This window comes from Flavobacterium sp. AK-345 (assembly GCF_058310175.1).
Window position 1 is genome coordinate 1 of sequence record NZ_JBZEER010000015.1, and the last position, 92160, is coordinate 92160.

The 92160-nt window shown below is 34.5% G+C and carries 63 protein-coding genes; 30 read left to right on the forward strand and 33 right to left on the reverse strand.

The genetic code is table 11. From position 1 onward, the window contains the following. Positions 1-112 precede the first annotated feature (112 nt). The gene (locus AC4FQ3_RS20250) at positions 113-793 is read right to left on the reverse strand and encodes a DUF4294 domain-containing protein (protein ID WP_491183058.1); all 681 of its coding nucleotides are present in this window, start codon (positions 791-793) and stop codon (positions 113-115) included. A gap of 81 nt (positions 794-874) precedes the next feature. Between AC4FQ3_RS20250 and AC4FQ3_RS20255 the strand changes: the two genes are divergently transcribed. The 6 genes from AC4FQ3_RS20255 (at position 875) to AC4FQ3_RS20280 (ending at position 9594) form a co-directional block, all read left to right on the forward strand. After that, a complete protein-coding gene (locus AC4FQ3_RS20255) occupies positions 875-1963 on the forward strand; it encodes a M42 family metallopeptidase (RefSeq protein WP_491183059.1) in 1089 nt (362 codons plus the stop codon). Between the two features lie 60 nt (positions 1964-2023). Further along, a complete protein-coding gene (locus tag AC4FQ3_RS20260) occupies positions 2024-2704 on the forward strand; it encodes a response regulator transcription factor (RefSeq protein ID WP_491183060.1) in 681 nt (226 codons plus the stop codon). Continuing rightward, complete coding sequence (locus AC4FQ3_RS20265) at positions 2701-4065, forward strand: sensor histidine kinase (RefSeq protein ID WP_491183061.1); 1365 nt, start codon at positions 2701-2703, stop codon at positions 4063-4065. Before AC4FQ3_RS20260 ends, AC4FQ3_RS20265 begins: the two co-directional genes overlap by 4 nt. Positions 4066-4147: 82 nt before the next feature. Beyond that, entirely contained in the window at positions 4148-5395 is a 1248-nt protein-coding gene (locus tag AC4FQ3_RS20270) for a TolC family protein (RefSeq protein WP_491183062.1), read from the forward strand. A gap of 11 nt (positions 5396-5406) precedes the next feature. Further along, positions 5407-6492: an efflux RND transporter periplasmic adaptor subunit gene (locus AC4FQ3_RS20275; RefSeq protein WP_471733262.1), complete on the forward strand. Its 1086-nt coding sequence runs from the start codon at positions 5407-5409 to the stop codon at positions 6490-6492. A 3-nt stretch (positions 6493-6495) separates the two neighbouring features. Further along, the gene (locus AC4FQ3_RS20280; RefSeq protein ID WP_491183063.1) at positions 6496-9594 is read left to right on the forward strand and encodes an efflux RND transporter permease subunit; all 3099 of its coding nucleotides are present in this window, start codon (positions 6496-6498) and stop codon (positions 9592-9594) included. Between the two features lie 362 nt (positions 9595-9956). Here AC4FQ3_RS20280 and AC4FQ3_RS20285 read toward each other — a convergent pair whose 3' ends face one another. The 6 genes from AC4FQ3_RS20285 to AC4FQ3_RS20310 all read right to left on the reverse strand — a co-directional run bounded on the left by AC4FQ3_RS20285 (position 9957) and on the right by AC4FQ3_RS20310 (position 15364). Continuing rightward, complete coding sequence (locus AC4FQ3_RS20285) at positions 9957-10337, reverse strand: ankyrin repeat domain-containing protein (RefSeq protein ID WP_042566461.1); 381 nt, start codon at positions 10335-10337, stop codon at positions 9957-9959. A 680-nt stretch (positions 10338-11017) separates the two neighbouring features. Continuing rightward, positions 11018-11974 carry a phosphoribosylaminoimidazolesuccinocarboxamide synthase gene (locus AC4FQ3_RS20290; protein ID WP_073398284.1) on the reverse strand — a complete coding sequence of 319 codons (957 nt, stop codon included), beginning with the start codon at positions 11972-11974 and terminating at the stop codon, positions 11018-11020. Between the two features lie 176 nt (positions 11975-12150). Continuing rightward, positions 12151-12738: a DUF502 domain-containing protein gene (locus tag AC4FQ3_RS20295; RefSeq protein WP_491183064.1), complete on the reverse strand. Its 588-nt coding sequence runs from the start codon at positions 12736-12738 to the stop codon at positions 12151-12153. A gap of 117 nt (positions 12739-12855) precedes the next feature. Beyond that, positions 12856-13689, reverse strand: a complete 834-nt coding sequence (locus AC4FQ3_RS20300; RefSeq protein ID WP_302096424.1) for a Cof-type HAD-IIB family hydrolase — start codon at positions 13687-13689, stop codon at positions 12856-12858. Positions 13690-13826: 137 nt separating this feature from the next. Beyond that, positions 13827-14189: a DUF1801 domain-containing protein gene (locus AC4FQ3_RS20305; RefSeq protein ID WP_042566465.1), complete on the reverse strand. Its 363-nt coding sequence runs from the start codon at positions 14187-14189 to the stop codon at positions 13827-13829. A gap of 224 nt (positions 14190-14413) precedes the next feature. Next, the gene (locus AC4FQ3_RS20310) at positions 14414-15364 is read right to left on the reverse strand and encodes a PhoH family protein (protein WP_042566466.1); all 951 of its coding nucleotides are present in this window, start codon (positions 15362-15364) and stop codon (positions 14414-14416) included. Between the two features lie 183 nt (positions 15365-15547). Here AC4FQ3_RS20310 and AC4FQ3_RS20315 point away from each other — a divergent pair, with 183 nt between their 5' ends. The 6 genes from AC4FQ3_RS20315 to AC4FQ3_RS20340 all read left to right on the forward strand — a co-directional run bounded on the left by AC4FQ3_RS20315 (position 15548) and on the right by AC4FQ3_RS20340 (position 21936). After that, positions 15548-16375, forward strand: a complete 828-nt coding sequence (locus AC4FQ3_RS20315; protein ID WP_042566467.1) for an SAM hydrolase/SAM-dependent halogenase family protein — start codon at positions 15548-15550, stop codon at positions 16373-16375. A 365-nt stretch (positions 16376-16740) separates the two neighbouring features. After that, a complete protein-coding gene (locus AC4FQ3_RS20320) occupies positions 16741-17037 on the forward strand; it encodes a putative quinol monooxygenase (protein WP_302096427.1) in 297 nt (98 codons plus the stop codon). Positions 17038-17266: 229 nt separating this feature from the next. After that, a complete protein-coding gene (gene gldF / locus AC4FQ3_RS20325) occupies positions 17267-17992 on the forward strand; it encodes a gliding motility-associated ABC transporter permease subunit GldF (RefSeq protein WP_491183065.1) in 726 nt (241 codons plus the stop codon). Next, the gene (gene gldG / locus AC4FQ3_RS20330; protein WP_491183066.1) at positions 17992-19677 is read left to right on the forward strand and encodes a gliding motility-associated ABC transporter substrate-binding protein GldG; all 1686 of its coding nucleotides are present in this window, start codon (positions 17992-17994) and stop codon (positions 19675-19677) included. The genes gldF and gldG overlap by 1 nt, the downstream gene beginning before the upstream one ends. A gap of 107 nt (positions 19678-19784) precedes the next feature. Then, entirely contained in the window at positions 19785-20903 is a 1119-nt protein-coding gene (dnaN, locus tag AC4FQ3_RS20335) for a DNA polymerase III subunit beta (RefSeq protein ID WP_042566471.1), read from the forward strand. 403 nt (positions 20904-21306) lie between these two features. Then, on the forward strand, positions 21307-21936 hold the full coding sequence (locus AC4FQ3_RS20340; protein WP_042566472.1) for a DsbA family oxidoreductase: 630 nt from the start codon (positions 21307-21309) through the stop codon (positions 21934-21936). A gap of 54 nt (positions 21937-21990) precedes the next feature. On the opposite strand, the gene AC4FQ3_RS20345 is transcribed toward AC4FQ3_RS20340, so the two are convergent. Continuing rightward, complete coding sequence (locus AC4FQ3_RS20345; RefSeq protein WP_491183120.1) at positions 21991-23022, reverse strand: LacI family DNA-binding transcriptional regulator; 1032 nt, start codon at positions 23020-23022, stop codon at positions 21991-21993. 205 nt (positions 23023-23227) lie between these two features. Here AC4FQ3_RS20345 and AC4FQ3_RS20350 point away from each other — a divergent pair, with 205 nt between their 5' ends. The 12 genes from AC4FQ3_RS20350 to AC4FQ3_RS20405 all read left to right on the forward strand — a co-directional run bounded on the left by AC4FQ3_RS20350 (position 23228) and on the right by AC4FQ3_RS20405 (position 45669). After that, a complete protein-coding gene (locus tag AC4FQ3_RS20350) occupies positions 23228-23680 on the forward strand; it encodes a NanQ anomerase/TabA/YiaL family protein (RefSeq protein ID WP_491183067.1) in 453 nt (150 codons plus the stop codon). Positions 23681-23856: 176 nt separating this feature from the next. Continuing rightward, positions 23857-24669, forward strand: a complete 813-nt coding sequence (locus AC4FQ3_RS20355) for an SDR family oxidoreductase (RefSeq protein ID WP_491183068.1) — start codon at positions 23857-23859, stop codon at positions 24667-24669. Positions 24670-25013: 344 nt separating this feature from the next. After that, complete coding sequence (gene uxuA, locus AC4FQ3_RS20360) at positions 25014-26198, forward strand: mannonate dehydratase (protein WP_491183069.1); 1185 nt, start codon at positions 25014-25016, stop codon at positions 26196-26198. Positions 26199-26491: 293 nt separating this feature from the next. Next, positions 26492-28132 carry a hypothetical protein gene (locus tag AC4FQ3_RS20365; protein WP_491183070.1) on the forward strand — a complete coding sequence of 547 codons (1641 nt, stop codon included), beginning with the start codon at positions 26492-26494 and terminating at the stop codon, positions 28130-28132. 235 nt (positions 28133-28367) lie between these two features. Then, positions 28368-32453: a two-component regulator propeller domain-containing protein gene (locus AC4FQ3_RS20370; RefSeq protein ID WP_491183071.1), complete on the forward strand. Its 4086-nt coding sequence runs from the start codon at positions 28368-28370 to the stop codon at positions 32451-32453. Between the two features lie 483 nt (positions 32454-32936). Then, entirely contained in the window at positions 32937-35939 is a 3003-nt protein-coding gene (locus tag AC4FQ3_RS20375; protein WP_491183072.1) for a SusC/RagA family TonB-linked outer membrane protein, read from the forward strand. A 16-nt stretch (positions 35940-35955) separates the two neighbouring features. Next, positions 35956-37470 (forward strand): RagB/SusD family nutrient uptake outer membrane protein, encoded by a 1515-nt coding sequence (locus AC4FQ3_RS20380; protein ID WP_491183073.1) that lies wholly within the window; start codon positions 35956-35958, stop codon positions 37468-37470. A 296-nt stretch (positions 37471-37766) separates the two neighbouring features. Then, positions 37767-38942, forward strand: a complete 1176-nt coding sequence (locus AC4FQ3_RS20385; protein WP_491183074.1) for a glycoside hydrolase family 88 protein — start codon at positions 37767-37769, stop codon at positions 38940-38942. 109 nt (positions 38943-39051) lie between these two features. Next, on the forward strand, positions 39052-41490 hold the full coding sequence (locus tag AC4FQ3_RS20390; protein ID WP_491183075.1) for a glycoside hydrolase family 2 protein: 2439 nt from the start codon (positions 39052-39054) through the stop codon (positions 41488-41490). A 217-nt stretch (positions 41491-41707) separates the two neighbouring features. Beyond that, a complete protein-coding gene (locus AC4FQ3_RS20395; protein WP_491183076.1) occupies positions 41708-43525 on the forward strand; it encodes a glycoside hydrolase family 2 protein in 1818 nt (605 codons plus the stop codon). Between the two features lie 65 nt (positions 43526-43590). Beyond that, positions 43591-44154, forward strand: coding sequence for a DUF2911 domain-containing protein (locus AC4FQ3_RS20400; protein ID WP_042566483.1), 564 nt, complete (start codon positions 43591-43593; stop codon positions 44152-44154). 120 nt (positions 44155-44274) lie between these two features. Further along, entirely contained in the window at positions 44275-45669 is a 1395-nt protein-coding gene (locus AC4FQ3_RS20405; RefSeq protein WP_491183077.1) for a serine hydrolase domain-containing protein, read from the forward strand. A 129-nt stretch (positions 45670-45798) separates the two neighbouring features. On the opposite strand, the gene AC4FQ3_RS20410 is transcribed toward AC4FQ3_RS20405, so the two are convergent. The 4 genes from AC4FQ3_RS20410 to AC4FQ3_RS20425 form a co-directional block, all read right to left on the reverse strand. Next, a complete protein-coding gene (locus tag AC4FQ3_RS20410; RefSeq protein ID WP_491183078.1) occupies positions 45799-46254 on the reverse strand; it encodes an Hsp20/alpha crystallin family protein in 456 nt (151 codons plus the stop codon). An 828-nt stretch (positions 46255-47082) separates the two neighbouring features. Further along, positions 47083-49293: a xanthine dehydrogenase family protein molybdopterin-binding subunit gene (locus AC4FQ3_RS20415; RefSeq protein ID WP_491183079.1), complete on the reverse strand. Its 2211-nt coding sequence runs from the start codon at positions 49291-49293 to the stop codon at positions 47083-47085. Between the two features lie 7 nt (positions 49294-49300). After that, positions 49301-50281 carry an FAD binding domain-containing protein gene (locus AC4FQ3_RS20420; protein ID WP_491183080.1) on the reverse strand — a complete coding sequence of 327 codons (981 nt, stop codon included), beginning with the start codon at positions 50279-50281 and terminating at the stop codon, positions 49301-49303. After that, positions 50278-50916 (reverse strand): (2Fe-2S)-binding protein, encoded by a 639-nt coding sequence (locus AC4FQ3_RS20425; protein WP_042566488.1) that lies wholly within the window; start codon positions 50914-50916, stop codon positions 50278-50280. The genes AC4FQ3_RS20420 and AC4FQ3_RS20425 overlap by 4 nt, the downstream gene beginning before the upstream one ends. Positions 50917-51093: 177 nt before the next feature. Here AC4FQ3_RS20425 and AC4FQ3_RS20430 point away from each other — a divergent pair, with 177 nt between their 5' ends. Further along, positions 51094-52212 carry a cysteine desulfurase family protein gene (locus AC4FQ3_RS20430; protein WP_491183081.1) on the forward strand — a complete coding sequence of 373 codons (1119 nt, stop codon included), beginning with the start codon at positions 51094-51096 and terminating at the stop codon, positions 52210-52212. Positions 52213-52348: 136 nt separating this feature from the next. Here the strand turns inward: AC4FQ3_RS20430 and AC4FQ3_RS20435 are convergent, their stop codons facing one another. The 3 genes from AC4FQ3_RS20435 to AC4FQ3_RS20445 form a co-directional block, all read right to left on the reverse strand. Next, on the reverse strand, positions 52349-52942 hold the full coding sequence (locus AC4FQ3_RS20435) for a nucleotidyltransferase family protein (RefSeq protein WP_491183082.1): 594 nt from the start codon (positions 52940-52942) through the stop codon (positions 52349-52351). After that, positions 52932-54056: an XdhC family protein gene (locus AC4FQ3_RS20440; RefSeq protein WP_491183083.1), complete on the reverse strand. Its 1125-nt coding sequence runs from the start codon at positions 54054-54056 to the stop codon at positions 52932-52934. The genes AC4FQ3_RS20435 and AC4FQ3_RS20440 overlap by 11 nt, the downstream gene beginning before the upstream one ends. A 197-nt stretch (positions 54057-54253) precedes the next feature. Beyond that, positions 54254-54724, reverse strand: coding sequence for a copper resistance protein NlpE (locus AC4FQ3_RS20445; protein WP_491183084.1), 471 nt, complete (start codon positions 54722-54724; stop codon positions 54254-54256). A gap of 358 nt (positions 54725-55082) precedes the next feature. Here AC4FQ3_RS20445 and AC4FQ3_RS20450 point away from each other — a divergent pair, with 358 nt between their 5' ends. Beyond that, positions 55083-55415 carry a YegP family protein gene (locus AC4FQ3_RS20450; RefSeq protein WP_042566493.1) on the forward strand — a complete coding sequence of 111 codons (333 nt, stop codon included), beginning with the start codon at positions 55083-55085 and terminating at the stop codon, positions 55413-55415. Between the two features lie 103 nt (positions 55416-55518). Here AC4FQ3_RS20450 and AC4FQ3_RS20455 read toward each other — a convergent pair whose 3' ends face one another. The 10 genes from AC4FQ3_RS20455 to rhaT all read right to left on the reverse strand — a co-directional run bounded on the left by AC4FQ3_RS20455 (position 55519) and on the right by rhaT (position 67757). Further along, positions 55519-55905, reverse strand: a complete 387-nt coding sequence (locus AC4FQ3_RS20455) for a helix-turn-helix transcriptional regulator (RefSeq protein ID WP_042566494.1) — start codon at positions 55903-55905, stop codon at positions 55519-55521. A gap of 201 nt (positions 55906-56106) precedes the next feature. After that, the gene (locus AC4FQ3_RS20460; RefSeq protein ID WP_073398317.1) at positions 56107-56508 is read right to left on the reverse strand and encodes a hypothetical protein; all 402 of its coding nucleotides are present in this window, start codon (positions 56506-56508) and stop codon (positions 56107-56109) included. A 431-nt stretch (positions 56509-56939) separates the two neighbouring features. Next, on the reverse strand, positions 56940-57839 hold the full coding sequence (locus AC4FQ3_RS20465; protein ID WP_491183085.1) for a carbohydrate kinase family protein: 900 nt from the start codon (positions 57837-57839) through the stop codon (positions 56940-56942). Positions 57840-58142: 303 nt separating this feature from the next. Further along, complete coding sequence (locus AC4FQ3_RS20470; RefSeq protein ID WP_491183086.1) at positions 58143-58730, reverse strand: LutC/YkgG family protein; 588 nt, start codon at positions 58728-58730, stop codon at positions 58143-58145. Beyond that, complete coding sequence (locus tag AC4FQ3_RS20475; RefSeq protein ID WP_471733253.1) at positions 58720-60123, reverse strand: lactate utilization protein B; 1404 nt, start codon at positions 60121-60123, stop codon at positions 58720-58722. Before AC4FQ3_RS20475 ends, AC4FQ3_RS20470 begins: the two co-directional genes overlap by 11 nt. Before the next feature lie 368 nt (positions 60124-60491). Then, positions 60492-61232, reverse strand: coding sequence for a (Fe-S)-binding protein (locus AC4FQ3_RS20480; protein WP_042566539.1), 741 nt, complete (start codon positions 61230-61232; stop codon positions 60492-60494). Positions 61233-61609: 377 nt separating this feature from the next. After that, complete coding sequence (locus AC4FQ3_RS20485; protein ID WP_491183087.1) at positions 61610-62971, reverse strand: FGGY-family carbohydrate kinase; 1362 nt, start codon at positions 62969-62971, stop codon at positions 61610-61612. Between the two features lie 93 nt (positions 62972-63064). Continuing rightward, positions 63065-64339, reverse strand: a complete 1275-nt coding sequence (locus AC4FQ3_RS20490) for a sugar isomerase (RefSeq protein WP_491183088.1) — start codon at positions 64337-64339, stop codon at positions 63065-63067. A gap of 187 nt (positions 64340-64526) precedes the next feature. Beyond that, complete coding sequence (locus AC4FQ3_RS20495; protein ID WP_491183089.1) at positions 64527-66671, reverse strand: bifunctional aldolase/short-chain dehydrogenase; 2145 nt, start codon at positions 66669-66671, stop codon at positions 64527-64529. A gap of 36 nt (positions 66672-66707) precedes the next feature. Further along, entirely contained in the window at positions 66708-67757 is a 1050-nt protein-coding gene (gene rhaT / locus AC4FQ3_RS20500; RefSeq protein ID WP_491183090.1) for an L-rhamnose/proton symporter RhaT, read from the reverse strand. Between the two features lie 372 nt (positions 67758-68129). Between rhaT and AC4FQ3_RS20505 the strand changes: the two genes are divergently transcribed. Next, positions 68130-69170 (forward strand): GntR family transcriptional regulator, encoded by a 1041-nt coding sequence (locus AC4FQ3_RS20505; protein WP_491183091.1) that lies wholly within the window; start codon positions 68130-68132, stop codon positions 69168-69170. Between the two features lie 178 nt (positions 69171-69348). On the opposite strand, the gene AC4FQ3_RS20510 is transcribed toward AC4FQ3_RS20505, so the two are convergent. Further along, positions 69349-70719 carry a glycoside hydrolase family 28 protein gene (locus tag AC4FQ3_RS20510; RefSeq protein WP_491183092.1) on the reverse strand — a complete coding sequence of 457 codons (1371 nt, stop codon included), beginning with the start codon at positions 70717-70719 and terminating at the stop codon, positions 69349-69351. 269 nt (positions 70720-70988) lie between these two features. Between AC4FQ3_RS20510 and AC4FQ3_RS20515 the strand changes: the two genes are divergently transcribed. Both AC4FQ3_RS20515 and AC4FQ3_RS20520 read left to right on the forward strand, forming a co-directional pair. Further along, entirely contained in the window at positions 70989-72320 is a 1332-nt protein-coding gene (locus tag AC4FQ3_RS20515) for a rhamnogalacturonan acetylesterase (protein WP_491183093.1), read from the forward strand. 21 nt (positions 72321-72341) lie between these two features. After that, positions 72342-75197 (forward strand): glycoside hydrolase family 2 protein, encoded by a 2856-nt coding sequence (locus AC4FQ3_RS20520; protein ID WP_491183094.1) that lies wholly within the window; start codon positions 72342-72344, stop codon positions 75195-75197. A gap of 196 nt (positions 75198-75393) precedes the next feature. On the opposite strand, the gene AC4FQ3_RS20525 is transcribed toward AC4FQ3_RS20520, so the two are convergent. The 4 genes from AC4FQ3_RS20525 to AC4FQ3_RS20540 all read right to left on the reverse strand — a co-directional run bounded on the left by AC4FQ3_RS20525 (position 75394) and on the right by AC4FQ3_RS20540 (position 82572). Then, on the reverse strand, positions 75394-76731 hold the full coding sequence (locus AC4FQ3_RS20525; RefSeq protein WP_491183095.1) for a glycoside hydrolase family 88/105 protein: 1338 nt from the start codon (positions 76729-76731) through the stop codon (positions 75394-75396). A 151-nt stretch (positions 76732-76882) separates the two neighbouring features. Continuing rightward, a complete protein-coding gene (gene rhaM, locus AC4FQ3_RS20530; protein WP_491183096.1) occupies positions 76883-77212 on the reverse strand; it encodes an L-rhamnose mutarotase in 330 nt (109 codons plus the stop codon). 259 nt (positions 77213-77471) lie between these two features. Continuing rightward, on the reverse strand, positions 77472-79415 hold the full coding sequence (locus AC4FQ3_RS20535; protein ID WP_491183097.1) for a RagB/SusD family nutrient uptake outer membrane protein: 1944 nt from the start codon (positions 79413-79415) through the stop codon (positions 77472-77474). A 19-nt stretch (positions 79416-79434) separates the two neighbouring features. Further along, positions 79435-82572 (reverse strand): SusC/RagA family TonB-linked outer membrane protein, encoded by a 3138-nt coding sequence (locus AC4FQ3_RS20540; protein WP_491183098.1) that lies wholly within the window; start codon positions 82570-82572, stop codon positions 79435-79437. Positions 82573-82991: 419 nt separating this feature from the next. On the opposite strand from AC4FQ3_RS20540, the gene AC4FQ3_RS20545 reads away from it, so the two are divergent. Next, the gene (locus AC4FQ3_RS20545; RefSeq protein ID WP_491183099.1) at positions 82992-83948 is read left to right on the forward strand and encodes a glycoside hydrolase family 43 protein; all 957 of its coding nucleotides are present in this window, start codon (positions 82992-82994) and stop codon (positions 83946-83948) included. 47 nt (positions 83949-83995) lie between these two features. Here AC4FQ3_RS20545 and AC4FQ3_RS20550 read toward each other — a convergent pair whose 3' ends face one another. The 3 genes from AC4FQ3_RS20550 to AC4FQ3_RS20560 form a co-directional block, all read right to left on the reverse strand. Further along, complete coding sequence (locus AC4FQ3_RS20550; protein ID WP_491183100.1) at positions 83996-85846, reverse strand: rhamnogalacturonan lyase; 1851 nt, start codon at positions 85844-85846, stop codon at positions 83996-83998. A gap of 239 nt (positions 85847-86085) precedes the next feature. Continuing rightward, positions 86086-88209, reverse strand: coding sequence for a hypothetical protein (locus tag AC4FQ3_RS20555; RefSeq protein ID WP_491183101.1), 2124 nt, complete (start codon positions 88207-88209; stop codon positions 86086-86088). Positions 88210-88453: 244 nt separating this feature from the next. After that, positions 88454-91873 carry a DUF4450 domain-containing protein gene (locus AC4FQ3_RS20560; protein WP_491183102.1) on the reverse strand — a complete coding sequence of 1140 codons (3420 nt, stop codon included), beginning with the start codon at positions 91871-91873 and terminating at the stop codon, positions 88454-88456. Between the last annotated feature and the right edge of the window lie 287 nt (positions 91874-92160).

Below are 92160 nucleotides of genomic sequence, written 5' to 3' on the forward strand. Positions count from 1 at the left end.
TACATATATAATTAAAGAAGCTTCTCCTTATATATAGGTAGCAAAAAATAAACCCGACAAGTTTAAAAAATGTCGGGTTGTGTTATTTATTCTATTACTATATATAGGTATATTATTTTTTATTGAGTGTTTTTGCCTTTTCTTCCCAATGCTCCATCAAATCATTATAATTAACTGGATTTGCAGGTTTTTGATTTATTAATCGACCGGATTCAAATGCTCTCACAAGAATTGTTTCTATTAAATAGTCTTCATTAACTTCATAGGGCTTATATTCTGTTTTTAAACTTATGTCGAACAAATTGGCCGTGGTATTTGAAACAAATGCCTTGAAACCACTTTTTAGAGTTCGAATTAATTCATATGTTGTAATTCCGGTTTGACGATGAATTAATTTTACCAAAATTTGACCTTGTTTTCTAGAAAGCTTTTTAAGGCGTTGTTCAAATTCATTATTAAGGTAATCTTCTACAATTTTAAAATATTTCTTTTTCTCACGATTTGTTTTTAAACGCGCCATTCCTTTATTTAAAGCTGTCAGTCTATCTGATGCTAATTTTGCGTACGGATAGGTTTTATAAACTCTGTTTTGAAGAATCAAAAATTGTTTCTGCGCTTCGGGGTCCAGCTTTTCTTTAGATATTATAATCTCTGGCAACTCGATTGTATCGTTTAAGATAGAATCTTGTTCGGTAAGTATATATCCCATTTCCTGATTTTCTTTTGGAGTAACCTGAGCCTGAGTTGTAAAAGAAACCGATATAAAAAACAAAATAATGTAGGTAAATCTCATAGAGTCATAATTTAAATGTAAAATTATATATTTATATACAACTCTAATACCAAATTTATAAATTAGCGCAAAAATATTTTTATGAGTACGAAATCTATCTTAAAAGATACCTCTATTGCTTTTCTGGAAAGTTACCTAAATAACGCCTCTCCTACTGGTTATGAAAGTGAAGGGCAAAAACTTTGGATGAATTATTTAAAACCTTACGTTGATACCTTTATTACGGATACTTATGGTACTGCTGTAGGAGTTATCAATCCTGATGCTCCTTTTAAAGTAGTCATTGAGGGACATGCTGATGAAATTTCCTGGTATGTAAACTATATAACTGATGATGGTTTATTATATGTAATTCGCAATGGTGGTTCTGATCATCAAATTGCGCCTTCTAAAAGGGTTCACATTCATACTAAAAAAGGAATTGTAAAAGGAGTTTTTGGATGGCCTGCAATTCATACTCGTTTGCGTGACAAGGAAGAAACTCCAAAACTGAGTAATATTTTTATCGATTTAGGCTGTGAAAACAAAGAACAGGTTGAAGCGATGGGTGTTCATGTGGGGTGTGTGATTACATATCCTGATGAATTTATGATATTAAACGAAAATAAATTTGTTTGTCGCGCTATAGATAACAGAATGGGCGGTTTTATGATTGCCGAAGTTGCCCGTTTATTGCATGAAAATAAAAAGAAATTACCTTTTGGATTGTATATTGTAAACTCTGTTCAGGAAGAGATTGGTTTGCGTGGTGCCGAAATGATTGCACAAACTATTAAACCAAATGTAGCAATTGTAACTGATGTTTGTCATGACACAACTACTCCTATGATCGATAAAAAGGTTGAAGGCGACCTTAAAATGGGAAAAGGTCCTGTTATTGTTTATGCACCGGCTGTACAAAATAAATTACGAGATTTAATTATAGATACTGCCGAAGAAAATAAAATTCCGTTTCAACGCAGTGCGATTTCAAGAGCCACCGGAACAGATACTGATGCTTTTGCTTACAGTAATGGTGGTGTGGCTTCGGCATTAATTTCGCTGCCTTTACGTTATATGCATACTACTGTAGAAATGGTTCATAAGGAAGATGTTGAAAATGTTATTCAATTGATTTATGAATCTTTATTGAAAATTGAAAACAATGAGACTTTTTCTTATTTCAAATAAAAAATAATTTTAAACGTCAATTCGGTTATTAATTGGCCGAATTGACAAATAAAAAACAGTATGAAAATTTTACTACTCGAAGACGATTTTACTTTATCTAAAGAAATCTCAACATTCTTTACTTTAAAAGGATTCGAGTGTATTCCTTATTATGATGGTTCATTATTATTGAAAAAATATTTTCCGTATGAATATGATTTAATAATTCTGGATATTAATGTTCCCGGAATAAATGGAATTGATGTTTGTAAAGGTATTCGCGAAGTCGATAAAAAAACACCTATTATAATGTTGACTGCTTTTAGTGAAATTGAAGATAAATTGACTTCTTTTGATAACGGAGCTGATGATTATTTGGTAAAACCTTTTCATTTTGAAGAATTATATGCCCGAATTTCATCTCTTTTAAGAAGAAAAGAGATTCCGCAACAGGTTGAGAAAAAAATTTCTATTGAAGATTTAGAAATATTAGAAGATGACATGAAAGTTTTTCGCTCTGGCGAAGAAATTAAATTAACCCCAAAAGAGTTTAAACTTATTTTGATTTTGGCTCATGCCAAAGGAAAAGTGCTTTCTAAACAATTTATTGCCGAAAAACTTTGGGATTATCATATAGAAACAAATCAGAATACAATTGAGGTTTACATTAATTTTTTAAGAAAGAAAATCGATAAAGACCATGAAATAAAATTGATTCGAACCAAAATTGGCTACGGCTATTATTTAAGCAATCAGGAATGACTTTAAAAAACCGAATATCACTTTTAGTAAGTTTATTATTTACAATCCTTTTTGGGTTGGCTTCTACATTGATATTTGTTTTATATTCTAATTTTAGAAAAGAAGAATTCCGTGATCGATTAGAAATAAAAGCACTTTCTAATATTAAATTACTGGTAAACGTTAAAGAAGTAGACGATCAGCTTTTGAAAATGATTGATCAAAATTCGATTAATAAATTGTATGATGAAAAGACATTGGTTTTTGATTCTCACTTTAAACTTATTTATAGCAGTATTGATGATGCTAAAATTAACTGGTCTATTGATGATTTAAAATATTTAAAGAAAAATAAAACTTTTTTTAAACAGCAGGGCGATTATGAAGTTTATGGTGTTTTTTATGACACTAAAGACAAAGACTTTTATGCCCTTATATCTGCAACAGATGATTATGGTAAACGAAAATTACTTTTTTTACGATACACCTTAATTATATCTTATATCTTTTTTACTTGTATTTGTTGGGTCTTAACTTCATTCATGGTAAAAAAGGCAATGAGTCCTTTAAATATATTCCATCAAAAAATTAAAAATATAAACGAGAATAATCTTGATACTCGTATTGCTTCTAAAAGCAATAAAAATGAAATTGATTTGATTGCAAATGAATTTAATTTCATGATGGATCGCATCGAAATGTCTTATCAAAAACAAAAAGAGTTTACCGCACACGCTTCGCACGAGCTTAGAACTCCCCTATCCAGAATTACATCGCAAATTGAAAATACTATTGAAGATTCGGCAACATCTATAAAGGGTAAAAACTTTTTAAAAACTATTTTATCTGATGTGAACCAATTAACCGAATTAATTAATTCGTTGTTGATTTTGTCTAAAATAGACAATAAAAATCATGAGAATTATGAAGTTCAAAGAATGGATGAGATTTTATTTTCTGCTATTGAAAATTTAAATAAAAGCTTTCCTGATTTTGTTATTCTTTTTGAAATGGAAGAAAATGAAAATCTGGATACTGCATTAGAAATAAAAGGAAATAAAAATCTGCTAGAAATCGCTATAAGTAATGTTCTGAAAAATGCTTGTGTTTACTCTGACAACAAACAAGCTATTGTAAAAATTAGTATTGAAAACAATGACCTTATTATTTCAATTTCTAATATTGGAAAGACTTTAACGGAGAACGAACAAAAAAATCTCTTTCAGCCTTTTATGCGTGGCGAAAACTCAAAAGGAACTGCAGGTTTTGGGCTTGGATTACGTATTGTAAACCGCATTTTAACGCTGCATAACGCCAAAATTACATATAGTGTTCCTTTTGAAAACACCAACTTATTTCAGTTGATTTTTCATTCAACTTAAATTTTTAAGGTCTTTTTAAGTTCTTTCTTAAGGTGTCTTAAAGTCTCACGATAGCATCTTTGTATCAAATAAAACCGATACAATGAAAAAGTTATTTGCAATACTACTATTGATTTTAATACATCCGGTAGGTTTCGCACAAAAGCCATTCACTTTAGAAGAGTGCGAAAGTCAATTTCTAAAAAACAATCTTTTCCTGCTTGCATCTCAATACAATATTGATGCTTCAAAAGCACTTACAATTCAGTCCAAAATTTGGGAAAATCCAACAATTACTGCAGAATTAAATGCGTACAATCCTGAAAGAAATCAATATTTTGATATTGGAAAAGAAGGGCAAAAGGCATTTGGTATCGAACAGCTAATTTATTTAGGTGGAAAAAAACGCAATGAAATTAAATTGGCGCAAACTAATGAGAAATTAGCCGAGCTACAATTTAATGATTTATTAAGGACGTTAAAACTACAATTACGCAAAAGTTTCTATACCGTTTATTACAACACAAAAAGTCTCGAAACGACTGACGATCAGTTAACTCATATTGAAGATTTAATCAACTCCTATTCTGTTCAGGTTCAAAAAGGAAATATTCCCTTAAGAGATCTTGTTCGTTTACAATCGTTATATCTAAATTTTAAAAACGAACGAATGGAGGTTGTAAATGATAATATTGAAGAACAGGGAAACCTGAAATTATTATTGAACTCACAAGAAAATATAGTTCCTCAAATTTCTAAAGAAGAATTTAATAAATATCTAAAAGAAATTCCTTTTGATCTTAAAAACTTTCAGGATGAAGCAATTGCAAATCGCCCTGATTATCTGGCTAAACAAAAAGACATCGAAGCAAATGAACTGAATGTGAAATGGCAAAAATCTCTTTCTGTTCCTGACATTACGGTTGGTGCCACTTACGATCAGCGAAGCGGTGCTTTTAACAAAGAAGCTAATCTTACACTTGGAATTCCTTTGCCGCTTTGGAACAAAAACAAAGGAAATATTAAATATGCCCAAACCATTCTAGAGCAATCAAAAGTTGAAAAACAAAATTTTGATCTGCAATTGCAAACCGAAATTACATCGGCATGGAACAAATGGGACGAATCCCGTAAAAACTATATTGTAATAAAACCAACAGTAAATTCAGATTTTGAAGCTGTTTACAACGGTATTTTAACCAATTTTCAAAAACGAAATATCAGTTTACTGGAGTTTACAGATTTCATGGAAAGTTATAATCAGGCTGCTGTTCAGTTAAATGAACTAAAGAAAAGAGTAGCACTTTCCGGGGAAGAATTAAATAGTACAATCAACAAAGACTTATTTTAAAACTAAATAAAATGAAATATAAACTAATTATAGGAATTGCTCTTGTCAGTCTATCAATTGCAAGCTGCAAAAAAGAAGTTGAAAACCCTGAAACCAATACTTCTTTTGCATTAAGTGATGCAATGCTAAAAACTACTACAACAGCTGTTGCACAAACACAATCTGTAAAAAATGAATTAAGTTTTTACGGAAAAATTACAGCTGACAATAATAAAATGATAGACGTTTATCCCCTTGTTGGTGGAAATGTAATCAAAGTAAATGTAGAACTTGGAGACTATGTTCGCAAAGGTCAGGTTTTGGCAACTATTAGAAGTACTGATGTTGCCGATTTTGAAAAACAATCTATCGATGCAAAAGGTGATTTATTAGTGGCCAAAAATAAGTTGAAAGTAGCTCAGGAATTATTCGACGGAAAATTAAATTCTGAAAGTGATGTTTTTGAAGCAAAATCAGAAGTAAATAAAGCACAGTCTCAATTAAGCAAGATTCAGGAAACTTATAAAATTTATAATATTAAAGCAGGATCTATTTATGAAGTTACAGCTCCAATTAGTGGTTTTATCATCCAAAAAAGTATCAATCAGGATATGCTTTTAAGAAACGACCGCTCTGAAAATATTTTTGATATAGCTGAAATTAGTGAAGTTTGGGCATTAGCCAATATTAATGAAATCGATATTAATAAAGTAAAATTAGGAATTGATGCTGACGTTACAACTTTAAGTTATCCTGATAAAGTTTTTAAAGGTAAAGTCGATAAAATCTTTAACGTGATTGATCCTGAAACAAAAGCTATGCAAGCTCGCATAAAATTGCATAATCCGGATTTTATGCTAAAACCGGATATGAATGCAAATATCAAATTATCTTATAATGAAGGAAAATCAATGATTGCCGTACCCAGTAAAGCAATTGTTTTTGATAAAAGTAAAAACTTCGTAATGGTATTTAAAGATCGTCATAATATTGAAACCAGACAAGTTGAAGTCTATAGTGTTGTTGGTGATGTCACTTACATTTCGAATGGTTTGAAAGAAAACGAGAAAGTTATTACAAACAATGAGTTATTTATTTATCGCGCTTTAAACGAATAAGACATGAACAAATTCATACGAAATATTATTGCTTTTTCGCTTAAGAATAAAGCATTTACCTTCTTTTGGGTAGGATTACTGGCTGTTGCAGGATTTATTTCTTTCAAAAATATGCCAATCGATGCTTTTCCGGATGTAACGAATACTCAAATTATTATCATTACACAATGGAATGGAAAAAGTGCTGAAGAGGTAGAACGTTTTGTTACTTCTCCTATAGAAATCTCGATGAACTCGGTACAAAAAAAGACCAGTGTTCGTAGTATTACCATGTTTGGATTATCTGTTATTAAAATTATTTTTGATGATGGTGTCGATGATACCTTTGCACGTTTGCAGGTAAACAACTTATTAAAAAATGTATCGTTACCAGATGATGTAGAACCAGATGTGCAGCCACCTTATGGGCCAACCGGTGAAATTTTCAGATATATTGTAAAAAGTGACAGTCGAGATAGTAGAGAGTTATTAACTTATCAAAACTGGATTATTGATAAACAGCTTCGTTCTGTTCCTGGTGTTGCCGATTTAAATGTTTTTGGAGGTCAGACTAAAACTTATGAAGTTGGTGTTGATCCAATAAAATTAGCAAAATACAACATTACGCCGCTTCAGGTTTATAATGCTGTTAATGCAGGAAACTTAAATGTTGGTGGAGATATTATCGAAAAGAATGGGCAGGCATTTGTTGTACGCGGTGTCGGGCTTTTAAAATCGATTCAGGATATTGAAAATATTATTGTAGATGATGCCAACGGAAATCCGATTTTAGTAAAAAACTTAGCTTCTGTTTATGAAAGTTCAATGCCAAGAGTTGGGCAAACCGGTTTAGGCAAAAATGACGATGCTGTTGAAGGAATCGTTGTAATGCGTAAAGGTGAGAATCCACAGGAGACATTGGCATTGATTAAAGCCAAAATAAAGGATTTGAATGACAATGTTCTTCCAAAAGACATTAAAATAGAAACTTTTTACGACCGTGATAATTTGATGAATTTCACGACAGAAACAGTAATGCATAACTTATTTGAAGGTATTATTCTTGTAACCTGTGTCGTGTTTCTTTTTATGGCAGATTGGAGAACAACTTTTACAGTTTCTATAGTAATTCCGTTATCGTTATTGTTTGCCTTTTTGTGCCTGAAAATGATGGGGATGAGCGCTAATTTGTTGAGTTTGGGTGCAGTCGATTTCGGAATTATTATTGATGGTGCGGTGGTAATGGTCGAAGGATTATTTGTGGTATTGGACCACCGTGCACATCAATTAGGAATGACGGCATACAACAAAATTGCAAAAGGCAGTTTGATTAAAAAAACGGGAGCAGAAATGGGGAAAGCTATTTTCTTTTCTAAATTAATCATTATAACTGCTTTACTTCCAATTTTCTCATTTCAGAAAGTGGAAGGAAAAATGTTCTCACCGTTGGCTTATACTTTAGGTTTTGCCTTAATGGGAGCGTTACTTTTTACTTTGACATTAGTACCGGTTTTATCGCATTTACTTTTAAATAAAAATGTAAAAGAAAAAAATAATCCGTTTGTTAATTTCTGGGATCGAATTGTTAGTAAAAGTTTTGCCTGGACATTCAAGCATAAAGTAAAAACTTTAATCGCTTCGACAGCTATTTTAGTAGCCGTTTTCTTTTCGGCTACGTTTTTAGGAACTGAATTTTTACCTCAATTAAATGAAGGCGCTTTATGGGTAACGGCCGAATTACCGATGAGTACTTCTTTGCCGCAAAGCGTAGAAACAGCCGCAATGATTAGAAAAGATCTGGAAAGTTTTCCTGAAGTAAAAAATGTTTTATCTCAAACCGGAAGAAGTAATGACGGAACTGACCCGAATGGTTTTGGTTTTATACAGCTTCAGGTTGATTTGAAACCCAAATCAGAATGGACACGAAAAATTACGATGGATGATTTGATTAATGAAATGGATCAAAAATTAAAAGTTCATCAGGGAATTACTTATAATTATTCGCAGCCTGTTATTGATAATGTTGCTGAATCTGTTGCTGGTTTTAAAGCCTCAAATGCTGTTAAAATTTATGGTGATGATCTTGACAAACTTGATGAATTATCAAATGAAGTTTTAGCTCAAATAAAAGATATTCCGGGTATTAAAGATGCCGGAATTTTAAGAAACGTTGGACAACCGGAAATCAGTGTAATTCTTGATAGAGATAAAATGGCCGCTTATGGAGTAACTTTAAGTGATGCTCAGGCTGTTCTGGAACTTGCTTTTGGAGGAAAAACAGCAACTCAAAAATATGAAGATGAAAAGAAATTTGATGTAAGGGTTCGTTTTTCTAAAGAATACCGTAAAGATGAAAATGACATTGCTGAATTGAAAGTTCCAACAATTAGCGGAATCAAAATTCCATTGAAAGAAATTTGCGATCTAAAAACCGTTACTGGTCCGGCTTTTATTTACAGAGATAATACCAAACGTTTTATTGGAGTTAAATTTTCTGTTCGTGATCGTGATTTAGGAAGCACAATTGCTGAAGCTCAGGCAAAAGTGGCAAAAATGAAAATGCCGCAGGGATATACTGTTGGCTGGACAGGAGAATTTGAAAATCAGGTTCGTGCCAGTGCGCGTCTGGCTCAGGTGGTTCCAATCAGTTTAATCGGGATTTTTGTTTTACTGTTTATTTTGTTTGGAAATATTAAAGATTCATTACTTGTATTGGCGAATGTTCCGTTTGCAATTATTGGAGGAATCATGGCTTTGCATCTTACAGGAATGAATTTTGGAATCTCTGCCGGTGTTGGTTTCATTGCCTTACTAGGGATTTGTATTCAAAACGGTGTAATTCTAATTTCTGAATTCCACCATAATCTAAAAGCAAAACTATCTCTCGAAGAATCCATTTTTATTGGAGTAAAAGCCCGAACAAGAGCTGTAGTCATGACGGCGCTTATGGCCTCAATAGGTTTAATGCCAGCTGCAATTTCAACAGGAATTGGTTCTGAATCACAAAAACCATTGGCAATTGTTATTATTGGAGGATTAATTACTGCAACAATCTTAACATTATTAGTGTTCCCAATTATATTTTGGGTATTCAATCGAAAAAAGCACGTTCCTATTGAATAGTGTTTTAAAAATAAATTAATTTGGTTTGATTAATTTGACTTGGTTTTAAAAAAGAAAAGCATCATTATTATTAATGGTGCTTTTTTGATTTTAAGCTTTAAGGCTTTTTAAGATCAAAAAAATGAATTTTACCGCAGAGTTCACAAAGATTTTTTACTATTAGCCTTTTATAAAAAACACAAAGTTCGCAAAGCTTTGTATTGATTAAGCTTTGCGAACTTTCTGTCTAATAGGAAGTACAATCTTTGTGAACTCTGCGGTAAATAACTACTCGATAATAATCAATTTCAAATTACCACAAAAAAAAAGACCTTCTGCTCAAAGAAGATCTTTTTTGTACTAACTCAAACTTTTTTAAACTATTATTTTAAATCTTTCAAAAGAGCGATTGCATCTGTTGCGTTTGATAATTGTGCGTATTTTAAAGCTGTATATCCTTTTTCGTTTTTGTCACCAGGGCGAGCGCCGCTAGCTAATAAAACTTTAATAATTTCAACTTTGTTGTAACGTGCAGCTGTCATTAAAGGAGACATATCGTCTGACTTTTCATTAACATTAGCACCATATTCAATAAATTTTTTAACTACTTCGATGTCACCTTTACTAACAGCAACGTTTAGTGGAGTTGCGTCCCAAGCTGAAACTTCAACTGGTTGTTTAACTACTACTTGTTGATTTGAAGCCATTGAAACATTTGCAAATGCAACTAAAGCTAGTCCTAAATAAATAACTGAATTTTTCATAATGATTTGTGTGTTAAATTGATTGATAAATATTTGATTGATAATGGGTTGTTGTTAAATTCTATACAAATGTAAATTAAATTCCGGTATATTGCATTGCAAGGTACTTTGTTTTAACTAATTCTTAACGTTTAATTAATAAACTAATAATGACAAGAGCGTTTAATTGACGTTTCCATATAATAGACGCTGCAAAAGTAAAAATGTTACACTTAATTGAATATTTTCTGAAAAATAATTCGTGAAATATTCAGAAAACGAACAAACAATCCTCTATCTTTTTAACGTTAGTTCAAAAGGAAGTGCAAAAAAAGCTCGAGAATTAAATAAAAACTAAATAAATAGCGAGTAAAATATAAATTAACAATCTAAATACGTCAATTTTAAAGAAAAGCTAAAAAGAAAGAAAATACATCTGATTTCAATGCGTTTCTTTAACATTTTTTTCAATAAATTGAATTTGTGCGAGTTTTTAAATCTGTATTTTAACTTAAAACACACTTCATAAAAAGGAAAAAAATCATAAAAAGTGTGAAAGACAATTGAAGATTTAGAGACAAAACAAAAAGCCACAGATTACATGATCAAAAGATTATTAAAATCAAATTAATCATGTAATATGTGGCTAAATATTCTCAAGCTTGACTTACAGATAATTTCTATAAGACAAGATAAAATAACTATTTTTTAGAAGCGAGATATTCTACAACGTTTTTTTCAATACGCTCATCAATATTGTCAATGTTTGCCTTAACAAATTTTTCTCCTAAAATATTCTCGTATAACTCAATATATCTTTCAGAAACAGATTCTATATAAGTATCTGTCATTTCTGGAATTTGTTGTCCTTCCTGACCCTGGAAACCATTTTCAATCAACCAGCGACGAACAAACTCTTTAGATAATTGTTTTTGCTCCTCTCCTTTTTCCTGTCTTTCCTGATATCCATCAGCATAAAAATAACGAGAAGAGTCTGGAGTATGAATTTCATCAATTAAAACAATTACACCGTCTTTTGTTTTTCCAAATTCGTATTTAGTATCAACTAAAATTAAACCACGGCTTGCAGCAATTTCAGTTCCTCTTTGAAACAAATCACGTGTGTATTTTTCTAAAACAATATAATCTTCTTCAGAAACAATTCCTTTTGCTAAAATGTCTTCACGAGAAATATCTTCGTCGTGAGAACCATTATCTGCCTTTGTAGTTGGCGTGATAATTGGTTTAGGAAACTTATCATTTTCTTTTAAACCTTCGGCCATAGTTACTCCGCAAATTTGTCTTCTTCCTGCTGCATATTCACGGGCAGCATGACCAGAAACATATCCGCGAATTACCATTTCTACTTTAAAAGGCTCACATAAATGACCTACAGCAACATTAGGATCTGGTGTTGCAATCAACCAGTTTGGTACAATATCTTCTGTTAACTCCATGAATCTTGTAGCAATCTGATTCAAAATTTGCCCCTTGTACGGAATCCCTTTGGGTAAAACCACATCAAAAGCCGAAAGTCTATCCGTTGCCACCATTACCAAAAGTTCATCATTAATATTATAAACTTCTCTAACTTTTCCTCGGTAAACTGATTTTTGATTTGGGAAATTAAAATTTGTAGTTGTGATTGTATTGCTCATTATCCTAAAGTTGTGTTTTGTTTTATGAATGCAAATTTAAAACTATTTCACAGAGTTACACAATGAAAAGACAGAGATCATCAAGAAATGTGATATTTTATAAATTATAATCTCTTCAAAAAAATAATATTCCAATAAACGTATTAATTATCTGCTACTTAAAATACAAAAAGAAACTATTTGAAACTCAAAATTCCCTTACCTAATGTTTTTACTGAAGCATCAAAATTGCCTAAAGTTGTAGCAGGCAATCGTTTTATATCAGCAGTGCTTACAATATAAATTTGTCCCTGATCTTTTGCGGGAGCAGTTGGCACAAAAACCACAGCATTTCCTTCTGTATTTTCTTCAATTAAGTAAGCGGGCTGCCAATAAGTGCCAAACTTCAATAAAACCGGTAAATTGGTACTTGGATTTTTTACTTTTTTAATCAGTTTTTCTTCTGCCAGCTTTTTATTTTTTTCGTAACCCGGCAAAAAAAACATTAATTTATCATCAATCCAGTCTGCTATTTTTTTTAAGAAAGAAAATTGCATTAGATAACCACTGAAATAAATCAATAGAATTAAAAATATTCCACCAATAATGTCACTTCCTATTGTACCTAAGACTTTATCGATATGCAATAAGTGAGCAAATTTATCACCGTACTTTCTAAAAAATCCCCATACCTTCTCGAGGATCATAAAAAACACAACCAATGGCAATAAAAGAATAATTCCTGAAATACAATTTCTTTGAACCTGAAGTAAAAAATTTTTCATGGTATTGCAGATTAAATTAATATCAAAAAAAAAACTTATCCAAAAATAAGATAAGTTTTACAAAATTAAAGATTTAGTACCAATGAGCAATACATCAATTGGTTAATTATTTAAATATTAATCAATTACAAATTCTTTATTTAGTATTTTAGATGAAATATATCTTGCAACGCCATCTTCGGCATTGGTTTTTATAACTTCTAATTCAGGCAAAGTTTCTTTTAATAATGCCGGGGCGTTCCCCATAATTAAACCTTTTCCAGATGCCGATAACATTTGAACATCATTAAAACCATCTCCAAAAGAAACAACCTGTTCTAATGTAAAACCTTCTTTTTCTAATACAGTTTCAATCGCAACAGCCTTATCTATAGATTTATCCATAAATTCTAAACAAGTTGGTAAGCTGAATGCGTGATGCAAATGCTCAGAAGAATTGGCTAGAATATCATCTTTTAATTTTACTAATTTTTCATGGTTGTCGCAGGAAAAGAAAATTTTAATGGCGCCAAAGTCTTCTAGTTTTTTATAGTCGACCAATTCAGGGCGGTAGTTTAATTTTTCCTGAAAAGCATTTAATTTTTCACTTACTTTATTCGTTTGCCAAACATTTTCTTTAAATAAAACAACTGTAATTTCGGGATCAATTTCAACATTTAGAGCAGCTTTTACAACATCGCTGTCTAAATTAAAAGAGAATAATTCTTCTTTTTCCGGAGAATGAATTCTCGCTCCGTTTGAACTTACCAAATAAACCGGTACTTCGAGTTTTTCAATAATAGCCATCGCGTCAAGATGGTGACGTCCTGTAGCTACAACTATAAGATAATTTTGATTGTGAAGTTCCTGAAAAATTGATTTAGTGTAATCTGATATTCTGTGCTGTGTGTTAAGTAAGGTTCCGTCTAAGTCACTTACAACAACTTTTATATTCTTAAGTTTAGAAGTCATATTAAAATCAAGTATTTATGATATACAAATCTACGATTTTAACAACAGTTGAGCAAAGATTACCAAGCATAAAAGCCCGAAGACGGGCAAGTTTATTATTTATTTAACTATTTGGTTAAATAATATATTATCCTATTTTAAATCCTTACAGCTCCTGAATTATATAAGTTCAGGGCTTTTTGCAAGATAATTTCGATTCTGTCCAATGGCAGATCTTCATTAGAATCGACCAGCATAATCTTCATTCGCGAACGTTTATCCTGAACTAAAAAAGATTCATTAAAATAAGATCCTTCTACTATTCCAATATAAGGTTTCTTGCGTTTTTTATCTATCCATAAATAGCAAAACATTTTACCTTTATAGTAAAAAAATGGCATCCCGTATTTTATTACATTAGTAATATTTTGGTCTCTCCTTAAAATAATATCCCGCAACGCAATTAGTGTTCCTTTTACAGGTTCTTCCTGGTTTAAATAAAATTCATCTAGCTGATTCATCGGCGCATAACTTTTTTTATTGTGCTAAAAAGTACCTGCAAATTTATAAAGGAAGAATCATTATTTATTTAAAAAAAATTAATTTATAAGTAATTTTAACTTAACTTGTAAAGTTTTACTTAAAAAAAAATATTCGTTTTATGCATTTTTAAAAAAAATGCATAAAACGAATACTAAAACATCAAAAAAACAGTTACGATTAAATCAAATATTTAAATTTAGTATTAATCGTGATTTTCAATTTGTTTATAAGCATCGATTACCTTTTTCACTAATCTGTGGCGTACGATATCTTTATCATCGAGATAAATAATACCAATTCCGTCAACGTCTTTTAAAACCAAAATAGCTTCTTTCAGACCAGAAATAGTTCTGCGTGGTAAATCGACCTGTCCTGGATCACCCGTAATCATAAATTTTGCGTTTTTTCCCATACGGGTCAAAAACATCTTCATTTGTGAGTGGGTTGTGTTTTGCGCCTCGTCAAGAATTACAAAAGCATTATCAAGTGTGCGCCCACGCATAAATGCTAATGGTGCAATCTGAATAATTCCTTTTAAAATGTAATCTTCGAGCTTTTCATTTGGCAGCATATCGCGCAAGGCATCATAGAGAGGCTGCATGTACGGATCTAGTTTTTCTTTCATATCGCCGGGTAAAAAACCAAGATTTTCTCCTGCTTCTACCGCCGGACGCGTTAATATGATCCTTTTTACTTCTTTCTCTTTAAGTGCTTTAACAGCCATTGCCACACCTGTATACGTTTTTCCTGTTCCAGCGGGACCAACTGCAAATACCATATCATTTTTTTTAATGGTATCTACCAGTAATTGCTGGTTGGGCGTCATGGCTTTAATTATTTTACCGCCAACACCGTGCACTAAAATTTTGTCATGATCATATGATTTTCTTTCATCCTGACCATCACTCATAATGACACGTTCGATAACATTATCGTCAATGTTATTGTATCTCGTAAAATGAAGCATTAGTCTTTGAAACCTTTTCTCGAATTCATCTAAAACTTCTTTTTCGCCAAATGCTTTCAAAGTAGTACCTCTCGCAACGATTTTAAGCTTTGGGTAATACTTTTTAATTATTTCAAGATGAGTGTCCTGAGCGCCCCAAAAGTCTTTTGGAGCGATGTCTATGAGCTCGATTATTCTTTCGTTCAAATGAGGTAGTTTTAAATTAAAAATAAATTTGTTTTTGTAAATCTATTGCTGTCGGGTTGTTTATATCTTTAAATGCAAATTGTCTTTTGTTTCTTTCAATTTGCATTTAGTATTACTAGATTTGCATATCTCAAATTTAATGAAAATTAGATTTAAAAACTACCAATAGTTATAAACAAAATTATGTCAATAATTACCCTTACTACTGATTACGGCTTAAAAGACCACTTTGTTGGTTCGCTAAAGGGTAAGATTTTATCTGAATATTCAGAGGCTCAAATAATTGACATTTCTCATGACATAGATCCGTTTAATACTGCCGAAGCAAGTTATATTATTGGAGCATCTTATTTAAGTTTCCCAAAAGGAACCGTACACCTTATTGGTGTTGATATTGAACGCAATAAAGAAAACCAGCATATCGCTATGCAATGGAATGATCATTACTTTATTTGTGCCGATAACGGAATTTTAAGTATGCTTACGCAGAAAATCGTTCCCGAGAAAATTGTTGCCATTAATATTCACGATCGTTTTCCAGCTGAATCTACCGATTTGGATATTTTTATCCAGGTTGCCTGTCATATTGCAAAAGGCGGATTATTAAATGTTATTGGCAAAGAAATTACGGCTATTAAAGAGGTTACAGAATTACAGGCAGTTGTTGCCGGTGATGGAAATTCAATAAAAGGATATGTAATTTATATCGATCATTTTGGAAACGTAATTACAAATATTTCGAAAAAACAATTTTTAGAAATCTCACGTGGTCGCCCGTACGAAATTGTCATGAATACAAAAAACATCAAAACTATTTTACCAAATTATTCAGCAATTGCGACATCTGATAAATATCCAATAAAAACCTACGAAGGCGAAAAACTGGCTATTTTTAATGAAGCCGGATTTCTTGAAATTGCCATTTTTAGAAGTAATCCATCAAAAGTGGGTTCTGCAAATAGTTTGTTAGGATTGAATTATCGTGATGTGATTACAATTCAGTTCTTGTAGGGATTTTTGATTTTAGAGTTCAGATTTTAGATTAAATGGAATACAGATTTTGTGGATTGAATAGATTTACACTGATATTCATTCTCATTTCATCATACTAATGAAGAGATTATTCATTGCATTATAAACATAGCCCACGGTTGAAACCGTGGGAATGCATAATGATAGGCATTGTGTCCCCACGGTTGAAACCGTGGGCTATATTTGAAATACGAGAAGGCATTAGAATCCAAAAAAAATATGTATTTATAATATTTTATTTTTTCCTGAAAAGAACAATCAATTTTGGTATTTTTGCGCACCTGAAACGATTTTCAATCTAAAATCTATCCCGAGGCGTCGGGACAGAAATCTAAAATTATAATATGTTTGTTCGAATAGTAAAAATGAGCTTTCACGAAGAAAAAATTCCTGATTTTCTGGAAAATTTTGAAACTGTGAAAGATAAAATACGAAATGCAGAAGGAAACCGTTTTTTAGAATTGTATCAGGACAAAAATGATAAATGCATATTTTTTACCTACAGTTATTGGGAAACCGAAGCTGATTTAGAAAATTACAGACAATCTGAACTTTTTAACTCTGTTTGGAGTTTTACAAAAAAACTATTCAATGCAAAACCGGAAGCGTGGAGCGTTGATAAAATTGTTTCTTTAGTTTAAAGTTTCAGGTTTCAAGTTGCATACGTAACGTAAAAATTGGAACGAATTAATCGCAAAGAACGCAAAGAAAATATTTAAAAGGTTTAGAAAACACAAAGTTCGCAAAGCTGGAACTTGAAACCTGAAACTTGAAACAATATAAATAATTAAAATATAAAAGGTTTAGAAACGTAAAGTTCAAAGTAAAGCAACTTGAAACCTGAAACAAGAAAAACTTGAAACAAAACATATGAAATCAATCATTTTAAGAGAAATAAAATCTTTTTTTGGCTCTCCTATTGGCTATTTGGTTATTGCTATATTCTTAATTAGCAACGGACTATTTTTATGGTTTTTTGAAGGAGATTACAATATACTGAATACCGGTTATGCAGATCTGACTCCGTTTTTTACTTTAACGCCGTGGATTTTAATTTTCCTGATTCCGGCCGTAACGATGAGAAGTTTCTCTGACGAAAAAAAACAAGGAACTCTTGAATTACTTTTAACCAAACCATTGTCAATTTGGGAAATCGTAAACGGAAAATTTTTAGGTTCATTATTTCTGATTGTTTTAGCCATTATTCCAACATTTATATATGTAAAAGTAATTTCTAATTTAGGTTTACCCGAAGGAAATATCGATATGGGAAGCACTATTGGTTCTTATTTCGGATTATTGTTTTTAATAGCTGCTTATTCTGCTATCGGAATTTTCACTTCTACCCTATCAGAAAATCAAATAGTTGCTTTTATCATTGCTGTTTTTTTATGTTTTCTTTTTTATTTTGGTTTTGAAGGTTTAGCAACATTCATTCCTGATTTCAGCAATATTATTGTCGCTTTTGGTATGCAGGATCATTTTAAAAGTATGAGCCGGGGCGTTATTGATACACGCGATGTTATTTATTTTTTAAGCATCACCGTATTATTTTTGTCTTTTACTGTTTATCAATTAAAATCATTTAAAGCCTAATGAAAGCATCCAATCAACAAAATATCAAAGCATTAGGTATTACAGTTTTCGTTCTAATCGTTTTAAATGCATTAGGAAGTTTATTTTTCCACCGATTTGATTTGACAAAAGACAAACGATATACTTTATCTGAAACCTCTTTGCAAATCGTAAAACAGGTTAAAAATCCGCTATCAATCAAAATTTATATGCAAGGCGATTTACCTGCAGATTTTAGACGTTTACAACAGGAAACCAAACAATTATTAGAAGAATTTCAGGCTTATAACGCTAATATTGTTTTCGAATTTGTAAATCCTATGGAAAACGAAGACGAAAGCATGGAAGTCGTAAAATCACTTTACCAAAAAGGATTAACGCCAATAAATATTACTGTTGACGACAAAGGAAAACAATCACAGGCAATGGTTTTTCCGTGGGCAATTGCCGTTTATGATAATAAAGAAGTTAATATTCCATTACTAAAAAACATAATGGGTGCTTCGACAACACAAAAAGTAATTGGATCAATTCAGCATTTAGAATATTCGATTGCAGACGCTATTAATAAAATAACAAAAGCCAAACAAAAGAAAGTTGCCATTATAAAAGGAAACGGTGAAATAAACGAAATTCATATTGCCAAGATGCTGATGCAAATTCGCGAAAGCTATTACATCGGACCTTTCACATTAGATTCTGTTGCTAAAAATCCAACCGGAAGTTTAGATGCTTTAAAAAAATATGATTTAGCCATTATCTCAAAACCAACCGAAAGTTTCTCTGATGAAGAAAAACAGGTTTTGGATCAATTCATTATGAACGGCGGGAAAACTTTATGGTTAATCGATCAGGTTGCGGCCGATATGGACAGTTTATACAATCAATCCGGTGCAACTCTGGCTTACCCAAGAGATTTGAATTTGAACGATATGTTCTTTAAATACGGCTTTAGAATTAATCCTGATTTGGTAAAAGACGAACAAGGAAGTCCAATAAAACTAGCCACTGGAGAACAAGGAAGCGCAACTCAATATCAGGATTTTGTATGGAAATTTGCTCCGCAGGTATATCCTACAAGCAAACATCCAATTGTAAAAAACCTGGGCGGAATTAAATTTGATTTTGCAAATCCAATAGATACTTTAAAAAACGGAATCAAAAAAACAGTTTTACTGCAATCGTCTCAATACTCAAAAGTTATCGGAACTCCGGCAGAAATTAATTTGAATATTGTAACCGAAAAAACGTCTCCGGAAGAATATTTAAATAAAGGAAACTTACCGCTTTCGGTTCTGTTAGAAGGAAATTTTCATTCTGCTTTTGAAAACCGTGTTTTACCTTTTAAGGAAAATGATTTTATTGCAAAAGGGAAACCAAATAAAATGATTGTAATTGCAGATGGCGATTTAGCCCGAAATCAATTGGACAAAAACAGGCAGCCGGTTGAATTAGGTTACGATCAGCGTACAGGAAACCTGTATGACAACAAAGATTTTATCATGAATTGTATCAATTATTTGCTGGATGATACAGGACTTATTAACATTAGAAGCAAGGATGTTGAACTGCCTTTATTGGACAAAGAAAAAGTTTACGAAAATTACAGCATAACACAATTCATAACTATCGGACTTCCAATTGCAATTTTATTGATATTCGGGCTTGTATTTACTTACATCCGAAAAAGAAAATACAGCAAATAGATGTTAATAAAAAAATTGCGAAACTAAGATTGTTTACGATATATTTGTAAAACCTATCTTAGTTGAAGAAAAACTAAAGAAAAGAGCAAAAAAATAAAACAAAAGACATGAAATTTATAGTATCGAGTTCGTACTTATTAAAACAATTACAAGTTTTAGGTAGTGTAATTAACAGTAACAATACGTTGCCTATTTTAGATAACTTTTTATTTGAACTAGACAATGATGCGTTGACAGTTTCAGCTTCAGATCTTGAAACTACAATGTCTGCTACATTATCTATCGATTCTAAAAGTAAAGGAAGCGTTGCTGTACCTGCCAAACTTTTGCTTGAAATTTTAAAAACGTTCCCGGAACAACCTTTAACTTTTACAGTTGAAGACAACAATACAGTTGAAATTAGTTCAAACTCAGGAAAATATGCATTAGCATATGCCGCCGGAGAAGAGTTTCCAAAAGCTGTAAATCTTGAAGATCCATCTGTAACACTTGTTCCAGCTGATGTTTTGGCAACTGCAGTAAGCAAGACTATTTTTGCTGCCGGAAATGATGATTTACGTCCGGTAATGTCTGGAGTTTTCTTCCAGTTCTCACCAGAAGGTTTGACTTTTGTAGCAACAGACGCTCATAAATTAGTTAAATATGCACGTACAGATGTAAAAGCATCTCAGGTTGCAGATTTTATTATGCCTAAAAAACCTTTGAATATTTTAAAAAGTATTTTAGGATCTTCTGACGCTGAAGTAAAAATTGAATACAACGATTCAAATGCGACTTTCTCATTTGACAATTATATTTTAATGTGTCGTTTAATTGATGGAAAATACCCAAATTACGAAGCGGTAATTCCTAAAGAAAATCCAAATAAATTAATGATCGACCGTTCTTTATTTTTAAGTTCTGTTCGTCGTGTTGCGATTTTCTCAAACAAAACAACACACCAAATTCGTTTAAAAATTGCCGGAGCCGAACTTAATGTTTCAGCAGAAGATATTGATTACTCTAACAAAGCCGAAGAAAGATTGACTTGTGATTATCAGGGAGACGACCTTCAAATTGGTTTCAATTCACGTTTTTTAACTGAAATGTTAACCAACTTACAATCAGACATGATTATGTTAGAGATGTCATTGCCTAACAGAGCTGGGATTTTAACTCCAGTTGATGGCTTAGAAGAAGGAGAAACCGTTACCATGTTGGTAATGCCTGTAATGTTAAATAGTTAACATCAAAACTCCTTTTTGTTACAGGGATTTTTTTTAATTTCAAATTAAAGACATATCATTGTAAAAAAAAACATCGCTATTAACCAACCATTTTTTATACCTAGAAACCGCAATTTTTTCAAAAGAGTTGCGGTTTTTTATTTTGGGGACTTTTTGTTTCAAGTTTCAAGTTGAAATGTGATAAGATGTTTCGCAGATTTTTACCGCAAAGACGCAAAGTTTTTCGCAAAGTTCGCAAAGCTAATAACACAAGCTTTGCGAACTTTGCGTTTTTACGGACAAAGTAAATCTAAAAAACCTTGCGCCTTTGCGGTAAAATGACAAAGTTGCTCTACCCTCATTTCAACCTGAAACCTGAAACAAACAAAAACCTGAAACAAATTTTTTCCTTAACTTTGTATTTATGAAAATAGAAATTTGGTCGGACATCATGTGTCCGTTTTGTTATATCGGAAAAAGACAACTGGAAACAGCTTTAGCTGAATTTCCAGATGGAGAATTTGAAATTGAATGGAAAAGTTTTCAACTTGACCCAACTATTACGCCACAGTCAGGAAAAGACGTTTACACGTTTCTTGCTGAAAGAAAAGGTATCTCTATTGAGCAATCAATAGAAATGCACAAAGGTGTTGTAGAACGCGCAAAAAGCGTTGGTTTGGATTATCATTTTGATAAGGCAATTATTTCCAATTCACTTACTGCACATCGCATTATACATTTGGCAAAAACCAAAAATTTAGGCGATGAAATGGAAGAGATTTTCTTTAAAGCTTATTTTACTGATGGAAAAGATCTAAATGATGCGCAGACATTAGTTGAATTAGGCTCTAAAGCCGGTTTAGATTCAAAAGAAGTACAAGAAATTATAGAAAATGAAAACCTTTATCTAAACGACGTAAAAAGCGATATTAGAGAAGCTCAGGAAATTGGCGTTCAAGGAGTTCCTTTTTTTGTTTTTGACAGAAAATATGCTGTTTCCGGAGCACAGCCTGTTGAAGCTTTTGTAAATACTATCAGAGAAGTACAGAAATAATTTTGATTTTAGATTAACAATTCATTTTATCAAAACGGATTGTTAATCTAAATTTTATTTTTTCGCAGGAAAATAATTCTCTTTTAAAATAATCTCCAACGGAATATAATTGGTATTTTCTACTGTTTCCTGTAAAACTAATTTTTTATACAAATGATTAATCCCCATATACCCCTGTTCTTCAGGTCTTTGATTGATTAAAAAATCAATTATTCCTTTATTTAGGTATTCTATGTTTTCTTTCAATAAGTCGTAACCAATTATACGAACGCCCTTTATATTGTTTTGTTCTAAAAAACGGGCAACAATATAAGCTCTGGAATTAGGCACAAAAACACTGTTTATTCCCGAAAATATTTCCAACGATAATTGATCAATTCCGGAATCTTTAATAGTAACTTCCGAGAATTTAAAATTAGTAAGTTCGTTATGATCTTTAAAAAAAGAATAAAAACCATTAATACGCTGTAAATAAACAGATGTACTTTCTATTTCTCTGGTGATTTTAAAAATCAGAACCTGTCTTTCGTTATTTACCGCAAAACTAATCAGTCTTCCAGCCAGATAACCGCTTTGAAAAGCATCCTGTCCCACATAAGCGTGTTGATCATTACTCGAAATATTTGAATCGATCATAACAACCGGAATATTTTTCTTTTCATATTCGTTTAAAAACCGAACGGATTCTTCATAAAAAATTGGAGCAAACAATAATCCATTACAATCAAAGTCTAATACTTTTTCAACCGTTTTTTTGAATGAAGCTTCGTTAAAATCATAGAAAAAATAATCAAGCACAACTCCAAATTTTCCAAATTCAATGGCTGCTTTTTCTATTCCGGTAATCTGACTTTTCCAATATTCTATATTTTCATACTTAGGCAAAAAAACTGCAAAGCGAAACTTCTTATTTAATGCCAGATTACTCGCCAAAATATTGCGTTTATAGCCATATTGTTCAATTATAGCATTTACTTTATCTACATTATCCTGAGTAACCTGTCCGCGATTATGAATTATCCGGTCAACAGTTCCTGGTGAAACATTAGCTAATTCTGCTATTTTTTTGATTGTTATGATAATGATTTATTTTTTAAGTTAAAAGGGGATTTTTAAGTCTGTAAAATTAATTTTTTTTGGATATGATGAGTTGTTTTAGAAAACTTTTTATATACATTTGTAAAGCTCGTGTGCGTACACGTAAAATTACATAATTTACATACAAAATCGTAAATTATTTTTCTTTTTTGAAATAATTACACATAAAAAAATCAAATACAAAATTTAAAATATGATTATAGACATTTTAAATAATGCAAAGAGATATTCAGATTTACATCCGAATTTTAAAAAAGCATTTGATTATTTAAGTCAAAATGATTTGAATAATCTTGAACCTGGTTCGTTTGAAATTGCAGAAGGATTAAAAGTAATTGTAATTTCCGGAGAAGGGACAACCAGAGAAGAAAGTATAAAAGGGTTTGAATGTCATGATCAAAATATTGACATACAATATTCTATAAATGGCCCTGAAACTTTTGCCTGGAAACCAAGAGAAAAATGCGTGAATCCAAACGGAGATTACAGCGACGAAAGAGATGTTCGTTTTTTTCACGACAAACCCGATACATTTTTTGAATTGCAGGAAGGACAATTTTGTATCCTGTTTCCCGAAGATGTTCACGCTGCAATGATTGGCGATGGAATTATTAAAAAAATTGTTATAAAAGTAAAGATTAAATAAATTCCAATTTTTTAAAATTCCAAATTCCAAACTAAAAAATAAATTCCAAATTTTAAATAGCAAATTCCAATCTTAAAATTAAATTTTAAAATTTCAAATCCCAATTTTTAAAGCTTGCGATTGGAATTTGGAATTTTAAAAAATTGGAATTTAATCAACACAAATAAACTAAATACATGAATTCAATATTTAACCTTGAAGGAAAAATTGCCCTAATCACCGGTGGTGCTGGCGTATTGGGAAGCAATTTTGCAAACGTTTTGGCAAAACAAGGCGTAATTGTCGGCATTGTTTCTCAATCGATTGACAAAGCCAATAAAACAGTTGCAGAAATCGAAAGCATTGGCGGTAAAGCTTTTGCGATACAAGCCAACGTATTAAACAAAGAAGAACTGGAAAAAGCCAAAGATGCTATTGTAGAAAAATACGGTCGTCTTGACATTTTGATTAATGCTGCGGGAGGAAATATGCCAGGCGCAACCATTCAGCCCGATCAGGCAATTTATGACATGAAAAGCGATGATTTACAAAAGGTAATCGATTTGAATATCATCGGAACCATGCTTCCTTCGCAGGTTTTTGCAGAACTTTTTGCGAAACAAAAACAGGGAATTATTATCAATATTTCGTCGGCATCGGCACAAAGACCGTTGACGCGAGTGGTTGGTTATTCGGCTTCAAAAGCGGCGATTGATAATTTTACACAATGGATGTCGGTTGAACTGGCTTCAAAATATGGGGAAGGAATTCGTGTAAATGCTATTTCACCGGGATTTTTTATTGGAGAACAAAACAGAGCTTTATTATTGACTCCCGAAGGAAAATTAACCCCAAGAGGAGAAAAAATCATCGAACATACACCAATGGGAAGATTTGGAACTCCGGAAGATATTGACGGTGCGCTTTTATTTTTATGCAGCGATATGTCCAAATTTGTAACAGGAACAATTATAAAAGTAGATGGTGGATTTGCCGCAACGAGTATTTAAAATCTGCTATTTGACTCCTGCAATCCCGAAACTTCGGGACAAAACCTTGTAGGTATGCAAGACGGCCTGTTTGTCTACAATCTTTGTCATGAGACGCAGATTAAACGGATTTGCTTTGCAAAGACGCGGATTTAAACGGATTTTTATTTTAGAGATAAGATAAAACGAAAATGTTTCTTATGAAAACGAGTGCCCTAGCCCCGATAGTAGTGGAAATCCTTTTGTGTAATGAAATGGAGCAAAAGATTGTAACGGATAGCGGGAAATAGCTTCTTAAAAAACTATAAATAATTATACCTACAAGGTTTCGAAAAACTTGCAGGAACTAATAAAAAACATAAAAAATGGAACAAACATTAAGATGGTTCGGCCCAAAAGATCCAGTTTCTTTGCAGGATATTAAGCAAACCGGCGCGACCGGAATCGTAACTGCGCTTCACCATATTCCGAACGGAGAAGTGTGGACTATTGAAGAAATCATTAAACGAAAAGTTGAAATTGAACACGAAAATGGTGATCCTAAAAAAGGTGCATCAGGTTTAGTCTGGTCTGTCGTTGAAAGTATTCCGGTTCACGAAGACATTAAAAAGCAAACCGGAAAATACCTGCAATATATTGAAAATTATAAGGAAAGCATTCGGAATTTGGCGTTATGCGGAATCAAATGTATTTGCTACAATTTTATGCCGGTTTTAGATTGGTCCAGAACTGATTTATCGTATACGGTTGAAGACGGATCAAAAGCGCTGCGTTTTGATATTAATGCTTTTGCAGCTTTTGAATTGTTTATTTTGAAACGACCGGGAGCAGAAAAAGAATATTCATCTATTCAAATCGAAAAGGCTACTAAGTATTTTCACGCTATGACGGATGATGATAAAGTAAAACTTCAGCAAAACATTCTTGCCGGACTTCCGGGTGCTGAAGAAGCCTATTCTGTAGAGGATTTTTTGATTACTTTGAGTGCTTATAACCATATTGACAGAAAAGCATTGAAGGAAAATCTTTTCTTCTTTTTAAAACAGATTATTCCCGTTGCTGAAAATAAAGGTGTATTGATGGCGATTCATCCCGATGATCCTCCCTACCCTATTCTGGGTTTACCGAGAGTGGTAAGTACCGAAGAAGATTTAACAGAATTAATGGCGGCGTACGATTCAAAATCAAACGGATTTACGATGTGTACAGGTTCTTATGGCGTTCGTACGGATAATGATTTACCCGGAATTGTAAGACGTCACGGCGATAAAATGAATTTTATTCACCTGAGAAGTACGCAAAGAGATGAAGAAGGAAGTTTTTACGAAGCCAATCATCTGGAAGGAAATGTGGACATGTACGAAGTTGTAAAAGCAATTCTTGAAGTAGAAAAAAGAAACAACAGCGCATTGCCAATGCGCCCGGATCACGGGCACCAAATGCTGGATGATTTGAATAAAAAGACGAATCCTGGCTACTCTGCAATCGGGCGTTTGAGAGGTTTGGCTGAATTAAGAGGGCTTGAAATGGGGATTAAAAGAAGTCTTTAAAGATTTTGCCACGAAGGCACTAGGGCGCTAAGATTTTTTTTAAGGCACAAGTTTTTTTTCACGCAGATTTTGCAGATTAGGCAGATTTATTATTCTGATTGAGTACAATTTGTCATTTCGACGGAGGAGAAATCTCCACGAGAAGCTCGACCAAGATTGGGTTCTCGTTACGGAGTTACTTGCGGAGATTTCTCCTCCGTCGAAATGACAAGATTACGCTTAAAAAACTTTGCGCCTTCGTGCCTTCGTGGCAAAACGGCAAAAAAAACTAACTATCATAATAACCACAAACCATGAATAGTCAAAACCTTATTATCTGTTGCACCCTTTTTGTAAACAGTATCGCATTTAGCCAGCAAACGCCAAAAATACTGACTGATTCAAAAGCAAATTACCTTCCTGATTTTAGTTACGCCGGCTATCATTTCGGCGAAAGCCCAATTCCTGAAGCTACAGGAAAAACTATAAATGCTGTAGATTTTGGCGTAAAAGCAAATGACGGTTTAGATGATTCTAAAGCTTTGTTGAAAGCCATAAAAGCAGCAACTGAAACCGAAGGAAATGTGATTCTGCAATTGCCTGCAGGACGAATTATTCTGAGTGAAGTTTTGTATATCGAAAGAAGCAATTTTGTACTTCGCGGTGCAGGTTCGGGTGAAAACGGAACCGAGATTTATTGTCCGCGACCAATGATGTACCTTAAAAATCCGGAATCGCTGGCTGAACTTCGCGAATATCTAACGACTTTTGATAAAAGACAACGTGAACCTGAAAATAATGTCGATTTGCCTTTTTCGCAATATGCATGGTCGGGCGGGTTTATCTGGACACAGATTCCTGGCGAACGTGTAAAATCGTATTTGGATAAATATGAACCGGTTCCTAATGTTCTGGCGAAAGTCATTTCTGGAAATATGGGCGAACATATTATTTCGGTTTCTGATGTAAAAGGATTGAAAGTTGGTGATATTGTCGAGCTTCAATTGTTTAATAAAGATGGCGAAAACGGCGAAATTATTACCGATTTATATAAAGGTGCAAAAGTAAAACCGGGTTCACATCATTGGAAATTTCCAAAACTTCCAATCGTAAGACAACAAGTCGAAATCACTAAAATTTCAAACTCAAAAATTACCATAAAAACGCCGTTGACGATTGCGATAAAACCAAGTTATCAGGCGCAATTGGTTGAATGGAAACATTTAAACGAAGTGGGAATCGAACATCTTCGTTTTACTTTTCCTAATATTCCGAGAGTTGCACATCATGTGGAACCGGGGAATAATGCGATATTTTTAACGCGTGTTTTTAATAGTTGGGTCAAAGATGTCACGATCACCAATGCTGACAGCGGAATTTTAGGCGAAGAAATTTCGAATGTAACCGTTCAGGATATTGTGACCGATGGAAATCATATGGCGCATTATACCGTAACTTTAGGCGGTGTTCATAATGTTTTGGTTAAGAATCTGAAAATCTATAATAAAACGGTTCACCCGTTGAGCTTCAATACTTTTGCTACTAAAAACGTATATCAAAATTGTGAAATTTTTGCCGATCCACTTTTAGATCAGCATTCGGGAGCAAACCATCAAAATTTATTTGATCATATTACGGTGCACATTAATCCGGATAAAAATAATAGTTATCTCTTATTTGGCGGTGGCGGCGCAGATTATTGGAAACCTTCTCACGGACCTTTCAGTACTTTTTGGAATCTGAATGTTCAGGTTGAAAAACCTTCCGAAATAACAAAACCGATTTTACTTTACGGAATGAAAGACGGTCCTTTTGCGAGAATTATTGGCGTGAATGGCAATGCAAAATTCGAAGTAAAATATGAACCTGACGCTTATATTGAGTTTTTGAATATGCCGTTTGATCAGATTCCTTCGTTATATGATTATCAATTGAAAAAGCGATTGAAAAAATAATTTTGCCAGAGATTTAAAGATTAATTTGTTTGCGTTAAATAGCCACGAATTCACGAATTATTGCGTATAATAATTATAAAAATTCGTGAATTCGTGGCTTTAAAATCTCACCCAAATCTTTGTCAAATTTTTAAACTTTGACAAAGATAATCACAATAAAATTCGTGAATTCGTGGCTAAAAAAACTTTGTCCCTTTGTTACTCTTCCCCTTTGCACCTTTTAAAAAAAAACACCATGAAATACAAAATAGCTTTTCTGGTTTTACTGTTTATTTCCGGGAATATATTTTCCCAAAATAAATACCGCCTCAAAAATATCTCGACGACAGATGGGCTTTCGCAGAGTTCTGTTATTGCGATTCATCAGGATAAATTTGGGCAAATGTGGTTTGGTACGCGCGATGGGCTTAATAAATATGACGGAAGTCACTTTACCATTTTCAGAAATGATGCTGCTGATAAATCGTCTATTAGTAACAACGATATTTTGGCAATCGAAGAAGATAATACGGGCAAAATTTGGGTTGGAACATACAACGGATTAAATTGTTATGATCCTGTTACGAATACTTTTAAAAGATATTTACATACCAAAAACAATCATACAATAAGTAATAATGCTGTTTGGTCGATCAGGGAAATCAACAACGAAATGTGGTTTGGTACTTCAAAAGGATTGACAATTTACAATAGAAATACAGGGAAATTCACTTCTTTTTTTCATTCGGATACTGATGATGCTACTTTACCGAGCAATAATATCCTTACTATTTTAAAAACAAAAAAAGGAAAAATTTGGGTTGGAACCACAAAAGGTTTATGTGTGGTTAAAAGCAGAAAATTCGGAAAGCTTTCTTTTAGAAATTACCGCTTAAATAATACTGATCTTCTTAATGTTCAATCTATAAAAGAGGACAGTGACGGAAATTTATGGGTTGGAACTAAAAACAAAGGGCTTTTAAAATTTGATACTTCTGACAATAAATTTGTTTCTTTTTTACCTGATAATAAATACAAAGAGATTAATTCTGATATTCGTTCTCTGGCCTTTGATAATCAAGGTTCTTTATGGATTGGAGCTTATGACGGAATTTACATTTTAGGAAAAGACAAAAGCATCCAAAAAATAAATAACAGCAACAATAACAACGGAATTGATAAGGTAAAATCGGTATTTATTGATAAAAAAGGTTCAGTCTGGATTGGCTGTTATTACAAAGGCGTGAATATTTGGGATGTTTCGAATGTTAATTTCTCTAATTATAATCAGAATTCTAAAAAGATTCCGATGAGTTTTGATGTCGTGAGTTCGATTATTTCAGACAAAAATCATAATATTTATTTTGGAACTGAAGGCGGTGGAATTACGATTTTTAACCAAAATACCGAAGCGGTAAGTTACATTAACAGCAAAACGAATCAGACGAATAAAAATGACATTAAATCAATGTGTCTTTCTGAAGATAATATTCTCTGGATTGGAACTTTCTCTAAAGGAATTTCTGCTTACAACATAATTTCTAAAAGAATTGAAGACAACCGAATTGCGTCGGATTTAAGTGATTTACTGAAAGAAAGCGGCGTTTATTCACTTAAAACAGAAGGAAATGGAATTTTATGGATTGGAACTTTTGGGAAAGGTTTGATTCGCTATAATACGATTTCAAAAACTTTTCAGGTGATTGGGAACGATATGTCTTCTGCCAATTTCCTGACGAATAATATTGTTCGAACTCTTTTGGTAGACCAAAATAAACTTTGGATTGGAACTCAAAACGGTCTGAATTGCATTTCGCTAAAAGATTTCCAGCAAAATAAATATACAATACAACATTACTTTTTTGATGCCTCAGCTTTATCCGGCGATGATATTCTAACGTTGTTTAAGGACAGTCGAAACAAAATTTGGGTTGGAACTAAAGCGAAAGGGTTGCATTATTTTGATGGAAAAAAATTCAACAGAATCAATCTTAAAGTAGGAAACACGATTATTACTTCCATTCATTCAATTCTTGAAGATGATGATAAAAATCTTTGGATTAGTACGAATCAGGGAATTATAAAATACAGCACAACCCTGAAAAAATTAGTTCTTTATGACCAAAAAGATGGTTTGGCGAGTAATGAATTTAATGATAATGCCGCTTTAAAATTAGATTCGAATCAGTTTTATTTCGGAAGTCCATCCGGAGCGACTTATTTTGATGCCAAAAAAATCTCCTTGAATGATTATGCACCTCAGGTTTTAATTACAAGTTTAAAAATTAAAAATGAGACCATTAATCCAAACAGAAAAGATAAAATTTTAGAGAAAAGCATTGGCTATACCAAAAACATAACATTAGATTACGACAAAGCCAATTTCTCGATCAGTTTTGCGATTCCAAATTACATTCGATCCAAAAACAATCAATACAGTTATCGTTTAATTGGGTTAGAAAATAATTGGACGATTACCAAAAATAACGAAGCTATATTTGCAATTCAAAATCCTGGATCCTATCGATTTGAAGTTCGTGGCGCCAACAATGACGGTGTTTGGAATCACATTCCGACGACTTTAACGGTTGTTGTAAAACCGGCTCCGTGGCGCAGTATCTGGGCGTTTTTATTATACGGAATCATCATTGGTTCTGCATTATACGGCTTGATCTGGATTATGAAATCGAAAGCAAGACTAAAACAAAAACTGGAACTGGAATATCTGGAAACCAAGCGTATTGAAGAAAACAACCGCGCAAAACTGGATTTCTTTACGAATATTTCACACGAATTCAGAACGCCTCTAACTTTGATTTTGGGTCCGTTGCAGCAAATTTTATCCGATTATAACGGAACAAATGAGATGTACAAAAAGCTGTTGGTGATTGAAGGAAGCGCGAATCATCTTTTGAGTTTAATCAACCGTTTAATGGATTTTAGAAAACTCGAAAACGATCAGGTTAAATTGGAATCGGCAAACGGAAATATTGTCAAATTTACCAAAGAAATCTTTTTGTCTTTTATCGAATATGCCAAAGATGGCGGCTACAATTATACTTTTGAAACTCAGGAAGAAGAGATTTTGGTGTATTTTGATCGTTACAAACTCGAACGTGTTTTTTATAATTTGATTTCGAATGCGTTTCGTTACACACCAAAAGGCGGTGAAATCAACATAAAAATCAATCACGATCACGAGAATTTATTTATTGCGGTTGAAGATTCAGGAGTTGGAATTGCGGATGAACATATTGACAAAATTTTTGATTTGTTTTTTGAAGTTCCGCTTCATAATAATGTTCAGAAAAATTATAATAAAGGAACCGGAATTGGTTTATCGATCGTAAAAAATATTGTCAAACTTCATAAAGGAAATATTGAAGTTACAAATAAAGAAACGGGCGGTGTTGTATTTAAAGTCACGCTTCCGTTAGGACGCGCACATTTACTGGACAATGAAATTATCGAAAATTTTAAAATCAGCGATGATATTGCACAATATTCGGCTCAACTTGAAACGCAGGAAATTACCGAATATGAAGATATTGACGATTTTGTGGTTGATGGAGAAAAGCAAACCATTCTGTTAGTAGAAGATCATAAGGTTTTGAGAACTTTTATGAAAAATTTACTCAAAAAAGAATACAATATTATTGAAGCCGAAAACGGCAAAATAGCATTTGAAAAAGCATTACAACACGTTCCGAATTTAATTATCAGCGACGTAATTATGCCCGAAATGGTGGGAACAGAATTGTGTTCTAAAATAAAAGAAAACCTAAAAACAAGTCATATTCCGGTTATTCTATTGACTTCGAGATCTTCATTGGTTTATAAATTTGAAGGATTAGAAAGCGGTGCCGATGATTATATCAGTAAACCATTTAATTTAATCGAATTTAAACTTCGGGTAAAAAACCTTTTGAATTCAACCGAAAGATTAAAAAAGAAATTTACAAGTCAAGATAATTTTGTTCCGTCAGAAATTACGGTTTCGTCTCTGGATGAAGAATTATTAAAAAAAGCATTCAAAATTGTCGAAGAAAACATTTCGAACGAACAATTCGATATTCCGTTTTTCTGTGCAGAATTGGGCGTTAGCCGCACGATGTTATTTTTAAAAATAAAAGCGTGGACCAATTATACGCCAAACGAATTTATTCATGAAATCAGGTTAAAACGCGCCGCTCAATTATTGGAACAAAACAAATTAAATGTTTCTGAAGTGAGTTATAAAGTTGGTTTTAACAATCCGAAATATTTTAGCAAATGTTTCCAAAAAAGGTACGGAGAAACTCCGTCGCAATTTGCTGACAAATTTAGCGAAAAAATCTCCTGATGTATTCCTGCAAGGTTTTCAAAACCTTGTAGGTATAGATTTTAAACACGAATTTCACGAATTGCCACTAATTAGTTCGTGAAATCAATTTCACAAACTAAGCTAACGATTGAAATTTGTGGAAATTCGTGTTTATATTTCTATGTGTTTGAAATAATTACACTCAACGCTTACCTTCAAATTTTAAAAAATATAAATGAATACCTACAAGGTTTTGAAAACCTTGCAGGAAGAAGAACTTCAATTAATTGCAAATTCTGTAATAATTCCTAAATCCGCATATTTAAAGGCTTAAAAAAGGGTATCTGTATTTTTAGATACCCTTTTTTGTATTTCTATATCGTTTGCGCCTGATATATTTGTGACATGAAAATCAAAAAAACAAAATTCCTGCTGCTGCAAATTCTCTTCATGCTGCTCATAATCGGAATGAGTTTATTGCTTTTTTATTTTACCTAACATTAACCTAAAAAACCAAAATGAATGTTTACAAATCTCAAAATTAAATCACTTAAATGGTGTTTTCTGGTACTTTTTTTACTGGCAAATATTATGATGAATGCACAGGAGAAAAAAATCACCGGAAAAGTTACTTCCAGCGAAGATTTACTCGGGCTTCCTGGTGCCAATGTTTATGTTAAAGGATCTTCTGTGGGAGGTTCTGCAGATATGGACGGAAATTATAGTGTTTTCGTTTCAGACAAAAATGCTGTTTTAGTCTTCAACTTTGTTGGCTATCAAACGATTGAAATTCCCATAGGAGGCAAAACGGTTATCAACGTAAGTTTAAAACCAGATACAAAAAATCTTGAAGAAGTAATCGTTGTGGGTTACGGTACCCGAAAAAAGAGTGACATAACAGGTTCTGTATCTTCTGTAACCGCAAAAGAACTAACGGCTTACCCGTTATTAAATGCAGAACAGGCTTTACAAGGACGTGCCGCTGGGGTTTCGGTACAATCAAATAATGGTGGTGAACCTGGCGCTCCTGTAAAAATCAGGGTTCGTGGCGGAACTTCGATCAATGCAAGTGGTGATGCGCTTGTTGTTGTCGATGGTTTTGCGGGCGTGGCAATGCCTGCACCTCAGGATATTGCTTCTATCGAGGTGCTTAAAGATGCATCTGCAACGGCAATTTACGGATCGAGAGGTTCAAACGGGGTTATTATGGTGACAACTAAAAAAGGAAAACCGGGAAAACCTGTTATTGAATTTAGCAATTCTACATCGGTACAATCTGTAAATAATAAGCTTGATTTATTAAATGCTGAACAATTTGTGGCGTACAGAAAAAGTTTTACTACGCATACTGACGGCGGCGCAAACACAGATTGGCAAGACGTAATTTACCGTGACGGAATGGTTTCGAATACATCACTTTCTTTTTCCGGTGGATCTGAAAACGTGAGATATTATGTTTCCGGAAACTACTTTAACCAAAATGGTGTTGTAATTAACTCAGGAATTGACAAATACACGATTGTAAGTAATCTAGAAGCTGATTTGTCTGACCGTTTTAAAGTGGGTTTGAATTTATTTCAAAGCAAACAAAACAAGGAAGGGATTATTAGCCAAACTGGCGCCGGAGGAACTGGTGCTGCAGGTGTAATTGCAGCGGCGTATCGTTTTATGCCAGACAAAGGAATTTATAATGCAGACGGAAGTTACACAACAACGGCGCCAATTGGTGACGATATTGATAATCCGTATGCGACTGCGATGGAAAATGTTTTGGAAACCGTTTCTATTGTAAACAGATCAAATTTCTTTGCTCAATATAAAATCACAAAAGATCTTGACTTTAAAACTACTTTAGGATTAACCGACAATAATTCGCAAACCGGAAGATTTATTCCGTCGACTTTAATTGCAGGAAAAAATATCAAAGGAGAAGCTTCTGTAAATAACACAAGATTTTCTTCTTTCCTTACAGAAAATTATCTAACGTATAAAAAAGAGATTATCGACAAAGGAATTTTGACCGTTCTTGGAGGTTATTCGTATCAAAAAAACAAAAACGAAAGTTCGTATGCGGCCTCTAGAGGATTTTTGACGAATACCAATTCGTACCGAAATTTAGGTGCGGGAACTGTTTTCTTAAAACCAGATTCGAATTTATCTGAAACAGAGTTGATCTCCGCTTTTGGAAGGTTGAATTTTGATTACGACGACAAATATTTATTTACGTTTACAGCGCGTCGTGACGGTTCTTCAAGCTTTAGTAAAAACTACAAATACGGAACTTTCCCTTCTGGAGCCGTGGGTTGGAATATTGCTAAAGAAAATTTCTTAAAAGACAACAAAACAATTTCAAATCTTAAATTGAGAGCGAGTTATGGTGCAACCGGAAATCCATCCATTGGCGCCTACTCTACTTTATCTAGATTTTCAGAAATTTATGATGTAAGTGGTGACGTTATTGTAAACGCGGTTCAATTGACATCTTTGGATAATCCGAATTTGAAATGGGAAACGTCTTATCAGCAAGATTACGGAATTGATTTGGGTTTATTCGATAACAGAATCAGCTTAACGGCAGATTATTACAAAACTATTACGAAAGATTTATTGTTCAACAGACCTTTACCGGGCGTTTCAGGAATTGCTTCTCAGCTTCAAAACGTAGGTGAATTAGAAAACAAAGGTTGGGAATTAGGCATAAATTCTAAAAACTTTGTTGGTGCAGATTTTACGTGGTCTACGAACTTTAATATTTCTTCAAACAAAAACAAAGTATTAAAACTGGCTGATAATAAAGATCTGTTAATCAACTCTACTCCAGGACATTTCCTTGCAACAGATTCGCAAATTTTGAGAGTTGGCGAGCCGGTTGGTTCTTTCTTCGGATTTGTTTATGACGGTGTAATTCAACAAGGTGAAGCGGTTCTTCCGGGGAATTTTGAAACGATTGCCGGTGGAGAAAAATTCAAAGATGTAAACGGAGACGGAAAATTAGATTCTCAGGATAAAACGATTATCGGAAATCCAAATCCTGATTTTATCTTCGGTTTAAACAATGATTTTACGTATAAAAATATTGATTTGAATATCTTCTTTCAGGGTTCACAAGGAAACCAAATCTTAAATTATACGTTAATGGAACTGGCATCCGGAAACAACAATGCTACAACAGAAGTTTTAGACGCCTGGACGCCAACAAATACGGACACCAATGTGCCAATTAATGCAGCAAGGACAAAAAGAGTTACTTCGAGATTTGTTTATGATGGAAGTTACATTCGTTTAAAAAACGTTTCTATAGGATATAGTTTAGATGAAAAAGTAGTTTCGAAAATTGGTTTGAGCAAAGTTCGTTTCTACATCAGCGCGCAAAATCTTTGGACAATTACAGATTATCCAGGTTCTGATCCTGAAGGAAATTACCTGAATGATACCAACGCGAGAAGTAACACCAACTTAGGATTAGAATATGGAAGTTACCCAAATGTGAGAACTTTTACTTTCGGTTTTAATTTAAAATTTTAGTCTAAAAAATAATATTATGAAAAAATATATAGCTTTTCTTTTCCTGGGAATATTCGCTTTTGGCTGTTCTGACCTTGAAGAAAAACCGGTGGGAATTATTCGTCCCGATAACTTTTTTAACAATACAGATGACTTACAAGCCGCTGTAAACGGAGCTTTTGCCAACATTGCCCACAATAACTATTGGGGACGTGAATTTACAATTGCCCTAATGCTTCGTGATGATATGGCTGATATTGGCGACAGAACAACGCAGGCTGCCCGTATCGATGTTAATGATATGAATATGAACGATACTAATGCGCTTGTTGCTAACTTTTGGCCACAATCGTATGTGATTATTACAGCTGCAAATCAAGCGATTGAAGGCGCTAAAAAAACACCCGGAGATCCTGCAAAAGTAAACGCGATTGTGGCTCAGGCGTATTTTGCAAGAGCATTTGCTTACTATCATTTAGTTCGCATTTTTGGCGATATTCCGTATATTGATTTTGTGGTCAATGATGTATCTCAGGTAAATTCGTTAAGCAGAACCAAAGAAGCAGATGTGTACCCAAAAATTATTGCCGATCTTGAATTTGCAAAACAATGGCTGGAAGACAAACCAAAAGTAAAAGCCGTTCCCGGAAAAGGTACTGCAGCAGGATATTTAGCCTCTGTATATCTGACTTTGGGAAATTACCAAAAAGCCTATGACGAAGCAAAATACGTTATTACAAACGAAGCCAAATTTGGTTTAGGTTTAGATGCTGATTTTCAGGACTTATTCAACGCTACAAAAGCGGCGGCATTAAAAGAACCTTTGTTTACTATTGATTTTAATAACTTAACATCAGGAAATTACGGTCAGGATTATACCGCGTTTTTTACAGGTTCTTTAAAAGACGACAGTTATAGCTACGGACAAGGATTTTCGGTTGCTGTGCCTTCTCAAAAAGTTTTTGATACCTGGGATCAAAGAGATTACAGACGTGCGGTAAGTTTTGATACAATTATTAGAAAGAAAACGGGTCCGGGCGGCGCTTTGCAGATTTTTCCTTCAAGCGATAATGAAAAAGCACCACGTCCGCATATTGCAAAATACTTTCGTTTTCCCGGAAAAGCCGGCGCAAACGGAAGAACTTCGCAACACAATTACATCACGATGCGTTACGCAGAAGTTTTGTTAACGGCTGCCGAAGCTTTAAACGAAATCACGCCGGGAACTACTGAAGCCGACGGATATGTAAACCGTGTTCGTGCCAGAGCGAGAAACAAAGCCGGAAAACAGGTTTCGTTTCCTGCAAACGTAACGCCGGGACTTTCTCAGTCCGATTTTAGAAAAATGGTTATTGATGAAAGACGTTTAGAATTAGCTTTCGAATACATCAGATGGTACGACATTAAGCGATTGAAAATTGCTCCTGAAGTTTTTGGTGTGAACGGATTGGAGCCTCACACTTTTGATGTAAACAAGGATTATTTATGGCCGTTACCAGGAACAGAATTAGCGATTAATCCTAATTTAAAACCGAATAATCCCGGATATTAATATTCATTAGAATGAATTAAAAATTTAGAATTAAAAATTAAAAATCTTTGAAATCGAAATTACGCTAATAGTAATGTGTTTCGTTTTTCTTGCTGATTTAACCACATTTTTGTCATTTCGACGGAGGAGAAATCTTCGTAAGTAACTCGACAAAGATTGGTGATTAGCATGAGGAGCTTCTCGTGGAGATTTCTCCTCCGTCGAAATGACAAACTAGACGAGAATATTCGAACAGCAAAACGATGCCAATTTTTAATTTTTAATTCTCAATTTTTAATTTAAAAAAAAACATAAGCATGAATAAAGTTAGTTACTTTTCTTTAATTCTAGGATTTGCATTGCTGGCATCAGCGTGCAAATCCGGAATTAATTCTCAGACCAAAACTTCGGCAAGTGCTGAACATCTTCTGGAAAACCGATACAAAATGTTACTCGATTATCCGGTAGATTCGATGTCTATGCCACGAAGTATGACCATCAAAACCAATTTGATAAAAAAAGTGCCGTCGAGAGACTGGACAAGCGGATTTTTTGCCGGAAACTTATGGCAATTGTACCGTCTTACAAACGATTCAAAATACAAAGAGCAAGCTCAAAAATGGACTCCTTTCAGTAAAAAAGAAAGCGTTAATAGTAATTCGCACGATGTTGGTTTTAAAGTGTTTTGCAGTTTTGGAGAAGCGCTGAAAGTGGAAAACAAACAAGAATACAAAGATGTGATTATTAAAGGCGCTGAAACTTTATGCACGCGTTTTAACGCAAAAGTGGGTGCAATTCGTTCGTGGGATTTCAACAAAGAAATTTGGGATTATCCGGTGATTATCGATAATATGATGAATCTTGAATTATTGTTTGAAGCCTCAAAATTATCAGGAAATCAAAAATACCATGATATTGCTGTAAAACATGCGAATACAACATTAAAAAAACAGTTTAGGGAAGACAACAGTTGTTATCATGTTATTGATTATAATCCTGTTACGGGAGAAGTTAGAAAGAAAACTACGTTACAAGGTTACAATGACGATTCGGTTTGGGCACGCGGACAAGGCTGGGCAGTTTACGGTTTTACGATGTCGTATCGATATACCAAAGATCCTGAGTATTTAAAACAAGCTGAAGCAACTGCAAAATTTTTTATGACCAATAAAAATCTACCGGAAGACGCAATTCCGTATTGGGATTTTAAAGATCCGAGTATTCCAAATTCGCCGCGCGATGTTTCTGCTGCAACCGTTATGGCTTCAGCGTTGTACGAACTTTACGGATATACCAAGAATCAAAGTTATTTGGCTTTCGCCGATAAAATAATGACGTCTTTACATTCAGACAAATACATTTTACCTGATACTGTAAAAGCGCCTTTTATTCTGGATCACAGTACCGGAAACTGGCCAAAACACGACGAAATTGACGAACCTATAATTTATGCTGACTATTATTTTCTGGAAGCATTATTAAGAAGAAAGTAGCAAAGGTACAGAGGTGCAAAGTGAGAAAGGTTTTCAGCCTTTGAACATATCACCCTTTGAACCTTTATCCATTTGTCCCTTTGAACCTAAAAAAAAAGCTTTATAATTTATGCAAAAACTACATCACAACTATATTTCTTTTTCTGCTATCGCTTTTTTGATTGCTTTTCAGTTTTGTTTTAACATTGGCTTTGCCCAGAAAAATTCGGCAATGCGAACCAAGACAAATATCAATGAAAATTGGCTGTATTTAGAAAATCATACTTCAAGTCTTACGGAAGCAAAAAATGCGGCAAACTGGACGTCTTTAAATTTACCACATACGTGGAATGCCGAAGATGCAACCGATTTAAATCCGGGTTACAGACGCGATGCAAGCTGGTATCAAAAAAAGCTGAACATTGCCCAAATAGACAAAAACAAACGCTATTTTTTATATTTTGAAGGCTCGAATGTCACCACAAAACTTTATGTAAACGGCAAAGAAGCCGGCGGACATATTGGTGGTTATATTGGGTTTACGATCGATATTACAAATTTTATCAACGAAGGAAACAACGACATTTTTGTACGTGTTGATAATAGTTACGACATAGAAATAATTCCGTCGCAAAAAAGTGATTTCTTTATTTATGGCGGAATCACACGAGATGTTTGGCTTTTGTCTCAATACAAAAACCGAATTGATAATCTAAAAATTACAACTCCTGAAGTTTCTGCAAAAAAAGCTTCGGTACAAATTCTGGCTTCGACTATAAATGCTGAAAATGCCAAAGATTTGTCTTTAACCGTAATACTTAAAAATCCGAAAGGGAAAAAAGTTGCCAGCAAAACGATTTTAGTTTCTGATAAAACGTCGAATATTACTTTTGAAAACATTAAAAATCCTGAATTGTGGGATATCGATAATCCGAATTTATATTCGGTAACGGCTACTTTATCAGAAAATAAACAAATCATTGACAGCGTAAACGAAAAAGTTGGTTTTAGATGGTTTGAGTTTAAAGATCACGGTCCTTTTTATCTTAACGGAAAGCGATTATTGATTCGCGGCACACATCGCCATGAAGAACAAGCCGGAGTTGGCGCTGCGATGAGCAACGAGCAACATTGGGCAGATATGAAATCCATTAAAAATATGGGCGCCAATTTTGTTCGTCTCGCGCATTATCCGCAAGATCCTGAAATTTACAAAGCCTGTGATGAATTGGGTCTTTTGGTTTGGGATGAATTGCCATGGTGCCGCGGTGGAATTGGCGGTGAACTTTGGCAAACGAATACCAAAAATATGCTGGCCGAAATCATCAATCAAAATTACAATCATCCGAGCATTATCATTTGGTCTTTAGGAAACGAAATGAACTGGCTTCCTGATTTTCCTGATGGCGACAATACCGAAAAAACGAATTTATTCTTAACGGAATTAAACGACATCGCACATAAAATGGATCCTACCCGAAAAACGGCGATTCGAAAATATTACGAAGGTTCACAAATTGTGGATGTATTCTCCCCTTCTATTTGGTCGGGCTGGTATTCTGGAAGTTACAAAAGCTATCAAAAAGCAATTGACGTTTATAAAAAAGAATACAAACATTTTATTCATGCCGAATATGGCGGTGATAGTCATGTTGGGCGTCACAGCGAAAATCCCGTAACTGGCGAAAATGTTATAAAAGCCGAAGGTTGGGAAGAAGCCATCGTACAAACCAAAGTGGCCAATATTGCGCAAATTGGTGATTGGAGTGAGAATTATATCGTCGATTTATTTGACTGGCATTTGCATATATCCGAGAACGATCCGGCATTTGTGGGAAATGTTCAGTGGGCGTTTAAGGATTTTGCAACGCCATTGCGTCCCGAAGATGATATTTCGTACATGAACCAAAAAGGGCTTGTAGACAGAAACGGAAATCCGAAAGATGCGTATTATGTTTTTAAAAGTTATTGGGCAAAAGAACCATTTGCATACATCGAATCGCATACCTGGACAGAACGACAAGGTCCTGAAAATACGCCAAGAACTCTGAGCGTTTTCAGTAATTGTGAGCGAGTTACGCTTTATCATGAAGGAAAATCGCTTGGAGAAAAACAAAGAAATCTTTCGCTATATCCTGCAAATGGTTTAACTTGGGATGTTAATTTTAAAAAAGGAGAAAATATTCTGATTGCTGTCGGAAAATCAATAGCCGGAAAAACGGTTTCTGATACATTAAAAGTCAACTATCGTTTTAACAAAAATGATACGGCAACGTCTTTACAATTATCTTCTCAAAAATTAAAAAACGGCAATTATCTCGTTACAGCAATTGCAATTGACAACAACAATTTGCGTTGTCTGGATTATGAAGAAAGTGTTTATTTTCAATGCCTAAAAGGTGGAAAAACCATGAAAAATCAGGGAACTCCAACTGGAAGTGAATCAATCAGAATGGCAAATGGAAAGGCTTCGATTGAAGTTGTTCCGGATGGTTCTGGTTTGCCCATTGAAATGACGGCTTTGAATCAGAGTTTTAAGGGGGAATATTTAAAAATAATGCTTAAATAAAAATAATGCCACAAAGTCGCTAAGACACAAAGTTTTTTTTGCCATAGATTAAAAGATTAAAATGATTTTTTTTTACGCAGATTCTGCTGATTTTAGCAGATTTAATTTTTAAAAAACTTTATAAATAATCTGCGCATATCTGCTTAAATCTTTTTAAAATCTGCGTGAAAAAAAACTTTGTGCCTTCGAGCCTTTGTAGCAACAAACACACATACTAATGAAAAAACTAATAACCACATTACTCCTAACCTTTTCCATTTTCGGACAAGCTCAGGATATCAACCTAATCTCAAACATTTCAAATCGAAATACAACATCCTTAAACGGCGTTTGGAATTACATTGTAGATCCTTACGAAACAGGATATTACAGCTTTCATCACGACGAATACGATAAACAGGTAAAACCATCCAACGCAGCATATTTCAATAATTATCACGCGGTTAACAAACAGGAATTGGTGGAATATGATTTTGATAAATCGCCTAAAATCAATATTCCGGGCGATTGGACTTCGCAGGTTCCGGAATTGAAATATTACGAAGGAAATGTTTGGTTTAAAAAGTCATTCGATTATGATTTAAAAACCGGAAAACGCCTTTTTGTTTATTTGGGAGCCATCAATTACAAAGCTGATGTTTATCTGAACGGCAAAAAACTAGGAACTCATATTGGCGGATTTACGCCTTTTAATTATGAAGTGACTTCGATTGTAAAACCAAAAGACAATTATCTGGTTATTAAAGTCGATAATACACGCCATAAAGAAGATGTTCCGACGATTAATACAGATTGGTGGAATTATGGTGGAATCACGCGCGACGTTACTTTAATTGAAGAAAACGCCTCATTTGTAGAAGATTATAATATTCAGCTAAAAAAGAATAGTACAGATTTGATTTCCGGGTTTGTAAAGATCAATAATTTAAATGCTTCGCAAAATTCGGTTTCAATTTCGATTCCTGAATTGAAAATTAATTATAAAGGAAAAGTGGGCGCTGATGGAATTGTAAACTTCGAAATTCCGGCGAAAAAAATCTCATTTTGGTCGCCTGAAAACCCGAAATTATATGACGTTACGATTGATTTTAACGGACAAAAACTGAAAGACAATATTGGTTTCAGAACGATTGAAACAAAAGAAGATAAAATTTTATTAAACGGAAAACCGATCTTTTTACGCGGAATTTCGATTCACGAAGAAAATGCAAAAGGCGGACGCGCGAATTCTGAAGAAGATGCTTTGCGTTTGCTAAATTGGGCAAAAGAACTGGGCTGTAATTATGTTCGACTGGCACATTATCCGCATAACGAAAACATTATCAGAACGGCAGATAAAATGGGATTAATGGTTTGGGAGGAAATTCCGGTGTACTGGACAGTTGAATTTACAAGAGAAGCGACTTATAAAAATGCCGAAGATCAATTAACGACGGCGATTACGAGAGATAAAAACAGAGCTTGTATTATTATCTGGTCAATGGCAAATGAAACGCCAATTTCTGACGCGAGAAATACTTTCATTAAAAAATTAGTCGATCACACAAAATCTTTAGACAATACGAGATTGATCAGCGCGGCTTTATTAACGCAAAGCGGAAGTGATGGTTTTGGAACGATCAACGATGCTATTGGAGAATATTTAGACATTATTTCTTTCAACCAATATTTGGGCTGGTACGGCGGAAAACTGGAAGATGCCGAAAAGATTTTCTGGAAAACAAAGTACAACAAACCGGTTATTGTTTCTGAATTTGGCGGTGATGCCAAAGCAGGATTGCACGGTGAAAAAAACGAGCGCTGGACAGAGGAATTTCAGGAATATTTATATATTCAGAATTTAAAAATGATAGAGAATATTCCGCATTTGAGTGGTACAAGTCCTTGGATTTTGGTTGATTTCAGATCTCCAAGACGACTTTTACCGGGAATTCAGGACGAGTACAACCGCAAAGGATTGATTTCTAACGACGGTCAAAAAAAGAAAGCCTTTTATATTATGCAAAATTGGTACGAGAAAAAGAAAAAAGAGTAAAAATTGTATGATTTCTCTTTGTTATTCTCTTACTTTGTATGAACCTATAACAAATTATAATTCTTATGAAAAAATTTAGTTTATTGGCAATTACTTTTTTGATTGCTATTTCAGTTAAAGCTCAAGACGTAGTAAAATTTCCGCCGTTAGATGCAAGTCCGGTTGATATTGCTTATTTCCCAAATAAAGCGGTTAAATTCAAAAAAACAGATACTCCATCTCCATCTATTAAAGTTATTTATTCAAGACCTTCTGTAAAAGGGCGTGTTATTTTTGGAGATTTAATTAAATACGGTGAAGTGTGGAGAGTTGGTGCAAACGAGAATACCGAAATCAAATTTTACAAACCAGCAACAATCAATGGTGTTGCGGTTCCTGCAGGAACTTACAGTTTGTTTGCCATTCCTGAAAAAGATAAATGGACCATCATTATCAATAAGGAACTTGATTTATGGGGAGGTTATGCGTATGATGAAAGCAAAGATCTTGTAAAAATTACGGTTCCTGTAAAACCAGTTTCAGAAGTAATCGAAGCTTTATCAATCGCTTTTACATCAAAAGATAAAGTAACAAATTTGGTAATTGGATGGGACAAAACAACAGTTGAAGTTCCGATCACAATAAAATAATTAGTCAATATTTCGACTTAAATATCAAAGAGACACTTAATTAAATAATTAGTGTCTCTTTTTTTTGCTTAATATTGAGTAAATTTAACAACCTAACCACCAACCAAAAAAACCACAAAAATGAAAAAAAAGTATGTATTGCTGCTATTTCTGTTGTCCGCCTATTGCGGATATTCTCAACAAACGTTTAAAATTACTTATGAGCAATTAAAAGAATATGAAGGTATTTATGAATATCAAAACAATAGTACTTTACAAATCGCCGCCTCACCAAAAGACACTATTTTATACGCTATTATCAACGAAAGCAAATATGCCTTAAAACCTTCTGAAAAAGACATCTTTTTAAACATGTCTAAAGAAAAAGTGACTTTCTTAAGAAATAGTGCTTCTGCGATTACCGGTTATACTTCTCAGGAAAAAACATTTAATCTGATTAGTAAAAAAGTCATTTTTCCAAAAGAAATGTGGTATCCGAGACTGAATTCAAAAGATTTTAAATATAGCTATCAGCCGCCAAAAAAAGACCTTGATGGTTTATTGACCGGAACGCTCGATAATACGGGACTGGATAAAGCATTATTGAATGAAATGATGCAGAAAATTGTTGACGGAACTTATGCAAACGTACACAGTGTTTTGATTATAAAAGATGGCAAACTGGTTTTTGAAGAATATTTTTATGAATACAACAAAACCAAATTGCACGAAATGCGTTCTGCTACAAAAAGTATAATTTCTGCCCTTACGGGAATTACAATTGATAAAGGATTTATTAAAAGCAAAACCGAAACTGTACTTTCTTATTTTCCTGAATATACTTTTAAAAACCTCACAGATGATAAACGACAAATTACAATTGAAAACCTTTTAACAAATCAAAGCGGACTTGATTGCGATGTGAGTAATCCTAAATCAGAAGGAAATGAAACGACAATGAATTATTCTGATGACTGGATACAATTTACATTAGATTTACCAATGATTGATGTTCCGGACGGACGAGGAATGTATTGCTCCGGAAATTCAATTACGCTGGGCAAAATTGTCGAAAAAGCAACTAAAATGACGCTTCCTGATTTTGCAAAACAAACTCTTTTTAAAGATATTGGCATTAAAAATTTCAAATGGAATTTTAAACCCGATGCTTCCAGTTCCGAAACTTTTTGTCAGGTCTATTTAACGCCAAGAGATATGGCTAAATTTGGTTTGCTTTATCTAAATAAAGGAATGTGGGCAGACAAACAGGTTATTTCTAAAAACTGGATTGAGGAATCTTTAACCAAACACTCTGTTATTCAGGGCGTAAATTACGGTTATTTGTGGTGGCTTAAATATCTGGAAGTAAATGGCACTCGCTTTTCCGGAAAGGCTGCACAAGGAAACGGCGGACAGAAAATTTATGTTTGGGAAGACCAGAATATGGTTACTGTGATCACAGGCGGAAATTACAATTCGCAATCGCCAAGCGATGAACTGATTCAGAAATATATTTTGCCTGCTTTTAAGAAATGAAACAATTAGATAATTCGGCAATTAGATAATTAGATAATTTTAAATGAGATAAAAAAAGGCTGTCAATTTTTTTTGACAGCCTTTTGCAAGAATAAAACAGATAAATAATCTCGAATTGAGACTTAATCATTATGCGATCTCAATCATTTTTGGTGCTTTTTGTTTTGCCTCATCTCTTTTTGGAATAGTAAGATTTAAGATTCCGTTCTCGTAGCGGGCGTTGATATTATCCTCATCTACAACGTTTTTTGGCAATTCAAAACTTCTTTGAAATGATTGGTAACTAAACTCTCTGCGAGTGTAATTATCTCCTTCCCCTTTATCTTCTATACTTGTAGATTTAGCGCAGGAAATAGTCAGTAAATTGTTATCCAGGGTAACATTAAAGTCTTTTTTGTCGAGTCCCGGAGCTGCGACTTCAACCTCATAATTTTCGGCTGTTTCTTTAACGTTTATGGATGGTACGGTTGTACTGGTGGATGAAAAATTACTGTTTCCCCAGTTAAAAAGTTCACGACTGAAAAAGTCGTCAAATAATGCCGGAAATGCATGGGAATTTGTCCCGTTTCTTCTAATAGTTAACATGACTTTACTTTTTAAATAGTTATACATTAAAATTAATTTCACAACCAAAAAAAAGCAAAATAAATACCAAAATAAAAAAACTGTCATTTTTTCAATATTTACTCGACACAATTTCAGATACATACGAAAAAATGTCAGTTTAAAATATAACACATGGGAATTATGTAACAAATAAATGAAATTATATAAAAAACGTGTGTTTTCTACATTTATTTTTGATGTAGTATAGAAAGTAATTATTAAGAAATGTTCCACAACTTGTAAAAAAAAACTTAATCGTTATTCAGTCATAAAATCTATACTAACCAAAACCAATTTAAAAAAATGGTGCATTGTCATAAACGAAATATCAGCGTAAAAATTTAAAAGACAGTAATTAAGAAAACTACTTTTTTATATTCCCACTAATAATCATGTAGCATTTTTTTAATTTGTGTTTCAAAAATTAATGACTTTTCCCTTTATGACATTTTGCATCATTTTTTATTGATGACATTATTAACTATCTTGAAATACGGCTCATTTTATTTAATTAAGAAATCCCTTTGAGAATCAAATGATATTGGATTCTTAAAGGGATTATTGTTTTTTCGTCTGCTAATTATTAAGTAAACAATAGTTTATGTAATCCCTACGGGATATTTTGAGCTGGAGTAAAATTCTACTTTGTTACCAATATGTAAATCCTAACGGATTATCTTATAGAATTTGAATTTTATTCATAAATAAAAAATCATAAAAATCATATCTCGTAGAGATTACATATTGGTAGAAAAAAAGGAATATGCACACAATATTGTCCCGTAGGGACTACACGATATTATTAAATTATGCTGTCGCTACAGTAGGCTCTAAAATTTTATCAAGTGTAATTGGTAAATCTCTAACACGTTTTCCGGTTGCATTAAAAACTGCATTTGCAATTGCCGGCGCCATTCCTACCAATGCAGTTTCTCCCAAACCTTTTGTTCCCATCGGGTTACTTACAGGATCTTTTTTATTTACAAAAAACACTTCCTGTTTTTCAATATCAGCATTTACAGGTACATGATAATCGGCAAAATTATTATTGATTGGGCGTCCAAAACGGTGATCGATTTCTAAAACTTCCATTAATCCCATTCCAATTCCGCCCACTGCACCTCCATACATTTGTCCTGCCGAAGTTTTATGGTTGATTACTGTACCAATATCGGCACAGGAAACTACGTGAGCAATTCTGATTTTACCTAAATTCGGGTTTACCAAAACTTTTACAAAATGCACTGAAAACGAATAAATAGAATATTTTTTAGCTTCTTCTGAACCTTTTGATTCATTTTCGACTGCTAATTCTTCTAATTTATTAGCACTAAGCAAAGTCGATAAAGAAACCGATTTTGAAGCTTCTTTTTTAGAAGTAACCGAACCATTTGCAAAAGCTAAATCTGTGATAGGAATATTTTTAAAAGTTGGGTTTTCTGTTGCCAAACCAAGAGCTTTACTCACTAATAAATTACAGGCATCGTGAACTGCAGAACCCACAGACGAAGTCGTTGCAGAACCACCTTGCGTTGGTCCTTTTGGTAATCCACTCCTACCCATTTCAATCACTACATTTTCTGTTGAAATTCCGGTAATTTCTGCACCAATTGCTGTCATCATAGTTGCTGTTCCGGGTCCCATATCGTTTACGCTGCACTGAAGTACCAAGTTTCCATCTGCCAAAAATTTCGCTTTTACTGTTGTAGGGTTTCGGTACGAACCAAAAGTTCCTGTTCCCATTCCATAACCTACAAGCCATTCGCCTTCACGAACACTTCCGGGTTTGTTTTTACGGTCTTTCCAGCCAATGCGTTCCATTCCGGCTTCATAGCAATCTAAAAGATATTTACTGCTCCATGGTTTATTTTGTTCGAGATCTTTTTCGGCATGATTGCGCTTGCGAAAATCAATAGGATCCATATTTAATTTATGAGCCAATTCGTCGATAGCGCTTTCTAGGGCAAAAGAGCCCGTTGCTTCGCCGGGACCACGCATCCAGATTGGCGTACAAGTATCAAGTTCAGCAATTCTATATTTGGTCGAAACATTGGCACAATCATACATAAAACGTGACATGTTTACGGTTGCTTCGGTAAAATCTTCATAGTTCGAAGTCATTGCCAGGGCTTCGTGACTTAAACCTGTAAGTTTACCATCTTTAGTGGCTCCCAATCCCATTTTCTGAATCGTGTAAGGGCGAAATCCAACATTGGTAAACATCTGTTCACGATGCAAAACCAATTTAACCGGTTTGCCTATTTTTTTTGATCCGATTAAAGCTGCAATTTCATAAGGCCAGGTATGTAAGCCCATTCCAAAAGCACCACCCAGATATTCAGAATGTACTTCTACATCTTCTGGCGGAATTCCAAAGACGTTCCCAACACTTTTTCTGGTTCCTTCTACACCCTGACTTTTAGTATATAAAATGGGTTTATTATTTTCCCATTTTGCAATAATATTTGCCAATTCCATGGGATTATGAACTTCTGTCGGAATCGTGTATTCTGCTTCTAAAACAACTTCTGCCGTTTTATAACCATCTTCTGTTCCGCGATTGTAATCTTTTGCACGATCTCCACCGGGGTTTCTGCTTTTATCTTTTGCCTTTTCAAGTTGTGTTGTATGTTCTTCTTTTAGATATTCGGCTTTAATTAAACTCGCCGCATATTGCATACGCTCAAAAGTATCGGCAATAACCAAAGCTATTGGCTGATCGTAGTAACGAACCGAATCGTCTTTAAATATCTGAAGCGGCTGCCCTAAATTATTACGTTGTTTGGCTTGCTCGTATCCTGCAGGTTTCTCAACATTTAAATGTGTTATAACCGCCAAAACTCCCGGCGCCCATTCGGCTTTTTTAGTATCAATACTCTTGATTCGGCCTTTGGCAATCGTACTTCCCACCAAACAGGCGTAGGTAACACCAGCGGTTTTGTACTCTGCCGAATAAGTTGCAGAACCCGTTACTTTAGCAAATCCGTCAACTCTGTTTATATTACTTGTCTTGCTCATAATCAAATTATTTAGATGCTGCTATAGTTAACGCTTCGGTGATTGCATTTGGTCCTAGAGTCAATTTAAAGGCGTTGTCGCCATAACTTTTAGCGCCTTTCATGCTTAAATTTGCCGCTTGTCTGAACGTTTCTTCAGAAACTGTTTTTCCTTTCAAAAATTCTTCCGCTTCTGTCAATCTCCACGGTTTATGTGCAACGCCGCCCATTGCAAGCCTTGCATCATTTATTACATTATTTTTAATATCTAAACCAACTGCGACTGAAACCAGTGCAAAAGCATAACTGCTTCGGTCACGAACTTTTAAATAATGTACGTTTTTAGTAAAATTGTTTTCCGGAATTTCTACCGAAGTGATCAATTCTTTACTTTCCAATGTATTGTCTTTTTCAGGCGTATTTCCGGGAAGACGATGAAAATCAGTAAATTTTATTTGTCTTTTACCTTTTGGGCCTTCTACAAAAACAGTCGCATCAAGAGCCGCTAGTGCTATACACATATCACTTGGATGAACGGCAATACAACTTTCTGAAGCACCAAAAATAGCGTGCATTCTGTTTGAACCGCCAATAGCTCCGCAACCGCTTTTTGGTGTTCGTTTATTGCACGGCATATCGGTGTTATAAAAATACGAACAACGCGTGCGCTGCAACATATTTCCGCCAACGGTTGCCATATGCCTGATTTGCTGAGATGCTCCGGCGGCTAATGCCAAAGCAAGCAAAGGATATTTTTCTTTAATGGATTTATCTTCGGCAACCTGACTGTTTTTTGCCAATGCGCCAATCGAAACTTTTCCAGTTCCAAATTCGATCTTTTTTAAATCTAAAGCTGTAATGTCGACCAGTTTATCCGGAGCAACAACATTCTTTTTCATTAAGTCTACCAGGTTTGTTCCACCTGCAATAAACATTGCCGAAGGTTCTTTGCTAATATTGGTTACTGCAGAGCCGGATGAAAGCGCTCTAATGATTTGAAAGTTTTTCATAATGGCTTCCCTCCTTCCTTAACTTCTGTTATCGCGTCTACAATATTATGATAAGCACCACATCTACAAATGTTTCCGCTCATATATTCTCTAATTTCTTCTCTGCTGTTGGCGTGACCTTCTTTAATGCAGGCAATTCCGGACATGATTTGTCCCGGCGTGCAATATCCACATTGAAAACCGTCATTTTTGATGAAAGCTTCCTGCATTGGATGCAATTTTTTTCCTTTCGAAAGTCCTTCAATTGTAGTCACCTGGGCATTTTGCTGCATGGATGCCAATGATAAGCAGGACAAAATTCTGGTACCGTTTACATGGACGGTACATGCGCCACATTGTCCGTGATCGCACCCTTTTTTTGTTCCTGTTAATTGTAAATTCTCCCTCAACAAATCCAGCAAAGTAGTTCGTGGTTCAACATTAAGATTGTGTTTTGTACCGTTTACTTCTATCGAAAGCGGAACTGTCTCTAAATATTCTGCAATTTTTTCATCCCACTTTTTTTCTGAAGCCATAACCAATGAAGGCGGAGCAAAAGCAAGGGCGGTAAATAATCCTGATTTTTTGATAAAATCGCGACGGGAATTGGTATCGTCTTCGATTACTTTCTTAATATTTGTTTTCTTGGGAGCCATGCATACTGTTTTTAAATTAACAAATTGCTTGTAGTAATTCTAACAAATTTAAGTATCCTTTGTGAGAAAAAATTACAAAATTCACATAATCCTGTTATTCAGAAATTTTCTAGATAAGGACTGTTTCTGTTAAATTTCAAAATCGTATTTTTACAATAATTAGACTAAATGCCACCCATGATTTACCTTGACAACAATGCAACTACCCGTTTAGATGATCGCGTATTAAATGCTATGCTTCCGTACTTTACAGAAAATTATGCAAATGCAGGAAGCGCTCATCTTGCAGGATTAGCTGTAAGTGAAGCTGTCGCTAACGCGGCATGGCAAACGGCAAATTTGATTGGTGCCAAAGAAGAAGAAATCATCTTTACATCGGGTGCAACCGAAGCTATAAATCTCGCCATTAAAGGTCTTGCTAATCAGTATCGTAAACATATTGCTACAATTGTAACAGAACACAAAGCTGTACTCAATACCTGCGAATTTATGGAAAGTATTGGGTTTGAAGTTACCTATTTACCTGTGGGCTCTGATGGTATTTTAGATCTTAATGTTTTAAATGAATCAATTACAGATAAAACACTGATTGTCATTGCAATGTTAGTCAATAATGAAACTGGTGTAACTCAAAATATTGAGGCAATTTCTGAACTTGCTCACGCCAAAAATGCATTGTTTATGTGTGATGCTACGCAGGCAATTGGAAAAATTCCGGTTGATGTTGAAAAACTAAAAATTGATCTTTTACCACTTTCTGCCCATAAATTCTATGGACCGAAAGGTGTTGGTGCTTTGTATATTTCGGCGAAAGCCAAATTAAAATTATTGCCTCAGCTACATGGCGGAGAACAACAACGAAAATTACGAAGCGGAACATTAAACGTGCCCGGAATTATTGGTTTAGGTAAAGCAAGTGAAATTGCTGTTAATGAATTCGAAAGCGATCAAAAAAGAATTACAAAATTGAGAGACAAACTTGAAAATGGCCTGCTAAATTTTGAAGGTTCATTTGTAAACGGAAATACTGAAAACCGAATTTACAATACTACCAATATTTGTTTTCCGGGTGTTATTTCCGAAACCTTAATTCTGGCTTTACAGGATATTTCTGTTTCTAATGGAGCTTCTTGTTCGGCCGTAACATCTAAACCTTCGCATGTTTTAAAAGCAATGGGTTTATCTGATGATGCTTTGAGTTCGATACGTTTTAGTTTGGGAAGGTTTACTACTGAAACCGAAATTGATTTGGCTGTTGAAAGGATTTTGGATTTGACTGGCAAATTACGCGTTTAGGTTTTGCCACGAAGGCGCTAAGGCGCAATTTTTTTTTCACCGATTAATCAACGACCGTATTGTGATTTCTCGTGCCTCGAAATGACAAACTTTGAAAACAAAAAACTTCGTGCCTTAGCGCCTTCGTGGCAAATCTTCAAATAAGCTTCTCATAATCTTCTATTGTATCAATATCGATATTACCTTTTTCGAAAGGAACAGCAATAACATCATCGTTAAAACGGTTGATTATTTTTTTTGCACCTTCATAACCTTTCAATTCTAAAAGTTCATCGAAGTATTTTTTATTAAAAAGAACGGGGGTTCCTAATGTTTCAGAATAAGCAGATGCTGCAATTCCTTTTTCGTTATTTTGGTAGTGATTAATTAAATCCTCAAAAATAGCAGTTGTTAAATAAGGCTGATCGCAAACGGCAAAAATACAGCTTTCACAATCCGCACATAAAATTAATAGTTCTTTAAGCCCTTTGGCGATTGAAGTTGACATACCAGCTTGCCAATCTGAGTTAAAACAGATTTTAATTTCATCACTATTAAGGCTTTTTTCTATTAGTTCGCTATTTGATCCTGTTACCACGATAATAATTGAATCAGGAACCGATAAAGCTGCTGCAATTGTATTTTTTAAAAGCGTTGAGTTCTTATATTCCAATAATTGTTTGGGATGTCCTAATCTTGAAGAATTTCCTGCGGCCAGAATAACAATACCCATTTTTAAATCATTCGACATAAGGCGCTGAGTTATGAATTTTTCCGGTTTTGTATTTGAGTGAAGTACCGGTTTTGCCACTCATCATTGCTTTTATTTCGGCAACAATCGACAAGGCAATTTCTTCAGAAGTTTCGGCACCAATATCAAGTCCGATTGGGCCATAAATGCGATTTAATTGCTCTTCGGTTACTTTTATTCCTTCACCCAACAAATCATCGAGCATGCGGTTTAATTTTGTTTTCGGTCCCAGAATTCCAATATAGCGGCAATCGGTTTGCAAAAGCAATTTTAGCATTGCCAAATCGTATTTGTAATTATGTGTAATTAATACAAAATAAGTTTGATGGTCAATGTTTATATTTTCAAAGACCTGCTCTGGTTTTCCAACCCATATTTGTTTTGCTTCCGGAAATCGTTTCCTTGTTGCATGTGTGGCGCGGCCTTCGGCTATTGTAATTTCCCAGCCTGCTATTTCAACCATTTTTACAAGTGGCTGCACATCGTTCCCCGCTCCAACAATAATAAGTGAAACCGGTGGCGTTATATATTCGATTAAGGCTTCGGCGTCATCATTTTCATTTAGTTTTTTTATGATCGTAAGTTTATCTTCTAAAACCTTTTTTGCATCCGGAAGAAGTTCAAAAGCTATGTTATTAGAACATAAAGGATCTGAATTTTCTCTGTAAAACAATATAGTTCCGTCTTGTCTGGCCTGTTTTTGCAACGAAAATAAAGTGCCAATTATGGCAGGTTTTCTTTCTGTCTGCAATTGTTGTAAAAGCCGGATTGGATTATTTTCTAACGTTTCGTCGATATATTCAAAAAGAATATGAACAATTCCGTTGCAGCCTAATTGCAGTCCTACTTCAGCATCTTCATCGTTAGTGGTATTATATGTTATTAATTTATTTTGCTGCTGATGAATTGAGAGCAATGCTTTTCGAAGCGCATCGCCTTCTAAACAACCGCCGCTTATGGCTCCTGTTAGCAGACCGTCTTCGGTAACGAGCATGCGTGCACCGGGTTGTCTGTACGACGAACCTTCTACCTTAACAACTGTGGCCAATGCAGTCTTTTTTCCTGTGGCTTTTGCCTCTGAATATGCTTTAATAATTTCGCTAATTTCTTTCATAGTGGTAAATGCCTTCTAACAAAAATAAGGGATTTAAATAATTTTTACCACAAAGTCTGCAAAGTTTTCTAAAGAAATAATCTCGCAATCCTAATCAAGATCAAAAGTGATATTTACCAAATAAACGAAACAAAAAAGAGTTAAAATGTCCAGGCGAACATTTTAACTCTTTTACTTTTTTGCTAATAATTATTTTGTTAATGAATAATCGTCAGTGAATAATTGAGGTCTGATTTAATTATTTTTCGATTATTATCCAATAAATAAATCTTTTCACGATTATTACTATAACTGCCGTAATAAATCTGTTGTGCTTGAGGTTTATCCCAATTTAGTACATAAATTGTTCCATCTGCATCATCTTCCAAACCTCTTTCGAGATTAAAATTACCTTTTTCTGTAAATTCTTTTTTGGGTCCTTTTCCTTGATAAGTACTTGATAATTCAAATTTATGACTTTCTATCGTTCCATCTCCTTCATAAATTTTCAAAACTGTTTCGATCCCTTCACAATCTGCACAAGGAATTACGCCTTTATAAATTGTAGCCTGGTCCGAAACATTGCTGTTCATTTCAACATCTTCCGTCTCTACAACTTTTTCACTTTTTTTAGAATTACACGCAAAAAATTGCGCTGTAACAACTAGTACCAATAATAATTTTTTCATGACCTTTTTTAAACAAAAGAAAGAATATTCTTAGATTTAAAATTTGATTTAACAAAACTTTATGGTTTAAAAAAATATAATTCTACTAAATCTATTTTTGAACTTTCGATTGATTCTTATTTAAAAAGTATTTTTTCAAAATTCATTTTGCTTCTACATTCAAAAAACATTTTGGCATTTTACCAAAACAATTTATCAAACAATTGTAGTTCTTTTTAAGTTTTTCAGCTTTGATTTGCAGATTTAATACACTGAATATTATTAAATAATTATTTTTTTTAGCAATATAATTTATATGATGAAGTTTTGTATTTTTATCAGGCAAAATAAAAATGTTACCTAACTTAAACCAATAATTATGGGAAAATTTGTGATTACAAAAAGAGCCAACGGAGAATTTCAATTCAATTTAAAAGCTGGAAATGGCCAGACTATTTTAACAAGCGAGGGTTACAGCACAAAAGCAGCGTGTAATAACGGAATTGAATCTGTAAAAACAAATTCGCAGGATGATGCCAGATTCGACAAAAAAGAATCAAGTAATGGAAAACCTTATTTTAACTTAAAGGCGTCAAACGGTCAGATTATTGGCGCCAGTGAAATGTATGAAAGTACATCTGCCAGAGATAACGGAATCGCATCTGTAAAAACAAATGCCCCTGACGCTGTTACAGACGATCAAACAGCATAATTCTAAAATATTTAAATAAACACGAATTTCACAAAACTAACACAAAAATTAGTGCAAATTAGTGAAATTCGTGTTTAAAATAATTTATAATAAATAGTTGATTTTATATAGGTCCGAATTTCTTTTTGTACCGATACAATTCTTCTTCTGTTTTTTTTAGAAGTTTTTCGAGGAGCTTTATTTTATCTTCGTAAAGCGTTTTCAGGGTTTCGTTGTTATCCTGATTAATGAGGATACTCCCGTTATTGTTTCCTTTTACATTATTAAAATTATTAAAGTATCTCTGACTGTCGAAACTAATGATATCTTCTACACTAACATCTAAAATACGGGCAATTTCAACTAATTTAACATAGGAAAGAACCGTTTTTCCTTTTTCAATTTTACTATAACCCGCCTGGGTGACACCTAGTTGATCTGCCATATATTCCTGAGTGTAATTTTTTAACTCTCTAATGCTTTTTATTTTGTTTTTTATTGAAGTGGCCATAAACTTTGTTTGGGGGGATGGTATAGCTATAACTGCAATGCGTATCTGAATTTGCTTCCAAATGTAGGTCAATGAAGCACCATTTATATGTTATTTTTTTTTAATGGTAATTATGAAACCGTATACTATTGCAACAGCCATAAATACCCAATCGAAATATGAAATTCCGAATAATGATTGATCCATTTTATTATCTTGGTTTTATGCTTCCTGCAAAATCTGATCAAATTTTAGACTAAGGTACTGGTCAATTTGTTTTCCTATTTTTGTTCGGTCTAATGCTTTTATTTTAATTTTGGTTTCTTTCTGATAAATGTCTTTTACGATAACATAATAATCAAATTCGATATTTTTAGGAAATCTTAAAATGATTAAAATAGTGTAACAGAGCAAAGTTGGAATAATGTAGTAGAGTTCGGCAAAATTCGAAAAAATAATAAAATAATAGGCAAAAGCGGTTACTATTAAAAAAACAATGTTTTCAAGAAAATAGGATTTCTTTTTTTTGAGCAATCCAAGCTCGACAATTTCATCAAAATTGTACTGCCAGTGCTCCGATCCGTAATAAAAACGGACTTGATCATGTGTGAGAGTAATAAACATAGTAATTGTGTTGTTTTAAAATAATAAGTATTCAATAACGAAATCTTAAATACAGTAGTGAAAAACCATTTTTATACTTGAAAATAGGTATAAAAACGCTAAAAATGTTACGAAACATTCCGAATCACAATATTACGTATATTCTGCTTTTTTATTCTTACAAAAAGTATCATAGAATATAACTATACGTTGTAATTCAATCTTAATATCACTTTTTACTGATTTTTAATATAGTTAGATTGAGATTTTACTGATATAGTATTTTATCCTAAAATTGAATTGTAAAATTCAAAAATTATTACCCAAAAAAAAGGCCGTTTCTTTATATTAGAAACGGCCTTTTTTTATCAAAATTATTCTTTTTTATTTTTTTTTTTAATGCATACACCTAAAAATCATTTGTTTCATAAATTTTTATCATCTAATAAAATTTATTTTTTACCAATCATATTCTCAATTCGTGAAAACGATATTTCAGGATTTGCTCCCGCAGATTCTGCAACCAAAGCACCAATGGCACAAGCAAAATCAATAGAAGTCTGCGGATTCTTATCGGTAAGTAAATAAGTTATTAACGAAGCCAAAAACGAATCGCCTGCCCCAACTGTATCGGCAACTTTTACAGGATAACCTTCATTTTCATAAAGTTGTCCTTTCCAAAACAATAAAGCGCCATGTTTGCCTCTTGTTACGCAAATTGCTTTTGTGTGGGTAAGTTCTGCAATAAAATGAATATTTTCTTCAAGACTTTCAAAAGGTGATTGTAAAGCCTTGGCAATTTCGAGGATTTCTTCGTCATTAAACTTAATAAAATCTGCAGAAAGCATTAATCTTTCAAGCACTTCATACGTATAATGCGGTTTTCTTAAATTAACGTCAAATACTTTATAAATCTTCATTTGCAGCAAATCTTCCAGCGAATCTCTCGAAACTTTATCACGGCAAACCAAGCTTCCATAAATTAAAACATCGGCATTAATAACCAGCGTTTCCGCCTGATTATTCAATACAATTTTATCCCAGGCCGATGGATAATTAATTTCGTAAGTCGCAGAACCTCTTTCGTCTAAAGTTACCTTTACCAATCCTGTCGGGAAAGTTTCAGATTGCATAATGGCGTCTGTCTGAAGTCCTAATTCCTTTACGTGGTTTAGAATTGCTTTTCCGTCTTCATCATTTCCAACACAGCTTATCATTGCGACTTCACAGCCTAATGTTTTCATTCGCAAAGCCACATTAAGCGGGGCTCCGCCTATCTTTTTCTTATCTTCAAAAACATCCCAAAGTACTTCTCCGTATGCTACTGCTTTAAGGCTTAAATCGTTATTCATTCTTAACTTTTTTAATATTTATATGCAGGTTCAATATTATAAAGTTAAACTTTTATTTTTTGATGAGCTATAGAACGTGGAATATACAAACAAAAATAAGTCACAGCGTGACGTTATATTTATAGAACAGCGTGACGTTATATTTATAAAAACATAAAGGTCTATTATTTAAAAAGCTCCATCAGAGCGAGATATCTCACTCCGATGGAGCTTTACAAAACGTATGTATTTTTTAGCTATAAATATTATGCTCCGCTGGAGCATTGAACTAAAATATTGTTTTTTTTTGTTAATGGATTTATTTTACTCCAATAAAAAAACAATCAATCCCCTCGCCCCATGCGCACCCAGAACCAAAGATTGTTCAATATCTGCTGTTTTTGAAGGTCCAGCAATAAAAGTTCCGAAACCATATTCCTGGTTTCCAATTCTTTCATACGCCTGATGCATTGTTGGGATAATGTCGCTTTTGTTTACGATAATCGCCAGATATTGTGCAATAAAAGGTGCCACACGCTGACCCAAAATATCATCTGTAACCCAAAGTGCGCTATTTTCGGCAACGCCAAAATGTGCTTTAATAATCGTTAATTCAACGTTTTGCAACAAATGCGGATCTTCGTTTTTCCAATCTAAAACCGCCACTTCAGAAAGCTCAGGAACTGTGGTTATAATTCGTCTTTCGAGTGCATAATTTTGCTTTAAATAAGCTAATATTTCATCGTAATTGGAAACTTCAACAAAATCACCACCTATGTTTTTAAGCACAGTTTTATAGGTATCCAAAACCTCAAATTGATCTGATCCTAAAACATTTAGATTAGGTAAATCAGCAACTATATTGGGCTGGCTATTTTTTATTTTTTGCAAAATTTGTTCTTTACTGCTCATCTTTTTTCGCTTTAGCTTCTCTCGAATTTTTCTTGTACCATTCTCTAAAAGATTCCTCAGGAACATCTGGCATTTCGCGCTGATCGTACCATTTATTCATTTTATTATTGACCAAAGCAGGAATATTTTTCATTACAAATCGGCCTGATTTTCCTGCGATATTAAAAATAGTCGGGTTTGCCAAAACGGTTGCCATTGTTTTCATTGCTACGGTTTTTGCTGCCGGGGTATGCCCTTCTTTTACCAAAACCTGACGCCATTTGTACAATTGATCGTGAATGTCAATTTTTACAGGACAAACATTGGTACACGAACCACAAAGCGTACTTGCAAAAGGTAAATCGGCATTTTTGCTCATGTCGAGATTGGGTGCTAAAATAGCGCCAATTGGTCCCGCAACGGCATTGTGATAACTATGTCCTCCGCTTCGTCTGTAAACCGGGCAAGTGTTCATACACGCACCGCAACGAATGCATTTTAATGAGTTTTTAAAATCTTCTCTGCCTAATTGTGTGCTTCTGCCATTATCGACAATTACGATATGAATTTCTTTTCCGTCTCTTGGTTTTTTAAAATGACTCGAAAAAGTCGTAATCGGCTGTCCAGTTGCGCTTCTGGCCAATAATCTCAGAAAAACACCCAAATGTTTTCGCTGCGGAATCAATTTCTCAAATCCCATACACGCAATATGAACATCGGCTAAATGTGCGCCCATATCAGCGTTTCCTTCATTGGTACAAACCACAAATTCGCCGGTTTCTGCAATCGCAAAATTGACTCCGGTTAAAGCTACTTTTCTGGTTAAGAAGGTATTTCTTAATGTTAAACGAGCCGATTCTGTTAAATATTGAGGGTCAAAATTTCCTTTTTCTGTACCTAAATGTTCATGAAAAGTTTCGCTTACATCTTCTTTTTTAAGGTGAATGGCAGGCAAAACGATATGACTTGGTGGTTCTTTTCGAAGCTGAACAATAAATTCTCCTAAATCAGAATCGATTACTTCGATACCTTTTTCGGCTAAATAATCATTTAAATGACATTCTTCTGTAAGCATTGATTTTGACTTCACCATTTGCTTTACATCATGTTTTGCCATGATCGAATGCACGATTTCATTATGTTCTTTGGCATCGGCCGCCCAATGCACAATGATTCCGTTTTTTTGAGCATTCGCCTCAAATTCAACTAAATAATCATGAATATTTGAGAGTACATTATTTTTTATTTGTGAAGCCGTTTCGCGAAGCAATTCCCAATCGGGAATATTATGCGCGGCTCTGTCACGTTTTTCACGAACAAACCAAAGTGTTTCATCATGCCAGTTTACGCGTTCTACATCTTTGTTAAAACGTGTTGCGGCTTCACTATGTTCAATTATTTTTTTTGATGACATCTTTTTCTTTTGTTTTTTTACCATTAAGACATTAAGTAATTTAAGCCTAGCTTGCCTTTTTTATTTAACCAAAGATATTAAGTTATTTAAGGCAAAACTTTATGAGCTTAATCTCTTAATGGTAAAAAGAAAATTAAGCTTTAATTTTAAAAATCACTTTCCTTGTTTATTTAACCATTAAGATATTAAGTAATTTAAGCCTAGCTTTATGAACTTAATATCTTAATGGTTAAAGAGAATTAAGCTTTAATTTTAAAAATCACTTTCCTTGTTTATTTAACCATTAAGACATTAAGTAATTTAAGCCTAGCTTTATGAACTTAATCTCTTAATGGTAAAAGAAAATTAAGCTTTAATTTTAAAATCACTTAGTTTTCAAACGAATTTAATATTTCGGCAATATGAATGGTTTTTATGCTGCTTTTTTGTCTTTTCAGGATTCCTTCTAAATGCATTAAGCACGACATATCTCCACCTGTAATATAGTCAACCTGATGATTTTCATGATCTTTGATTCGGTCTTGTCCCATTTTTACAGAAACAGCTTCTTCGGTTACGCAAAATGTTCCGCCAAAGCCACAACATTCATCTTTTCTGGATAAAGAAACCAAATCAAGTCCGTTGATTTTGCTTAGTAATTGTTCGGGTTTAGAGAAAAATGGCGCGTTTAATTCCGTCATCTGCGAAAGCTTTAATCCACGCTGACCGTGACAGCTTGCATGCATTCCTACTCTAAATGGAAAATTTCCGTTGATATGATCTACTTTCAAAATATCGGTAATAAATTCCGTTAATTCGAATACTTTTTTACGCATTTCAGCCGCTAATTCTTCTTGTTTATCATCATGCAAATGTTCTTTTACATGCAAAACACAACTTCCAGACGGACAAACGATATAATCAAAACCAGCAAAATTGGCTATAAAATTGGCATCACAGCCTTTGGTTAAATATTGATATCCGCTGTTTGCCATCGGCTGTCCGCAACAGGTTTGCCCCATCGGGAAATGAACTTCACAGCCCAATTTCTGCAAAAGCTCATAGGTTGCAATCGCTACTTTTGGGTAAAACTGATCGACATAACACGGTATAAATAATCCGATTTTCATATTCTTTTTCATTATTTTTTAAACACATAAGCTATGTGTGTAAATATTTTTTCACGCAGATTTTGCAGATTGAGCAGATTTTTTATTTTAATCTTTTCTTTCAACGGATTAAAATCCGTTGCTGCAAAATGAATCGTTCCGCCGGAACTTTTGTAAAGAGCCTTCATATCACTTTGTAGAGTTACTTGCGAAGATTTCTCTCCCGAAGCCTCGGGATCGAAATGACAAACTACCTTCAATAATTATAATAAAAAAAATCTGCTCAATCTGCCAAATCTGCGTGAAACAAAATCTTTTAATCCTTTAATCTGTGGCATTTATTCTACCTCAAACCAAACAGATTTTTAATTTTTAATTCTAAATTTTTAATTCCAAATCTAGTGCTTATAAAACTTCAAATCAATCAAATCATTTTGAATTGGTTTTGGATTCCAGTTTTGATGAATTGCCAATGCCGCGCCCAAAGCGCTTGCCTGCGCCATTGATGCCGCATACACTTCTACATCCGGGAAAGCTTCTGCCAGTAAATTCATAAAAATAGAATTTTTGCTAAAACCTCCATCTACAAAAATCTTTTTTACAGGACTATTACGAATGACTAAATTAGTTGAAAAAAACTGTTGTTCGACCAAATCAAGCATTAATTGATGATATGCAATATCGTAATTTTTAAAGGTATTTAAATCTCTTTTTTGAAACGGACATTCTTTTAGAATATCAAAATCATATTTCCTGGGATAAACGATTTGAAAATTTAAAGCTCTTAAATTCGAAACGATCTTTTTATCAAAATAAATATCCTTGAAAGAATCAAACGGCACATTGAAATGTTCTGCCAATCTTTTGGCCTGAATTTCATGTTCGTTGCCCGAAAACAATCGCGCTGCTTTTACCGGTTTTTCGGTGTATTGCATATAACATAAACAATCGTTTTGAAGTTCTTCAAACGTTAAAGGCTTATTATTAAACGGATTCAATGAAATACTCCACGTACCCGTTGATAATAAAACAAAAGGTTCTGTAAAATTAATAGTGTACGGAATAATTGCCGATGAACTGTCATGCAAACCAATCCCGACAGCGATACCATTTTCTTTTTTAATAATGTCTTTTCCCGGATGAATTGGCGGAAGTTTCTCTTTAATCCCTTCATTTTTAAGCCATTTGTGATACTTCATCTTTTTAAAATTCCAAAGATTAGTATGGCATCCAATGCTTGTAATATCGGTGTAAGCTTCTCCGGTTAAAAGAAAACTCAAATATTGCGGAAGATGTAAACAATATTCTACTTTTTCAAACAATTCCGGATTTTCTTCTTTTAGCCTGTAAATCTGCATTCCGGAATTCAGACTTCCTAAAACTGGAGAAGCTGTTTTTACAGCAAAAACTTCTTCTCCTTTATATTTAGTATAAAAATTGTCTTTTAGCTCTTTTGGATAATCTTTCAGATAATTATACAAAGGCGTTAAAACTTCACCTTTGCCATCAATATAAACAAAACTGGCTCCGTAAGTGCTAAAATTTATTGCTTTAAGAGTGTAATTACTGAGTTCTTTAATTTCTGATAATCGATCAAGAATCCAGTTTTTAAGGACTTCAATATCTTCGCAGGGAAAACCGTCTTCATCAACTGTTTCATCGAGATTTACTGATTTTTCCCAGACAATTTTATAATTTTCATTAAATAAAAATACCTTTTTGTTGGTTTTACCAATATCAAAAATTGCAACTACATTCATTATTTTAATTTTGAGTTATGAATTATAAATTGTGAGTTAAAGAATTATGATTTTGTCCTAGTTAACGAATAACTCATAATTCATAACTTATAATTATAATCCTGTTGCCATCGTTTTTAATCCTCTTTCTCCAATTAGATTTTTTCTAACATCAAGACTGCGGTATAATGTTACAGGGTTTAATGCAGCTCCTGAACGCAAACGGGCTTCGGCAACCAAAGCGCGAACATCGGTACGGAAAGCGTTTTGCAAAATTTCCTGCGCTTTTACCACATCGTTCTCATTCTGAGCAATTTCTAATGCTTTTCTGTCAACCAAAAGTGCCTGAGCATAAGCAATCATAATCGCTTCTACAGATTGCAATAAATCTTCTAAAGGATCTTTTATGTTGTGAGAAGCATCGATCATCCAGCCTAAATCTTTGGCGTGATTCATTCCTCTGGCATCCATTCCTTCTACTAATTCATTAAAAATCAAGAATAATTGGTAAGGTTTTAAAGCTCCCGCTGTTAAATCGTCGTCGCCATATTTTGAATCGTTAAAGTGAAAACCACCCAATTTATTTTCCATCAATAATAAAGAAACAATTTGCTCGATATTGGCATTTGGCAAATGATGTCCTAAATCGACTAATGTCTGTGCTTTGTCTCCTAATTTTTTTACATAAGAATACGATTGTCCCCAATCTGCAACTGTTGTAGAATAAAAATTAGGCTCTGCACATTTGTATTCTAAAAATAATTTCCAGTTGGAAGGCAATGCGTCGTAGATTTCTTCTAAACTTTCTAATGTATTTTGGTATGCTTTACGGAAGTTTAATTGTCCCGGAAAAGAAGATCCATCTGCTAACCAAACGGTTAACGATTCTGATCCTAATTCAATCCCGTGTTTGATAACTTCAATATTGTGGGCGATCGCTTGTTTACGAACCGCTTTGTTTACGTTTTGTAAGGAACCGAATTTATAGGTATGTTCCTGATTGGCCTGATCCTGAAAAGTATTCGAGTTCATGGCATCAAACTTTAATCCGTGTTGTCCGGCTAAGTTTTTGATTGCCTGATAATCCTGTGGAATATCCCACGGAATATGCAATGAAATCGCTCCCGAAGCTTTATTTAAAGCATGAAGCAAACCTACATCTTCTATTTTTTCTTCGATCGAACGTGGTTCTCCGCCCCCTGCAAAACGCCCGAATCTTGTTCCTCCGGTTCCCAATGCCCAAGATGGAATTGCAATTTGGAATTCGATTAATTTTTTAATAATCGCTTCTGCATCACCAATTTCTGAAGTTGTAAATGCAAATTTATTTTGATGTTTTTTTAATAACTCATCATTATGCGAGTCTATTTTGTTTGATCCAATTAACATATTTTTTCTCTTTAATGGAATTTCAATTGATAAATATATAAATTGAATTCCTGTTTTACTATACTATTTTGAAGCTAATTTGTTTGTTTAAAATTCTTTTATATTTTAAAAACCTAACATTCGAAATCATCGAACGTTAGATCACAAAAAACCACTTTTGCTTAAACAAACTTAAAAAAAACTATTTTTATCTATAGAAACCCATTGATACCCCGCCGTCTACGTTTAGTGCGTTTCCTGTCGATTTATCCAGTAAACCGCCAACAAAAGCAAAACACGCATTGGCAATATCATCAGGCAATATGATTTCATTTAATAAAGTGCGTTTGGCATAATATGCCGGTAATTCTTCTACCGTAATACCATACGCTTTGGCTCGTCCTTCTGCCCATCCTCCAGACCAAATGTTTGAGTCTGAAATTACAGCGTCAGGATTTACCGTATTCACACGGATTTTATCAGCACCAAGTTCTGCTGCCATAAGGCGCGTTAAGTGTGCCTGGGCTGCTTTTGCCGATCCGTAACCCGGATTGTTTGGTCCTGCTACAACGGCATTCTTGGAAACAATGTTTACAATATCTCCGCCAAATCCTTGTTTACGCATTACTTCGATTCCGGCTTTTGAAACTATAAATTGTCCTTTTACCAGAATATCATATAATCTGTCCCATTCTTCAAGCGTGTGTTCTGCAATTGATTTTGAAATGCTGATTCCGGCATTGTTTACCACGATATCAACTCCACCAAAAGCCAAACAAGCTTCGTCTAATGCTTTTTCTGTACTGCTTTCGTTGGTTACATTTAATAATGTACTTGAAACAGCATCTTTTCCGAAGGTTTTTATAAAATCTGCTGTAGCTTCACTTAATCTTTCTTCGTTAATGTCGTTGATGATTACACAAGCGCCTTCCTGAGCAAACTTTTTGGCGATTGCTTTTCCTATTCCTCCGGCAGAACCTGTGATAAGGGCAACTCTTCCAGAAAGTGCTTTTGGTTTTGGCATACGCTGTAATTTTGCTTCTTCCAATAACCAATATTCGATATCAAAAGCTTCCTGATGTGGAAGTGACGTATATTCTGAAACTGCTTCTGCACCTTTCATAACATTTACTGCATTCACATAATATTCTGATGCCAAACGTGCCATTGTTTTATCCTTTGCAAAAGTGAACATTCCAACTCCCGGATATAAAATTACCACAGGATTTGGGTCACGCATTGCTGGTGAATTTGATTTTTTGCAGGTGTTAAAATAATCCTTGTACATCGCTCTGTAAGCTTCAAAAGCAGGCTGTAATTTTGCTTTGATAGCGTTTACATTTGATAAATCTTCGTTTGGATCGAGTTCCAAAACCAATGGACTTATTTTGGTTCTCAAAAAGTGATCCGGACAAGAAGTTCCAAGCGGAGCCAATTTCTCTAAATCATTTGAGTTGATGAATTCCAAAACCCTTGCATCATCAGTATAATGTCCAATCATTTGACGTTCTGACGAGCAGAATCCTCTTAAGATTGGAGCAACTTTTGCTGCTTTTAGTTTACGTTCGTTTTCGGGTAAACTTTGTATTTTTTGTCCTCCAAAAACAGGACGTTTTTTTCCGTAGTTGTTCTCAAGGTAAGTCGCACATTTCTCGATTACTTCAAGCGTGTTGATGTAACTTTCATATGAAGTTTCACCCCAGGTAAAAAGTCCGTGAGAACCCAGCATGATTCCTCTTAATTTTTTTCCTTTTTTTTCTGCTTCTTCAAGGCAAGATCTCAATTGTAAACCAAGATCAAAACCCGGACGCTGCCAGCCTACCCAGCCAATTTCCCCGTCGAATAATTCTTCGGTGATTTTTGCTCCGTCTTTGGCCGCCGCGATGGCAATGGCTGCATCGGGATGCAAATGGTCGATATGTTTGAATGGTAAAAATCCGTGTAAAGGTGTGTCAATTGACGGTGCTTTTGAAGCCAAATCAAAAATACAATGATTGAAAAGTTCCACCATTTCATCTTCAAATTCGATGCCTCGGTAAACGTTTTCCAGATTACGAAGTCTGTCTAAATACAATGCCGCACAGCCTGATTTTGTAAGTGTTCCAATATCTCCTCCAGAGCCTTTGATCCACATTACTTCTGAGTTTTCACCAGTCAAGGGATCTTTGTCGGTGATTTTTACCGAAGTATTTCCTCCTCCGTAATTGGTCAATCTTAAATCGGCTCCAAGTAAATTAGAACGATAAATGAAAAGCGCTACTTCATCCCCTGCCAAGGCTGCTGCTTTGGCCTCATCCCAAAGGTAGCTTACGTGCTTAAAATTCATATTTGGTGTTTTTATTATATTTGACATTATATAAATGTATTGGTTGGTTGTATGTCTTTTATTTTATAATGAATTTCCAATTCCGACCAATACTATCGAAAGCATGATCAATCCAATTCCCCATAAAAAAGTATTGAATGTTTTTTTGGAAACTCCTTTCCATTCTTTCAGATAAAATCCCCAGAAATTGGCTGTCAGGATAATCGTCGCCATGTGCAGAATCCATGAACTAGCTCCGTTTCCTAATTTGCTTTCGCCCATTCCATAGAAGAAAAATTGCAAAAACCACATTGTTCCGGCAAGTGCAGAAAAAAGGATATTTTTAGTAATTGGAGTTGATTTATTGGTATAATCTCCAAAGGTTTTATTCTTGAAATTCAGATACATACACCAAATAAAATTCGTTGTAAGTCCGCCCCAAAGAAGAACGATATAGGTTACATTATTTTGAAATAAAGGGTTACAGCCTGAAACTACAGCCGCTTCTGCCATTGGTTTTCCGGCTTCGATTCCGTAATTGAAAAAAGAGCTTAAAATACCAGATATTACAGCGATAATAAGTCCTTTTGTAAGATTAAAATCTTTGTCTTTATCTTCATGTCCAACGGCAAAATCTTTTTCTTTTAAGATTCCTGCTTTCCCGGAAATAGCAATTCCGATAAGGCAAACCACAACGCCAAGCAACACGAGCTGTCCGCCAGTGCTTTGTAACATATCCGTAAAGGAAATTTTTCCTTCAGTTGGATAAAAATTATAATAAACAGAAGGCACTAAAGCTCCAAAAGCGGAACAAAAACCTAATACGATAGAATTTCCTAGCGACATTCCTAAGTAGCGAACGCCTAAACCGTATGTTAATCCACCAATTCCCCAAATCAATCCCATAGAAAAAGTAAAGGCTTTGATTGTAGGCGAAGCTGCAGCAATAATATCAACAAAATTCGGAATCGTTAAATAAGCTGCAATTGGCGGAACGATAAGCCAGGAGAAAAAACCTCCTACGAGCCAGTAGCTTTCCCAAGCCCAATTTTTAACTTTCTTGAATGGCATGTAAAAACTCCCTGAAGAAAAACCTCCAATGGAGTGAAAAATGATTCCTAATAATGATTCCATTTATTAATTTGTTTGTGGTTATTGTGATAGTTAATCTCGTTTGGTAAAATAAGAAAATGTAAAAAACAAAACTATCCTGTACTATCCTTTATATTATATGTTAAAACAGAGAGGTATTGTAAAGAAGAGTCTGATTATATTGAAAAAATAAATTTAAAATTTCTATTTTAGCAATCGATTTCGCAATTATTAAAATGATACTTATTTAATAAATAAAAAATCAGATTAAGAATTAAGTTCCTTAAATTTAATGTCTCCTTTTAATTGAAACACTAACAAAACAAGGTAACAGATTAATTTAAAACTATTTACAAAAAATATAATTTAGAATTGCGTTTTATTAAACGAGCGTAATTTGCAATTACAAGCCCCATGATCAAACTTATTAAAATAGATGAAGATTCAAGAGTTCCAAAATACAAACAAATTGTAGACTCGATTCTGCAAAATATTGCCAACGGAAATCTAAAAATAAATCAAAAAATTCCTTCTATAAACAGCTTTAGTGAAGAATTTTATATGTCGAGAGATACAGTTGAGAAGGCTTATAATATTTTAAAAGAACGAAAAATTATTTCATCTATTCGGGGAAAAGGCTATTATATTACCCGAACCAAGCTGGAATCTAAGGTTAATATTTTGTTTCTATTTAATAAACTGAGTGCGTACAAAATGAAAACGTACAACTCTTTCATCAATACTGTGGGTGCAAATGCCCATACCGATTTGCATATTTACCATTGCGATGAAACATTATTCCTGAATTTACTGGACAAGTTTGAAGGTGTTTACGACTATTATGTTATTACTACGCATTTTAAAACCGATGAATTAAAACACTTAAGTTTTACTGATGAAGTTGTAAAAGCGATTCAGAAAATTCCGCAGGATAAATTGGTTATTATGGATAACATAAAACTGACAACGGAAGGCGAAATTATCAAAATTTATCAGGATTTTGAAAATGATATTTACAATGCCTTAAAAGAAGGTCTTGCCAAAATATCTAAATATAAAAAATTAATTCTGGTTTATCCTGAAAAAGCGGTTTATCCTTATCCGCGCAGAATTTTACACGGTTTCAAAAAGTTTTGTGTCGAACACGAAATCAATTTTGAAATCCTAAGCGAGGTTTATGACGATATGGTGCTAAAAAAAGGCGATCTTTTTATTACTATTGAAGAATCTGATCTTGTTAACCTTATGAAACAAATTCGCGATGAAGAATATGTTTTAGGAAAAGATATTGGCGTAATCTCTTATAACGACACTCCATTAAAAGAACTTTTGGGAATTACTGTAATGTCGACCGATTTTAATGTTATGGGGGAAACTGCTGCGCGAATGATTTTGAATAAAGAAAAAGGTTCGGTGAAGGTTCCGTTTAATTTTATTGACAGGAATTCGATTTAAAATAAAAAATCTCACCAATTTTAAACATAGCCAACGGTTTCAACCGTTGGAGCGCAATATGTTCATACAATGTGTATTCCAATTACATGATTGAAATCTTTAAAAAACAATGCGTTTTACAATACGTCTCCCACGGTTGAAACCGTGGGCTATGTGTATAAAATACGATATGATAGAATCAATCCTTCCTTTCAAAATTCACCACATTTTCATGAATATCCTTTTCTCCTGAAACATTCTCAGCCTTAATATTCTTAAGAAAAACATTCTCAACCGGAAGTTCTTTTTGCCCTAAAATTCTTGAAATAAACTTTACGTTTGTTGCTTTTATATTTTCCAGATAGACATTTTTTATTGGCGTCAATTTTCGTTCGATTGTGGGCACTAAATTTCTCCATTGATACATCACATCCGTCTCAATTCCCAGAATTCCTTCGTCGATTTTACCGCATGTAATGTTACTCATATAAATATTGTTGACATATCCGCCGCGGCGTTCATTCGTTTTGATGAAAAGAAGATGATTCAGTTTTGCGCCATCCACGACAGTGCAATTATCGATGAAAACATTTTCTATTCCGCCGGAAAGTTCGCTTCCAATGGCTACCAATTGATGTCCGTTTTTAACGATACAATTTCGCATGACAACGTTTTTTGAAGGCGTGTTCAGTCGCCACGCATCCTGATTACTTCCAGATTTTATGGCAATTGCATCATCACCCTGATCAAAAACACAATTTTCAATTAGTACATTCTGGCTCATTTCAGGATCAACGCCGTCATTGTTATGTCCGTGTGCGTAAACTTTTAGATTTCTCAGGACAACATCTTTAGATAAAAAAGGATGAATCGTCCAAAACGGACTATTGGTAATTGTAACGCCATCCATTACAATATTCTCACAGCGATTGAACTGAATAAACTGAGGTCGAAAATGCGCCGAATCGTTTACCATTTGGCGTTCTTTCAAAGGTTTGTTGTAAGAAGCCAAATAATACAATCGTTTTAAACTTTCCATGTGCCCTTTTGGTCGTTTAAACCATTCTTTCCAGATATCCATTTTTGCCTTTAATTCGCCTTCTCCCGTAATGGCAATATTTTTACATTGGTACGCATAAACCAACGGCGAATAATTATAACATTCATATCCTTCCCAAGTCGAAGAAACGGCAGGCAAATAATCATTTGGATCTTCTGAGAAAAGTAAAACCGCTCCTTTCTTTAAATGAAGGTTAACATTGCTCTTAAAATGGATTTTTTTCGTAATCCATTCGCCTTCAGGAATCACGACAATTCCGCCTCCAGCTTTATTTGCTTTTGTGATCGCTTTATTTATGGCATCAGATATTTTGTCCTTATTTCCTTTTATAGCTCCGAAATCTACAATCGAATATTCTTTGCAATTACTGAAATCCGGAATTTTAATTGCCGGCATCTCAAAAGGAGCTTTTACAACAACTTCTTTTAGCGTTACGCCTGATTGATTTTTCTTAAATGACAAAAAAATAAGCGAAACTAAAAGAGCAGAAACAAATAGTATTTTCTTCATGATAAGTAGTTTTTTAATGGATTTATTCAAAAAATATTCAACAAAATCAAAAACGCATTCATCTAAGTAAAGTAAGAAAATACCAAAAACAAAACCATCCTGCACTATCCTTTTATAATCAATAAAAATTTATTATTTTTTCAAACAATCGATTTCATTTTAACATATTTAATAATTATCACATTCTTAATTTAACATCATAGTACAGGATACTTTATCAAAAATGAACGATTAGATTTGAATAACAAACCCATTAAAATTTTACAAAAGTGGCAAAAATCACAACCTTATTTCTTTGTTTTTTTTCCTGGACTTTTGTCTTTGCTGCGTCTTCGAATGGCAATTTGAATGATACTATTAAAAACAGAAAATCTGTATGGTTTGATTTTGGAACTTCTGTAAAAAACTCAAAAGGAACCATAATCAATACTGCTTTGGTTTACGATCCAAATATGGGGTATGGCTTTGATTTTAATACGGTTTCAAACATCAAAATGGATCCCAATTCTTTTTCAACAAAAAAACCAACTTACTTTTCTGTGAAACTTCCCGAAGGAAATTATGAGGTGGAAGTTGTTATGGGAAATTCCGAAAAAGAATCAAACATCACTATAAAAGCAGAATCGAGAAGATTAATGCTCAATCAGCTTGACATTAAAAAAGGAAAATCGGTTACAAAGATTTTTAATGTTAATATCAGAACTCCCAAAATAGATGACAATCAAAACATTACATTAAAAGATCGCGAAAAAGACATTTTCGATTGGGATAATAAACTCACGCTTGAATTTTTGGGTGAAGTTTCGATTCAAAGTATAAAAATTACTTTAAAAGATAATCTGACTGTTGTTTATCTGGCGGGAGATTCTACGGTTACCGATCAGGATGTTGAGCCTTGGGCTTCGTGGGGTCAATTTGTTACGAATTATTTTGACACAAATATTGTTGTCGCAAATTATGCATATTCAGGTTCTTCTTTGAGTTCTTTTAAAAATTCAAACCGATTGAAAAAGATCCTTTTACAAATAAAAAAAGGCGATTATTTGTTTGTGGAATTTGGTCATAACGACGAAAAAATAAAAGGCGCAGGAAATGGTGCGTGGGAATCTTATTCTGATTTATTGACTGAATTTGTTCACGCTGCAAAAGAGAAAGGTGCGATTCCGGTTTTGGTAACACCTACACAACGTCGGTTTTTTAATGAAAATGGAACTTTAAAAGAAACACACGGCGATTTTCCTGCCGCCATGCGCGCTGTGGCTCAAAAAAATAATGTTGCGCTTATTGACATTACAAAATTAACGACTGAACTTTACGAAACCTGGGGCGATGAAGTTTCCAGAAAAGCTTTTGTACAATATCCCGCCAATACTTTTCCGGGACAGGAAAAAGCGTTGGATGACAATACACACTTTAATAGTTTTGGAGCAAACGAAATTGCGCTTTGCGTGCTTCAAGGAATTCGAGAACTTGATATTCCTTTGAAAAAAAATATCAAAAAAGAAATTTCAAATTACAATCCTAAAAAACCAAATTACATTTCAAGCTGGACTTTACCTATGAGTAACCGCTTTGAAATCACTAAACCAGATGGTAATTAACTATCAAATAATAAAACTATTATGCTGCTAAAAAATACATTTAAAAATATTGTTCTTGCTACGTTTTCACTTGTTTTAAGTCAAACCTCAATCGCTCAGCAAACGGATAAAATTTACCTTTCGGGAAAAGATTTTGAGCATCCTGTACAATGGGATTTTTATTGTACGGGCGGAAATAACAGCCAGAAATGGTCTAAAATAAATGTTCCGTCGCAATGGGAATTAGAAGGTTTTGGCGAATATACGTATGGTCGCTGGTACAAAGAACTAAACCAAAAAGAGCCCAGTAAAGAAGAAGGTTTATATAAATATGAATTTGAAATTCCGGCAAATTATAAAGATAAAGATGTCGTAATTACCTTTGGTGGCGCGATGACGGATACAGAAGTAAAAATCAACGGAAAACTGGCCGGAGCGATTCATCAGGGTGGATTTTATGAATTTAAATATGATATTTCGTCTTTATTGAAATTTGGCTCTAAAAATATTTTAGAAGTTCATGTTTGGAAACATTCTGCCAATAAATCAGTTAACGCGGCAGAACGTCGTGCAGATTGGTGGCTTTTTGGTGGAATTTATCGTCCGGTTTGGCTCGAAGTTTCTCCTAAAACTCATATTGAACATATTGCGGTTAATCCGAAAATGGACGGTTCAATTACGGTTGATCTGAATTTGAAAAACATTCCGAAAAACACGGTTTTGGAAGCGACGCTGAAAGGTTTAAAGGACGAAAATTTCGAAACTTTTACTTTTCCGCTTAAAGCGAAAACTATAAGAGAATCCATATCTGCAAAATGGAAAAACATTAAACCGTGGAATCCGGAAAATCCTAATTTATATGATTTACAACTTGTTTTAAAACAAAACCAAACTGTGCTTCATCAATATAATAAACGCATTGGTTTTAGAACTTTAGAATTTAAAAAACAAGACGGGATTTATGTAAACGGAACAAAAATAATAATGAAAGGAATTAACCGTCATTCTTTTTGGCCGGAAGGCGGAAGAAGTACGAGCAAGCGAATCAGTGAATTAGACGGAAAATTATTAAAGGATATGAATATGAATGCGGTTCGCGGGCATTATCCTCCAGACGAACATTTTCTGGAAGTTTGTGATTCTCTTGGGCTTTTTGTTTTGAATGAATTAGCGGGCTGGCAAAATTCTTATGATACGGAAACGGGAACTAAATTAGTGACGGAAATGGTGACACGAGATGTCAATCATCCATCGGTAATTATTTGGGATAATGGTAATGAAGGTGGCTGGAATTATGATGTCGACAAAGTTTTTACCGAAAATGATCCGCAGAAAAGAATTGTGATTCATCCGTGGGCTGATTTTAATGGTTGGGACACCCACCACTACCCGACTTATTTGACTGGGATGCATCGTTTTAATGGGGGTGAAAATGTATTTTTTCCAACGGAATTTATGCACGGAACTTACGACAATGGTCACGGAGCGGCTCTGGAAGATTTTTGGAATCGGTATAAAGAAAGTCCGCTATTTGCCGGAGGATTTATGTGGGCGATGCTCGACGAAGCCGTAAAACGCTCTGACTGGACAGGAGATGTAAAATTTGATTCGAAAGGTTCGCTTGCCGCGGATGGAATTCTTGGACCTCATCGTGAAAGAGAAGGCAGTTATTATACGGTAAAAGAAGTCTGGGCGCCGATTCAGTTTCTGCCAAAACAGGTTACATCAGCTTTTGACGGTTCGTTTTTAATTTCTAATGATTATCTTTTTAGCAATTTGAATTCCTGCAAAATGGAATTTAAAATATTAAAATCAGAAAAAAATATTCTTTATACGGATGGAACTTCAAAGGAAATTGGTTCCGGAAAAATCGAAATTCCAAGTATTGATCCGGGTGAAACGCGTAAAATACAATTTGCTGTTCCTAAAACTTTTGCTGATGGCGATGTTTTGTCTATCTCTGCTTTTGATCAATTCAATAAAGAAATTTATACCTGGACATGGCCCATTCACAAAGCAAAATATTATGCTGCTAAATTTTTGGCGGTTCAAAATACCAAAACAAAAGCAACGGTTATAAAAACAGGAAATGAAATCATTTTAAAAGGAAATGATGTCACGATTATTTTGGATGCTTTGACGGGAGAAATCTCTTCTATAAAAAATAAAACGGCAACAATTCCGCTTACAAATGGCCCGCGACCAATTGGAATGAAAGCTAAACTAAAAGACATTCAGGTTTCGCAAGAAGGTGAAAAAGCCATTTGTACCGTAAATTATTCCGGTGGTTTATCTTCCATTAAATGGATTATGGAACCTGACGGAAGATTCAAAATGGAATTAATTGCTTTGAAAAATGCGTCTGGAGGTGAAGGTTTTGACGGTGCTTTTTTTGAAGATAAAATCAGCGCTTTCGGAATCACATTTAGTTTTCCTGAAAAAGAAGTTACAGGCATTAAATGGTTTGGAAGAGGTCCGTATCACGTCTGGAAAAACCGAATTAAAGGAACAACATACGGCATTTGGGAAAAAGCCTATAACAATACAATAACGGGCGAAAGTTTCGAGAATTTGGTTTATCCTGAATTTAAAGGGTATCATGCTAATGTTCTGGCCGCTAATTTAAAAGCGGGAACCTCATCGTTTAAATTTTTCAGCGAATCTGATAATTTATTCCTAAGGTTATTTACACCTGATTTACCTAAAAATGGTTTTCAGGGAAGTTATCCGCAACCGCCATTTCCAGATGGTGATATTTCGTTTATGTATGAAATTCCTGCGATGCGGGATTTTAAACCTCTAGAACAACAAGGACCACAAAGTCAGCCAACTAATATTCGTATTAAAAGCGGCGATGATGGGATTAAAATGAACTTGTGGTTTGATTTTAGAGAATAAGGCTCGAAGGTTTTTTGCCACGAAGGCACTAAGGCACAAAGGTTTTTTTAAACTTTTGTTTACAAGTTTTGTGTGTTATTTTATTTCGTTTTCCAGGGATTAAAATCCCTGGCTACAATATAAATCGTTCCTCCGGAACTTTCTTCAATAACAAAACATATCTCTAAAATCATTATTTAAAAATAACCTTTGCGCCTTAGTGCCTTTGCGGCAAAACCTGTATTGAACTATCATTAATTTCAAACTGCGTGTTTTTCAAAAGCAAAATCATTTCGGCTCCGGCTAATAAAACGGGACCGTAACCGTGGGCCGCATATAAATTTACGGGACGGTAATAATAAAATGCAGGATCAAAACCCATTCCGGTTCCTACGCAGGTTCCTTCTACCTGACCTTTTGCATTTACTTTTGAAGCTACTGCATTCCACGCTAGAACAACTGCGGTCGTGTAAGCAAGTTTGTCGACATAACCACGATTAATGGCTCTGGCAATGGCGTAAGTGTATATGGCTGTCGCCGAAGTTTCTAAGTAGGTATCATTTCTATCTAATAATTGATGCCAAAAACCGGTTCCGTCCTGATATTGCAATAAACCTGCAATGTGTTTTTGAAGCTGTGCTAAAACCTGCGGATATCCGGGATGATTTTTTGGTAAAACTTCTAATAATTCTACCATTGTCATCACTGCCCAGCCATTGGCTCTGGCCCAATGAAACTCAGGATGAACCTGCATAGATTCTACCCAGCCATGCATATAAATTCCTTTTTGAGAATTGAACATTCTTTGAGAAAACTGATTGACCTGCTTTACGGCATCGTCGTAATATTTTACATCGCCTGTATAACTGCCCATTTGCGCAAGCGCGGGTACGCTCATAAACATATCATCTAACCAAAGTGTGTTGTCCTGCGGACGGTTTCTGGCGAGTGTTCCGTCTTTTAAGCGAAATTCCTTCTCGCTTATGTATTGAATAAAATTATTGATTACAGGATCGACATTGGCATTAGTTCCTGCTTTTTTGGCTTTTATAAATGCGACACACAAAGCACCCACATCGTCTAAAGCTCTTGGATTTAAAACGGTATGTACGGGAGAATCTTTTAGGTTTTCCGTTTTATAATTTTCTGCGACATCTGCAATGAGTTTTATACGCCTATTTGTATAATCTGAATATTGTTTGTTTCCGGTTGCTTCGGCTGCTAAAAGCATTCCTGCATAGGTTACACCCCATTCATAACTTGTTAATCGAAATGCTCCGGGTGCAAATTTGATTTTTCCTTTTACTTTTTTAAAATCTTTTATTTCTGAATTATCACTGGCATTTATAACTTTTGAAGCTGTATTTTCTTCGAGAAAAACATAAACTCTATTCAATACATTTTCGATATTGTTTTTTTCAGGAATTGCATACGGCGTTACATAATCGGGCTGCATTAAATGCAATGGCGTAGTTACGTCGTTTGTTTGGGCATTTATAGAAAAACATATTCCGAAAGTGAATACTGTTATTATTTTGGCTGGTTTATACTTCATAATTGTAGTTGGTTAAAAACCTGAGTTCGATTATTAATAAATTGACTTCTAGTTTCATTTTTTTAGATTATCCTGCAAAGTTTTTTCAACCTTGTAGGTTTAAATATATTAGCATACCTACAAGGTTGAAAAAACCTTTTTTAATGATTATTTAATCTAAATGGAAAACTTCTTTTAATGAAACGGCAACTGGCGAATTATCCGGGTTGGTTTCCATAATATCAGCCATATAGACCCACCACGTTTTTACTATTGGATGATTGGGCAAATACTTCTGATCAAAATCGGGGCTAATTTTCTGGACTGCAAAAAGTATCAGGGTTTCTTCATCTAAAAAAATACTATAATCCTGAATTCCCGTTTCTGAAAGTAGTTTTACCAATTCCGGCCAAATTTCGTCATGCCTTTTTTTATATTCTGCTTCAAAACCAGGCTTTAATTTCATTTTAAAAGCATTTCGAATTGTTGCGTTGTTTTGCATATTCTAATGTATTGTGAAGTTATTAAAACAAACACGAATTTCATTAATTTACACAAATCTAGATGGTTAAATTAATTTCACAAACTAGTAATTCGTGACAATTCGTGAAATTCGTGTTTGAATAGTATTAATTAGAAATCAACACTAATTTCACTAATTAGCACAAATCTGTTTGGTAACTTTGCTTGTGAAATTATTTCACAAACCATAATTTGTGAAAATTCGTGAAATTCGTGTTTGAAATTCGTGTTCAATAAATCTAGTATCCAGGGTTCTGCATGGCATCTTTTTCTGAGGCGGTCAACGGTCTTCCGTTTGCATAAACTCCATCAAGGAAAGTTTGCGGAATAGGACGCAGTTGATGGAAATCCTGAATATTTGGATTCGCTTCAATATTGTAGGCTTTTGCTCTGGCTATCAAAGTTTTGGTTCTGCTTAAATCTTCCCAACGGTGAAATTCTCCACAAAGTTCTCTGGTGCGTTCGTTTAAGATTAAACACAGCATTCGGTCATAATCACCTGCATATCCTAATTTTAAAATTACCGCCTGATCTTCTAAAGGCAAAGCTCCAATACTGGTAATTGCCAAACTTGTTGCAGCTGTTGAAACAGGAATGTTATTTGACTCATAATACGAATTTTCAGGAACAAAAGAAATCGGAATTCCTGCCTGACCTGTCGTTGTATAGGCTGCAGAACCATCTGTATAAGCAGCACGATTTTCTCCCGCTTTGTATTGGGCACGAGTTCTTACGGCGTTGATATAAGGTAATGCATCCGAAAATGTAGCGCCGCCTATTTGTGCCAAACGTATTTTTGCCTCTGCTGCCTGCAAATAGGTTTCTGCAGAACGCGCTAAAATAATATCACGCGAGCCTTTTGTATTACTCAAATCGATTCTGTTTCCATCTAAATGTTTGCTTAAAGACGGAAATCTTACATCGGCCATCAAACCAATATTGTCTGCGGCATAGGCTACATAAACACTCGGAACTGTTTTTCCGGTTTTTACATCAACTATGGCATCTGTATTTTTAGTTTTTGCAAAACGGGTATCACCTGCATTATTAACGATATACATGATTCCTAAATCACCATTATTATAGTAAGTTCCGGATTTGTTGTTGACAATGCTTTTAGTTTGAAAACTTTTCCAGAAACGGGAATCGTTTACATGATCATAAACATCATATACAAAATAAGTTGGCGCTAAACGGCTAAAAGGTCTTCCTCCGGCTAGATTACGTCGCATTTGCGGAAGCTGATCATAAGTTGAAAGAAAATGCAAATGCTGCTGATTTCCTCCTGTAGTTAATGTACTGGCATTAAATTGGGCTGATAAAATTAACTCCGGAAGTTTTTCATTTGCTCCATCTGCAACAGTATAATTCCATAACTCCCCAAAATTTGAAGCCAATGGATGATGTGCAATTACTTCATCTGATAAAGTTACCACTTGCTGTAAATCTGTGAGTTTTGTGGCCGAATTCCAGGTATCATTTATTTCACTGGCACGTGTTAAATAGGCTTTTGCCAAATAATGTGCTGCGGCATCTTTTGTAATTTTTGCCGGGGCCCCTGCATTACTCAATAAATTATAAGCTTGTGTAAAATCTGCAATTACCTGTTCTAAAACTTGTTGTGGGGTTGCTCTGGTAAATTCTAATTCAACTGTAGAACTTGTGGTTAATTTTAAAGGAACACCTCCATATTGATTTACTAATTTTAAATAATTAAAAGCTCTTAAAAAATAGCCTTCGCCTAAAGCTGTTTTTTTAATTGCATCGTTGGTTGATGCAATTGCTGTTGCTGATTCTATTAGTTGATTGGCATTCCCGATTCCGATATATAAATTATCCCAATTGGTATTTGCAGCAACTGTATTGGCATTAGAAACAGTTACAAATGCCTTAAATCCTGAAGAATACGAATTCCAGATCCAATTGGATGGATCTCCTCCCGCATGAAATTCATCTGTTCCTGATTCTGTTGCCGTAAGCGGAATTTCTGTTGCAAATTCTGCAGCAAATACCTGATAATAAGTTCCAATTGCCAAAGCCTGAATTCCGGCTTCGGTTTTATAATAATCCTGAGTATATGCTGTAGTTAATTCTTCGTCAAGAAAATCTTTGTTGCATGAACTGCTTAAAAGTAAAACAGTAACAAGCATCAAACTGATATATTGTTTTTTATAATTTTTCATAATGATTTTTTTAGTTTAATTAGAATTCTACATTTAAACCTAAAGTCACACCTCTGTTTGAAGCTGTTGTCTGCGTATCCAGATCTGTCCATTTAACTTTGGAGAAAATCATTCCCGGATTTGTCGCCTGACAGTATAATTTCATTTTAGAAATTCCCAGTTTTTGTATTAAATCTTTATCAAAATGATAGCCTAAAGAAATGTTTCTCATTTTTAAGAATGCTCCATTTCGATAGCCTAAAACAGGAAAATAAGGATCTCCTGTTCCAGCAGAATAAATTGGTTTTTGATACTCTGCATTTGTATTGTTATCTGTGTAATAATTAATGGCTCTCTGACTGCCTTTTGCGCCTTCGTTTTCTCCCAAAGTATCATACAAGTAACCCATTCGACCGTAAACAAAGAAAGATAATTCGACATTTTTGTACACGAAAGTATTGGTTAAACCCACAATATATTTTGGATCTTTTGAACCGATAATAACACGGTCATTATTAGCATCAATTTTATAATCTCCATTTTGATCAACAGGTCTGGCATTTCCAAATGAAAAAATATTCGAACCTGCTGCGGTATTAAATTTTGCCATTTCTACTGCATCTTCAGGTTTCCATATTCCGTTTGAAGCAAAACCGTAAATTACATTTTGCGATTCTCCAATAAATAAATTGTTGTTGATATCATCAAATTTTCCATTTTGAAGCGATACAATTTTACTTTGCTGATACGATCCGCTAAAATTAGAACTCCATTCAAAATCTTTTAAAGTTACATTTACAGTATTCAACGTAAGTTCGACCCCGTTTCCTTCTGTTTCACCAACATTTTGATAAGTATCTTTTACACCAAGAGTAGTAGGAACACTGCTTTTTAATAACAAATCTGTGGTTTTACTGGTGTAATAATCTAAAGCACCTGAAATCCTGTTATTAAACATAGAAAAATCAATTCCGTAATTAAACTGCGAAGTCTGCTCCCAGCCCAATTGCAAATTTCCAAAAGAAGTATTATTAGTAACACCGGATCCGTTTGGATAAACGATTCCTATTAAAGGCGGCTGAGTTGCATATGCAGGAACTGCAGCATTACCGGTAACACCATAACCTACTCTCATTTTTAATTGGTTAAGCCAGGTTACATTTTCCAGAAATTTTTCTTTGTTGATCACCCACGCTACAGAAGCACTCGGAAAAAAGGCCCATCTTTTGTCTGGAGCTAATTGAGAAGCCCCATCAAAACGACCAGAAGCTGTTAGCAAATATTTGTCGTCATAACCGTAATTCACTCTTCCCATGTAGGATAACAAACCTGTATCGGTTAAACCGGAAGAATAACCTGCAAGCGTAACATTAGCAGGATTTAAGGCATTCCATTTGTTGGCAGGATTTTTTATATCATTCGCAGACATTGAACTTTGCTCATTGTGATATTCTGTCTGGCTCATTAACAAAGTAGCTCCGAAGTTATGATTGCCTACTGCTTTGTTGTAAAAAATCAGATTGTCCAGCGTGTACGAAATTGATCTTTCATTGTATAAAGAAGCAAAACTTGTTCCGGAACGAATGGCCGATTTCCCATCTAAATAAACGCCATCACGATAAGATGTAATATCGGGACCAAAATTAATTCGGTATTTTAAACCATCCAGTTTAGAGGAAAAAGCACCTAAATCCAACTGTGCATATAAACTACCAAAAGCACGTAATGAAACACGCTGATCCTGAGAATATTTATCTTCATCAACAGGAGTTCTTATTGTAGAATCTCCTCCGGGATTATCAATTCGTACTCCGTTATTGTCATATGGAACTGCATATGGAAGATTTGTACGGGCTGTAGCATAAATTCCAGTAGTAGTTGTAACGGCAGTTCTACCCACATTTGATTGCCCGTATTCATTAACGCCATAACTTGTGTTAAGACTTACTCCCATCTGGAACCATTTTGTTGGCGTTATATCAACACTTGCTGTACCACTATAACGCACGTAGCCCTGCCCTTTTAATGTTCCGGTATTATTGAGATATCCAAAAGAACCGTAGGCTTTCATTTTTTCTGTTCCGCCGCTTACGCCAATGGTATGCTGTTGTGTAATTCCGGTTCGGGTTACAAATTTTGTCCAGTCTGTAGTTCCTACTTTTGAGCCATCCCAGGTTGCGGTTAAATTTCCGTCGGCATCTTTCCATCCTTTTTCAATATTGGCCCACGCAGAAGGATCGGCGGAAGCCAGAAAAATTAATTTGTCATTTTCAATTGTTGGTGCATCTCCTTTTGGAAAAGCACCGGGATTGGAATAATACCTTCCCCAACGGCGAAATTCGATATATTCTGCCGAATTCATCATGGGTGCATTTTCATGAATGGTTTCGAACATGATCGAAGTATCATAATTTAAAGTAAATCTTCCGTTTTTACCTTTTTTTGTCGTTACAATAATAACTCCGTTTGCACCACGTGAACCATAAATAGCAGTCGCAGAAGCATCTTTTAAAACATCAATCGTTTCAATATCTGTAGGATTCAAAAAATCGATTCCACCTGAATTCGGATCCACACTAATTTTCCCTGTACTTGAATCGGTAATTAATCTTGAATTTAACGGAATACCATCGACCACGTAAAGCGGGGCATTGGATGCGGAAATAGAACGTGCTCCACGAATAGTAACCGTTCCAACCGTACCCGGACGCTCATTTGTCGTAATATCTACTCCGGCTGCTTTTCCTTGCATTGCCTGTACCGCATTTACAACGGGCCTTGAAGCGATTTCCTCAGCTCCTACACTTACAATCGACCCCGTAAGATCCTTTTTCTTTTTTACACCATAACCAACGACAACAACTTCTTCGAGAGAATTATCCTCTTCCTTAAGGACAACATTGTAAACATTTGAATTTCCAACAGTGATTTCCTGTTTTTTAAAACCAATAAAACTGTAAACAAGAACAGCACCCGATGCAACACTTATGGAATAACTTCCATCCATATCTGTACTTACGCCATTCGGGGTTCCTTTAATGAGGACATTAACTCCCGGAACAGGCAATCCGGTTCCGTCTGTAATTGTACCTTTAACTACTTTGTTCTGTGCAAAAGCTGATGCATGAAGGAGTGCAATCAAAGCTATCGCCAGCAGAAAACTTAATTTGTTTTTCATAAAAGTTAATTTGGTTAATTAATAGTTAGCTACTCAAATTTATCCAGAAGTAATTTTCTTACCATCCTGTAGTATCCTGTTAGTTTTCAATGTATTACAACATATAATTAAGATTTTTTTAACCAAAATAATCGTCAACTACTTGATTTTCAATAAACAAGAAAGCAAACAAAACAAAATAGTAATATCAAAACAAAATGATATTTTAATTATAGATATGATATTTTTATTTATAAAAAATTATCAAATAAAAATACGATCACCTAAATTGGTAGTTATTTTGTATTTGTAAAAATTTACACAACAAAATACACGCTTATGATTTAAATTTTAAACAAAAATGGTTTTGCAGGATGGGATTTTTATCCATTAATTATACTTTTACTAATGAAGAAAAATACCTTTGAAAATCATTTTTTATGAAGAAATCAAGCGCATTAAAAAATCTAAAAACCGTATTGTTTTTTATTTGTTTTTGGATGACAATTCCGGTGGAATCTCAGCATAAAACTCCCGACGGATATCTATTTACTTATTTTAAAGGAAATGGTGAAGACGGATTGCATTTGGCCTACAGCGAAGATGGTTATAAATGGATTGCTTTAAAAAACGATACGTCATTTTTGACTCCCGAAGTTGGTAAAGATAAACTGATGCGAGATCCCTGCGCGATTAAAGGTGGCGATGGCCTATATCATATGGTCTGGACGGTGAGCTGGACAGATAAGGGAATTGGTTATGCTTCTTCTAAAGATTTGATTCATTGGTCGAAACAAGAGTTTATTCCTGTAATGTCTCACGAAGAAAAAACCCGAAATACATGGGCGCCGGAGATTACTTATGATGAAAAATCGAAAACTTATATGATATATTGGGCATCAACAATTGATGGAAAATTTCCCGAAACAAAATCAGAAGAAGAAAAAGGATACAACCACCGAATTTATTATACAACAACTAAAGATTTTAAAAAGTATTCTAAAACAAAATTGCTTTACGAACCCGGATTTAATGTAATAGATGCTACGATTGTAAAACAAGATCAGGAATTTGTGATGTTTTTAAAAGATGAAACCCGAAATCCGGTACAGAAGAATATCAAAATTGCCCGAAGCAAAAACCTAACGGGACCTTACAGCAAAGCAAGCGAACCCATTACAGGAAATTATTGGGCAGAAGGACCAACAGCAATTAAAATTGATAATAACTGGATTGTTTATTTTGACAAGTATACTTTGAAGAAATACGGTGCTGTAAAAGAAACTTCAAATGGCTGGGAAGATATTTCGGAACAAATTAGTTTTCCCGAAGGAACACGCCACGGAACAGTTATTAAAGTTTCTGCCAATGAAATTAATACTTTGAAAAAACAATAAATAATAATTTAAAAAAGCGTTTCGATTTAACACGGAACGCTTTTCATTTATTTCTTAACTGGCACTAAAACAATATTAGGTTTTGGTGCGGGTTTCATGTCTTTTCCCATATAAAAACTCGTATGTGGCGGCTGGTTGTAACCCACATTTTGCCATGCAATACTCAACCTGTATTGCGGATCGTGCATCAAGGTATATTGTCTGATTTCGGTTGGAATTGTGGTGGAGTAAATTCGTAATTCTTTATTATCTTCAGATCTTAAAATCAATTCTTCCCGCCAATCGCCCAAAATATCAGCAGAAAGCGCCGGAGTCGATTTTGTCCCGTTATTGGAAGCTGCGCCCGTTGCTGTAAACAATCTGCCAACATTGTATTTATCAATATAATTAGCATTCAAAAGTTCTCTGGAAGAATCGCCATCCCAATAAATTAAAAAATTAGTTGATGTTGGCGCTTTTCCAATCGGCTTGCCTTTTATATCATGCAAATCAGGAGATCCAGACCACCAGCATTGCGCTCCTTTTCGGGTTGGATCAATATTATCGGCAACGCCACGGCCAACATCTTCGTTTGGAGAATCTGTAAATAAAACTTTGCCATCTGCAGCAGAAAACAAAGTAACTCCCGGACCTGTTGTTCCGTTTTCAATTTCATGAATTCCAAATGCTTCCAAACCCGGAATATTAGGATCAAGATCAGAAACATGCAATGCATCACCGTGTCTAAAACCAGTGGTGTACAAACCTTTTCCATCGTCATCCACGCACATTGCGCCGTAAATAATTTCATCTTTTCCGTCGTTATCAACATCAGCAACCGTTAGTCCGTGATTTCCCATTCCGGAATACGGATTCTCGGCATCTTTGCTATCAAAAACCCATCTCGAAGTGAGTTTGTTATTTTTAAAATCCCAGGCTGCCAAAACCGTTCTTCCGTAATAACCGCGACACATTACCACGCTCGGATGAACGCCGTCTAAATACGCAACACAAGCCGTAAAACGATCAATTCTATTTCCTTTTGTATCATTTCCTCCGCTGCCTCCTCTTCCGCCCCAGCCTGCGAGATCACCTCTTTCTGCAATATAATTTACAGTTGTAATCAGTTTTCCGTTTCTTCCATTAAAAACTGAAAGATATTCAGGGCCTTTTAGAATTTTACCATAAGTTGGCGATTTTTCATCCCGATCAACCCAATCTTTTGATGCATCGCCTACTACATTATTTGTACTGTCTGTTGTTCCGTCGGCAGTTTTGCAAACCAATTCAGAAATCCCGTCACCATCCAAGTCATACACCATAAACTGTGTATAATGTGCGCCTTCGCGGATGTTTTTCCCTAAATTTATTTCCCATAAAAATTTCCCATCCAGAGTATAGGCCTGAAATATAGGCGGATCTGTAATTCCGGTATGCGAGTTATCATGCGCTTTTCCCGTCATGTGTACAATCAAATCGTAACGTCCGTCGCCGTCTAAATCTCCCACCGAAAGATCATTTGGGATATAACCTTCAACGGGTTTTAAAACAATTGACAAATACTCTTTATCCGGACTTTCGGCAGGAATTGTAAAACTTCCTTTTGCATCCGTTTCTTTTCCTTTTAAAACCGTTTTTACAAACCAGGTATTTTCTTCTTTAGGATTTGCTTTCGTATCAATAAAATTTGTCGCTCCAAGAATTGGTTTTTCATTCAGTTTGATTGCTTTTTTTGTTCCGCTTTTTCGATATAAATTAAAAGCCAAATCATCTGTATCTGTTCCTAAAACCCGCCATCCTATAAAAAACTGATTGTTGCTTTTTACTGCGATTACGCCACGGTCAAGGTTTTCCATTTGTTTTTGTGCAAAAATGAAACCTGATGAAAGTAATAACAAGAGTAGAATTGTATTTTTCATAATTAGTTTTTTTTTGTTGGATTGTAATGGCACGCGGATGACGCGGGTTTAGGCAGATTGTCGCTGATTTTTTTTATTTTTTTTCGCTGTATTGTCATTTCGACAGAGGAGAAATCACATAACGTAACCACACAGTTCGTCGCTCTCTGGATGCGATTTCTCGTTCCTCGAAATGACAAAACAATAAAAAATCCGCGTTAACCCGTTTAAACCCGCGTCATCCGTGTGCCATTTCTCAATCAAAACATTTTCTTAAATCCCTCACTTTTTACTTTCCAGGTCCCATCTTTCGGAAATCCGGGATTTTCTTCAGTTGATCCATCCCAACCGGCGCACATCATAGCGACTGCAGTCAATAATCCGCCGTTTCCGGGAAGGTATAATGTTAGTCTTTCTGCCTGATAATTATGTCCGTTTTTTAAATACGTATTTGTTGTTACGTTCATAAAAAGGGCATCAATCGCTTTTTCCGGCATTTGCAAACGAGCCGCAGACATTGCCGTCATTGGGAAATCCCAACCCCAGGTTTTGTCCCACGACCATGTTTTCCAAACCAGATCAAACGTATTTTTCATGATTTTTTTATCTAATAGAGAGGTTTCAGGAAGCATTCCGAAAGTTCCCAATACCGATGGATGATCGGTTTTAAATTCTGGATTTGTGTATGAATCTGTCGCACTTTCCGTAGCCAGATAAACCTGATCTGAAACGGGTAATTTTGATAATTTAGCCAAAACAGTATCCCATTTTTCAGGTACTTTCTGATTTAGTTTTTTCTTCCATGCGATAGCAGTTTTCAAAGCCCAATTCCAATACGCCAATTCATAAGTTGGGTTAAAAGTTTCCATCGCCTTAAAGCGTTCTTGAGCCGGAATCACGCCAGGTCCCAAAACATAGCGATCATTTTTAGCATCATAATTAGCAAACGAAGCCATAAAATCTGCCGTAGCAAAAACGCGTTCGCTATACAAAATCAATGTTTTATTTGTTGGATTTGCTCTGTATATTAATTCGGCATAAGTAATAAAATGGGGCTGTTGCCAAATTAAAAAAGAACCTACAGATGACGGACTTTCGTTTCCATCTGGATCAGTCATTTTTTGCCATCTTGCACCTTCAAAGCCTTGTCTTTTGGCTATGTTTTTTGCTTTGTCAAAAACCTTTTGATACCATGGCAAACTTCTTTCTAATAGTTCCGGTCTGTTCCAAAGTGCAAAATGAACACCGTGCCACCAATGCATCTCCAAATGCGGCTTTCCGTACCAACTGTTATACGTTAATCCTGTTTCCTGTGGTGGAACTTTTCCTGTGCATTGTACTTTAGTCAAATATTGCGAAAGAATAACCCGTCTTTCTAATTCATTAGCACGTTTATCTGTACTTCCCGAAAAATCTACAGCTGCTCCACTTTTCCATAATTGTTCCCAGCCTTTTATACTGCTATTTTCAATTTCTGCGAAAGAAGAATTTGCCACTTTTTTTTCTGCTAAAGCAAAAAGACAGCTCAATTCCAAAACATTCGTATTCGAAGCTTCAACAACAAAATAATGATCTGAGGTTTTTTTAATCTGCGCATTTCCTTTCCACATCAAATTAACATCATACGTAATACTGTCCATTACATGCGTTACAATAGCTTCATTTTTAGACTTTTCTACAAGAGTACTTTTATAATCCTGTTTTCCTTCCCATTGTGTTCCCATATCTGCCCAATCTCCAGTTGGAAACGGAATTCTTAAACTAATTTTCAAGCGTTTTTGCTGCAATAAATCTGATTTTACTTTTACACCAATTGCATCTTTTTCCTGATGAGAAGCTGTTAAAACCGTTACCGGAATGCCTTCCACTTCAAAATAACTTTCGATTTCTCCCGTCCATAAATTCAGTTTTTGAGCAATCGATTTGATGTCTTCGGGTTTTGCTGTGCTCCCGTCTTTTTTGGTAATTTCAAAACCTAAATTTCCTAATTGCAGTAAATGCGGATTTTGTCTGAACCAATTCACCGCTTCGACTCTTCTCGCCGGTTCTTTTATTTGAACGGTGTATGAAATATCTCTTCCGTATTGTTTATAATCTCGTAAAGTCTCTGAAAATTTATAATTATTGGTGTTTTTATAACTGTCCCAACCCCACTCTGACTGCGTTCCTAACGAGATTCCGTTTTGATATTTTTTCGGAAAAGTCTGCAAGCCTGTAGCATCAACAGTAAAAGCAAAAGCGCCATTACCTACAGTTAACGAAGCCAAAGTATCGATAGCGGTAATTTGAACATTGTGTCTGGTTACCAATGCTTTTCGGTCTATTTTTTGGGCAAATAATGAAGCCGAAAATAGAAATAGAGTTATTAATTGATATTTTTTCATTTGAATATAGGGTTAGTTTTGATAGTTTCAGGTTCTGATTTGCGGCAGCTTTGTCAAAGTTTAAAACTTTGACAAAGCTTTGACATGCATTATCTAATTAATAATTTATATATCGTCCCTCTGGGACTTTAATTCCTATGGGTAAAATGTTTCTATAAATATATTGCTCCTCTGGAGCTTTTTTTATCACTATCTAAGCTTTGTTAAAGTTAGCCACGCATTATCTAATTATCTCATTGACACATTATCTAATTAAAGTAACACTCATCAAACCAATCACAACATCATTTGCGATAGTTCTCAAAGTCAAACTTTTTAATGTTTTATTTTTATCCAAAGGCAAATCTAAAATTGTCCCCGCGCCTCCCTCAACTCCATAATTTGAGAAACCTTTTATGGCTTTAAAAGCTGCAAAATCTCTCGTAATTTCTCCTGTTTTTAAATATACTCTTGGCGGTTTTGGCGCGTCTGTTGTAAACGCCAATCCGTCAATAAAATAATCCTGTTCAATTGGCCACCAGTTTTCCGGATTTTTTAATTCTAAAATATCCGAAGTTCCATCGGTATAATTTATTTTTATTTCACCATTTACAATTCGGCTTTGCATTGGGTTTGTCGTTCCTGCCATCATAAAATAAGCGTGAGAAGCTTTTCCGTCAAGCGGAATAGCAATACTTTCGGGAAAATTATCCCACATCGAAGTGAAGATTATATTTTTTTGATTTTCATCAGAAGGCGTTTGAAACGGAATCCCGTTTGGAGTCGAGATTTGCCCGTTTGCTTTTGCTTTTTCGCGCAATCCTTTATCATCAATTTTTACCGAAACGTTTGGATAACACCAATTTCCAATTCCTTGTTTTGGTAATTGCAATGTTACCGTTTTTGGTCTTGGGGAAAGATATTCGTAATTAAAAATATCGGTTACTTTTGAATTGAAAAAGGATGAAAGCGAAATCGTTTCTGCACGTACCGATTTATCCAAAGGTTTATCCCAATCTGTGACTATTTCATTTGATTGTTCTTTTGCTTTTATGTTTAAGTGTATCGGTTCCCACCAAAAGAATTCTCCCTGTTTCAATTTTACAAAAAACATCTTATTTCCCTCTCCGTTTACGGTGGCATGAAGCATTTTTTCTTTATTCGAAATTTCTCCCAAAATAGATTGCGGATCATAAACAGAAAGGATTTGAGATTTAAAAACCAGCATATCCAGGTTTTCTCCTGAAGTATAAAATGGTTTTGGATGCATTTTTTCGATAGTACCTCCGCGCCAGTTAACAACCACATCATAAGTTTTAGCATACGGTGTTTCTATGATGATTTTGGGATTTTCTATTGTTTGAGGAGCAGCTCTGTAACTCGCTATTTTACCATTTACAGTAATACCCTGAATGTTTTCGAAAGGAGCGTTTACAACCAAACACAAATTCATTTGTGTTCCTAAACGATTCTCAATATGATACGTTTCTTTCTTATTTTCTCTTTTGAAAGAAAAAGTAATATCCGGAATTTCTAAAGAAGCTTCATTCCATTTTGAAGGAAAACCGGGTTTAATAGTTAAAACGCCTTTTAGAGCATCAGGCTGAATTCCATAAAGTCCTTCGACTAAAGTTCGCGACGCCATACCAATTGGATCTGCAAAATCGCGATATAATTCTCCACGGATCGCGTCCTGATACAACAACTGTTCAAAACCTCCCGGGGATGCGCCCAAATACATACTTTCAATCAAAACACTTTCCCACATTTTGTAAGCTTCTTCACTTTTTCCGCCTTGCCAAAAAGCCAATGAAGTATGCAATTGCTCGGCAAGAGCCACGTTATTAATCGACCAGGTATAAGGCTGCCAATTGGTTGTACTTATTACGTACAAATCTTTTTTATCCAATCCTTCTACTGAAATTGGAATATGCGGAATTTGTTTATCGACATAATTCAGCATTTGATAACTTTCAAAAGGATTTGATAATTCTGAATCGATCGTATGATAAATGCTCCAGATTCCGGGAACATCGTGTAATAATCTATTTCCGAGAGCATCTTTATATTCGGCAAAAATTCCTTTTTTGGGAATCCAAAGTTGATCGTTTGTGGCTTTTAAAATTTTGTCGGCTTCATTAGAAAATGGCTTTGTATCTGCGTTTACAATTTTGGCAACCTCAGCAACAGTTTTATTTGCATAATAATTATATGCCGAAGAATGAATCACGCCTCCACCGCTGTATTGCAGTGCATCGCTCGCCCAAATAGTTGCATATGCATCATAAAGTCCGTCATTATCAGCATCAAAATTTCGCTTTTCCCAGTTTAAATGCCTTTGAATTGTGGGCCACATTTCTTTCATAAAAGCAACGTCGCCCGTCCATTTAAAATGGCGCAACATCTGATCTATGAATACCAGATTCATATCATAATGATGCGCCAAAGTATTTTTATTTGGATTACGGCTAATATAACCGCTGCTAAACATCGAGGTTCCGATTTCTTCTTTTTGACGTGCGAGATTTTTTTCTTCATCAAAAACAACCGGACCACTTTCTGGCGATAAAACCTGCGAGTTGCTGTAGCTTGTAAAATGTGTTTTTGCCCTGTCATGCCATCCCAAAGGATCTGCAGTATAAGCACCACGCCAGGCATTTAGGTACATTCGCCATGCAATGGCACCATGAAGATATGCAGGACTTTCCCAAATTCCGTCGGCTGCAATTGAAAGCGCTGAACCTAGTGTATTAATATATGGATCAGGAGTTTCGACTTTAACTCTATTTGCTAAAGTCTGTGTTTCCTGAACTGATTTTTCGTAAAGTTCTGCTATTGTTTTTTGGGTAAAATTATCTTTTGAATCTTCTGATAAAAATAAAAAATATTGTGCTTTTTCATCAACTGAGTTTCTTTTTCCTGTAATAGCGGGCAATGATTCTGCAGTAGAATTAAACAATTCCAAGGGAGAATTTTGACTGTTCGCATTGGCTAAATGCATTTGAGATTCAGGAAAAAATCCGTTTATATTTTTATTATTTCCTGTTTTTTGTTTGTTGCTTTCTGAACCATATTCCAACAAAAATGACTCTTTTTTTAAAGTGTATTTATTGTTGGTGCAATATTCTGGTTTTAAATAAAAAACAGATTCAGGATCTGCGCCAATATCTCCATCACGACTGAACTTTTTACCTGTTGCGCCACCAAATGCCCAGATTAAATTGGTATTTTTTGATACGTTTTTACCGTAGACTTTTACAACAAAACCTTCTTTTTCTTTTAAAGCAACGACATCAATAAACAATTTTCCGGATCCTAAAACCGGATCCTGAATTTGATATTGCATTATTCCTAAAACATATTTTGTTTCAATTTTTGAAGCTTCGGTAATCCATTTATTCTCTTTTCCATTTGCTAAGCCAAATTTTAAATTCCCTCCCATTCCGGGCATGTACATTGCAAATTCCGGCAAATCTCCTGTTTCTACCCTAAATCCTGTATTTGAGCCATAAAGTGCTCTATTGAATTTTCGTGTACCATTTTTAAGCACAAAACTATTTCCGTCCGGCACATAGTGTATTTTTCGGGACGTTTGTTTTTCCTGACTAAAAGATAGCGTTGAACATAAGAAAAATGTGCAAATCAAAATTGGAGTGTAATGTATTTTAGTAATGGTAAGCTTCATGCACGATTGGGTGTTACTTATAATTAATCATCAACTAAATCCTAAATATTTGACAATTCAATTGCAATTTCTTTGTTTTTTTATGTTTTACCATCCTGTACCTACCTGATTTTTACAATTTAATAATTTATAATTCGATAATATTTTAACATCATAGCACAGGATAGTATATAAAAATGGAATAGTTAGTTTTGAAATAGTTTCAGGTTTCAGGTTTCAGGTTTCAGGTTTCAGGTTTCAGGTTTCAGGTTTCAGGTTTCAGGTTTCAGGTTTCAGGTTTCAGGTTT

Bases quoted from the DNA above. Each gene is read 5' to 3' on its own strand.
- AC4FQ3_RS20290 (WP_073398284.1), bottom strand. From the start codon at position 11,974: ATGAGCAATACAATCACAACTACAAATTTTAATTTCCCAAATCAAAAA.
- AC4FQ3_RS20375 (WP_491183072.1), top strand. From the start codon at position 32,937: ATGTTTACAAATCTCAAAATTAAATCACTTAAATGGTGTTTTCTGGTA.
- AC4FQ3_RS20430 (WP_491183081.1), top strand. From the start codon at position 51,094: ATGATTTACCTTGACAACAATGCAACTACCCGTTTAGATGATCGCGTA.
- gldG (WP_491183066.1), top strand. From the start codon at position 17,992: ATGAAAGCATCCAATCAACAAAATATCAAAGCATTAGGTATTACAGTT.
- AC4FQ3_RS20555 (WP_491183101.1), bottom strand. From the start codon at position 88,209: ATGAAAAAATATCAATTAATAACTCTATTTCTATTTTCGGCTTCATTA.
- AC4FQ3_RS20540 (WP_491183098.1), bottom strand. From the start codon at position 82,572: ATGAAAAACAAATTAAGTTTTCTGCTGGCGATAGCTTTGATTGCACTC.
- AC4FQ3_RS20435 (WP_491183082.1), bottom strand. From the start codon at position 52,942: ATGTCGAATGATTTAAAAATGGGTATTGTTATTCTGGCCGCAGGAAAT.
- AC4FQ3_RS20265 (WP_491183061.1), top strand. From the start codon at position 2,701: ATGACTTTAAAAAACCGAATATCACTTTTAGTAAGTTTATTATTTACA.
- AC4FQ3_RS20495 (WP_491183089.1), bottom strand. From the start codon at position 66,671: ATGTCAAATATAATAAAAACACCAAATATGAATTTTAAGCACGTAAGC.
- gldF (WP_491183065.1), top strand. From the start codon at position 17,267: ATGAAATCAATCATTTTAAGAGAAATAAAATCTTTTTTTGGCTCTCCT.
- AC4FQ3_RS20470 (WP_491183086.1), bottom strand. From the start codon at position 58,730: ATGAGCAGTAAAGAACAAATTTTGCAAAAAATAAAAAATAGCCAGCCC.
- AC4FQ3_RS20340 (WP_042566472.1), top strand. From the start codon at position 21,307: ATGAAAATAGAAATTTGGTCGGACATCATGTGTCCGTTTTGTTATATC.
- AC4FQ3_RS20385 (WP_491183074.1), top strand. From the start codon at position 37,767: ATGAATAAAGTTAGTTACTTTTCTTTAATTCTAGGATTTGCATTGCTG.
- AC4FQ3_RS20255 (WP_491183059.1), top strand. From the start codon at position 875: ATGAGTACGAAATCTATCTTAAAAGATACCTCTATTGCTTTTCTGGAA.
- AC4FQ3_RS20270 (WP_491183062.1), top strand. From the start codon at position 4,148: ATGAAAAAGTTATTTGCAATACTACTATTGATTTTAATACATCCGGTA.
- AC4FQ3_RS20510 (WP_491183092.1), bottom strand. From the start codon at position 70,719: ATGAAGAAAATACTATTTGTTTCTGCTCTTTTAGTTTCGCTTATTTTT.
- AC4FQ3_RS20480 (WP_042566539.1), bottom strand. From the start codon at position 61,232: ATGAAAATCGGATTATTTATACCGTGTTATGTCGATCAGTTTTACCCA.
- AC4FQ3_RS20405 (WP_491183077.1), top strand. From the start codon at position 44,275: ATGAAAAAAAAGTATGTATTGCTGCTATTTCTGTTGTCCGCCTATTGC.
- AC4FQ3_RS20395 (WP_491183076.1), top strand. From the start codon at position 41,708: ATGAAAAAACTAATAACCACATTACTCCTAACCTTTTCCATTTTCGGA.
- AC4FQ3_RS20545 (WP_491183099.1), top strand. From the start codon at position 82,992: ATGAAGAAATCAAGCGCATTAAAAAATCTAAAAACCGTATTGTTTTTT.
- AC4FQ3_RS20475 (WP_471733253.1), bottom strand. From the start codon at position 60,123: ATGTCATCAAAAAAAATAATTGAACATAGTGAAGCCGCAACACGTTTT.
- rhaM (WP_491183096.1), bottom strand. From the start codon at position 77,212: ATGCAAAACAACGCAACAATTCGAAATGCTTTTAAAATGAAATTAAAG.
- AC4FQ3_RS20450 (WP_042566493.1), top strand. From the start codon at position 55,083: ATGGGAAAATTTGTGATTACAAAAAGAGCCAACGGAGAATTTCAATTC.
- AC4FQ3_RS20425 (WP_042566488.1), bottom strand. From the start codon at position 50,916: ATGGCTCCCAAGAAAACAAATATTAAGAAAGTAATCGAAGACGATACC.
- uxuA (WP_491183069.1), top strand. From the start codon at position 25,014: ATGGAACAAACATTAAGATGGTTCGGCCCAAAAGATCCAGTTTCTTTG.
- AC4FQ3_RS20390 (WP_491183075.1), top strand. From the start codon at position 39,052: ATGCAAAAACTACATCACAACTATATTTCTTTTTCTGCTATCGCTTTT.
- AC4FQ3_RS20320 (WP_302096427.1), top strand. From the start codon at position 16,741: ATGTTTGTTCGAATAGTAAAAATGAGCTTTCACGAAGAAAAAATTCCT.
- AC4FQ3_RS20505 (WP_491183091.1), top strand. From the start codon at position 68,130: ATGATCAAACTTATTAAAATAGATGAAGATTCAAGAGTTCCAAAATAC.
- AC4FQ3_RS20420 (WP_491183080.1), bottom strand. From the start codon at position 50,281: ATGAAAAACTTTCAAATCATTAGAGCGCTTTCATCCGGCTCTGCAGTA.
- dnaN (WP_042566471.1), top strand. From the start codon at position 19,785: ATGAAATTTATAGTATCGAGTTCGTACTTATTAAAACAATTACAAGTT.
- AC4FQ3_RS20280 (WP_491183063.1), top strand. From the start codon at position 6,496: ATGAACAAATTCATACGAAATATTATTGCTTTTTCGCTTAAGAATAAA.
- AC4FQ3_RS20355 (WP_491183068.1), top strand. From the start codon at position 23,857: ATGAATTCAATATTTAACCTTGAAGGAAAAATTGCCCTAATCACCGGT.
- AC4FQ3_RS20550 (WP_491183100.1), bottom strand. From the start codon at position 85,846: ATGAAAAATACAATTCTACTCTTGTTATTACTTTCATCAGGTTTCATT.
- rhaT (WP_491183090.1), bottom strand. From the start codon at position 67,757: ATGGAATCATTATTAGGAATCATTTTTCACTCCATTGGAGGTTTTTCT.
- AC4FQ3_RS20485 (WP_491183087.1), bottom strand. From the start codon at position 62,971: ATGAATGTAGTTGCAATTTTTGATATTGGTAAAACCAACAAAAAGGTA.
- AC4FQ3_RS20560 (WP_491183102.1), bottom strand. From the start codon at position 91,873: ATGAAGCTTACCATTACTAAAATACATTACACTCCAATTTTGATTTGC.
- AC4FQ3_RS20260 (WP_491183060.1), top strand. From the start codon at position 2,024: ATGAAAATTTTACTACTCGAAGACGATTTTACTTTATCTAAAGAAATC.
- AC4FQ3_RS20285 (WP_042566461.1), bottom strand. From the start codon at position 10,337: ATGAAAAATTCAGTTATTTATTTAGGACTAGCTTTAGTTGCATTTGCA.
- AC4FQ3_RS20305 (WP_042566465.1), bottom strand. From the start codon at position 14,189: ATGAATCAGCTAGATGAATTTTATTTAAACCAGGAAGAACCTGTAAAA.
- AC4FQ3_RS20400 (WP_042566483.1), top strand. From the start codon at position 43,591: ATGAAAAAATTTAGTTTATTGGCAATTACTTTTTTGATTGCTATTTCA.
- AC4FQ3_RS20300 (WP_302096424.1), bottom strand. From the start codon at position 13,689: ATGACTTCTAAACTTAAGAATATAAAAGTTGTTGTAAGTGACTTAGAC.
- AC4FQ3_RS20465 (WP_491183085.1), bottom strand. From the start codon at position 57,839: ATGAATAACGATTTAAGCCTTAAAGCAGTAGCATACGGAGAAGTACTT.
- AC4FQ3_RS20535 (WP_491183097.1), bottom strand. From the start codon at position 79,415: ATGAAAAATTATAAAAAACAATATATCAGTTTGATGCTTGTTACTGTT.
- AC4FQ3_RS20445 (WP_491183084.1), bottom strand. From the start codon at position 54,724: ATGAAAAAATTATTATTGGTACTAGTTGTTACAGCGCAATTTTTTGCG.
- AC4FQ3_RS20295 (WP_491183064.1), bottom strand. From the start codon at position 12,738: ATGAAAAATTTTTTACTTCAGGTTCAAAGAAATTGTATTTCAGGAATT.
- AC4FQ3_RS20415 (WP_491183079.1), bottom strand. From the start codon at position 49,293: ATGAGCAAGACAAGTAATATAAACAGAGTTGACGGATTTGCTAAAGTA.
- AC4FQ3_RS20275 (WP_471733262.1), top strand. From the start codon at position 5,407: ATGAAATATAAACTAATTATAGGAATTGCTCTTGTCAGTCTATCAATT.
- AC4FQ3_RS20350 (WP_491183067.1), top strand. From the start codon at position 23,228: ATGATTATAGACATTTTAAATAATGCAAAGAGATATTCAGATTTACAT.
- AC4FQ3_RS20490 (WP_491183088.1), bottom strand. From the start codon at position 64,339: ATGTTAATTGGATCAAACAAAATAGACTCGCATAATGATGAGTTATTA.
- AC4FQ3_RS20250 (WP_491183058.1), bottom strand. From the start codon at position 793: ATGAGATTTACCTACATTATTTTGTTTTTTATATCGGTTTCTTTTACA.
- AC4FQ3_RS20520 (WP_491183094.1), top strand. From the start codon at position 72,342: ATGCTGCTAAAAAATACATTTAAAAATATTGTTCTTGCTACGTTTTCA.
- AC4FQ3_RS20455 (WP_042566494.1), bottom strand. From the start codon at position 55,905: ATGGCCACTTCAATAAAAAACAAAATAAAAAGCATTAGAGAGTTAAAA.
- AC4FQ3_RS20365 (WP_491183070.1), top strand. From the start codon at position 26,492: ATGAATAGTCAAAACCTTATTATCTGTTGCACCCTTTTTGTAAACAGT.
- AC4FQ3_RS20370 (WP_491183071.1), top strand. From the start codon at position 28,368: ATGAAATACAAAATAGCTTTTCTGGTTTTACTGTTTATTTCCGGGAAT.
- AC4FQ3_RS20410 (WP_491183078.1), bottom strand. From the start codon at position 46,254: ATGTTAACTATTAGAAGAAACGGGACAAATTCCCATGCATTTCCGGCA.
- AC4FQ3_RS20380 (WP_491183073.1), top strand. From the start codon at position 35,956: ATGAAAAAATATATAGCTTTTCTTTTCCTGGGAATATTCGCTTTTGGC.
- AC4FQ3_RS20315 (WP_042566467.1), top strand. From the start codon at position 15,548: ATGTCAATAATTACCCTTACTACTGATTACGGCTTAAAAGACCACTTT.
- AC4FQ3_RS20440 (WP_491183083.1), bottom strand. From the start codon at position 54,056: ATGAAAGAAATTAGCGAAATTATTAAAGCATATTCAGAGGCAAAAGCC.
- AC4FQ3_RS20460 (WP_073398317.1), bottom strand. From the start codon at position 56,508: ATGTTTATTACTCTCACACATGATCAAGTCCGTTTTTATTACGGATCG.
- AC4FQ3_RS20525 (WP_491183095.1), bottom strand. From the start codon at position 76,731: ATGAAGTATAAACCAGCCAAAATAATAACAGTATTCACTTTCGGAATA.